The following is a 113,049-nucleotide window of genomic DNA, read 5'->3' on the forward strand; positions in this document are numbered from 1 at the left end:
GCCACCAGGGCCGCGAAACCGCGAGCCCTCAGCGTCGCATTCATACCTCCCCTTTCACACCGCACGCCCCTGCGCGCGGTGGTGCATGTGGTGCCCCCTGCTCGGGCACCTGGTCGCCGTGCGCGTCAACCGCCCCCGTCACCTGGAGGCTTTGCGGACTCCGGGCAGCTCGCCACGCAGGGCCAGCTCCCGGAACCGCACCCTGGACAGCCCGAAACGGGTGAGCACGCCACGTGGACGGCCGTCGATCTGGTCGCGGGAACGCAGGCGGGCCGGGCTCGAGTCGCGCGGCAGCCGGCTGAGTCGGCGGACCGCGTCGGCGCAAACCGCGGGATCCGTGTCGGAACGACCGATCAGGCGCTTCAGCTCCGCTCTCGCCGCCGCATGCCGCGCCACGAGCGCCTCGCGACGCGCCTGCCGGTTGCCGAGACTCTTGCGCGCCATCAGCGCGCCTCGCGGAACTCGACGTGACGCCGAACGATCGGGTCGTACTTGCGCAGGACCAGCCGATCGGGATCGTTGCGCCGGTTCTTGCGGGTCACATAGGTGTAGCCGGTTCCCGCGGTGCTGCGTAGCCGCACGATCGGGCGTACGTCGGTCTGGCGGGCCATCAGACCTTCACTCCCCGACCCCGCAGCTCCGCGAACACCTTCTCGATCCCCTTGCGGTCCACGGTCCTCAGCGCCCTCGCCGTGAGGGTGAGGCTCACCCACCGCCGCTCGGACGGCAGCCAGTAACGGTGGTTCTGCAGGTTCGGGTTCCAACGACGCCGAGTGCGCCGGTGGGAATGGGACACGGCGTTGCCGAAACTCGGCTGCGCGCCGGTGACGTCACAACGTCTGGACACAGTGACCGTTCCTCCTCATGGGGCAAGACGATAACGACAACGGTTTTCAGTTTTACATCACCCGTTCGGCCAGACCCGCGCCGGGGGTTGCGAACGATCTCCACCGAGCGGTGACGGTGAGCACCTCATCGACGTGCGGCGACCGACCCATGCTCGACCGCGGACCACCGCTCGCGTCGACAGCCTGCGTCTGTTTAGAATGACAATCGTTTTCAGTTACGTCGAGAGGAACACCATGTCGTCGTCACCACAGGCTCCGGCCCCCGCCGTGGCAGCCGACGCCGATACCCGCCCGTCGCTGACCGTGTTGTCGGGGTTCTGGCCGGCGGCGACCTTCGCCATCGCCCGCGCACTGCTCGCCGCCGACCCGTCGCTGCTGCTGCTACGCCACGACCTCACCGGGATCCGCGACGGGGTCATCCGCCGGGTGGTCCGCTCCGCCGCGGGCATCGTCGAGGACGAGCAGGTCAACCTGCGGCACGGATGCGTCTCGTGCACACTGCGGGAGGACGTGCTGCCCACCCTCGTCCGACTCACCCGCAGCAACCCCGGCCGTGACCTGGTGCTCATGCTGCCCGAAGTCGTGGAACCTGAAGCGGTCGCGGCCGCCTGCACCTCCTGCCTGGTCGACGGCGCCCCGATCACCGACCTGATCCGCGTCGACTCGTACGTCACCGTCCTCGACGCCGAACACCTGCTCGATGCCCTCGCCAGCACCGACGACCTCACCGCGCTCGGCATCCAGGCCGCCGACGATGACCACCGGGCGCTCGCGGACGTCGTGGTGCGGCAGATCGAGTACGCCGACACCCTGGTCCTGTGGGGGCAATCCCGCGAGGGTGCCTTCGACACCAGCAGGTTGACAGTGCTGCTGGAGCGAATGGCCCCGTGGGCGGCGCACTTCCGGATCGATGGCGAACTCGTCGATGCCGACGCGCTCACCCGCCAGCTACGCCACACCCACCGGCACCGACCGGAGACCCCTGGGGTGCTCGCCCGGGGCCTGCAGGGATACGCCCTGGGTACGCACGAGCCGGAGGCCGACTGCGGGGTGGTGTCCACCGTCTTCCGCGCCCGCCGTCCCTTCCACCCCCAGCGGTTGCACGATGTCCTGGAGCACCTCAACGCCGAGGTGATCCGCTCTCGCGGCCATCTCTGGCTCGCCAGCCAGCCGGACACCGTCGTCGCGTGGGAGTTCGCCGGTGGCGGACTGGCGATGGGATCCCTCGGACACTGGCTGGTCAGCCTTCCCGAGGACCGGTGGGAGCACGTCTGCGACCAGCGTCGGCTCGCCGCCGCCCTGGAGTGGGATCCCTACTACGGCGACCGGCACCAGCATCTTGTCTTCATCGGCCTCGACGTCGACCCCGTCGCGCTGCAGCGCACCCTCACCGCCTGCCTGCTCACCGACGCCGAACTTGCCGACGGCGAGGAGACGTGGCGCAGCTACCCCGACCCGTTCGCCGGCTGCTTCCCCCTCACGGCGGAAGAACTGATCGACACTGACACCGAAGGAGCTCAGCCCGCATGAAGCCTGGAATCCACCCCGAGTACCGGCCTGTCGTCTACCGCGACAGGGGCGCCGACTTCGCCTTCCTCACCCGATCGACCGCCACCAGCGACCAGACCATCGAGTGGACCGACGGCAACACCTACCCCGTCATCGACGTCCAGATCTCCTCCGCGAGTCACCCCTTCTGGACGGGCAAGCAGCGCCTGCTCGACACCGCCGGTCGGGTCGAGAAGTTCCGCAACAGGTACGCCCGGCCCGGTCGCTGACGATCGATCGTGAGCTGGCCGGCCGGGCCGGCCAGCTCACGGTCGACGCCGGTTGAGCACTGCCAGGGTTACCGGGTCAGGACGTGGCGCTGGCGACCACAGGCCCATGCTCATGCGGGTCGCCGAGATCCCACTCCGGGAACGGATCCGGCAGTTGTCGCCAGGCATCGCGGCCGGCAGCGATCTCCGCGTCGGTGAGCAGGCACCGGTGCAGTGCCGCACGGAGGCCATCGGCGTCAAGGTCGACCCCGATGAGCACGAGCTCCTGCTGTCGGTCGCCGAAGTCCGGATGCCAGCGGGCGCGCAGATCCTCGCGTTCCTGCGGGTCGTCCGGCCATTCGCCGGACTCGGCCACGGGAACGCCCATCGGGTCGCACCGGCCCGACGGGCCAGCCTGTGACCACAGCGCCTGCACGCCCGGGCGGCTCGCGAGCCAGAGAAAGCCCTTGGAGCGGACGACGCCGAACTCCTCCAGCCGGCCGGTGAGCAGGTCCCACAGTCGCCGAGGGTGGAATGGTCGAGGGTCGCGGAAGACGATGCTGGAGATGCCGTACTCGATCGTCTCCGGAACGTGCTCGCCGTTGAGCTCCGCGACCCAGCCCGGGGCGGATTCGGCACGGTCGAGGTCGAAGCGGCCGGTGTGCAGGATCTCCGCCGGGGGCACTTCGCCGTACGTGGCCCGGATCCGGCGGGCACCCGGGTTCAGCCGGGTGATCAGCGCCTCGACCCTCTCCAGATCCTCGGCGCCCACGAGGTCGGTCTTGTTGACCACGATGACGTCGGCGAACTCGATCTGGTCGACCAGCAGGTCGGCAATGGTGCGGTCGTCACCGTCGTAGGCCGACAGCCCTCGGTCTTCCAGCGACTCTCCCGCCTTGATCTGTGCCAGCACACCGGCGGCGTCCACGACGGTGACGGTGGTGTCGAGCCGGGCGAGGTCATCGAGCACCTGCCCGTCCTCCACTCCGAAGGCGAAGGTGGCGGCCACCGGCATCGGCTCGGAAATGCCGCTGGACTCGATCAGGAGGTAGTCGAAGCGGCCCAGACGGGCCAGCCGGACGACCTCGTCCAACAGGTCGTCGCGCAGGGTGCAGCAGATACAGCCGTTGGTCAGCTCGACCAGCCGCTCCTGCGTCCGTGACAGCGCACCACCGTCGCGGACCAACGAGGCATCGATGTTGACCTCGCTCATGTCGTTGACGATCACCGCCACGCGCAGCCCGTCGCGGTTGGCGAGAACGTGGTTGAGCAGGCTGGTCTTGCCGGCGCCGAGAAAGCCGGAGAGCACCGTGACCGGCAGTCGCCGGGTCACGGGGCCTCCACGACCTGCCGGCCGTTGTAGAGGCCGCAGTGGCGGCAGGCACGGTGGGGAACCACCGGCTCCTTGCGGGGGCAGGGGCAGGGAACGGTCGGTGGGACCGTCGCCTTCCACCGGGCTCGACGGTGGCGGGTGTTGGACCGGGAGGTGCGGCGCTTGGGTACGGCCATGAGGAGTCTCCTTATCGAGGCTATCGGGGATGGTAATGGTTCCCGTTTTCGATAGCACTCCCGGGGCCGGCGCAAGGGCGAACGGGCCGCCGCCCACGGTCGCCGCGAGACGTGGGGGCGACCCCGCCGAACGACAGCCGCCGCCAGGCGGAGCGGCCGCGGGGTGAGCAGCTTCTCGCCACCCCTGTCGCGGCTTATCCGAAACGGCTATCGTTTTCATCAAGCAGCGGTCCACTGGGGATCGCTGCGAGAGAGGAGCCCCCTCGTGCGTAGAACCCTGCGCCATCTGCTGGCACCGGCCATCCTGGGCCTGGCGCTGGTCGCGACCGCCCTGCCCGCGCAAGCCGCCACGACGCTCCCGGTGGTGTTCCGCACCGGCCACCTCGACGTCGTCGACGTCGCCTACGAGGCTGGCGAGCTGGAGATCGGCGTCCACGACGAGGACAACGACGTCGAGTACGGCAGCGACGAGGTCAAGCTGGTCGTCAAGCGCCAGGCCAAGGTCACCGTCCCCGCGGACCCCGCCTTCGCGTTCCTCGGCACTCCGGGCGTCAGCACGGTGTGGACCCTGCCGGAGATTCAGAACCCTGACCTGATCTGGCCGGGGATCGCCGCCGAGGAGATCGAGCCCGGCGTCTTTGCCGGCGACTCGCTGACGCTGTCCGTCCGTTCGGTCACCGGTCCCGGCCAGCTCGCCATCTACACCGAGAACGCGGTCGGACAGCCGAACGTCCTGGCCGACAGCGGCGACGGCCTACCCGACTCCATCAACCTGACTGCCGGTGACCACATGCACGCCAACTGGGCGTTCGACGAGGCCGGCACCTACCGCGTGGTCGTCCGGGCCACCGGCGTGGTGGCGGCCACCGGCCAGCCGGTCACCTCCGCACCGGCCACCCTCCACTTCACGGTGAAGGAGTGACCGCGATGCGTCATCGCAGCCGGGCCCTCGCGGGCCTCGCCCTGGCCGCCGTGCTCGTCGCCGGCACCGCGACGCCCGCCGCCGCCGCTCCGGTGGTGCTCTCCGCCGGCCACGTCGATGTCATCGACGTCGACTATGCCGCCGGCGCGCTCACCGTCGACGTCCTCGACGGCACCGGCGGCACCGACGTCGAACGCGATCCGTCTGACGTGATCTTCCGGGTACCCGCCACCGCGAAGACGAGCGTGCCGTCCGGAGCCGCCTGGTCGTTCCTCGGCACCGGGGGGCAAGCGTGGGTGCTGCCCCAGTCCAGCACCCCCGGCCTGCTCTGGGCCGGCTGGAACACCACCGAGGTGCCCTCCGGGGTTTTCCAGAACAATCGGGTCACGTTCAGGCTCACCAGCGTGTCCGGACCGGCAGGCTTCAGCATCTACACCGTCTCCGGTGGCACCCCGACCGTGCTGTTCGACAGCGGGAACGGCCTGCCCGACAACCTCGACGTCAACCGCAACACCCATGCCCACGTCAACTGGGGCTTCGATGCCGCCGGCGCCTACACCGTCACCTTCGAAGTCACCGGCAAGCTCGCCGCAGATGGGAGCACCGTCAGTTCTGGCGCCAAGACCTTCACCTTCGAAGTCCTTGCCTGATTCGTTCCACCACATCTGAGCGCCCTCGTCTCGGCCCCACCCGGTGCGGCAGCGGCGTCTGTGGTGCGGTGGATCCGGTCGGCGCGGTGCCGTCGCTGCGGTGCCGCGCCGACCGGCTGGACACGACCGGCGAGTTCCGCAGTGCCCAGCGGCTGCACCGGCCGCCCGTCTCACCAGCCGTCAGCCGTTTGACCCTTCGGCCTCTCCGTCGGGCGACATGTGCCCAGGGCCCCCGCCGCTGTCGAGATGCACATGCTGGTGACCCAGTCCGGCGTCAATGTTGACTTGGTCGAGCTGGGTCGCCGCCACCGACCATGTCGTCACGGCGAGGTCGGCCTGCTGTGCCGCCAGAGCCATCTGGTCCTTACGGCTCGTTGCGGGGGCGGCTGCGGCCAGCGCGACGGAGTCGACCGCGACGGCCGCCTGTTCGACGGCGCTTCTGAGGCCGCCGCGAGCGACGTTGGTCGCAGTCATGCCGGACGGTGGGTTCGCATACTGCGCAGTCAACTGGCGTACGGCCTGCTGCCAATCGCGAACCCTGGGGGCATCGGGGATGCGTCCCGCCTCCGACTCCTGCTTGATCGCCAGCAGGATCGGCCCGAGTTGCTCGCCTGTCCGGCGCGCGGCCTCGGTCAGTTCAGTAATCTGCTGAACGTCGCGCTTGGCCTCGGCTTCCCGCATCTCTGCGACGCTCGCCTCGACGGCGGTCGGCCGCCCCGCGGAGAAGCCGATCAGGCCGCCGATCCCTCCGGACACGATCGCCGCGGTGGCGGCGACAGCCAGGAATCGAACCCGGTAGCGCTGCTGTCGGCCCGGGGGTTCGAGCAGATAGGAGGGCTTACCGGTGCGACGTGACATGACCCGCTCTCCTGTCGATGGCGCTGGCTCGGAGAGTAGCCCTTTCCATCACACCCGTCGATAGCTCCGACCGTCATCTCCGCACTGTCGCTCCGTACGACGAAAGCTGCCCAGGGGTCGGGCGCGAGATCCTGCGGTCCGGACAACCGGGTGCGTCCCGGGCGACGTGCGCGCTCTTGACGGGCCGTGCGTGACGTGGTGTGCTCGATCGGTAACGGTAATGACAACCGTGATCGTTAACGTACGTGAGGAGGAGCATGTCTCTCACCGTGCCGCCGGCCCTGCTCGAGGCCGCCGAATCCGGTCCCGTCGACGAGGAGGATTTCGTCGCCTGCGTACGCGACTCACTGCCGTACGCCTGGGAGACCGTCAGCCGCGTGGCCGCCGACCTGGACTCGTCGCCCGACGCCGACTTCGCCGACAACGTGATCCCACCGCCGACCGAGGCGGAGCGCGGCCAACTGCTGCGCGCGTTGGCGAGCGACGCGATCCGATCCAGCCTGGAACGTCACTTCGGCGTCAAGCTGGCATTCCAGAACTGCCACCGAGTCGCGGCGTTCCGGCTCGCCGCCGTCGACTCCGACACCTACCGGCGGTTCATCTCGACCCGAGGGCAACTGCTCAACCAGTCCCCCGAGCTGCGTGACTGCTGAGCCGTCTGCGGCCCGGCGAGTGACCCGGAGCGTGTCGACGCACCTGTTCCCGCTCGCCGGGCAGCACCCCGGCTCCACGCATGCCGACGCGCTCGCCGGGGCCGCGCTGCTGATTGCGGATCCGTTCGGACGACACGTACCGCTTCCACCCGTGAGCGACCGGGACGCCCGCTACAGTATCGCTCATGAAAACGGTTGCCGTTAACGTTGTTCCGGAGGACGAGCGGTGAAGGTTGCGTTCGTCGGCAAAGGTGGCAGCGGGAAGACCACTCTCGCGGCCCTGTTCGCCCGACACCTCGCCAACACCGGCCGGCCTGTGCTCGCCATTGACGCCGACATCAATCAGCACCTCGCCGTCGCTCTCGGTGGTTCGGCCTCGACCGCAGCGGAAATGACGCCGCTGGGCGAGCACCTGCCTGCGATCAAGGAGTATCTGCGGGGCAGCAATCCGCGCATTGCCTCCGCCGCGGAGATGATGAAGACCACGCCGCCCGGTGCGGGCTCACGCCTGCTGCGTGTCGCCGAGGAGAACCCGATCTACACGGCCTGCGTCCGCGAGGTCGGGCCGGTGCGGATCGCCGTCACCGGCGAGTTCGCCCCCGAGGACCTCGGCGTGGCCTGCTACCACTCCAAGGTCGGTGCGGTGGAGCTCATGCTCAACCACATGCTCGACGGGCCGGGCGAGTACGTGGTGGTGGACATGACCGCCGGCGCGGACTCGTTCGCGTCCGGACTGTTCACGCGGTTCGACCGCACCTTTCTGGTGTGCGAGCCGACGGTGCGCAGCGTCGGCGTCTACCGGCAGTACGCGGGCTACGCCCGTGACTACGGGGTGGAGCTGTCAGTGGTCGGGAACAAGGTCGAAGACTCCACCGACGTCGAGTTCCTCCGGGAACATGTGGGCGAGGACCTGCTGACCTGGGTGTCCCGATCGGGCTACGTACGGCGCGCGGAGCGCGGCACGGTCGGCCCACTCGACGAGTTGGAGGCGGCCAACCGTGCGGTGCTGGGCCAGCTGGCCGACAGCGTGGACGCCACTCCGCAGGACTGGGACCGGTTTGCGCACTGGGCACAGGAATTCCACCGCCGCAACGCCGCAGCCTGGGGCAACGACCGCGCAGGGGTGGACCTGACCACGCAGATCGACCCTGCTTTCCGAATCAGCGCACCGGCGGTCGGCGTGCCGACAGCCGTCACGGCCTGATCTACCGCAGGGCGGCGGGCCGGGGTGGCGGGTGTACGACCAGTCGGTAGCGCGGCGGCAGAGTCGGGAGGTTCAGCGCGAGCATTGAGCGCAGGTACCGAAGATCTCCAGCGTGTGGCCAACGTCGGTAAAGCCGTGGTCGGCGGCCACACGGTCCGCCCACCGCTCCACCGCCGGCCCGGCGACCTCCACGGTGCGGCCGCAGTTGCGGCAGACGAGGTGGTGGTGGTGCTTGCTCTGGCTGCAGCGGCGATACAGCTGCTCGCCGCCGGGCAGCCGGGTGGAGTCGATGTCGCCGGACTCCACGAGCATCTGCAGCGTCCGGTAGACGGTGGTCAGGCCGACCCGCGCGTTGCGGGCGAGCAGCATCTGGTGCAGTTGCTGCGCCGTGTGGAAGCCCTCGACCTCCCGCAACAGCGCCAGCACCTCGCCGCGTTGCCGGGTGTTCCGGGTCACATTCGGCATCGCCTGATTCACCGTCGCGCCACCCTCCCGTGATCTCCGCCGCCGTCGTCCGAACTGCGCGCTACGCCGGCACCGTGCCGGTCGGACCATTATGCGTCGCCGGTCAGAGCGTTCGCCGCCGTCCGGCGCCGGCCCGGCGGATAGAATCAGCCCGCGCCAGCCACCCGCGCCCTTCCCCAGAGCAGTTTCGCATCCGCCCGTGACGCGGACGAGGAACGGAGCCGGCATGAGCGCACCCGAACGCGCCGCCCGAACCGCTGAGCGGACGGAACTCCCTTCCGCAGCCGACGACCAGCATCGCCCGGCAGGCAGGCCTCGCAGCAGCTCCCCGTCACCGATCGCCCACCGGATCGGCTCTGTCGAGGTCCTCACCGCGCTGCTGCTCCTCCTGCTCGTCATGAGCGAACAGCTCACCGACCTGCTCTCCACGCCGGCCCTCGCAACGTGGACGACCGTATTCGTCTCCGTCATGGTGCAGGCCGTGCCGTTCCTGGTCTTCGGCGTGCTGCTCTCCGCGGTGATCGCGGTGTTCGTACCCCGCTCCTTCTGGGCCCGCGCGCTCCCCCGGCACCCCGCCCTCGCCGTACCCGTGGCCAGCGCCGCCGGCGTCGTGCTCCCAGGCTGCGAATGCGGCGCGGTGCCGATCGCCGGCTCCCTGATCCGCCGCGGTGTGACCCCGGCGGCCGCACTCGCCTTCCTGCTCGCCGCCCCTGCGATCAACCCGATCGTGCTCGCCGCCACCGCCGTCGCGTTCCCCAACAACCCGGAAATCGTCGCCGGGCGTGCCGCCGCCAGCCTGATCGTCGCCATGGTCATGGGCTGGCTCTGGCTGCGCCTGGGCCGGACAGACTGGATCCGACTTCCACACCGGCCCGACCTCGACGGCCTCCCCCGCGGCCAGGCATTCTGGTCCGCCGTACGCCACGACGTCGTCCACGCCGGGGGGTTCCTCGTCGTCGGCGCGGCCGCCGCAGCGAGCATCAACGTCCTCGTACCCGAGCGATGGCTACAGACCCTCGCCGACCAGCCGGTGCTGTCGGTTCTCGCCCTGGCGGCACTCGCCGTCCTGCTGTCCATCTGCTCCGAGGCGGACGCCTTCGTCGCCGCGTCACTGTCCCAGTTCTCGCTCACCGCGCGACTCGCGTTTCTGGTGGTTGGTCCCATGGTCGACCTCAAACTGATCTCGATGCAGGCCGGGATCTTCGGCCGACGCTTCGCCGTCCGCTTCGCACCCGCCACGTTCGCGGTCGCGGTCGGCGTGGCCGCCGCCACCGGCTCGGTGCTGCTGTGAACCGTCGAGCCCAGGCATGCGTCATGATCCTCTTCGGCGGCGCCATCCTGCGGGCCACCATGACCGACCTCTATCTGCGCTACGTCAAGGAAGGGCTGCGCCCGTTCCTCATCGCGGCAAGCCTCGTGCTGATCGCTGCCGCCGTCATGACCCTCTGGTACGAGCTCCGACCGGCCTTCACCTCGAACGGGCCGGACGCAACCACCGCCGACCGCCCAGACGAGACAGCCGCCGAAACCGCGGCGAGCGACCACGGGCACGCCCACCACGAGCCGCGGGTGGCCTGGCTGCTGATCCTGCCGGTCGCGGGGCTCCTCATGGTCGTCCCGCCCGCTCTCGGCTCCTACGCAGCCAATCAGGCCGGCACCGCACTGACCTCGACCGAGGAGTACGAGTACCCGCCACTGCCCACGGGCGACCCGGCGAAGACAAGCCTCTTCGGCTATGCCGCCCGCGCGCTGTTCGACAAGGGCGAGTCGATCGGCCACCGCCGCGTCCAACTCACCGGCTTCATCACACCCGGACCCGACGGACAGCCGATCCTCGCCCGGATGATCCTCTCCTGCTGCGCCGCCGACAGCCGGCCGGTCAAACTAGGCATGACGGGCGACATCCCTACCGGCCTCGAGAACGACACCTGGGTACAGGTCGTCGGTCGCTACACCGACCACCGTGCCCGGGACCCGATCAACGACGAGGAGATTCCGTACATCGAGGTCGAGTCCTGGCGAGAGGTCGCGGCCCCCACCGACCCCTACGAGTAGCTCTCGCAGGACAAGGTCGCGGAGGTACGCGAAACCAGATCCACGGTGTGGGCGACGGCGTCAACGACGCCCCCGCCCTGTCCGCCGCTGTGTTTCCCGGTGCTCACCGGTGGGCCGGCCGGGTCAGCTCGGACCCGGCCGGCCCGTCAGGCGGTCAGAGCTGGGCCAGTTGGAACGCCCAGATGCCGCGGCCGTGAGTGGCCACGTAGACCGAGTTGTCGATCGGGTTGTACTCGACGTCCATGCCGACGGTCAGCGGCAGGCCTGTGCCGAGCCGTTGCCAGGTGGTGGCACCGGGCGCGCGGTAGAAGGTGGCCAGGTCGGTGGCGAGCACCAGCGCGCCGTTGGCCAGCTCCTTCACCGAGCTGGCCGGCACGTCCGGCAGGTTCGCCGAGACGTCCTTCCAGGTCACACCGGCGTCGGTGGTTTCGAAGACGTGACCGAAGCCGGCGCCCGGACCCTCGGTGAACCGGCGGGAGAACCCGTTGACCGCGACGAAGGCGTGCGACGGGTTGGCCGGGTCGACGCCGACGCCCTGCAGGAACCGGTTCGGGAAGTCACCCGGCAGGGTTACCTGGTGCCAGGTCGACGGGTCGTTGACCTTGCCGACCGCCAGGCCCCGGGCGAAGCCGGCGTTGTTACACGGCCCGCACCAACCGACGTACGCCATCCTGCCGGAGACCGCCACCGAGGTGGCGGTGCGCCCGGCGCCCAGGTCGAACACGTTGGTCCAGCCCTTGCCGTTCTGGATCGCGTAGCCCTTGGTGTTGATCCAGACGTGCTGGCCACCGGCGACCCAGACGTTGGCGTCGTGGTCGTCCGGCGCGAACGGCGCGATGAACCGGGCGAGTTCGTCGCCCGGCGATGAGGTGTACGGCTGGATGTCGCGCGAGGTGGAGGTCGACGCGGTGCCCGGGCCCGGGTTGGCGTTGCAGTTCTCGGTCACCCGCATGGCCAGGTTGGTGTACTCCTGGACCTGCTTGCAGCCGTTGGCCGGGTCGGCCTGCGCGTCGCCGCCGTCGCCGCCGAAGTGGGAGCCCATCACCGTGTCGCCGGGGCGCAGGATGGAGGTGCCGTTGTCCTGGAGACCACCGGAGACGATGGTGCCGGCCTTCTGCGGGTCCTTGCCCAGCGCCACCGAGTAGTACTGCAGAGCGTCGATGGTGCCGTCGTTGAGGCTCTGCCAGTCGGTGGCGTGACCGGCCTTGTCGGTCTTGCCGTTGATCGGCCGCCGGTAGACGCCGCCGTCGTTCCCGACGTAGACGAAGCCGTTGCCGACCGCCACCGAGTGCTGGTCGGAGTGGGTGGTCTTGCTGCAGGTGTTCTGCGCGTCGGAGATGTTCCAGCAGGGGAAGTTGAAGTTCCAGTACGGGCCGACGGTCTTCCAGCTGGCTCCGGCGTCGGTCGACTCGTAGACCTCCTCCAGGCCGGCCCAGATGTGATCCGGGTTTTCTGGGTCCACCGCGAGGAACTGGTTGTACCAGGCCTGAATGCCAGGGCCGTAGCCCTTGCCGCCGACCGACTGCTTCAGCGCCGAACCCGAGTTGCCGAGCTTGGCCGAGTCGGCGATCTTGTTCCACGGGCCGGCGGGGTTGCCGCTGTTGGAGACGTAGATGCCGTCGAGGTAGCTGTTCACGTTGCCGGCGGGTTTGTTGAGCAGCCGCGGCGACTGGTTGATCGCGTACAGCTTGCCGCCGTCGGCGGAGAACGCGAACGTCACGTACCCGATGTCGTCGGCCGGCATGGCGCCGGTCGGGTTGACCTTCGTCCAGCCGCCCGCCGTGTAGTCGGCGGTCTCGTAGAAGCCGTTGTAGGTGTCGCCGGAGCGCCACGCCGCGGCGACGATCACGTGCTTCGGGTTGCGCGGGTCGGCCGCCACGTCGTTGACGATGTTCTTGTAGGCGGCGTTGGCGTCGCCGGCGTTCGCGCCGCCCGGCAGGTAGCTCGGGTTCGGCGTGAACTCCTGCTTCCAGGCGCCGGAGGTGCTGCCCATCGCGTGGGAGAACAGGCCCCGGTTGGTGGCGACCCAGACCTTGCCGTCGAAGAAGCGCAGCTTGTTGATGACCGTGCTCTCCAGCTCGGTCCCGCCGACGCGGTCGGTGGTTGCGAAGGTGCCGGTCTTCGGGTTGGCCAGCCGGTAGACGCCGGCACCGACGTACGAGGTGCCGCCGGTGTTCCCCTCGCCGGTCGCGTACCAGAGCGAACCGTCGGCGGCGAGCACGACGTCGCCGCTGGACAGGGTGGGCAGGGCGTCCGTGATCGGCGTCCAGCTCCCGCCGCCGATCGAGGAACGCCATACGCCACCGTCGGCACCGGCCGCGTACACGTAGCCGCTGTTGTCCGCCGCGAGGCCGGTGATCCGGCCGGTGACCAGACCGGCGCCCCCGGACGAGTTGGACGCGTAGTCGCGGTAGCGCGGGTCGTCACCGTCGTACTTGATTTTGGTGACCTCGCGCCAGCCGCCCTTCGTTGTGGGGAGCGCATTCAACTGGCTCAACGCATTGGAATAGGCACCCGGCGAAACGATGCCGGGCGCGTACCGGGCCTGCGCGAACTGCTCGGCGATGACGCGGGCCTCGAAGGCCTCCTCGCCCGCCTCCTCGGACGACTCACCGGCCGCCATTTCCATGAATTCCCTGGGGTGCCAGGGCATGTTGGCGCCCGGCTCGTCGGCCAGGCCGAGAGCCTCCTGAACTTCGTGGTTGGTGGCGACGACGCCACCGAGCGCGGCGGTCAGCACCAGCGCGCCCGCGATTGTCGCCGGCTTGCGCCAGCGGGACTTGGACATGCGAATCCTCCCGGATTCAGAGGGGATCCCGGGCCCGGTGGCCCGGAGTGAAAAGCTGGGCGATAGATGGCCGCCACGGCGCGCACACATCAGGCTTGGCGCGCATATCAGATCCTCATTGGTGCGCCCACTGACGCTGGGCTGCTCACCGATGACGAGGCGGCGCGAAGAGGATCAGGCCCGGGTCGGCGGGGCCCGCGCGGGCAGGGTGCCGCGCGGTGGCAGCGGTACGGCCGGCTGCCGGTAGTGGGTCAGGGTGACGGCCGTGTCGGGTGTGCCGCCGATGCCAGCGGGCGCGGCACGAACGAGATCATCCGGTCCGTCACTGGCAACGACGCAGACGCGCTGGTCACCACGGATTCCACCACAGAGGTCCGCCCGCACGACCGACGGAGCGGCCGGCACCAGGTGCGCCACGGCGGCCTGACGGTCGCCGGAAGACGGGGCGGCGAAACGGTCCGCCGTGGTGCACGGAGCGGCGACGGGACGTCCGTCGGGAGCCGGAGGAGGAACGGACGGCGCGGCGTGGATGATCGACCGGTGCGCGGAGGTGACCAGCGCGCTCGGCTCAGGACCCTCCGCGCGAACAGGCGCGCCCAGTCCGGCCAGGACGACCGCCAGCGCGACGACGGCGGTCAGCCGATCGAGCACGCGCATGGGCAGGCCTGTCAGTTGGAGGGCGAGCCGCTCGGGCGGGCGGCACAAGGCCGCAGGCCGGAGCCGGCCCGGAGGAGAACGGGGAGGGTCGATCGCTTCGCCCGAAGCCACGCTAGCAACAGCACTTGCCGCCGGGCAATGACGTGGTGGTCATACCTTCAGCTGGTCAGCCCCTCCCTTGTGGCCTGAGCCGATACACCCCACCTTGGGCACACCGGTGGGGAACCAGGCTGCCCGGCAAATCACGGTCGGTGACACGAGACAGGCTTGCCGCCTGGCCCTATCCGACGACCGCCAAGAAATCCGAGTAGAAAAGGCCCAGGCCGACCGCCACGCAGACACCGGCCACGATCCAGAACCGGACCACGATGTTGACCTCGCTCCATCCGGCCAACTCGAAGTGGTGGTGCAGCGGCACCATCCGGAAGACACGTCTACCGGTGGTCCGGAACGAGACGATCTGGATCACCCAGGTCGTCGTGATGATGACGAAGAGCCCGCCGATCATGATCGAGAGCAACGTCGTGCGGGTTGCCACCGCGAGCCCGCCGATCAGGGCGCCGAGCCCGAGCGAGCCCACGTCACCCATGAAGATCCGCGCCGGGGACGTGTTCCACCACAGGAAGCCCACGCAGGCGCCGGCCGCCGCCGCGGCGATCATGGCGATCTCCAGAGGATCGCGGACCTGGTAGCAGTACTCGTTCACGCGGGCGTACGCGTCGTCGGCGCACCAGTGCCGGTACTGCCAGAACCCGATCAACGCGTACGCGCTGAGCACCAGGATCGACGCGCCGGTGGCCAGGCCGTCGAGACCGTCGGTGAGGTTCACGCCGTTCGACATCGCCATGATCACGAAGACGATGACCAGGACCGCGCCAATCTTGCCGACGTCCAGCCAGCTGATATCGCGGATGAGCGAGATATGCTCGCTGGCCACGGTCTGGCCGTCGCTGCTCGGCACGTAGAGCGCGGCGACGCCGAACCCGCCGCCGACCATCGCCTGGCCGAGCAACTTGCCTTTGGCGGACAGTCCGTCGGAGTTGCGCCGGCGCACCTTGAGGAAGTCGTCGAAGAAGCCGACCGCGCCGCAGAAGACGAACAGCCCGAGCAGCACCAGGGCCGTCATGGTCGGCCCCTCCTGCGCGATCTGCCGCTCGGGCAGGGTGGTCAGGGCGATATGCCCGGCGACGTAGGCGAAGACAGTTGCCACGATGAAGACGACACCGCCCATCGTGGGCGTGCCCTTCTTGCCCTGGTTGCTGGCGAGCCCGATGGATCGGATCGGCTGGCCGGCCTTCAGCGCGGTGAAGACGCGAATCGCCACCGGCGTGCCGAACAGGGAGATGATGAACGCGACGGCGGCCGCGACGATGACCGCCCTCACGGACGAACCTCCACGAGATCCGGATTTCTCACAGCGTCCCCACGGAGCTTCCAGCTCACCGCCGGACGTGTCGACCCGAGCCGGCCGTGCAGATAGTCCTTCGCGAGATCATCGATCACGAGACACGAGCTTGCCATCCGACGGTGAGCGCAGCAGCCCTGGACCCCACGGCGCCATGGTTCGTCACTCGCCGACACGAATCCGACGACGATCTTGCAGCGCCGGGCCCGAGGTCCCGACGTCAGCGGCAGATCCGGGCGCCTTGTCGACCGCTCTCCGTGGGCGATCATGCTCGCTGGGCGGCCGCGCCGATTGCGGCGTGCAGGTCCCGTAGCGCCTGCTGCACGTCGCCGGCGGGCCTGGGGAGGGCCGCCTCGACAGTGGCCAGGACGGACCGGAAATGCCGGCCTGCTGTGGTGTAAGCGTGCTGGCCCGCGTCGGTGAGAGTGATGCGGTACGACCGACGATCCTCTGGGTGTGGAACCTGCCGGACGTGCCCGCGCGCGCTCAGTCGCTTGACGTGGCTGGAAACCGTCGTTGCCGGGGCGGACATCCACCGGGCGAAGGTTCTCTACGGGATCAGCACACTGGCCATGTTCGGCTGGCCCGGCCTGACCGGCGCGGTCTCCCGGGCTTGCCACGGGCGGAGCGCCCTGGACGTACGCGGCCACTGGACCGCCGCGGATGCACGCGATCTGGTCGCGGCCTGCGGTACCGAGGGACGGGGGGCCTATCTCCGCCTGGAATTGCTCGACCTCGCGTACCCGCTGCTCTGCGGCCTGGCCCTGCTGCTCGTATCGTCCCTGTTGATCCGGCGTTTGCCGAGCCGAAGGTGGAGTCTCCTGCTGATCCCCGCGGTCGCGATGACCGTGCTCGACTACGGCGAGAACGCGGCTGTCTGGACCATTCTGTCGACCTGGCCCGCCGTCGGGGACCTGCCCGCACACCTCGGAGGGGCCGCCACCGTAGCGAAGCGCGCCGCAGGTCTCGTGGCCTACCTCGCCGTTCCGCTGCTTCTCCTCACCGTCGGCCTTGATTGGCTCCGAGTCCGGGCTCGAACTCGGGCCGGGGCTGCGGGCTCTTCCAGGTGAGCGCAACTATGATCGTGATCATGGAGATCCTGCGGTACACCGCGTTCAGTGCCGATCCCGCCGGCGGCAACCCGGCCGGTGTGGTGCTGGATGCCACCGGTCTCGGCGACGCGGAGATGCAGCGAGTGGCCGCCGATGTCGGGTACTCCGAAACGGCGTTCCTCGTGCCTGGCGGGGATGGGCATTTCGAGGTGCGCTATTTCAGCCCGAAGGCGGAGGTCCCGTTCTGCGGCCACGCGACCATCGCATCGGCAGTCGCCTACGCCGAGCGGCACGGTCCGGGGGTTCTGCATCTGGACACCCGGGCGGGCCTTGTCGAGGTCACCACCAACGTGTCGACGGACGGCGCTGTCACCGCCACGCTGATCAGCGTCGAACCGCAGAGCAAACCCATCTCCACCGGCGACCTTTCGGCGCTGCTCGAAGCGCTGCACTGGCCGCAGGACGACCTCGACGCGACGCTGCCGCCGCGGATCGCGTTCGCCGGGGCGTGGCATCCCATCGTGGCCGCCGCGAGCCGGCAACGCCTGGCCAGCCTGGACTACGACATGGCGGCGTTGGCCAGCCTGATGGCCCAACGCGACTGGACAACCATCGACCTGGTCTACCGCGAGTCCGCGCTGGTATTCCACGCGCGTAACCCGTTCCCGCCCGGTGGTGTGGTCGAAGATGCCGCGACCGGTGCGGCGGCCGCAGCGTTGGGTGGCTATCTGCGCGAGATGCGCCTGGTGACGCCGCCCGCGACGGTCACCGTGCACCAGGGCCACGACATGGGCCGCCCAAGCCTGCTCACGATAGACATCCCCGCCCAACCCGGAACCGGGATCGCCGTCACCGGCACCGCCGTTGCCCTTCCTGACATCGACGCGAGCAGGGTCTGACCAACCGAATCGATGCCGCCTGGGGCGAAGTCGGTACGACTCTGGAGCCGAGCAGCGGGGGTACGGCGACAGCCTCGGCGACGCGTTGGGCGTCACCGGTCACCGTCACCGGAGACCGGTCATCGGTCGGCACATCGCGTCGTATGCGTACCGCCAGGGCTTGGTTGACATCAGCGAGGACGTCCGACGAGACGTCCCGTCCGCTGTCCGGAGAGACACGACGACCTGCACCGGCTCGGTCGGCACCCCCGTGGCGCAACTCAACGTCAGCCGTACGGTGAACGGCCGCGTCCCCGGGCGCACGACGTCCGACCGAACGGACTCAAGGGTCAACGGGGCCTGCGCGACGTGGAGTCCGGTCACCTCCACCGGCAGGGGGCCGAGGTTCATCACCAGGACGGAGGACGTGACCTCCACCAGCTCCCCACCTCCGCCGCCGCCCGTCAGGCCCCCCTCGCCGAGGACCTGCACCGAGACGATCGACTCGTCCGTCAGACGCTGATGGCGTGTTGCCCACCAGTGAGTCGCGACGCCGCCTACGACCGCGGCGGGGGCGAGCAGCGCGACGACCAGCAGCATCGGCACACGTCTCGACCGCCATCGTCGCCATTCGCGCCGCAGTCGCCCGGTGAGCGACGGTGGGGACGCCTCATGCCCCGACGCGGTGTCCAGATCGATCAGCGGTGCGTCACCGACGTCTGGTTGCCGGGCACCCGACACGAACACCTGCCGCGCGCCACCGCTCCGCTCGTGCACATCGCGCACGGTACCCGGCCCGGGCTGACACGCCCGGCTCGGCCGTGCCTCCGCAGATGGGGTCACCGCCCTTTGTGGCCGTCGTCACCTACGAATTGCCCGCCGGTAAGTTCGCCGCTGAGGCAATCGCCAGGTTGGAGGTGGCCAGTGACCACGTGGAGCCCGCGCCGGCGTTGGGCGATGGTCGTCATGGTGACGGTGATCGCGATAGCCGCGGGTATGGTCACGATCGCCTGGGCCCGGCGCATCGCGTCGCCCTGGCCGGAAATGGCCGGCACTCCCTATGAGATTCCGCTCGGATCGGATGGCTGCCCGGTCATCGAGGAGCAGCGCCAGTTCGTCGACGCGCCTGGCGCGCTCGTGCCGCCCGGCGCCACGGAGGTGCTGCTGTGCATCACACCCACGACACTGCGTAGCCAGGGACCCGCAGTGGCGGACCCGCCGCGTCAGCGGGTGCTGCGTGCCGGGGCCGCTGACTTCGTCGCGCTGCTCAACCAGCTACCCAACCGCAACGATGCCTGGCGGCAGTGGCAGAGGCTACACAGCGGCTGGTGGCCCGATGCCGCCCCAGAGCCGATGGGCGAGTCCTGCCTCCTAGGCGGGCACAGCCACGAGCATTCGTTCGTGCTGCGCTACCCGAACCGGCCACCGGTGCCGCTGATCTACACGTGCGGCGGCCAGGCCGGCGGCATCACGACGGGCACTCGGACCCGAATGGATGACACCAAACCACACCTGGTAGACGAATTCCTGACCCGCTTTCGGCAGCAGTAGCCCCAGCGGTCGGAGCATGTGACCGGTCAGGTCGAGGACTGTGATGCTGCCATAGGTTGCTCCCCCTGCGGCGGGTCGTGGTGCGGATCGACTTCTGAGCACGAGACGGGACCGGTCCCCGCGAAGGAGACCGGCCCCGTCGAAGCCGCGGTACGGGTTACCCGACCACGACGACGTGGTCGGCCCGCGCGTGCAGGAACGTGGCGTCGCCGTCCCACCGGACGGTGTACGTGTATTCGCCAGCCGCGCCGGGCGTGTCGGTGAAGCGGAAGGTCCCGTCCGCGGCGGGGGTCACCGCGGGCAGGTAGACGGTGGTGATGTCCTCGCCGTTGAGGATGCGCGTCACCGTGAGCGTGGTGCCCGGGGCGAGTGCCCGCCCGGGGGTCTCCAGCACGCCGCTGAACCGGAGGTTCCGGTTGGTGCTGGCCGCGCTCGGGCCGGTCAGGCTCAGCGTGGCCGGCTGCCGAGCCACCTCGACGGTCGCGGTGGCCTGGCTCCAGCGGAAGGCCGAGTTGCCGTCCCAGAGCACGTCGTAGTGGACCGTCCCGCCGACCGGCGGTGTGTCGGTGAGACTGAAGGTGCCGTCGGTGGCGGTCGTCACCGGGGCAAGCGTGGCACTGGTGCCGTCCGGGTGCCGGCGCGTCACCACCACCGGCTGCGCGCCGGGCACCGACCCGTCCGACAGGGTCAGCCGGCCGGTCACGGTGAGCGGTACGAGCGCCGTCCCGGTGGCCGGGGCGGTCACGGTCACCGAGGACGCCGCGAGGGTGGCGCCCCGCAGCCGCCACAGCGTGTAGCGCCCGGTCGACATCTCATACAGGACCGTGAAGGCGTCGGTGCCGGAGAAGGTGATCGCGCCCTCCACCACCTGGCCGGCCGGGTTGTCGGCGGTGTGCCGCTTCGTGGTCGTCGCCGCGTCGTACACACCTATGCGGGGGCCGGCGAGCTCGATGCGGTCGCGGGAGGCGCGTGCGCCGATGACGTGGGCGCCGTCGGGGCTGAGGGCGACGGCCTGCGGGAAGCCGACGAAGGTGGGTTCCTCGCCGTACGCGCCGACCCTGGTCAAGCTGGCGGTGTCCCAGATGTCGTAGCGGTACGGCGAGTCGAACGCCGTGATCGCTCTCGAACCGTCCGCCGTGATGGTGATGTCCTTGAGGTACATGAAGCTGTTGTCGTGGCCGTCGAGCACCCCGCGCAGGGTGGCGGGGGTGGTGCTGACGTCGTACACGTACAGGTCGGCGGGGCTGCTTCCGGTGTCGCCGGCCACCACGGTGGACCCGCCGGCGGCGATCTTCGGTGGGCCGTACAGGCCGCTGGCGATGCGGACCGGCTCCGGCGTCGCCGCGGACAGGTCCAGGCCGACGATACCGCCGCTCCAGCTGTTGGTGGAGCCGTGCCCGACCCAGAGGCGGTTGCCCGCCAGCGACACGTACGCCGGGTACGGGTACGCGGCCAGGTCGAACCGTCGGGTGACGGTGAGCGCGGTGGTGTCGATCTCTGCAATCTCGTTCGAGGCGTTGAGCGCCGCGTAGAGGCGGCTGCCGTCCGGCGTGACGGCCAGGCCGTGCGGTTCGGCGAGCCCGGTGACGGCACCGACCGTGGTGCCACTCTCGTCGGTGACGAGGATCTGATTGCTGGCGGAGATGAACAGCCGGCCGTTGGCGGCGGCGATGTCCTTGACGAACTTCACCCCCTGCAGGACGGTGCTGGTGTCCGCGGCCTGGGCGGGTGCGACGGCGGCGACAAGTCCCGTCGCCGCGATCAGCGTCGATGCCAGGGCCGAGCGGGCCACTGTGCGGAACCGCATACGCGGTCTCCCTTCGGTTGATACCCCGTGGTGCCCAGCGAGCCGGCGTGTCGTGATCGGAGGCCGGTGCCGGGTCGGCGACAAGATCGTCGCTCCATTGGTATGGGGCGATGTCGTCGCCGGCGGCGTTACACGGGGCGTAGCACGACCGCGACGGAGAACGGTGGCCTTGGAGCCGGGAATCATCTCTGCAGTAGCGCAAGCCCGCTTCTCCGCGACGATGGAGGTCTACACGCGGGTCTCATCCAGAGCGACGCGGACGCGACCACCATGTTCGGCCGTCCTGCCATTCCTCACGGAAGCCATGGCTCCAGCTCCCCTGCCTGCTGAGCCTCCGCTGCGGTCGAGTGGAGCCCTGAGTCTCTTCGCAGAGAGACGTCAGGGCTCCACATCACCGCCCGCGCCGGGGTAACCGGACGGGGTGACTCAGCTGATCTTGACCGGCGAGGAGAGCAGTTCGTTGTCGCCGGGGAGTGCGTCGCGGTGGGCGGTCAGCACCGCGGTCGCGCGGAAGGTGATCTTGCCCAGCGCCAGGTCGTCGCTCGTGACGGTGTAGGAGAACGAGAAGCGGGTCAACTGTCCGGTAGTCCGCACCGCGACCTCCTGGGTCAGCGAGCCCACCTCGACGAAGCCTTCGGGAGTGCTCTTGGCCACGGTCACCCGGACGTTCTCCGGGTAACGGACGTTCTGGAGGTAGACGTTGATGCCAATGGTCTGCCCCACGCGTGCCGTCGCCGGGACGTTCAGCCGCTGGATGGAGACGTCGTGCGTGCGTACCTGCACGGTGTGCGTGGTCGACGCCGTCCGTCCGTCGGACGTCGTCACGGTGAGCCGTACGACGTAGTCGCCGTCGGCGGCGTACCGGTGGGTGGGCCAGTCGGCCGTGGACGTCGTCCCGTCACCGAAGTCCCAGAGGTAGGCGGAGATCCCGACGCCCGCCGGGTCACCGGAGTAGTTGCTGAACTGGACGGTGTCGAAGACACTCGGGTCGTACGTGTAGAAGGAGAACTCGGCCGTCGGGTTCGGTGCCACGTCGAGCCGGAAGACGACCTCACCGGGCGCGTTCGAGCCGACCTGGAACAGGTACGTGGTGCCCGCCTGGGCGACGAACGTCAGCGGGTCGTACGTGTAGAAGGAGCTGCAGTCAACCTGTGACAGGCCGGTGAGCGAGGTGCCGGTGTAGGCAGCCATGCCCAGCCCCGACTGGCCGCCAACCGTGGCCGTGATCGATTGCGTGGTCGACGGGGTGTACGCGTACCAGACCGTGCTCGTCGCCGGGAAACATGAGTCCGGCTCTCCGGGCTCACCGCTCGCGGCGCCGAAGTCCTCCACGTCGGGGTAGGGCAGTGAGTCGATCGTGATGGCGTCGGCGAAGTCGTCGTTCACCGCCGGACGGATCGAGGTCACTGCGAATCGCAGAGCGCCGCCGCCGCTGCCGCCGTTGCCGCAGCACTGGCCGACCATGAAATGGTAGGTCGTCCCGGCGGTGGCGGGAAAGTCGATCTTCGACTGGGTTCCGCTGTAGTCGTCGTTGCAGGCCATCAGGTTCAACGAGCCCTGGGTGCCGGTCCATGCGGAGAGCACGGTGTCGTAGTCGCTGCCGAAGGTGTCGGCCTGGATCCGCATGTCGGTGGTCGGTGTGAAGGCGAACCAGACGGACCCGTTGTTGTAGCAGTCGGTCGGATCGCTGGGGTCCGACGTGGCGTCGGTCGTGTCGACGTTCGCGACGAACGGCAGGCTGTCCACCGCCGTGGCGGCGCTGAAGTCGTCGTTCGTCGGTTGGGCGTGTGCCGCGGTCGGTCCCGCGGCCACCAACGCGATGATCGCCGCGGACGCGACGACCAATCGCGAGATTCGGCGTCTGACCATTTCTCCTCCGAAACATGTGGGTTGACGACGCTGTCACGAGGCATGGCGACGCATTGAGGTACGGCGTTACATGAATCGCCGGCCGGCGGAAGGAACGGTCGAAAGTGAAATGCGTTCGTGGCGCCGGCGAGCCTTGACCGGGGCAGATGAGTTACAGACCGGGGTTTTTCATCCGATCGAGCGATGGCGATCAAGTCCATTTGCGATGCTGACCGCCATTGCGCTTCGGGACACGCGTCATTTGCACATTCACCAGTCGCCAGCCCGCATGTCTCCGCCTCCGGGTGTAACGGGTTCGAGCCGGAGCTAGGGTGGCACGCGCCGCTCCAGCGCGGTGAGCACGGCCAGCACCGCGACGAGCAACGCTGCGTCGGCTCGTTGCGGTCGAGATCGGCTGGCATGGTTGCTGCAGTTCGTTGCTGCACTGCTGGCATCAGACGAGACGCTGGATGCGCACCTTGGGTTGCTCGTTCCTGAGGTGGCTCTGCTTGTGCTGGCGCACCTGCTCGTCCCAGACCTCCTGGTCGTAGTCCGGATCCGGCGGAATCCACTTGTGGGAGCCGTCGCTGTAGTGGAACTTCTCGTCGCCGGGCCGCAGGATGCTCATCGGGTCCAGCCGAGGAACCGACGGTGCAGGTGGCCGGCGGGAACGTGAGCCAGGTCCTGAGCGGCGTCGACGAGTTGGGCGGCCAGGTAGAGGGCCAGCGACACCGGGGCGCGGTCGTACTCGGCTCGCAGCACCCGTCGCCGGGTCTGGCAGGGCCACTCCCCCGCGCAGCCGCCGCAGGACCAAGCCGGCTTGATCGGGTGGTGAGTAGTCATCGTGACCCGTCCTGGCTGGGCCAGTGGCAGCGGTTGATTGGGATGCGATGGCGGCTTCGGCATGGCAGGGTCGCGCCGCAGCGGCAGATGTGTCGCCAGTGTCGCCAGGACCACACGGGCCGATGGCGACGGGCGAGGGTGAGCGCTGCTGCCAGGACGTACTGGTCGTACGAGACCCGCTTCATCGGCCCGCCACAGCCGCCAGGGCGACGAACCGCCGAGCTGAGGGATTGGAAGGGAGCACTGCCGCCTCCTCGTGCCGCACGTGTCCGGAGGCGTGGATGCCCGATCGCGGGGGATGCGCCGGACATCCACGCCGGCGAGGACGGCCCACAGTGCCAACCGGGGGAATCGACCTCCTCGCCAACCTCCCATAGGTACCGTTGGGTAGTCAAGGGCTGACGTAGGTGGTCTACTTCGTGTTGCCAACCGAGGGGAACACCGTGCCACCGCGTTACCGCTACGAGCAGATTGCCGACGACCTCGCCGAACGCATCGCATCCGGCGAGTTCCCGCCCGGCTCCAAGCTGCCCAGCCGGCGACAGTTGATCGAGCACTACGGGGTCACCGAGCCGGTGATTGACCGCGCCATGCAGGTGCTAAGGATCAAGGGGATGACCGAGACGTTGCCTGGAGTAGGGGTCTTCGTCGTCGATTAGGCATCGAGTTTCGATGGCGCCGGCGCCCTGCTTGGACTGAAGGATGCATCCGCGAGGGCTGGGTGAGCACTTGTGAGCAGCACGGCTGAGTCAGCTACACCGATCGGAGCAATCGGCGGAGCAAGCGGAGACGCAGGCGTCGAGTATCGGCGAGCAGTTGCTGCTTACGCCGTCGCACATGGGCTTGCAGGCGCGGCCCTCATCGGCTTCGGCGTTCCACCCGCCGTCGCATTCGTCCAGGCCGTAGCCCTTGAGACCGACGATGTCGTGGATGACGTCGGCATCGAGTTCCAGTCCGGCTGGCGGGCCACCGTTCAAGCAAAGCGGACGCTGCGCAAAGGCAAGCCCTTTTCGAGCGCAATAGCGCAATGGCGGCTCGCCGCTCAACGTGGCATACAAGAGAACGAGCGATTGGTCCTAGTTACCAGCCAGATGCCAAAATGGGCCTACGACTTGAAGCGGCTACTTGATCGCCACAAACTGGATAAGCCCGGCTCACCAACCCACGAAGAGCGGGACGCCCTCAAATACCTCGATGCCGAGTTGTCCGGCCTTACAGCCAGCCAGCGCAAGTCGCTGCTTAAGTGCGCTTCGATCCACGTCCTTTCTCTCGAAGAAGAAGAGCAACAGGATTCCCGCCAGGCAATTCGATTACTGGATGGAGTTGTCGGAAGGGAAGCGTCCCTAAACGCTTGGCGCGACCTTGTTTCCCTCGCCGGAAAGACCGCAAGGCTCAGGGGAGGCTTCCTCCTACACGGATGGCTTGACCTATTAACAGTTGGAGGATACAGGGTCCTTACGTCGGAGGGAACCGCCGCCGCCCGAATGACGAAGCAGGAAGGAGCCCGGCAGAAATATCGGACGGCGCTGCGAAACCGTGGCAGCATGGTTGACCTTCGACCGTTAGGCGCGACTACGCCACCAATACCGCTGGCGAAGGTTGATGCGAAGATTGAGGCTATAGCCCCCGGGGAGGACGGCCGCGATAGCCGTGACTTGCTATGGGCATTTATCCGTCGCGGTCGCATGGTATTGACTGGACTCCCCGGCGGTGGCAAGTCTCTCGCCTTGTCGGTGTTGGCCGCGCGACTCTTGGATATTCAGGAAGCACCGTTTCCGGTACTGGCATCACTTAAAGACGTCGACCGCCAGGACCAATCTTTGGGGTTCCGGGATCGCTTGTTGAAGGTGGCACTTAGAGATCTTCCCGCCGATTCTCGGCCACTGATTCAGGAAGAGCTGGAAGCGCGCTTCGAAGAAGGCCGCGTTGCTCTGCTTCTTGACGCTTTGGATGAGACACACGGACGGCGAGCCCAAGTTGTGTCAGAACTCGACGAGTTCGTGTGCGGCCTCTCACCTGACGTTGATGTCCTCTTGGCCACGCGGGACGTTTCCTACGGTCATGCCTCATCCCTTGGCTGGGAAGATTTACGACTTGCCCCGCCGAAGGAGATCGAGAAAACCGTACGTGCAATCTTAGAGACGCAGGCAAGTGCCTCGAATCCGGCGAAGGATGAGGATTGGGTGCGGACCAGAGAGCGTTGGGTCACTGGCACCCTGAATAAGGACAGAAGCCTGCGCGAGACTCCTCTAATGCCAATCCTTTTGTCCTTGCTCGCGGCCACAAAAAGCGATGACACTCTACCGACACACCGCGCTTCAATCCTCTACGCCGCAGTAACGGGCTTCGTCGACAGGCAAGAGGCCAGACTAGGCAACGCCCTTCAAATGGGCCCCCTAGCTGGCAGGTCAGCATCCAAGGCACTGCTCGACGGATTCGCGGTGGAGGCAAGAAGAATCGCCACTGCCGGTGGACAGTGCACATTCGGTCAAGTCCTTCACGAGATAGAAGGTTGTTTGGTCGATCGGTGGGGTCTCACTCAGGGGCCAGCCGAAGTTGCCGCCGAGGCCATTGCAAGATTCTGGGATGAGGCCGGCATATTTGTTATTTCTGGGGGTGACGAGAAGGTGGCCCCGCGGGTAGAATTGTTTCTTGAAATTGGCGAGGCAGTCCACATCTCCACTAGGCCCGAGCAGGAAGTCGTAGAGTGGATAGCCGAAGTTGTTCAGGCAGGACGGCACGAGCCGCTGATTCTTGCCGCTGGGCTGTCTGAGCTAGTAGCTAGAGAACTGCTCCGAGAAGCGGCCAGAAGTCGAAATCATGCGCTATTACTTGCCGCAATCACCGCAATTAGGCAGGGTGCAGCGGCGGTGGAACCAGAGTTCGGCAGTCTCTTCAGAGTTTTACTGGAAGATACGGGGCGTGGAGACGCAGAAGCATGGCAGCTTTGGTCACGAACCCTTGAATTAGCCAAAGGGAATGAACAGTCTGATGCCCTACTTGACGCCCTCGAGTCGTTCCCCGAGGATTACAGAACGATTGGACGCACAACTCTTCTCCTACGCGGGAAGATGGTAATTTCTACAGCCGATCGAGACGGGCTTTTGCTCGATACACTAAAGGTCAGCGGTCTCTCGCCTTTACCTCAAAGAGACACCGCCCAGAAAGGTCGCTTTGCGACTATCGACGGCCTCTACAGCCGAGCCATCGAAGGAGCTGCCGAAGAACTTCTCGGCCGGCGACAAGAGGCGACGGAGCTTGTTGTAAGGGCCCTCGACCACAGTTCAATGGGAATGCACGATCGGTTGTGCAAACTCCTTCGCGCGCGTGGATTCGAAGATATCGCGAACGAGATTGAGAGCGAGCGCTGGAGCGGATTCAGTAAGTCCTTCGCCCGTCTAGCAGACCTCGACAGACATGCTCATTTGCGACTATTGAAGGATCTAGCAAAGAGTCCCGGCTCCGAATTGACCTATCAACAAGCTACACGTCTTGCTGAACTTGGGTCGCTCTGCGAGACGTTGAATCTTAACCAGATAAATGCCTGGCCGGACTTCAACGATTACGATCAGTGGTTTTGGCCCCTTGTTCAACTAGTCATGCGTTTAGGCCAGTTCGATACCGAAGTAATTTCGGCTCAGGCGTCGCTGACCCTGGATCGGATAGCAACAGCGGGCAGCGACGACGCATTCTTCTACATTTTCGATGACGCCGAACCGCGTCCACTGCAGGCCTGGGACTCAATTGAGGACCAAGAAGGTGCCGTTCGATTTCTGGCCAGCATGTTCTTTCTTGGCGTCGGTACGGCATGGGTGGCAGCAAGAGCTTTGTGGCGTGTACCTGTAGCAGACCTCGCTGTGCCGCTACTGAGAGAGGTACTCCGCAAGCTACGTACTCCCGAACGCCAGCGGATCGTGGCGGTTGCGTTGCTATCTCTCGTTGGCAATGAAATCCTTGTCGAATGGGCCATGGATCCAAGCCCCGTATTACGACGCATCGCGGCAGAATTTCTGCCACTGCCACAGGATGGCTCTATTCCACCGGAGATGACCACCTTACTCAGAGATCCTGATGGCAATGTCGTTGAATGCGCCGTGGAGCGCCTGGAACGTAGGGATAACCCGCAAGTACAGAGCGAGCTCGCGAGGATTTCCCAACAGCCTAATCCTGGATGGAAGTGCCTGCATTGCGGCACCGAAAACCCGGCGGGTAGGCGTTCTTGCATCGACTGTAGGACTGTTGGCCCAGACCCAGCGGCGCTGGCCACATCAATACTGCACGGAACGCCTAAGCCGGTTCGGGTAATGCTAGACCTCGATAATTGGGACGATTAGGAGCGGTTATGCCGCCCCGATGCTCCTATGGAGGTCAAGGGGTGAGGGCGGCGAAGTCGGCGCGTAGGGCGGTGTAGACGTCGCGGACGATATAGCGCTTGAGGCAGCGGAGAAGCTCTTGATTGCTGAGGCCTTCAGTGGTGCGTCGTTGCTGGTAGGCGCGGGTGCGTTGGTCGTAGCGCATGCGGCAGAGTGCGATGGTGTGCAGGGCGTGGTTGGCGCCGCGGTCGCCTCCGCGGTGGAGGCGGTGGCGGCGCACTCGTCCGGAGCTTGCGGGGATGGGTGCTGCGCCGCAGAGGTGGGCCAGCGCCGCTTCGGAGTGCAGTCGGTCTGGGTTGTCGCCGGCGGTGGTGAGCAGCTGGGCCGCAACGTCGGGGCTGACACCGAACAGGGCCGTGGTGCGGGGCGCCGCTTTCTGGACGATGGGTGTCACCTGCCGGTCGAGGGTGGTGATCTCCTCGGTGAGGGTGGTGACCCGGCGGGCGAGCCCGACCAGGGCTGCGGCGGTGGCGTGCTTCGGCTCGTGAAGTCTGGCCGGGTCGTAGGTCAGTGCGGCGGACCGGCTGACCAGCACGGCGGCGCTGACCCTGGTCAGGTGGGCTCGCAAGGGCTCGGGGGCGGCGGCGACCAGGCCGCGCATCTGATTTAGGGCGGCGGTGCGGGCCTTGACCGCTCCTCGGCGGGCGACCCTCAGGGCGCGAATCGCCTCGACCGGCCAGGTGCGGGTCTTCGGGGTGCCCATGGCGGTGCCGCCGAGGGTCGCCCGGGCGGCGGCGACAGCGTCTATCGAGTCGGACTTGCCCTTCGCGCGACGAGCGCGGCGGTCAGGCCGGTCCACCTCCACGACGGCCATCTTCTTGCTGGTCAGATAGCGGGCCAGCCCGGCCCCGTAGCTGCCGGTGCCCTCCACGCCCACGGCCGCGACCCGCCCGAAGGAGCGCATCCAGGCCAGCAGATCCGCGTAGCCGGCGGTGGTCGCCGGAAACTCGGCGTCGCCGAGGAGTCCGCCGGTGCTGTCGATGATGGCGGCGCGGTGGGTGTCGATACCACCGATGACCGATCGCTTCTTGGCTGCCATGCTGGTGGGGTCCGCCCTTCTCGGTCGAGTCGAGAACACGTGGACACATCACCGGTCAGGCGATGCGGACAACCCAGTGGTGGGCGCCTCTCGCACAGACTCCTATCAGGTCACGACGCCTGACCGGTGACATGCAGCTCGCGGAGCCACCGGGCCGGCCGACGAATCGGGATGAGGACAGCAACGTCGGTCTGCCGGCGAGTCAGACCAACCCGGTGACCCACCCCACCATCCTCACTGTCTGCCATCGACCCGCCCTTCCCGGGGAAGCGAGCCACCGCCTGGCCCGCCACGTCAAGCGGACCCTGACGGCCCGTACGGACGCTGGCGGGTCGGGCGGTGGTCTGCTCGGCTCGCCCGGGTCGGCGGCTGGCGGGATGGCACCTTCCGCAACCACCCACGGACCGCGACCCGCCGGCGGAGCCCCGGCCATCCTGGAGCCGGAGCACCCCCGCCGGAGGCGCCCTAACCGCGACCCCGCGCCCGCCGCCAGCTCGCCGACGCGGCCGGCGTCCGCTCCCCTACGCCGCGCGGGCTCCTGGGCCGCGCGGCGCGGCCGGCTGCCGGCCCACCCTCACCCGGTCGAGCCCCTACTACTTCTCCGGCGAGCTGTGGCGGCGCACCAAGCAGGCCATCGAACGTCACCTCGCCGCCCTCTGCCGCCAACGCGGCATTCCCTTCGTTCGGGTCGTCACGGCCTCGGGCAAGGTCCGCTGGGTGCCGCCCGTGCGGGTGTCGCACGGCAAGTTCGCCGAGATGCAATGCAGAGCGGCGGTGCACTTCCATGTCCTGCTGCGCCTCGACGGCGTCGACCCCGACGACCGGGAAGCGCTCGTGCCGCCGCCGATCGGCATCACCGTCGACGACCTGCAGGCCGCCGTCCACACCGCCGCCCTTCGGACCACCGTCACCACACCCCGCACCCCGACCGGCCGCAGGGCTGGCTGGTCGCCTGGGGCGAGCAGGTCGACGTCCACCGGATCAACAGCGCCGGCGGCAAGCTGACGGACGGCAAGGTGGCCGCCTACCTGGCGAAGTACGCCACCAAGGCCACCGAAGCCACCGGCCATCAGTTCACCCGGCTCATCCCCGCGACGATCGACGACTACGCCGACCCGGAAGGCGACCACCTCGCCCGCCTCATCGACGCCTGCTGGCACCTCGGCCGCACCACCCACACCGACACCGCCAGCGGCGCCGCAACTGCCGACGACCGTCAAGCCGGCCTTGACACCAAACTCAACGCCTACGTCGGGCTGCGCCGTTGGGCACACATGCTCGGCTTCGGCGGCCACTTCCTCACCAAAGCGCGCCGCTACTCCGTCACCTTCCGCCTGCTCCGCGACACCCGCACCACCTACCGCCGCGAAGAAGACGACCAACCGGCCGACACCATCACCATCGGCACCCTCACCTACATCGGCTCCGGCTGGCTCACCGAAGGCGATGCCCTGCTCGCCAACACCGCCGCCCGGCAGCGGCGCGAAAGCAGACGCATCGGCCGGGAAGAACTCGCCCACGAGGCGTGGCTGGGGGTGGCCGCATGACCCACGACCCTCCGCCCCCGCTGGTACTCGCCCGCCGAGGTCGCCATCCTGCTCGGCTTCGGCATCTCCAAGGTCAAGATGAAGATTGCCACCGGCGAGCTGCGCTCCATCAAGGACGGCAAGTACCGCCGCATCCTCCCTGAATGGGTCGACGACTACGTCCGCGACCAGGTCGAACGCCAGGAGGCAGCCTGATGCCCGGACGCGCACGAGCCAACGGCGAAGGCTCGATTTTCCCGTACCGCAACGGCTTCGCCGCGTACGCGTGGGTCACCAAGCCCGACGGCCGGCGTGACCGCAAGTACGTCTACGGCAAGACCCGTGAGGCGGTCCACGACGAGTGGATCAAGCTGCACCAGCAGGCGAAGCAAGGGCCGGTAGGGACGAGCGTCCCGACGGTCGGCAGCTTCCTCACGTACTGGCTGGCCGAGATCATCCAGCCGAACCGGGCAGCCCTGACCTACGCCACCTACGAGACGTTCGTCCGCCGCTACATCTCCCCCGGTCTCGGGACCAAGCGACTCGACCGGCTCCAGTCGCGGGACGTGCAGACCTGGATCAACCAGGTGGCCCGGACCTGCCAGTGCTGCGCGCAGGGCGAGGACGCCGCCCGCCGGAAGGACAAGCGGCGCTGCTGCGCGGTCGGCCGCTGCTGCCGGGCCGTCCCGTCGACGCGGACGGTCAGCGACATCCGGGCCGCGCTGCGGGCCGCCCTCACCCACGCCCAGGCCGAAGACCTCATCACCAGGAACCCGGCCGTGCCGGTCACCCTGGCCACGGTCCGCCGTCGCCGGGGCAAGTCCTGGTCGAGCGACGAGGCCCGAAAGTTCCTCGAATCGGCCCGCGCCGACGAGGACCCGCTCTACGCCGCCTACGCCCTGGTCCTCGTCACCGGACTCCGCAAGGGCGAGGCCCTGGGACTGACGTGGGAGGACGTCGACCTCGACGCCGGAGAGCTGACCGTCGGCCGCCAACTGCAACGCGTCCGCGGGCAGCTCCTCCATCGCGACACCAAGACCCAGGCGTCCGACGCCACCCTCCCCCTGCCCGACATCTGCCTGACCGCTCTCAGGCTCAGGCAGCAACAACGCGGCGAGGCCGAAGCAGCCGCCGGCAAGGCGTGGCACGAAACCGGACTGGTATTCGCCACCCGCTATGGCACACCCATCGAGCCGCGCAACTTCCAACGTTCCTGGCAGACGAGGTGCGAGAGAGCAGGCGTCAAGCCGATCACCGTCCACGACGCAAGAAGGACCTGCGCCACCCTCCTGGCAGACCTCGACGTCCACCCAGAGTCGCCATGCAGGTGCTCCGGCACGCCCGCTTCTCCGTAACGATGGAGATCTACACCCAGGTCTCATCGAAGGCGACCCGCGACGCCCTCGAGCGCCTCGGCGATTCCCTCGGCAACTGACCGTTGCTGTACTTCGCTGCTGTACGGGCAGCAAAAAGGCCACCCCCATGAATGGGAATGGCCTTCTACCTGCGTGGGCGATACTGGGATCGAACCAGTGACCTCTTCGGTGTGAACGAAGCGCTCTCCCGCTGAGCTAATCGCCCTCAGCGCGGATGACTGTACCTGATCCGCTCCCCCGTCCGCGAATCCGGGGTCAGTGCGTCGCGAGGTATCGCATGATCCGGGCCACCACGTCGATGCCGAGGCTGTACTTCAGCGAGAGCCACAGCACGACGGCCACGAAGATCAGCCCTACGGCGCCGAGCACGACCCGGACGAGCAGCGACTGTCTCGTCACCCACTGCGTCCAGTTGTGTACGTGCCGTCGCGTGAAGGTGAGCAGCCGGCGTGCCCAGTGGAACTCGACGGCCCAGATGCCGAGCCCCGCGATGACCAGCAGCCAGCCCGGCCCGGGCAGCGGGATGAGGGCGACACCGACGGTGACGACGATCGCGCCGGCGATCGCGATGAAGATCTTGAGGGTGATCCGGCCGGTGGGGTTGGCACGGATGAGATCGAGGGTGGTGGAGATGCGTCGTCGCCATCGTGGCGGCTGCCGGTCGGCCACGGCTAGACCGCCTGTGACCCGCTCCGCCGGCCCTTCGGCGGAATCCGGCCGACCGGCCCGGTCGTGCTGATCCATCGGCACCGCGTACCCCCGCTTTTCGGCTGCTCGGACCGCGACGTTCGGCGGGCCGGGCGCCGCGATCGGATCCACTGAGGATCGTTTCGTGACTATTTCAACCCCTAGTGTCGCTCGGGACCGTCACCCCTTCCGACGACTGGACGTTACCGGAGTAAGTCGACGACTGAGCCACCCGATGCCGGGCGGGACGACGCACTGGGCAGAACCGGAAATCCTACAAGAATTTTCACATTCTGGAGGCCTTTCCGAACCCCTTCCCACCACTGGGTGAAGTCAGCGTATGGCGGAGCGTAGCCAGGAGTAGCACCTGAGTATGGGAAAAAGCGGGACACGCGCGTTCCGCAGCGGTGCCGGGGGGAGAACGTCCATGAGTGTCATCCGACCGACGACCGTAGAGGTCGAGACGTCGCTAAGGCTCGTCGCGCCTGACGCCACCGCCTTGCCGGTGCGTGCCAGCTTGCGTTACGACCCTGCTGACCCGTATGCGGTCCATGTCCTGTTCCACGCCGAGTCGGCCGGGGGCGAGGCCGTCAGCTGGTCCTTCGCCCGCGAGCTGCTGGTGACCGGCCTTGACGAGCCGGCAGGGATCGGCGACGTCCGGGTGTGGCCGTGGGCCACGCCGCGCGGCGACTTCGTCGCGCTCGCGCTGTCGTCACCCGACGGCAACGCTCTCTTCGAGGTGCCCAGGAGCGTGCTCGTGCGCTTCCTGCGGCGGACCTACGTCGTCGTCCCGCGCGGCCGCGAGGCCGAGCACCTGGACGTCGACACGGCGGTCAACCGACTGCTCGCCGGTCGCTGAGACCGTCACACCGGGTAACACCGGCCACACCGGCCACCGGAGCCGCGCGGATCTGCCGAGTCCGCGCGGCTCCAGCACGCCCCAGGCGTACGCGCACCGTCCGCCCCGGGGCGGCCACGCGTCAGCCGTGCGTGGTGATGCCGCCGTCGACCGGAATGACCGCTCCCGTGAGGTACGCCCCGGCCCGCGAGGACAGGTAGATCGCCGTGCCCGCCATGTCCTCGGGGCGGCCGATCCGGCCCAGCGGCACCTGCTGCTCGATGGCCGCCCGTGACGCCGGGTCGTCCAGCGCGAAGGCCATCATCTTGCTCTCGAACGGCCCGGGCGCGATCGCGTTCACGGTGATCCGCTCGCCGGCCAGCTGGTGCGCGAGGCTGCGGGTGAGCATGTGCACGGCCGCCTTGGTGGCCGAGTACGCGTACACCTCCATCCACGGCACGCGGAGCCCGTCGATCGAGCCGATGTTGATCACGCGTGCCGGGTCGTCGTCGCGGGCCGCGGCGCGCAGCGCGGGCAGCAGGGCGGTGGTGAGCCGGAACACGGCCTTGACGTTCACCGCCCAGAGCTTGTCGAAGGCGGCCTCCGGGTACGCCTCCAGCGGCGCTCCCCAGGTCGCGCCCGCGTTGTTGACGAGGACGTCGAGCCGCTCGACCCGGTCGCGGAGCGCGGCGGCGAGCCGTTCGGCGCCGGCGTCGCTGGACAGGTCCTCCGGGATCGCCTCGCAGCGCCCCTCGACGGACAGCTTCTCGGCGACCGCCGCGCAGACGTCCGCCTTCCGCGACGAGATGATCACGTGCGCGCCGGCCCGGACGAAGCCCTGGGCGATCATCAGCCCGATCCCCCGGGAACCGCCGGTGACCAGGACCGTCTTGCCTTCGACCGAGAACAGATCCGTCATGCCCATCCCATCGCGAGTCGCCGGGTCGCCGCCGGCCGTGCCCGCGCGGCGGTGGCCGCCGGCCGTGCCGCGGCCGCACGGCGCTACCGCCGGGTAACGTAGCCCGGCCGCGCGGACGCGGACAAGCCCGCCCGGCGCGGGTCCCCGCCTAGGGTCTGTGTCGAAGTCCTCGGTCGAGCCGAGGCGAAGTCCAGGCGGCGATCCGGCAAGGCGGGGTTTCGGCCGGATACCGGTGTTGTATCCGGCCGAAGCGCCAACGCCGCCGGTCGTCGTCTGGGCCCGCCGCAGGCCGGCCAGGGACTTCGACACAGGCCCTAACCCGCCCGCGCGGCGGGAGCCGGCGTGGCGTGGAGATGCGATGACCTGCGGCGCGAGCTACCGTCAGCTGCGATGCACTCTCCCGGTCAGCTCCCCCCGGTCCCGTTCGACGCCGCGCTGCCCTTCCCGGTCGAGATAGACACGCTCGCACTCGCCGATCTGGCCGGCGACCCGGGCTGGCGCCGGCCGGTGCTCGTCGAGAAGGACCTGTTGGTGCTCACCACCGGCGGCCACGGTGACGCCGAACTGGACTTCCAGCCGTTGCCCTGCCGCCCTGGCACGCTGTTGCGGGTACGCGCCGGTCAGGTGCTGCGCTGCCCGTGCCCGCAGCTCGACGCCACGGTGGTGCGCTGGGACGCGACGGCGCTGCGTGGCCTCGACGTCGACCCGGACGCCGTGCCGGCCTGGCGGCAGCTCGCCGGCGAGGACGAGGACGCGGTCATCAGCGAGGTGACCCAACTGGCGGTCGACTGTGCCCGGCACCGGGACATGCCCGCCGCCCGGGCGCTGCTGCGTCACCAGCTCGCGGTGCTGCTGCTCCGGCTCACGCTCACCGGCGAGGCGCGGCCGGCCTCGCGCCCGGAGGAGGTCACCTTCGAGCGGTTCTGCCGGGAGGTCGAGCGCGGCTACCGGCACAGCCGCCGGGTCGAGGACTACGCCGCCCGGCTCGGCTGCTCGGTGCGTACGCTCACCCGGGCCTGCCTCGCGGTGACCGGACGCAGCGCCAAACAGGTGATCGACGAACGCGTCGCGTTGCAGGCCAGCCGCCTGCTCGCCGCCACCGACGAGCCCATCGCCCAGATCGGCCGCGGCCTCGGCTTCACCGAGCCGACGAACTTCGGGCGGTTCTTCACCCGCGAGGTGGGGATGAGCCCGGGCGCGTTCCGGGCCGCCCGCGACCACGCCCCGGCCGGGAGGGTCGTCCGGCCCCGGTCGCCGGCCGAGCCGGGCCACCCGCGTCCGCAGCTGTCGCGTTCGCGCGTCTGACCACACGCACCGTCGCTCCACCGTGGAACCACGCGGAGTTTCACGATCCGGCGTTCCGGGCATGTTCGAGCGCGACACGGCAGGGAACGGTGAGGAAGGGAGCCCGGCGATGGGTGTGGTGTTCCGTAAGCGGCAGAAGATCGGGCCGCTCATCCTCAATTTCACCGAGAACGGCTTCTCCTCGTGGAGTTTCAAGATCGGCAGATGGTCCTGGAACTCCCGTACGCGGGCGCACCGGGTGGACCTGCCCGGTCCCCTGTCCTGGAAGCAGGACAAGTCCCGGAGCTGATCTCCCGACGTCGAGCGGGGTGCCGGTGGCGTCACCGGCACCCCGCTCGACGTTCGTCCCCCGCGCCGCTCAGGCCGGTGCCGCTCAGGCAGTGACCGCGGCGGTGATGACGACGTCCCCGCCGAGCCGGCCGGCGACCGGGTCGCGGGTGACCGAGCCGGCGGCGAGCAGGCCGGTGAGCGCCCGGACGGCGTCGGACGAGCGGTAGACGGTCGAGGTGAGGGCGTAGCGGCGCAACTCGGTGACCGTGCGCGGGCCGGAGCGGGTCAGCTCGGCCAGCAGTTCCCGGCGCAGCGGGCCGGGCTCCGGGTCGAGCGCGATGTCCAGCAGCCGGCCCGCCGGGTCGGCGGGGTCGCGATAGCGTACGCCCGCGAACTCGTCGACCGCCCAGAGCGCGTCCTTGAACGCCTCCAGGCTCCGGTCGGAACCGGTGCCGAAGGCGATCCGGCTCGCGGGTCGCCCGCCGCCCGGCACCAGGTCCACCTCGGTCACCAGCGGGAAGCCGGCCGCGCCCAGGCCGGCGCGGGCGTCGCCACCGGCGCACAGCAGCAGCTCGGCAGGCCTACCGCCGGCCGCGGCGCGCAGCACGGCGGGGTCGGGCCCGCCCGCCCCGCCGCCGCTCTCGCTGGCGGGCGGGATTGGGCCGGGGGCGGACAGGTCCACGTAGGAGAACAGCGGAGCGCCCGCGGCGCCGGCCGCCTTCACGGCGACCGGCAACCGGCCCGGGTCGCCGGGCACCAGGTGCACGGCCACGTCGGCCGGCAGTCCCGCCTCGACGGGGCCGAGCCGCGCCGGCAGGTCCGCCGCCTCGCCGGCGAGCACGAGCACGGTGAGCCGCCGGCCGCGCAACCGGTCGGCGTACTCGGCCACCACCCCCAGGGCCGCGTCGGCCGAGCCGGCGTCGTCATGGGCGTACGCCAGGGCGAGCGTGGCCCGCCGCGAACGGTGCAGGGCCCCCGGCAGCCAGGTCTCCAGCTGACGGACGAGCAGTTCGCGGCGGACGGCGGCGGTCGGGTCGCTCGGCATCCTGACGTTCTACCGCACGGCGCCTCAGGCCGGTACGGAGATGCCCACGCCGCCGCGGGTCTGGCCGCCGTAGCGCTGCCGCTCGCGGTCGAGGTCGAGCCGCCCGATCCGCTTGCGCGCCTCGATCGCCGCGTCGTCGAGCAGGTCGGCCGGGATCAGCCAGACGATCTCGAACTCCAGGCCGTCCGGGTCCTGCCCGTAGAGGCTCTTCGTGGTGCCGTGGTCGGACGTGCCGACGAGCGCTCCCGCGGCGGCCAGCCGCTCGGCGGTGGCCGCCAGCTCGTCGAGCGTGTCGACCTCCCAGGCCAGGTGGTACAGGCCGACGGTGGCGCGCCCGGCGGTCGAGCGGCCGGCGGCCGCACCGATCTCGAACAGGCCGAGGTCGTGGTCGTTGGTGGAGTCGGGCGCCTGGAGGAAGGTGGCGCCACGGAAGCCGTCGGGGGTCATCGCGACCGGACGGAAGCCGAGGACGTCACGGTAGAAGGCGACGCTGCGGGCGAGGTCACTGACGTAGAGGACCGCGTGGTTGAGCCGGTGGATTCCCATGCCCTCCACGGTAGCCCGGTTTAGTTGAACGCTCAACTACTGGCGGTATGATGGGCGTCATGACGCGGTGGCTGGACCCGGACGAGCAGCGCACCTGGCGGGCCTTCCTGGCCGCCTCCCGAGGGCTGATGGACGCCCTCGACCGTGAGCTGCAACGCGACGCGGGCATGCCGCACGCGTACTACGAGATCCTGGTCCGCCTCTCCGAGGCGCCCGAGCGGCGGCTGCGGATGAGCGAACTGGCCGACCTCACCGGCTCGTCGCGCAGCCGGCTCTCCCACGCCGTGGCCCGGCTCGAGTCCTCCGGCTGGGTCGAGCGGGAGGAGTGCCCGACCGACCGGCGCGGCCAGGTCGCGCACCTCACCGACACCGGCTTCGCGGCGCTCGCGGCCGCGGCGCCCGGCCACGTCGAGGGCGTACGCCGGCACCTGTTCGACGCGTTGACGCCCTCCCAGGTCGACCAGCTGCGCCGGATCAGCGAGACCCTGGCCGACCACCTGACCCGATCCTGACCGATCCGCACCGGCGCGGGTCTTGTACTTACCGTTGCCGGATGAGCACGATGGGGCGTGCCTTTCGGCTTCGGCGACCTGACTGACCAGGCGCACCACCTGGTGTCCACCGGCGACCTGGCCGGCGCGCAACGGCTGCTGTCCGACGCGCTGAGCGAGGCCGACCCGCGCCCGGCCAACGCCACCGCCGACATGGCCGAGGCGGCGAGCCTGCACGCACGGGTGCTCGTGGCGCTCGGGGAGCCGCACTCCGCACGCGGGTGGGCCGCCTACGCGTACGCGGCGCAGACCCGCCTGCACGGCCGCTCCGACCCGCGTACGGTGGCCGCCGCCGCCACCCTGGCCGCGGTGCTGCACCGGGTGGGCAGCCAGTCCCGCGCCGCCCGGCTCTACCAGGACGTCATCGTCGAACTCACGGCCCAGGAGGGCCCGGAGTCGCTGCGCGTGCTCGCCGCCCACGCCGACCTGGCCACCGTGGAGTACGCACGCGGGCAGTGCCGGACCGCCCGGTACCGCCTGCGCGACGCCTGGGACCTGCACCGCGAGGTGTATGGCGAGGGCCACCCCAGCGGCATCAAGATGCTGGCCCGGCTCGGCGCGATGCAGCGCGACTGCGGGGAGTTCGCCGAGGCCCACGACAACCTCGCCCTGGCCCGGGAGCTCTGCCGGCAGCACCTGCCCGTCGACGACCCGCTCGCCGTCCAGGTGGCGGCGCTGGCCCGGGCCGCCGCCAACCCCGACCACGTCTGCGCGGACGAGCCACCGGACGCTCCGGTCGTGCCGTCCGCCCGCACCCCGTCCTACGGGGAGGCACCCGCGTACGACCCGGACCAGCCGGAGCCGGACGAGCCGCTGGCCGTGCCCACCCCGCGACAGCCGGCGGACGACCCGGCCGGCACCGACGAGGCGTGGTGGCCGCCGGACGAACCGGCCGGTTGGTCGGCGGACCCGACCCGGCCGGGGTGGCAGCAACCGGACGACCCGCCGACCCGGCCGGTCGACGAACCGGGCGCGGCCGCGCAGGCCACGTGGCCACCCGACGAGCCGGACGCGACCGGGCCGGCCGCGTCCGCGTGGACACCCGACGAGCCGAACGCGACCGGGCCGGCCGCGCGGCCGGGTGAGCCGGGCGCGGCCGGTCCCGCGGAGTGGCCGCCGGACGAGCCGCGCAGAGCCGGACAGGCCGCCTGGCCGCCGGAGGAGCCGAGCGGAGCGCGGCCCGCGGCGTGGCCGCCCGACGAGCCGGGCGCGGCGGGGCAGGCCGCGTGGCATCGGAACGAGCCGGGCGGGGCGCGGACCTCGGCATGGCCACCGGAGGAGCGTGGCGCGGCCGACGAGCCGGGCGGGGCAGGGGCTGCCGGGTGGCCGCCGGAGCGGCCGGGCGACGAGGTGCCGGGAGGGCCGCTACCGCCGCCGGGCGGCTCGGTGCCGCCCGCGGTGGTCGCCATGGCCGGCGCCGAGGAGGCCGACGGCGTGCACCGGGTCCGGCGGGGCGCCGACCCGGTCGAGCCGTACCAGCCGTCGCGGCTGTTGCCGGTGCCCGTGCGCCGTCCGTCCACCCCCGCCGGCCGGCGGCTGCTCCCGATCGTGGTGGGCGGGGTGGTCGTGGTGCTGCTGGGCGCCGCCGCGGTGATCGCAGGGGTGGCCGGGGTCGACGGCGACGACCCGCCCCGGGCGACGCCCAGCAGCGCACCCGGCTCCGCCACGACGGGGGGCACGCCCGGCCCGTCAGATACGCCGAGTCCCAGCCGTTCGGCGCCCACCGTCGCGGCGGCCACGCCCGGCACGCCGCCCAGTGGCGTGAGCCTGCGCGACAACCGCGACAACGTGACGCTGCGCTGGACGTACCCGGCCGGCGGCGAGGGGCCCGTCGTCGTCTCGGGCGGGCGGGCCGGCCAGCCCAAGTCGGCCCTCACCGACCTGCCCGCGGGCACCAACAGCTTCATCATCTACGGGCTGAACAGCAGCCTCGACTACTGCTTCACGGTGGCCGTCGTCTGGTCCACCGACACGATCGCCGCCGCCGACGAGGTGTGCACCCGCCGGCGGTGAGCAAGCGCCCGGCGCCGGGCGGTCCTGAGTGGCCCCCGCCCCACCGGGCACCGGCCCGGGGCGGGGTCCGCTGATCGACTCGACTTCCATGAAGACGCGCTGTCCGGCCCCACGTAACACCGCGACTTCCTGGAAGCCGAGTCGATCACGAAGTGCGAGATCGACACCGGATCGCCGATGTGGCGGTGTCCGGCGCGCGGGGACCCCGCCGGATCGGCGAGATGGAGTCGATCAAGGCCGAGCCCGGGCGACCCGACCCAGCCGGCCGGGCCCGGGCGCGGGGACACCCGTGCGAGCGCCGATCGACGACAATGCCCGTACGGGTCGCGGGGAGGAGCACCGATGACGGTCCTCAGGGGTCTGCGCGAGGCGCTGGTGCTGTTGGTGATCGCGCTGGTGGTCATCGCGGTCGCCGCGGCGGTCTGGGTCGCGGTGGCCGGTGGCGGGTTCGCGTCCCGGTTCGGGGTCGTGTCCCTCGTCGTCGGTGGGCTAGTCGGAGTCACCGGGGACCTGACCCTGAGCCGGATCGGCATGCTGGACGCGCGCGCGGCGTTCGGGCTGCCTCCCGAGCGCGAGACCGGCGGGGGCGGCCGCGTGCTCACCGGCGTCGGCATCTTCCTCTTCGTCGGGCTGCCGCTCGTCGTGGTCGGAGTCGTGGCCCTCGCCTGAGGTCCCTCAACCGGCGTCGGTGGTGGGCAACGCCGGCAGGCGCAGCGACACGCGCAGGCCCGGACCGTCGGCGTCGCCGAGGGTGACCGTGCCGCCGGCTCGGCGTACGAGCTCCCGCACGATCGCGAGCCCCAGGCCGGCCCCGCCGGCGTCGCGCGCCCGTGCGTCGTCCAGGCGTGTGAAGCGGTCGAACACGCGGTCCCGGTCGGCGACCGGGATGCCCGGCCCGTCGTCGATCACCGTCACCAGCTGGTACGCGCCGTCGGGCACGACGGCGAGCACCACCCGGGTACGGGCGTGCCGCACCGCGTTGTCGAGCAGGTTGGTGAGGATCCGGCGCAGCTCGTCCGGCTGCCCGACGGTCCACAGCGGCTCGTCCGGCGGCGTCACCCGCACGGGCGGGGACGGGTAGCGGCTTGCCACCGCGGTGAGCAGCTCGCCCAGCTCGACCGGGCCGACCGCCCGCCCGCGGGCCGCCCGCCCGCCGGCGCCAGCGCCGCCCGGCCCGGAACCAGCCCCACCCTGCCCCGAACCAGCCCCGCCCGGCCCGGAACCAGCGCCGCCCACGCTGGGGCCCGTCTCGCCGGCCGCAGCGCCCGACTCGTCGAGGCGGGCCAGCAGCAGCAGGTCGTCCACGAGCCGGGTGAGCCGCTCGGTGTCGGCGAGCAGGTTCCCGGTGACGGCGGACCAGTCCGTGCGGTCACCGAGGCGTCGCGCCACCTCCAGCTCCGTCCGGATGTTCGTGACCGGGCTGCGCAGCTCGTGCGCCGCGTCGGCCACGAAGGCCCGCTGCCGCCGACGCGCCGACTCGAGCCGGTCCAGCATCCCGTTGAGGGTGACGGCCAGCCGGTGCACCTCGTCCCGGGAGGCCGGCACCGGCAGGCGTCCGGGGCCGGCCCGACCGGTGATCTCCTCTGCGCCCCGGCGCAGCGCCTCGACGGGCCGCAGGGTGGCGCCGACCACCCGCCAGGCCACGGCGGCGAGCACCCCGACCAGCAGCGGGAAGCTGATCAGCAGGATGGCGCGCACCACGTGGGTGCTGTGCCGGACGTCCGCCATCGACTTGGCGACCAGGACGGTGAGCGGGTCCGAGGGGCGGCCGGCCGGCATGGTCACCACCCGTACCGGCCCGGCCAGCCCGACCCGCTCCCCCGACACCACGAGGCGCTGGCGGCGGTCCGGGTCCAACTGGTCGGGCCGGACCATCGGCACCAGCCGGTCGGCGTCGATCGACGCGGCTCGGATCCGTCCCTGCGCGTCGATCACCTGCACCCGGACCTGGCCGCCGGCCACCGGCAGCGGGTCGGGCAACGCGTCCTCGGCGGCGAGGCGGGTGACGGCCTCGGCCGTACGCGAGACGTCGCTGTCGACGCTGCGTTGCAGCGCGTACCCGAGGACGGCGAGCAGCAGCACCCCGCCGAGGGCCAGGCCGGCGGAGAGCCCCAGCACACCGATGACCATGAGGCGGCCGCGCAGCCCGAGAGCCACGTCCGGCAGTCGCAGCACCGACCGCAGCCGGGAGGCGACGCGTTCCCGGGTGTTCATGTGGCCAGGCGGTAGCCGGCGCCGCGGACGGTCTCGAGGCGCTCCCGGCCGATCTTGCGACGGAGGTAGCCCACGTACACCTCGACGGCGTTGGGGGCCGTCTCCACGCTGGCGTCCCAGACGTGGTCCAGCAGCTCGATCTTGGAGACCACCTCGCCGGGGCGGCGCATCAGGTAGTCGAGCAGCGCGTACTCGCGGGCGGTCAGCGCGACCTCGACGTCGGCCCGGGTCACCCGCCGACGGGCCGGGTCGAGCCGCAGGTCGCCCACGGTCAGCACGGTCGGCCGCTCGGGTGCGCCGCGACGCAGCAGGGCGCGCAGCCGGGCCAGCAGCACCACGTACGAGAAGGGCTTGGTGAGGTAGTCGTCGGCGCCGCAGTCGAGCCCGTCGGCCTGGTCGTACTCGCCGTCCTTCGCCGAGAGCATGAGCACCGGAAGCCAGTGCTCCTCGGCGCGCAGCCGGCGGACCAGTTCGTAGCCGGAGAACCCGGGCAGCATGACGTCCAGGATCATGGCGTCGTAACCGCCGCCCCGCGCCGCGTCGAGCCCGGCCGGGCCGTTCGACGCCACGTCCACGGCGAAACCCTCGGCCTGCAGACCCCGTTGCAGCGCGCCGGCCAGCCGCGCCTCGTCCTCCACCACCAGCAGCCGCACGCGTCAAGGGTGCCACCCGGCCGCACACCTATACCGCGGTCCTCAGCGCCCTCACAGCGTCCACCGGGCAGGATGTCGGGTAGGAGGTGCCGACATGTCCGTCCTTTCGAGCCGTCCCGTCCTGCGCTGGGTGGTCCCGGTGGCCGCCGCGGCCACCGTGATCGGTGGGGGTGCCGCCATCGGCACGTTCGCCGCGGAGGCCGAGCCGAGCCTGCCGCCCCGCACGGCCGCCCAGCTTTTGGTAGACCTGCAGACCTCGCAGCTGGAAGGGCTCTCCGGCACCGTCGTGCAACGGGCCGACCTGGGCCTCCCGCCGATCGCGGGCCTCGCGGCCGGCGCCAACGAGATCGCCGCCCTGGCGACCGGCACGCACACCCTGCGGGTCTGGTACTCGGGACCGGAGCGGCAGCGGGTCGCCCTGCTGGACACGCTCGGCGAGCGGGACATCATCCACAACGGCCGCGACGTCTGGACATGGGACAGCCGCGCCAACGCGGCGACCCACCGCACGCTCGGTCAGGACGCCGCCGGGAAGCCCGGTGCGGCCCACGAGGGCGCGCCGGAGCTGCCGTCCACGCCGCAGGAGGCCGCCGACCTGGCGCTCGCCGCCATCGACCCGACCACCGCGGTCAGCGTCGGCCGGGCCGCCACGGTCGCCGGGCGGGACGCGTACGAGCTGGTGCTGGAGCCGCGCGACAAGGCGTCGCTCGTCCACCAGCTGCGGATCGCCATCGACGCCCGCGAGCACGTGCCGCTGCGGTTCGAGGTGTTCGCCACCGGCAGTGACCAGCCCGCGTTCGAGGTGGCGTTCACGCAGGTCGACTTCCGCCGGCCGGACGCCGACCAGTTCACCTTCAACCCGCCGCCCGGCGCCACGGTGAAGGAGGAGACGGCCGACCGGCCGGACGCCCCGACCCGCAGGCACGAGGCGGAGCAGCACCCGCAGGTGCGTACGGTCGGAACCGGCTGGACCACGGTGGTGGAGGCCCGGGTCGACGGCGCGGACGCGCCGGGCGCCGCCGGGGCGAAGAGCCCGGCGGGCGACGAACTGGCCGGCGCGCTCGGGTCGTTGCCGGCGGTCAGCGGCGACTGGGGCAGCGGCCGGCTGTTCACCACGAAGCTCGTCACCGTGCTGCTGACCGATGACGGCCGGGTGCTGGCCGGTGCGGTCACGCCGGAGCGGCTCTACGAGGTCGCCCGCGGCTGATCCGTCCGCGAAGGGGAGTCCACGGCGCTGCCGGCCACCGGCCGGCAGCGCCGTTCGCGCCTATCCCGCTCCGGCGCGGGCGCGGAGCAGGTCCAGGACCAGCGCCAGCGGCGGCCAGCCGGCGCGTCCCCGGCGGACGACCGCGTACGAGCGCAGCCGCGCCTCCGGCCCGGTGAGCGGGAGCAGGCGGACGCCCGGCAGGGTCGGCTGGTCCGCCGGGAGCAGCCCGACGCCGAGCCCGGCGACGATCATGTCCTGGACGAGTTCCAGGCTGTCCGCGCGGTGCTCGATCCGGGGTTCGAAGTCCGCCATGGCGGCGATGGCGCGCACCACCAGCTCGTCGGCCGTGTTGCGGGAGTTGACGATCCAGTCGTGGGCCGCGTACCGGGCGAAGACCTCCGGCGACGCACCGGTGGCGGGCGGACCGTCGGCCGGCACGCCGAGACCCCAGGCCGCCGACCACAGGGGGACGGCCTCGACGGTGCGGTCGGCGGGCGCCGGGGCGAGGTGGTAGTCGTAGGTCAGCGCGAGGTCGACCTCGTCGGCCGCCAGCAGCGCGTACGCCTCGGCGGGCTCGTGCTCGTGGATACGCAGCCGCACGGCCGGGTGGTGGGCCGCGAGGTCGGCGGCGGCCGGCAGCAGCGACCGGCGTACGGCGGTGGCGAACCCGGCGACGCGCACCGTGCCGGCGGGCTCGGCGTGCGGGTCGAGGTCCAGGCGGGCCGCCTCGACGGCGGCGAGGATCGTCACCGCGTGCCCGGCGAGCCGCCGGCCCGCGGGGGTGAGCCGGACCCGCCGCCCGGCCGGCTCGACGAGTTCGGCGCCGACCTCGCGGGCGAGCACCGCGAGCTGCTGCGAGACCGTGGAGGTGGTCACTCCCAGCTCGTCGGCGACCGCCCGCATCGAGCCCAGCCGGGCCAGCTCGTGCAGCAGTCGCAGCCGGCGCAGGTCCACGCCGCCATTGTTCAGCATTTCCGAACGGTCCGTCCAGCAATCACACGTGGACGTGAACGGTGGTGAACCGGTCTACTGGGTGCATGACACCCACCCGCGCCGGTTCGGCGATGGCCCTCGCCTCGATGATGCTCGTGCAACTCGGGCTGGCCGCCTCGGTCGGCCTGTTCGACCAGGTCGGTCCGGAGGGGGCGGCCTGGCTCCGGCTGGCCTGGGCCGGGGTCCTCCTGGCGGTGCTGGTGCGCCCGCGTCCGTCCACGTTCACCCGCTCCGCGCTGCGTGCCTGCGTGGCGCTGGGCGTGGTGACGGCCGGGATCACCATCCTGTTCATGGCCGCCGTGGCCCGGCTGCCGCTGGGCACCGCCAGCGCGCTGGAGTTCCTCGGCCCGCTCGGCATCGCGGTGGCGCGCGGCCGGGGCGGCACCAAGTGGTGGCCGGTGCTCGCCGGCGTCGGGGTGCTGCTGCTCACCGAACCGTGGCGGGGCGGCGCCGACCCGGTCGGGGTGGCGTACGCGCTGGCCGCCGGCGCCTGCTGGGCCGCGTACATCCTGCTCACCCAGCGGGTCGGCGACGAGGTTTCCGGTCTGCGCGGCCTGGCCGTCTCCATGCCGGTGGCCGCCCTGGTGGCCACCGTGGCCGTGGGGCCGTCGGTCTTCGCCGACCTCACGTGGGAGGTGGTGCTCGCCGGCCTGGGCCTCGCGGTGCTGCTGCCGGTCGTCCCGTTCGTCCTCGAACTGCTCGCCCTGCGCCGGCTCACGACCGCCGCGTTCGGCACGCTCATGAGCCTGGAGCCGGCGATCGCCCTGCTCGTGGGGTTGGTGGCGCTGCACCAGCTGCCGGGCGTCGCGCCGCTGGTGGGCGTCGCGTTCGTGGTGGTCGCCGGCATCGGCGCGGAACGCAGCGGCGGGCGGCCGGAGGTGGTGACGCCGGCCCGGGTCGAGCCGGAGCCGGCCGGGAGCAGGTGACGGGCCGCCGGGGGCGCGGCGGGCGGGCGCCGGGCCGCGGCGGGCGGGCGCTGGGCCGCGGCGGGCGTGATCGACTCGACTTCCCGGAAGTCGCGGTGTCGGGGCGGGCCGGACACCGCGACTTCCAGGAAACGGAGTCGATCAGGCGGCGGAGGCCGGAGCGTCAGCCCCGGCTGCCCGTCACGTCGTCGGCGGCGGCCCTGGGCCGGGGCGCGGACGGTGCGGCGTCGAGGGCCGCGAGGAACGCGTCGGCGAGCAGGGCGTGCCCGGGCAGGTTCGGGTGCACCCGGTCGTCGGCCCATTTACCGGGCGGACTCACCGCGAGCGCCCGGTCGACGGCCGCCTGCGTGGGCACGTGCACCGCGCCGAACTCGACGGCGAGCGCCGCCACGACGGCCGCGTACCGGTCGGCGTCGGCGCGCTGCGGCTCGGCCCGGTCGGGCTCGATGAGGTACGGGTCGCCGAGGATCAGCCGGCAGCCGGTCGCCTCGACCGCCCGGGTCAGCAGCGCCCGGAGCGTCCGCTCGTACTCGTCGATCGGGACGGCCTCGGCCTCCGGACCCCGGTAGCGGCGCCAGATGTCGTTGATCCCGATCATCACGGAGAGCCAGTCCGGGTGCTCCCCCACCGCGTCCCGTTCCCAGCGGGCCGCGAGGTGGCGGACCGTGTCGCCGCTCACGCCCCGGTTGACCCAGTGCAGGTCGAGGTCGGGGTGGCGGGCTGTGACGAAGGCGCGGACCAGGCTCACGTACCCGTTGCCGTAGGGAGCGGCGACGTCCCGGCGGCCGCAGTCGGTGATGCTGTCACCCATGAACACGATCCGCTGGCCGGCCCGCAGGATCATCGCCGTCGCACCTCGCCGCCACACGCGCGAACCGCCGGTCGGGCTTGGTCCGGACCGTGGCGACGCGCTATCTTTCAGAGTTCAGGCACAAAAAAGAACGGCTCATAAAGCCGTTCCTGCAACGAATTCTAATTCTTAGGGAGACGGCTTGTCAAGGCACTCCGGCGGTACGGACGAATTGCCGGTCGACGACGAGATCGGTCGCGAGCAGGAGTACGTGAGTGTGCTCTACCACCGCCTCGACGAGCTGCGTGAGCAGGCCGCCCGGCGGCTCACCGACGAGCTGCGGGCGACCGGGGGCACCCTCCAGGCCCGTTCCCAGCGCGACAGTTCCGTGCGCATGTACGCCGACCAGGTCGAGCAGTTCTCGGCGGTCGAGAACGGACTCTGCTTCGGACGGCTCGACGGTGAGGACGATTCGCGCCGCTACATCGGCCGGATCGGCATCTTCGACACCAGCGGCGACTACGACCCGCTGCTCATCGACTGGCGCGCACCGGCGGCCCGGCCGTTCTACCTCGCGACGGCCGCCAACCCGCAGGGCGTACGCCGCCGCCGGCACCTGCGTACGCGCCAGCGGAAGGTCACCGGTCTCAACGACGAGGTGCTGGACATCACCACCGCCTCCCCCACGGCCCACGAGGAGCTGACCGGCGAGGCGTCGCTGCTGGCCGCGCTGAACGCGGGCCGGACCGGCCGGATGCGGGACATCGTCGAGACCATCCAGGTCGAGCAGGACCAGATCATCCGGGCCGACCTGCCCGGGGTGCTGGTGGTCCAGGGTGGCCCGGGCACCGGCAAGACGGCCGTCGCGCTGCACCGCGCCGCGTACCTGCTCTACACCCACCGGCGCGAGCTCTCCACCCGCGGCGTCCTGCTCGTCGGCCCGAACGCCACGTTCCTGCGCTACATCTCGCACGTGCTCCCGGCACTGGCCGAGACGGGCGTGCTGCTGCGTACGCAGGCCGACCTGTTCCCCGGCGTGCAGGCCCGCCGGGTCGAGTCGGCCGAGGCCGCCGCGCTCAAGGGCCGGCCGGTGATGGTCGACGTGCTGGCCGCGGCCGTACGGGACCGGCAGCGGGTGCCCGACGAGCCGATGGCGGTCGAGGTGGAACGGGAGGTGCTCACCCTCGACCCGGAGACCGTCCGCGCGGCCCGGGACCACGCCCGCCGCACCGGCCGGGCCCACAACCTGGCCCGGGCGGTGTTCGACATCGAGGTCGTCCACGCCCTCGCCGACCAGGTGGCCGAGCGGATCGGCGCGGACCCGCTCGGCGGGGAGAACCTCCTCGACGAGGCCGACCGGGCCGAGATCCGCCGCGAACTGCGCGAGGAGCCCGGGCTCCGCGCCGCGTTGGACGAGCTGTGGCCGGTGCTCACGCCGCAGCGCCTGCTCGCCGACCTGTACGCCGACGTCGACGCGATCGCCTCCGCCGCGCCCATGCTGACCGACGACGAGCGGGCGCTGCTGCACCGCGAGCCCGGCGGCTGGACGCCCGCAGACGTGCCGCTGCTCGACGAGGCCGCCGAACTGCTCGGCGAGGACGAGCGCGCCGCCGCGGCCCGCCGGGAACGCATCCGGTCGTTCCAACGGGAGTACGCCGAGGGCGTGCTCGAGATCGCCCGGGGTTCCCGCTCGATCGACGTGGAGGACGAGGCCGACGGCGGTGAGATCCTCGGCGTCGCCGACCTGATCGACGCCGACCGGCTGCTGGAACGGCAGGAGGAGGCCGACCGGCTGACCACCGCGCAGCGGGCCGCGGCCGATCGCCGGTGGGCGTTCGGTCACGTCATCGTGGACGAGGCGCAGGAGCTGTCGCCGATGGCCTGGCGCCTGCTCATGCGGCGCTGCCCCAGCCGCTCGATGACGATCGTGGGCGACGTGGCGCAGACCGGCGCGCTGGCCGGCACACCGTCGTGGCAGGAGGCGCTGAAGCCGTACGTGGCGGACCGGTGGCGGCTGACCGAGCTGACCGTCAGCTACCGCACCCCGGCGGAGATCATGGCGGTCGCCGCCGACCTGCTCACCGAGATCGACCCGACGCTGCGTCCGCCGCGCTCGGTACGCGCGAGCGGCGTACCGCCGTGGGACCGTTCGGTTCCCGCGGGCCGGCTGGCCGCGGAGCTGGTCGACGCGGCGCGCGGGGAGGCGGCCGGGCTCGACGAGGGCCGGCTCGGCGTGATCGTGCCGGCCGGCCTGGTGGACGACCTGGGCGCGGCGCTCACCGCGGCGCTGCCCGAGGCGGCCGTCGGCGACCACCCCGAGCTGGAGAGCCGCGTGGTGGTGCTCACCGTGGTCCAGGCCAAGGGGCTCGAGTTCGACTCGGTGCTGGTGGTCGACCCGGACCGGATCGTGGCCGAGTCACCGCGCGGCCGCAGCGACCTGTACGTCGCCCTGACCCGCGCCACCCAACGCCTGGGCGTCCTCCGCCCAGCCTGATCCACCCCAACCCGGCCCCGCCCCCGCCCGGCCCCGGCCCCCGGCGCCGGCCGTCCACTGTCGATCATGAAGTTGTTGCGCGCCGACACGGCGTGTCGCGGCAATAACTTCATGATCACGGGGCCGGCCGGCGGGGCCGGCCGGGCCGGGCGGGGCCGGCCGGGCCGGGCGGGGCCGGCCGGGCCGGGGCCGCGGGCGCGGCCGGCCTTACTGGGACGGGTTGTCCTCGGTGGTGAAGTTGCCTACCTGGCTGGCGGCGCTGGACTGGTCGCTCGTGCTGCCACCGGCCGGGGTGCTCATGCCGCCGGTGGTGGCGTCGCCCGTGGTGGTCGGCGCCACCTTGCCCGGGTGTTTCTCGGGCTGACGCGCCACGCGGCGGACGCTGGCCGGGCCGGCGGTGCCACCGGTCGTGGTGACCGCGCCCTGACCGCCGACCGGACCGCCGTCGCGGAGCACGCTCGGGTCGACCGGTACGTGCGCCGGGTCGTCGGGGTCGACGTCCTGGATCGCCCGCTGCACGTCGGTCTGGGGCACCGTCACCTCGTCGAGGGCGCCCTCGCCGTAGATCCCGCCGGCGATCCGGTCCTCGGCCCGCCGGGCGGCGTCCTGTCGCATGTCGTCCTCACGCACGTCAACCACCTCGCAGAAACATCGGTCTCTCTGCGTGCCCGACGCCGGCCCGGTCAAACACCCGCGGGCGATCCGCAGACACCGTCCGCCCCGGTTAACCCGCGCGTCTCCCGCCGGCCGCCTTCGCGCCTCCCCCGCTGCCCATGCTGACGCGGATCGGCGGGAGACGCCCGCCGGAGGAGGAGTGACAGCGTGCGCACAGTACGGCGCATCGCGGTGGCGGCCCTGGCGGCCGCGACCGTGACGACCGGGCTCGCGGTGCCCGCCGGGGCGAAGCCGCGACCGGACCGGACATTCGACGTGCAGGCCCACCGCGGTGGTCTCGGGCTGCGGGTGGAGAACACCCTCGCCTCGTTCGGCAACGCCCTCCAGCTCGGGGTCAGCACTCTGGAACTGGACGTGCAGATCACCGAGGACGGCCAGGCCGTGGTGACCCACGACCGGAAGGTGACCGGCACCAAGTGCGTGGACACCGCCCCCGCGACCCCCGGTGACCCGGAGTTCCCGTACGTCGGGAAGTACGTCAACACGCTCACCCTGGCCCAGGTGCGCACCCTCGACTGCGGGTCGAAGACGCTGGCCGACAAGCCCGGCCAGCTCGCCGTGCCGGGTGCCCGCATGCCCCTGCTGCGTGAGGTCTTCGCCCTGGTCAAGCGCTACGGCGCGGACGACGTGACGCTCAACGTGGAGACCAAGGTGGAGGCCGGCGCGCCGACCGAGACCGCCCCGCGCGAGCAGTTCGTGCAGGTCACGGCCGCCGAGATCCGGCGTGCCGGGCTGTTGAAGCAGGTGACCATCCAGAGCTTCGACTGGGGCGCGCTGATGCGGATGCGCCAGGTCGAGCCGCGGCTGCCTCTCGTCGCGCTGACCAACTACGACTTCCTGCAGACCGGGCAGCCGGGCGCCTCGCCGTGGCTGGGCGGGCTGGACATCGACGCGTTCGGCGGCGACCCCATCAAGGCCGTCCGCAGCTTCGGCGCCAGCGCGTTCTCGCCGGTGCACGGCTTCCCGCAGAACGGCATGGTCACCGACCCGGACTACCGGCCGTACGTCACCCGGGACATGGTGGCGCGGGCGCACCGCTACGGCATCAAGGTCATCCCGTGGACCGTCGACGACGTGCCCACCATGGCGAAGCTCATCGACGACGGCGTGGACGGCATCATCACCGACTACCCGGACCGGCTGCGCGGCCTGCTCGCGCAGCGCGGCTACCAACTGCCCAAGGAGTACGCGGCGCCGTTCGACATCCAGGCGCACCGCGGCGGCCGGGCGACGCGGCCGGAGAACACCCTGCCCGCCTTCAGCAACGCGCTCGCGAACAAGGCGATCTCCACTCTGGAGCTGGACACCGGGGTGACCGAGGACGGCGCGCTGGTGGTGCTGCACGACCGGGCCATCAACGGCTCGCACTGCATCGACACCGGGCCGGCCCGGCCCGGTGACCCGGAGTTCCCGTACGTGGGCAAGCCGGTGCACGAGCTGACCCTCGCGCAGATCAAGACGATCGACTGCGGCACGAAGACGCTGCCGGAGCTGCCGGCGCAGGTGCCTGCCCCGGGTGCCCGGATCCCGACCCTCGACGAGGTCTTCGCCCTGGTCAAGGGCAGCGGCCGGACGGACGTCCGGATGAACATCGAGACCAAGATCAGCCCGCTGGTGGACGACACCGAGCCGTACCGCAGCTTCACCCGCAAGCTGGTCACCGCGATCGAGCGGGCCGGCTTCACCGGCCGCGCCACCATCCAGTCGTTCGACTGGCGGACCATCACGTACGCGCGCCAGCTGGACAAGCGGATCGAGACGGTGGCGCTGGTCTGGCAGTACGGCCCCGCCGAGTGCGCCAGCCTCGCCGACGAGTGCTCGCTCCAGGCGGTGTACGGCGACCGGTCGGTCAAGAGCCCGTGGACCGGCGGGCTGGACTGGTGGAAGTACCAGGACCTCGGCAAGCTGACCCGCGCCGCGGGCGCGAGCACGGTGTCGGCGAACTGGCAGGTGCACGACCCGGAGCAGGGCACCGTGGCCTCGGCCGACTGGTACCTGCGGGAGAACCCGGCGTACTTCCACGGACCGGACGTGCGGACCCTCCAGACCCGGTACGGCCTCAAGGTGATCCCGTACACCGTCGACGACGCGGCCGTGATGCAGCGGCTGATCGACCTCGGTGTGGACGGCGTCATCACCGACGACCCCGACCTGCTCGTCGGTGTCGCCATCCGCAACGGCCTGCGCTGACGTACCACGCCGGTGGCGCCCGCGCGGCGGGCGCCACCGGCGGCGCCTCCTCCTCTTCCCGCGCCGGACGGATTTCCGGCCGGGAGCGGGTGTTACCTCGCCCGGGCCCTCGGGTAGTCGGTGGGCGTCCCCGCCACGAACCCACGAAACCGTGCCGTGGCCGGAACGCGGTAGCGGGGCGAGGGAGCGCACGACTCATCGCATCCTGAGGAGGACAAGATGAGCACGCAGGCTGCGTCCACCAGGCCGATGAACCGGCCGAACGCGGACATCCAGAACCGTCAGGCGATGCAGGAGACGCCGACCCGTCCCATGCCGATGGTGAGCGACGGGCACCGTGAGCCGACGCCGCAGACGGGTACCGAGACCAAGCAGGCGTTCCTCACGACGGAATTCTGGATCTACGCCGTCGCCGTCGCGGCCGTGGTGATCGCCGCGTTCTGGGGTGGTTCGGCCACCAACGGGCTGAACATCAACAACCCGACCCAGTCGTGGTGGATCATCGCGACCCTGACCGGCGCCTACCTGGTGAGCCGGGGTCTCTCGAAGGCCGGGTCGCCGAAGCGCTCGCTGGGCGAGCGGCGCACGGGCCGGCGTTGACGCTTGTGCCGATGGCGGCCCCGGGAATTCTCCCGGGGCCGCCATCATCGCTTTCCCCTACCGGCGGACGGGACGTCCCGTCCGCCGCGCCCATTCCATAGTGGACGGGCGGAACCTACTCGTCGAAGCCGAAGTCCTCGCCGAGGTCGCCCTCGAAGGCGTCCTCGATCAGCTCACCCGCGATCATGCCGCCGGCCACACCGAGCGCCGCGCCGGCGACCATCCCGCCCACGCCGTGCCCCCGGCCGTGGCCGTGGTGACCGCCGTGGCCGAAGCCCGCGGCGCGCAGGCCTCCGTAGTGCGACGTGGTTTCCCGCAGCCAGCCGTCGACCACCTGCGTCCAGTCGACCCGGTCGGCGTCGGCGTGCGAGACGTGGTAGCGGCCGAACGTGTCGTGGCCGGAGCTGAGGAAGCCGCCGCGCTTGTCGCACTCCAGCACCACGTCGACACCGCGCTGGCTGGTCACGAACGTCAGCTCGACCTCGGTGACGGTCTGCGCGTACTGCGGCGCCGCGTAGAACTCGATCTCCTGGTAGAACGGCAGCGTCTGCTGGACGCCGTGGATCCGGCCGCGCTCGAGGTCGGCGTGCTTGAACCGGAAGCCGAGGCGCTGGAACGCCTCCAGGATCCGCTCGTGCACCGGCAGCGGGTGCACGGCCACCTGGTCCAGGTCGCTCTTGTCGACTGCCCGGGCCACCGCCAGCTCGGTGCGCAGGCCCATCGTCATGCCGTGCAGCCGCTGGCCGTAGACGTCGGTGATGGGGGTCTCCCACGGCACCGGCAGCTGGAACGGGATGGCCAGCTGCTGCTTCGGGGCGAGCTGCAACGGGCCGCTGACCGCCATCCGGTGGAACTCCATGATGCCGGCGTACTCGGTGTCGTGCCCCTCGATCTCGACCCGGGTGACGAGGCTGAGCACGACCTGCTCGATGGTCGCGGCTGCGTCACCGCCAAGCAGGTTGACCTGGCCGTCGAGGGTCAGGCCCGGGCGGGTGTTCGGGTTGGTCAGCACCGTGTCGACGCTGGGGCCGCCCACACCGAACGCGCTCATCATCTTCTTGAAGACCATCGGAACTCCCGTGCGACCGCCGAGGGCTCCACCGTGGAGCCGGACGTTGCTCGCACGCACCCTAACCGGCGGCCCTGTGAGGTCCCTGTGAAGCGGCCCGGCGGGTCTAGCCCGCGTCCACCACGACCAGCTCGCCCACCTGCTCGCCGATGACCGTACGGGCCTCGGCCGGCAGGCCGGCGTCGGTGACGAGGATGTCGGCGGCCTCCAGCGGCGCGATGGTCGCGATGCCGATCGTCTCCCACTTCGTGTGGTCGGCGAGCACCACCAGGCGGCGAGCCGAACCGATCAGGCAGCGGTTCACCCCCGCCTCCAGCAGGTTCGGGGTGGTGAAACCGGTGCGGGGGCTCATCCCGTGCACGCCGAGGAACAGCAGGTCGACGTTGAGCGAGCCGATGGCCGCCTCGGCGACCGGCCCGGTCAGCGCGTCCGAGGGGGTGCGGATGCCACCGGTCAGCACGACCGTACGGTCCGCGCGCGGGTCCTGGTAGAGCGCGTCGGCCACCGGGATCGAGTTGGTCACCACGGTGAGCCCGCGGACCTCCGACAGCAGGGTCGCCAGCGCGGCGGTGGTCGTCCCGGCCGAGAGCGCGATCGCCATGCCCGGTTCCACCAGGGCGGCCGCCCGCTCGGCGATGGCCCGCTTCTCCGCCTGCTGGCGGATCGACTTCGCCGCGAACCCCGGCTCGTCGGCCGAGCCGGGGCCGGCCAACGTCGCGCCGCCGTGGACCTTGTCCACGAGGCCGCGCTCGGCCAGCACCTCCAGGTCACGCCGGATCGTCATGTCCGACACGCCGAACTGACGTACCAGGTGGCTGACCCGGACACCGCCGTGCTGCCGGATCAGATCGAGGATGGCGCTCTGCCGCTGCTGGGCGAGCATCCGGTCACACCTCCTTCGATCCGTGCCGTCGGGAACTCAGGCCGACGCCGCGGCGCCATCCTCCCGGACCACCGCCACCTCGCCGGCGGGCACCACCAGTTCACCGTCGCACCGCTCGCCGGTGAGCAGCTCCACGCCGGAGGCGGCGAGCCGCGCCGGGGCGTCGGTGTGGTTGACGACGAACAGCCAGCTCCGCTCCGCGTCGCGGCGCCGGACCACCTCCACCCCGGGCTCGACCGCGGCGGCGGGCCGGACGCCGGCCTCCGCCACGATCCGGGCCACCAGCCGGTCGGTGGCGGCCTGGTCGAGCCGGGTGCCCAGGTACCAGGCCGCGCCCGTGCCGACCGCGTGCCGCGTCACGGCGGGCACACCGGGCAGCGGCCCGTCGGCGTACGAGGCGAGCACCTCGGCGCCCTCCGGGTGCAGCCACTCGGTCCACACGTCGGCGGTGGCGCCGTCGTCGAGGCGGACCTGCTCGCCGGCGCGCAGCGGGAAGAACTCCTCCGTCCGCACGCCGAGCAGCTCCCGGAACGCCCCGGGATAGCCGCCCAGCCGGATGTGGTCGTTCTCGTCGACGATGCCGCTGAAGTACGTGACGAGCGCGGTGCCGCCGGCCTCGACGAACCGGCGCAGCGCGTCGGCGTCGGCGTCGCGCACCAGGTAGAGGGTGGGAGCCACGACGAGCCGGTAGCGGCCGAGGTCGGCCGACGGGTGCACGACGTCGGCGGTGATGCCGGCCCGCCAGAGCGCGTCGTAGAGCGCCGTGAGCCGGTCGGCGTAGGTGACGTCGACGCTGGGGTGGGAGTCCAGCTCGACGCCCCACCACGCCTCGTAGTCGAACAGGATCGCCACCTCGGCGTCCACCCGGCTGCCCCGGACCTCGGCGAGGGCGCCGAGGTCCGCGCCGAGTCGGCACACCTCGCGGAACACCTTGGTGTCCGGCCCGGCGTGGGGCACCAGCGCCGAGTGGAACTTCTCCGCGCCCGCGCGGGAGGCCCGCCACTGGAAGAACAGCACGCCGTCGGCGCCGCGGGCCACGTGCGCGAGGCTGTTGCGGCGCAGCTGCCCCGGCGTCTTCGCCACGTTGCGCGGCTGCCAGTTGACCGCGCTCGTGGAGTGCTCCATGAGCAGCCAGGGTTCGCCACCCGCCACGCCCCGCGTGTGGTCGGCCGCGAGCGCCAGCCCGACGTGCGCGCGGGGGTCGGCGGCGGTCAGGTAGTGGTCGTTGGCGACCAGGTCCACGTCGCCGGCCCAGGAGTGGTAGTCGAGGTACTTGACCCCCGTGCCGATCATGAAGTTCGTGGTCACCGGCTGGGTGACCAGCCCGCGCAGCGCCTCGCGTTCGGCGCGCAGCTGGGCGCGCTGCTCGTCCGAGGAGAAGCGCAGGAAGTCGAGCTGCTGGGTGGGGTTCGCGAACGTCGGGGCGGTGCGCGGCGGGTTGATCTCGGCCCAGTCGCCGTAGCGCTGGCTCCAGAACGCGGTGCCCCAGGCGGCGTTGAGCGCGTCCAGGTCGCCGTACCGCTCCCGTAGCCAGACCCGGAACGCCTCGGCGCTCACGTCGCAGTAGCAGTGCACGTTGTGGCAGCCGAGTTCGTTGGACACGTGCCACATCACGACGGCCGGGTGCGCGGCGTACCGGCCGGCGACCGCCTCCACGAGGGCCAGCGAGCGCTCGCGGAAGACCGGCGAGCTGGGGCAGTACGCCTGCCGCCCGCCGGGCCAGAGGACGGTGCCGTCGGCACGGCGCGGCAGCGTCTCGGGGTGTGCTTGCGCCAGCCACGGGGGCGGGCTCGCTGTGGCGGTGGCGAGGTCGACGCCGATGCCACCGGCGTGCAGCAGGTCGAGCACGCGGTCGAGCCAGGCGAACTCGTACCGGCCGGGGGACGGTTCGAGCAGGGCCCAGGAGAAGATGCCGACCGAGACGAGGTTGACCCCCGCCCGGCGCATCAGCTCGACGTCCTCGGCCCAGGTCTCCTCGGGCCACTGCTCCGGGTTGTAGTCACCGCCGAAGAAGATCTGGTCGCCCTGCCATCGCCGCATGGCAGCAGAGCGTGCCCCTACCGATCGATTAAGTCAACAGTTTCCAACATCGACGGTCTTTCCAACGTTTACCTGATAACAGCCCTGTCACGACTGGGTTATCGGTCTCTGGCTGCCCTCTTGACAGGACGGCCCGGACGGGTAGCTTGAGGCGCCACTGGCAGTTCGTGTTTGCCAATGTGGATTCACGGTGGATCCCGATGTGCGATCACGAGCACCGGCCCCCACCCCCGACGGCCCTCGGGCGCAGCGCACCTCTTCATCCGCAGGAGGATCCATGTCCCGTCCCCGTACCCAAGCCGAGTACCTGGCCAGACTCGTACCGCCATCCGTCGCCGGCCTCAACCGTCGCTCGCTGCTCGCCGGCGCGGCCGGCGCGAGCGCCCTGCTCGGCACGGGCCTCCTCGCCGGCTGCGGCGACTCCGACTCCGGCGGTTCCGGAGGCAAGACGGTGTCGATGGGCTCGAACGCGTCCGACCCCACGCCGAAGGACGTCCTCGCCAAGGTGTCCGCCGCGTTCAAGACCTCCTCCGGCGTCGAGGTCGCGATCAACACCGTCGACCACAACACGTTCCAGGAGAACATCAACAACTACCTGCAGGGCAAGCCGGACGACGTGTTCACCTGGTTCGCCGGCTACCGGATGCGGTTCTTCGCCGCCCGCGGCCTGGCCGGTGACGTGTCCGACGTCTGGGGCAAGCTCTCCGGATTCTCCGACGCCTTCAAGAAGGCCTCGACCGGCGACGACGGCAAGCAGTACTTCGTGCCGTTCTCCTACTACCCGTGGGCGGTCTTCTACCGCAAGTCGGTCTGGCAGCAGCACGGCTACCAGGTGCCCACGACCCTCGACCAGTTCAACACCCTCGGCGCGCAGATGAAGAGGGACGGCCTCGTCCCGATCGCCTTCGCCGACAAGGACGGCTGGCCGGCCATGGGCACGTTCGACATCCTCAACCTGCGGATCAACGGGTACCAGTTCCACGTCGACCTCATGGCCGGCAAGGAGTCGTGGACGTCCGACAAGGTGAAGAAGGTCTTCGACACCTGGGCCGGGCTGCTGCCGCTGCACCAGCCGGACTCCCTCGGCCGCACCTGGCAGGAGGCCGCCCAGTCGCTGCAGCAGAAGAAGAGCGGCATGTACCTGCTCGGCCTCTTCGTGGCGCAGCAGTTCAACGCCGACGAGCAGGACGACATCGACTTCTTCACCTTCCCGGAGATCGACTCGACCATCGGGGCCAAGGCCCTCGACGCGCCCATCGACGGCTACATGATGGCGCGCAAGCCGAAGTCCGAGGAGAACGCCAAGAAGCTGCTGGAGTACATCGGCGGCGTCGACGCGGGCAACATCTCGGTGAAGACCGACCCCGGCACCCTGGTCGCCAACACCGGCGCGGACACCAGCGGCTACAGCGCCCTCCAGAAGAAGGCGGCGGAGCTGGTCGGCTCGGCCACCGAGATCGCGCAGTTCCTCGACCGGGACACCCGGCCGGACTTCGCCTCGACGGTGATCATCCCGGCCCTGCAGCAGTTCATCAAGGACCCGACGGACATCGGCGGGCTGCTGACCAGCATCGAGAACCAGAAGAAGTCGATCTTTACGAGCTGACGGCGAGAGGGGGAGGACACTATGTCCGACCTGCCCCTGATCCAAGCGGATCGCGCCGTGGAACCGCCGGCCGCGACCACCACCACGCGTGGTCGCGGCCGCCGGCTACGGCTCCTGTCCCGCACCGACCGCGTGGTGATCACGCTGATGGTGCTCGTCCCGCTGCTGCTCGTCTCGGCCCTCGTGTGGCTGCCGGCGCTGGCCACCGTGGCGCTGTCCACCACGAACTGGGACGGCATCGGCCCGCTGGGCGACATCGACTTCGTCGGCGGCCGCAACTACAGCGACGTGGTGAACATCTACCCGCCGTTCGTACCCGCGGTGCAGCACAACCTGCTGTGGCTCGCGGCGCTGTTCGTGGTGGCCACGCCGTTCGGCATGTTCCTGGCCGTACTCCTCGACAAGGAGCTGCGCGGCAGCCGGTTCTACCAGACCGCCCTCTACCTGCCGGTGGTGCTCTCGCTGGCGCTGATCGGCTTCGTCTGGCAGCTCATCTACTCCCGCGACCAGGGCCTGCTCAACGCGGTGCTCGGCTCCGACGTCGACTGGTACGGCGACCCCGGGGTGAACATCTGGGCGGTCATGGTCGCGTCCGGCTGGCGGCACGTCGGCTACATCATGCTGCTCTACCTCGCCGGGCTGAAGGGCGTCGACCCGTCACTGCGCGAGGCCGCTGCCGTCGACGGCGCCTCCGAGGTGAACACGTTCTTCCGGGTGGTCTTCCCGGTCATGCGGCCGATCAACATCATCGTGCTGGTGGTCACGGTCATCGAGTCGCTGCGCGCGTTCGATCTCGTCTGGGTCGTCAACAAGGGACGCAACGGGCTCGAACTGCTCTCCGCCCTCGTCACCCAGAACGTCGTGGGCGAGGCGAGCCGCATCGGCTTCGGCTCCGCGCTGGCGACCATCATGCTGGTCGTCTCCCTGGTGTTCATCACCATCTACCTGGCCACCGTGATGCGGGAGGACCGATGACCACCAGCACCCTGACGCGGCCGCCGGTCACCGACGACGCCCCGCAACAGCCGCGACGGCGGCTCACCCCGCAGCGGGTGGTGCTGCACGTCTTCCTCGTCGCGGTGGCGGTCGGCTGGCTCTTCCCGATCCTCTGGGCCGTCCTCACCTCGTTGCGCTCGTACGAGTACACGGCGAGCCACGGGTACGTCTCGTTCGGCGGCTGGACCATCGACAACTACGTCACCGCCTGGCGGAGCGCCGAGTTCGGCAAGCACTTCCTCAACTCCGTCTACATCACGGTCCCGGCCGTCCTGCTGACGTTGTTCCTCGCGTCCTGCGTGGCGTTCGTCATCGCCCGGTTCAGCTGGAAACTCAACGTGGTGCTGCTCGGCCTGTTCACCGCGGCCAACCTGCTCCCCCAGCAGGCCCTGCTCATTCCGCTGTTCCGGCTCTTCACCGAGGTGCCGCTGCCGGCCTTCATGAGCGACTCGGAGCTGCTGTACGACAGCTACTGGGGCCTGATCCTGGTCAACGTCGCGTTCCAGTGCGGCTTCTGCGTCTTCGTGCTGAGCAACTACATGAAGGCCCTGCCGCGCGACCTGTACGAGGCGGCCATGGTCGACGGCGCGAGCGTCTGGCGGCAGTACTGGCAGGTCACCATGCCCCTGTGCCGGCCCGCCCTGGCCGCGCTGGCCACCCTCGAGGTGACCTGGATCTACAACGAGTTCTTCTGGGCCACCGTGCTCATGCGCACCGGCGACAAGTTCCCGGTGACCAGCTCGCTGAACAACCTCCGTGGCGAGTTCTTCACCGACAACAACCTGGTCTCGGCTGGCAGCGTTCTGGTCGCGATCCCCACCCTGGTCATCTTCTTCCTGCTCCAGCGGCACTTCGTCCGGGGCCTGACGTTGGGAGCGAGCAAAGGATGAGTCTGCTGCACCTGCGCCGCGCGCGTACCAGCCTCGTGCTCGACGCGCGCGGCCCGGGCCTGCCCCGGGTCGTGCACTGGGGTGGCGACGTCGGCGACCTCGACGACGACGGCCTGCGGCAGCTCGCCGCCGCGACCGTGCCGCCGGTGGTGCCGAGCAGCTTCGACGCCCCCACGGTGCTCTCCCTGCTGCCCGAGGCGAGCGCCGGGTGGAGCGGCCGCCCCGCGCTGGCCGGGCACCGCGACCGCGCCGACTGGTCCACGGCGTTCCGGCTGGACGGCCTCGACGTCGACGACCCCGCCGACGACGCGTCCCCCGCCCGGGTCGCGGTCCGGGCCTCCGACCCCGGCGCCGGGCTGTCGCTGACCGTGGAACTCACCCTCGACCCGACCGGCCTGCTGGTGCTGCGCCACCGGCTGCGCAACGACGGCGACACCCCGTACGAGCTGCGCGAGCTGACCCCCGTGCTGCCGGTGCCGGCCGTCGCCACCGAACTGCTCGACCTGACCGGCCGGTGGTGCCGGGAACGGTCCCCGCAGCGGCACCCGTGGCCGATGGGCACCTGGGTCCGGGAGGGCCGGCACGGCCGCACCGGCCACGACGCCACGCTGCTGCTCGTGGCGGGCACCGCCGGTTTCGGCTTCGGGCACGGCGAGGTCTGGGCCGTGCACACGGCGTGGAGCGGCGACCACGTCACCCTCGCCGAACGCCGGCCCACCGGCCAGGCCACCCTCGGCGGCGGCGAACTGCTCGCACCGGGCGAGGTGGTGCTCGGACCCGGCGCGTCGTACGCCTCTCCCCTGCTCTACGCGGCCTGGTCCGACGCCGGGCTGGACGGGCTCAGCGACGCCCTGCACACGCACCTGCGGGCCCGGCCGCGGCATCCCCGCTCGCCCCGGCCGGTCACCCTCAACGTCTGGGAGGCGGTCTACTTCGACCACGACCTGGACCGGCTGCGGGCCCTGGCCGACCAGGCGGCCGAGGTGGGCGTCGAACGGTTCGTGCTCGACGACGGCTGGTTCCGGGGGCGGCGGGCCGACACGGCCGGGCTCGGCGACTGGTACGTGGACGAGGACGTCTGGCCCGACGGGCTGCACCCCCTCGTCACGCACGTCACGAAGCTCGGGCTCGAGTTCGGCCTCTGGGTCGAGCCGGAGATGGTCAACCCCGACTCGGACCTGTTCCGCGCCCACCCCGACTGGGTGCTCGCCGCCCCCGGACGGATGCCGCCGCCGTGGCGCAACCAGCAGGTGCTCGACCTGGCCCACCCGGAGGCGTACGCGTACCTGCTCGACCGGCTGGACGCGCTGCTCAACGAGAACCCCGGGATCGGCTACCTCAAGTGGGACCACAACCGGGACCTCACCGAGGCCGGCCACCGGGGCCGCCCCGGCGTGCACGCGCAGACCGAGGCCGTCTACCGGCTCCTCGACGAGCTGCGCCGCCGGCACCCGGCCGTGGAGATCGAGAGCTGCGCGTCCGGCGGCGCCCGCGTCGACCTGGAGATCCTGGCCCGCACCGACCGGGTCTGGGCCAGCGACTGCAACGACGCCCTGGAACGCCTCGCCATCCAGCGCTGGACCGGCCTGCTGCTGCCGCCGGAGCTGGTGGGCAGCCACATCGGCCCGGAGCGTTCGCACACCACCCACCGCGTGCACGACCTCGGCTTCCGGGCCACCACCGCGCTGTTCGGCCACTACGGCATCGAGTGGGACATCTCCTCGATCAGCCCGGCCGAGCGGGCCGAGCTGGCCGCCTGGGTGGCGGCGCACAAGCGGCTGCGCCCACTGCTGCACGGCGGTCGCGTGGTCCGGGTCGACCACCCCGACCCGGCCGTCTGGGCGCACGGCGTGGTCGCCCACGACGGCTCCCGGGCGGTGTACGCGGTGAGCCGGCTCGCCACCTCGGTGGCCGAGGTACCCGGGCCGGTGCGGCTGCCCGGCCTCGACCCGGCACGTCGCTACGCCGTGCGGCCGGCCGAGGGCGTGCCGGCGCCCGCGACCGTGCAACGGTCGGAGCCGGGGTGGCTCGCGTCCGGGGCGACGCTCACCGGCGCGGCGCTGGCGCGGGTGGGCCTCCAGGCACCCGCCCTGCACCCGGAGCAGGCGCTGCTGCTGGAGGTCACCGCGCTCGACTGAGAGATCGGCGGAAAAAAGTTGGCCGGGCATGTCGAGAAGACCGTGCCTGCTTCTACCTCAGGGTGAGAGCACCGAGAATGGGGTGCGCAGGCGTGAGGAGCCCATCGTGAAGTACATGTTGCTGATGCAGTTCAGTGCCGCCGGGACCGACTTCCCGCCCATCGACACCTGGACGCCGGAGGAGATCCGGGCGCACATCGCGTTCATGGGGGAGGTCAACGCGAAGCTGACCGCCGACGGGGAGTGGGTCCAGGGCGAGGGCCTGGGCGGCCCGCAGCAGGCGCGGATCGTCCGGGCCGACGAGAACGGCGCGCCCGTGGTCACCGAGGGCCCGTTCGCCGAGACTAAGGAGTTCCTCGCCGGCTGGTGGATCGTGGACTGCGAGACGCCGCAACGGGCGGTCGAGATCGCCGCGCACATCTCCACCGCTCCCGGCCCCGGCGGCCGGCCGCTGAACATGCCGATCGAGGTGCACCCGGTGATGTCCGCCCCGCCCCAGGAGCTGTGAACGGCTGACCTCCACCGACCGACGCACCGAGGACCTGCTGCGCGACCTGGCGCCGCAGGTCCTCGGCGTGCTCGCCCGCCGCTTCGGTGACTTCGCCACCGCCGAGGACGCCGTGCAGGAGGCGCTGCTGGCCGCGGCCACGCAGTGGCCGGCCGAGGGCGTGCCGGGGAACCCGCGGGGCTGGCTGATCCAGGTCGCGTACCGGCGGATGGTCGAACTCGTCCGCAACGAGACCGCCCGGCGGCGGCGGGAGGACCTGGCGGCCCGGCGCGAGCCGGACGACCGGCAGACCGCGCCGGGTGCGGACGAGCAGCTCGCCGCCGACCGGGACGACACCCTGATCCTGCTCTTCCTCTGCTGCCACCCGGCGCTGTCGCCCGCGTCGGCCATCGCGCTGACCCTGCGCGCCGTCGGCGGCCTGAGCACCGCCGAGATCGCCCACGCCTTCCTGGTGCCCGAGGCCACGATGGCCCAGCGGATCAGCCGGGCCAAGCAGCGGATCCGCGCCTCCGAGGTGCCGTTCCGGATGCCCGAGCGGGCGGACCTGGCCGCCCGGCTGGCCGCCGTCCGGCACGTGCTCTACCTGATCTTCACGGAGGGCCACACGAGCAGCGCCGGCCCCGACCTGCACCGGGTGGACCTCTCGGCGGAGGCGATCCGGCTCACCCGGGCGCTGCACGAGCGGCTGCCCGACGACAGCGAGACCGCCGGGCTGCTGGCGCTCATGCTGCTCACCGAGGCGCGCGCCCCCTCGCGGACCGGCCCGTCCGGCGAGTTGATCTCGCTGGCCGACCAGGACCGCAGCCGGTGGGACGCGGCCGCGATCGCGGAGGGCGTCGCCCTGGTCACCCGCGCGCTGCCGCGCGGGCCGGTCGGCCCGTACCAGCTCCAGGCGGCCATCGCCGCGCTGCACGACGAGGCGGCGTCGGCGGAGGAGACCGACTGGCCGCAGATCCTCGCGCTCTACGGGATCCTGGAGGGGCAGTCGGGGAGCCCGGTGGTGGCGCTGAACCGCGCGGTCGCCACCGCCATGGTGCACGGGCCGGTCGCCGGCCTGGCCGCCCTCGCGGACCTCGCCGACGATCCCCGCCTGGCGGGGCACCACCGGCTGTACGCCGCCCGCGCCCACCTGCACGAGATGGCCGGCGACCGGACGAGCGCGGTGGACGACTACCGGGCCGCGGCCGCGCGTACCAACAGCGTGCCGGAACAGCGGTACCTGACCATGCGCGCCGCTCGCCTCGCCGCGCCGGACGCCCCGCCGACCGACGACTGACGAGGTACGACATGGCATACGTCCTGCTGGGCATCGCGATCGCGGCGGAGGTGGCGGCCACCAGCCTGCTCAAGGCCACCGCCGGCTTCACCCGGCTCTGGCCGACCGTCGCCTGCCTCGCCGGCTACGGGCTGGCCTTCGTCCTGCTGGCGCAGGCGGTGAAGCAGATCCCCGTCGGCGTCGCGTACGCCCTCTGGTCGGGCCTGGGCACGGCGACCATCGTGGCGATCGGCGCGGTCTTCCTCGGCGAGCCGGTCGGCGCGGTGAAGCTCGCCGGCATCGCGTTGATCATCGCGGGCGTGGTCATCGTCAACCTCAACGGCGCGCACTGACCGGCTCGTGAGCGTTCCCCTCCGCCCAGGGCCGACCGGAGGGGAACGCCGTCACGCGACGACCGTCACTCGCCGTCCATCTTCATGCTCGGCCACCAGCCGTACACGCCACGCTCGACGCGCCACGAGCCGACCGGGGGGTTGAAGCTGCCCGCGGCCGTCGAGACGAACGTGTGCATGCCGAGGCTGTCGTCGGCGTACCGGTAGAGCGCCGCCAGGTCGCTCCGCCGGTCGCCGTTGTGGTCGCCCGAGACCAGCTTGATGCTGGTGAACTGCCCGAACGTGGTCGAGGTCCATGAACCGAGCGGCTCGTTGAAGTGGCCGTCCGCCTTCGCGGTCCAGGTGAACAGACCCAGGTGCCCGTCGGCGTAGCCGTAGAGCGCGGCCACGTCGCCACGGCCGTCGCCGTTGAAGTCGCCGTCCGCCAGCTTCATCGACGAGAGCGAGCCGAACGGCTTGTCCGCCGGACGCGACCAGGAGGTGTAGCTCGTGGTGAACATGCCGTCGGCCCGTCCCGGCCACGTGATCACCGCCATGGCTCCGGTGGCGTACGCGTAGAAGAGGTTCGCGTCGTCCCGGCCGTCGCCGTCGACGTCCGCCGCGAAGACCGAGGTGCTGGACCACTGGCCGAAGGCGGACGAGCGCCACGCCTGGATGGGCGACTGGAATCCGCCGTCCGGCCGGGAGAACCAGTTGATCCACGCCTCGTCGCCGGCCGCGTACCCGTAGAAGCCACTCAGGTCGGCGCGGCCGTCGCCGTTGAAGTCCCCGGAGATCAGCTTCACGCTGCTGAGGTGGCCCCAGCTGCTGGCGGCCGTCCAGGACCGGATGGGCGGGCCGTACTTCCCGTCGGGGCGGGTGACGAACGTGTCGAGGGCGAAGCTGCCGTCGGTGCGGGTGGAGAGCACGGCGACGTCGTTGATCCCGTCGCCGTCGAAGTCGTCGTTGGCCACCTTCACCCGGTCGGGCGCGTACGCCCCGGCCCCGCCCTTCCACTCGCTCACGGGATGCGCGAAGCCGCCCGTCGCGCTCGCGGGGAAGGTCTGCGGCGCGATGTCGCCGTTGGCGTAGACGTACAGGAAGTTGACGTCGACGTACGGGTCGGTGGAAACACCCTGCGGCATGGTCGCCGTCAACCACGGCCCGAGATCGTCGACCCGGGTGTCGACCGCGTCGCGGCGGGTCTCCGTCTCGCCGAGGCAGCCGCCCTGCCACGAGCTGCGGTGCAGGCCGACGAGCTGCGGCCGGCCACCCACCACCCGCACGGTGGGGCCGCCGAGGTCACCCCGGCAGACGCTGCCCTGCCCGTCGCCGAGGATGTCCAGCGTGGACGCCCCGACCGCCCGGACGGTGAACGGACCGGCGTGCAACTGGTCCGGCACCCACTCGGTGGCCGTACGGCCGAAGCCGGCGACGGTGAGCCCCTCACCGACGGTGGGCGCGGCGCCCAGCGCCACCGGCGTCACGTCGACCCGGCGGGACAGCCGGACGAGGACGACGTCCCGGTCGGGATGCGGCACGACCCGGAACGCCGGCACGACCGCTCCGCCCGACGACGTGAGGTCCGGGCGGCCCACCGTGACGGTGGTCGGCTTGGTGGGGCTGCCCTCGACGACGGCCTGACCGTCGAAGCTGAAGCAACTCCTGGCGGTCAGCACCCACCACGGGTCGACCAGCGCGCCGCTGCACGAGCGGTCCCCGGGCCCCACATCGACCTTCGCGGCGAAGGCGTACACCCCGTCGGTGACGGCGTCCCCGCCGCCGACGGCCTGCGCGGGCGGGGCGGCGAGGAGCCCCGCGGCCACGGCCAGGGTGAGCAGCGCGGCCGCTCGGCGCGCTCGTCGGTGACGTGTCGATGGCATTCCGGTCCCCCGCGTCCTCGATGGAAAGTGACGGCGCGCTCACCCGGAGCGTCCGCAGGACGATCACCTTAGATATCGGCGAGTTCACCCGCCGCCCGCCCACCGGTGGCCTATCCCACATCATCGATGTCTTGTGCCGCTTGCCGAGACGGACGTAGCATCGCCGCCTTTCGATCGACCTCGACGCGTCGGCCGTCGACCGGACGTGAGGGTTGACCGCGGCGCGACGGGGTATCCGGGGAGGATCCGTCGGGTCGGAAGGAGAGGCGTCATGGTCAGCGTCGGCTACACCCTCATGTGCGAGCAGGCCGGCCCGAAGCACCTGGTCGACCACGCCGTACGGGCGGAGGCGGCCGGCTTCGACCAGCTCGTCGTCTCCGACCACTACTACCCCTGGCTGGATTCGCAGGGGCACTCCCCGTACGCCTGGTCGGTGCTCGGCGCGGTCGCGCACGCCACGTCCCGGGTCGAGCTGATGTCCTTCGTGACCTGCCCGATCCGTCGTTACCACCCGGCCGTCGTGGCGCAGAAGGCGAGCACCGTGGGGGTGCTGTCGGACGGCCGGTTCACGCTGGGCCTGGGCGCCGGGGAGAACCTCAACGAGCACGTGGTCGGGGGCTGGCCGCACGTGCAGCAGCGGCACGAGATGTTCGAGGAGGCGTTGCAGATCATCCGCCCGCTGCTCAACGGGGAGACCCTGACCTTCTCCGGCAACCACTTCGACGTGCCGGACGCGTACGTCTGGGACCGCCCGGACGCGCCGGTGCCCATGGCGGTCGCGGCCTCCGGCCCGCAGTCGGCGACCCTGGCCGCGGAGTACGGCGACGGGATGATCTCGACCGAGCCGGACCGGCGCATCATCCAGCTCTACGACGACGCGGGCGGCGCGGGCCGGCCGCGCTACGGCCAGGTGGCCATCTGCTACGGCCCGGACGAGGCCGAGTGCCGCAAGATCGTGCACGACCAGTTCCGCTGGTTCGGGATGGGCTGGAAGGTCAACGCGGATCTGCCGGGGCCGGAGTCGTTCGCCGCCGCCACGCAGTTCGTCCGCGAGGAGGACGTGGCCGAGGGGATACCCTGCGGCCCCGACGTCGACCGGCACGTCGAGGCGGTCCGCGCGTTCGTCGACGCCGGTTTCACCCACCTGGCGCTGCTCCAGGTCGGCGGCGAGAGCCAGCCGATGTTCCTGGACTGGGCGCAGGAGCACCTGCTCCCCCGGCTCCGCGAGCTGTGACCCCGACGCCGGCCGGTCGGTTCTCCCTCGCCGAACTGCGGCTGGCGCTGGCCGCGCCCCGCCCGGCCGCCGGCCTCACCAGCGAGTGGCGCCTGGTCGACGGGCTGCGGACGCACACCCGGCGCGGCGGAGACCCGGGCACCGGCGCGCCGCCCGTCGTGCTGGTCCACGGCCTGGCCGTCTCGCACCGCTACCTCACCCCGCTGGCCGTCGCGCTGGCCGCCACCCATCCGGTCTACGTGCCGGACCTGCCGGGCTTCGGCCTGACCGAGCGACCGGGCCAGGCGTACGACGTGTCGCGGCACGCCGCGCACCTGGCCGCCTGGCTGGCCGCGTACCGGCTGCCCCCGGCCTGCGTGTTCGGGCACTCGTTCGGCGCGGAGGTCGCCGCGGCGCTCGCGGCCCGGCACCCGGCCGCGGTCGGCGCGCTGGTGCTGGCCGGGCCGACCAGTGACCCGGCCGCCCGGTCACGGCGCGGCCAGGTCGGGCGTTGGCTCGTGGACACCATGCGCGAGACGACGGCGCAGGCGCCCATCCTGCTGCGGGACGTGTGGGACGCCCGCCTCTGGCGGGTCCTCGCCACGCTCTCGCACTCGGTGCACAACTCGGTCGAGGCGGACCTGGCACGGATCGCCGCGCCGACCCTCGTGGTGACCGGCGGGCGCGACCCGGTGGCGCCGGCGGCCTGGCGCGAGCAGGTGGCCCGTCTGGTGCCGCACGCCCGGACGCTCGTGGTGCCGGGCGAGGCGCACAACGTGGCCACCACCGCCCCAACGGAGGTCGCCGACGCGATCCGCCGGCTGCTCGGCGCGGCGGCGGTCCCGCTCGGCCCGTCACGCTGAATCGTCCACCACATCAGGCCGTCCGGCGGACGGACGCGAAGGGAGCGCCATGCGCATCGGCAACACGGAGATCCGCCCGCTCGGCGGCGGCCTCGGCTGCCTGCTGATGATCCTCTTCTCGGTGCTCGCCTCGGTGGTGCTCACCATCGTGATCAACCTGGTGCTCTGAGCTCCCGGCGCCGATCCCGGGCCGCCGTCGCACGCCGGCGCCCGCGCGCGCTCAGGCCGGGTCAAGTGCCACGTCGGCCACCACGGGATAGTGGTCGGAGGCGTGATCGGCGGCGCCGCCGCGGACCACCCGGCACGCGCGTAGCCGGCCGGCGAGCGCCGGGGTGCCGAGCAGGTAGTCCAGCCGCATGCCGCTGAACTCGGCGCCGCCGTGCCGCGTGGGCACGGTCAGTCCCTCGTCGGGCCCGTCGGCGGCGCGGTACAGGTCGACCAGCCCGGCCGCGAGCAGCACACCGACCGCCCGGGTGTCCACCGTGCGGCCGTCCCGCCGCAGGTGCCGGCGGCGGTACGCGGGCGGCAGCCGGCCGAGCCGCCCGGTGTGGTCGGTCGCCGGGTCGAGGCTGTTCAGGTCGCCGCCGACCAGGGCCAGCTCGCCCGGCGCCCGGCGGACGGCCCGTGCCAGCCAGTCCACCTCGACCCGGCGCCACCCGCCCGAGTACGGGTTGAGGTGCGTGCCGAGCACGGTGAGCGGCCCGGCGTCGGTGGCCAGCACCACCCGGACCGCCGCGTGGTGGAACGGCCGGCGCAGCGGCCCCGCCGCGAGGCTGCGCAACGGCGGGCGTACGAGCGCCGCCACGGGCTGGCCCAGGCAGCTGCCGGCCCGGTGCGGACGCAGACCCAGCCGGTCGGCGAACCGGGCCAGCACCCGGTCCTCGAAGCCCCGCAGCTCCTGGAGGAGCAGCACGTCCGGCCGCTGGCCGTCGATGACCTCGGCGATCGCGTCCCGCCGGTCGGACCCGTCGCCGTCCCGGCCGCCGGTACGGATGTTCCAGGTCATCACCCGCAGCACGGCGCGCCTCAGTCCGTCCGCGTGGCGGCCGGGGACGTCCGCGTGGCGGCCGGGGACGTCTGCGTGGCGGCCGGAGCGGCCGGGGAGATCTGTGCGGCGGCCGGGGGCTTCTGCGCCACGGCCGGAGCCGGACGGGCGGCGCGGGCCAGCTCGTCGTCGAGCGTGGACACGTCCTCCGACTCGATGCTCGGCCGGTTGCCCTCGCGCACGTCGGCGTTGGGGCGGATCACCCAGTAGAGCAGACCGATCCAGAGCGCGGCGAGGAGGATCGCGCCCATGAAGTCGGTGGGGTGGTGCATGCCCCGGTACATCCGGGAGGTGGCGACCCCGACGGGCATGACCACCGCGAGGACGACGGTCAGCCAGCGCCACCAGCGGTCGGTGCGGGCCATCACGAGCACCGCGATGGCCGTGTAGAGGCAGATGGTCGCCGCGATGTGCCCCGACGGGAAGGACGAGGTGGGCATCGGGCCGTCCAGGTTCTCGACCGGCGGGCGGGGCCGGTCGACGGCGCGCGCCGAGGCCAGGAAGAGGCTCAGCTCGCCGAACATGGCCAGCGCCACGAAGAGCACCGGGCGCCAGCGCCGCCACACGGCGAGCACCAGCGGGCAGAACACCAGCGACACCAACAGGATCGCGTGGGTGTCGCCGAACTTGCTCCACCACCAGCTCAGGTCGGTCAACGTGTCCGTGTGCCGCTCAGCGAACCAGCGCGGGACCTCGGTGTCGAGCGTCGCCAGGAACGTCCCCTTGGCGTGGAAGCTGACGTACATGCCGAAGCCGTACAGCGCGCCGAAGACCAGGACCCAGCCGACCAGCAGCTCGGCCACCGCGGAGCGCGGGTGTTCGAGCACGTGCTCCTCGGCCGGGGCGGGGGCGATGTCGTGGCCCGCCTCCGGCTCCAGTCCCTCGGTCAGGGGCGGCACCGGCCGGCCGCGCTCGCGCCGCCACAGCCGGAAGGCGTACGCGGTGACGCCCAGCCACGCCGCGCCGAGCAGCCAGCCGGCGAGCACGTCGGAGACGTAGTGGACGCCGAGCGCGATGCGGGTCAGCCCCACGAGGGCCACGTCCGTGGCGACCAGGGCGATGACCGGCTTGCGCCAGCGGGGCGCCAGGGCCGGCAGGAAGACCAGCAGCAGCGCCCCGTACGCGACGAACGAGCCCAGGGCGTGGCCGCTGGGGAAGCTGTTGCCCGGCGCGCTGGCCACCGGGACGTCGACCACCGGCCGGAGCCGCCCGACGAGCGTCTTGAGCGACGGGTCGAGGATGAGGCCGCCGACACCCGTGATGATGAGGTAGACGGCCAGCCGGGGTTGCCGGCGGATCAGCAGGCCGACCACCGCGATGGTCACCAGCCAGATCAGGATCGGGCGTCCACCCAGGTCGGTGACCGCCTGCAGCACGGTGACCAGGGGGCCGTGCGGCGCGACGAGGTCGTTGAACCACGCGGCCACCGCGCGGTCGGCGTGCTGCAGGGGGCCCCAGTGGAAGCGGACGAGCATGAGCAGCAGGCCGAACGCCGCGCCGGCGCCCGTGACGACCAGCAGCCCCGCGACGCTCCGCTCGGTGAAATGCCCGATCGGCCGCCGGAGCACCTCTTTGACCGCGGTCACCCCCGCACCTCCCTCATCGTCCCTGGCGAGGCGCTTTACCCGATCGGCGTCGGGCGTACACGCGAGGTTCCGCCGCGGGCCGGTCAGAGCGAGGTCATCTCCCCGGTGTCGAAGATCTCCGGGCGTTCGACCTCCGGCTCCCACAGGTCCGGCTGGGCCGGCTCCTGCACCCCGATGCGCAGCGCCTCCAACTGGGCGGCGAAGGCCAGCCCGCCGAAGAGCGCCATGCCGGTCAGGTTCGCCCAGAGCAACAGGGCCATCATGCCGGTGAGCGCGCCGTACGTCTGACCGAACGCGTCGCTGTAGTACACGTACGCGGCCAGCAGGAGGCTGGCGAGCCACCAGAGCACCGTGGCGATGCCGGCGCCGAAGAACAGCCAGGACAGGCCGGGTTGCCGGCGCCGGGGCGCGTGCCGGAACAGCACGGCGACGGCGAGCACGGTGAGCGCGAGGCTGAGCGGCCAGCGGACGACGTTCCAGACGCCCTCGACGGACTCGCCCCACGCGTAGTGCCGCTGCACCGACTCGCCCATCGACCCGCCGCCCACCAGGATGAGGAACCCGGTGAGCGCGGGCACGCCGGCGGTGACCGCGAGGACGGCGGCCCGGACGTACTTCCAGAGCGCCGGCCGGTCGCGCTCCACCCCGTAGATCCGGTTGGCGCCCCGCTCGATCTGGGCCATGGTGGTGGTCAGCGCGACCAGGCCGGTGAGCAGGCCGAGCGAGAGCGCCAGCTCGCCGGCCCGCTCGGTGCTCTCGCCCTCGCCGAGCAGTTGGGCGACCACCGGTTCGCTGGCGCCGGGGGTGAGCGCGAGCACGGTGTCGGCGACGACCTGGCCGCCCTCCTCCACGCCCAGTTCGCTGATGAGGCCGGTGAGCGCGATGAGGAACGGCACCACGGCGAGGCAGAGCTGCAGGGCGAAGGCCCGGGAGTGGCTGAACCCGTCGCCGTAGCGGAACCGGATGAACGCGTCGCGCAGCAGGTGCCAGCCGCCCTCCCGGCGCAGGGTGTGCCAGGCGTCGTCGGCGGACAGCTCCTCGTCGGCCATGAGCCGGGTCTCCGGCACCATCCGCGTGCTACTCACGGCGCGCCTCCTCGACCAGCTGCTCACCCCGCTCGGCGGCGGCCTCGGCGTCCACGGCGAGGTCCGGCGCGCGTTCGGGCTGCGGTACGCACAGCCACAGCGCCCTGGGCCGGATCACGGCGCGCAGCCGGCGGCCGGGTGCGATGAGGTCGCCGTCGAGTTCCCGGGGCTGGGTGCGGGTGGCGGTGATGACGACGCGCCGGCCGCGGAGCACCTCCATCCGGGGCACCCGCCCGCGCCGGCGGATCACGGCCCAGCCGAGTTCGAGCCAGTGCCGCAGGTTGCGCGGGGTGAGGACGGCGACGTCCAGCCAGCCGTCGTCCGGTTCGGCCTCGGTGAGCAGCCGGATGCCGCCCTGGAGCCGCCCGACGTTGGCGACCAGCACCGAGCGGGCCCGGCGGCGCACCGGCGGGCGGTCGTCGACGCGGATCGACACCCGCATGGGGCGGTCGCGCAGGTGCCGCGCGGCGCCCACCACGTACGCGGGCCAGCCGATCCGCGCCTTGGTCGTCTCGCTGGTGGCGGCGAGCATCTGGGCGTCGAAGCCCATGCCGGCCATCACGGTGAAGTAGTGGCCGTCCACCTCGCCGACGTCGAGGAGCCGGCGGCCGCGCTCGACGGCGACCTGGAGCCCGGCGGCGAGGTCGGTGGAGAGCCCGAGGTTGGCCGCGAGCAGGTTGCCGGTGCCCTGGGGCAGCACGGCGAGTGCCACGTCGGTGCCGACCAGGGCGCTGACGCAGGACATCACGGTGCCGTCGCCGCCGCAGGCGAAGACCAGGTCGACGCCGGCCTGGAGGGCCCGCTCGGTCTGGCCCCGGCCCGGGTCCTCGACGGTGGTCTGGAACCACAGGGGCTGCGGCCAGCCGGCCGCGGTGAGCGTCTCGTCGACCGTGCGCCGCAGCGCGGCGAGGTCGGCCACCTTCACCGGGTTGACCACCACGGCGGAGCGCAGGCCGCCGTCGCCTCCCGCGGGTCGCCGCTCGGGCCGTCCAGCATCCACGGCGTCAGTGTGCAGCAACCGGCACCGATGAGCGAGTCGCGGCGTGGGTGCCGTCGGAAGTGCCACAGACAGGTTTGAACGAGCCGTACGGCGTCCGGCGCCGTGGCTCCGGGCCGGTCGGGCCGGCCAGGCCACGGTGCCGGACGCCCGTGGGTCGTGTCAGGCGGCGGTGCGCAGCGCCGCCTCGACCCGCCGGCGCAGGTCGTCGAGGTCGACCCCGGCCTCGGTGAGCACCAGCGCGGCCAGCCCGTGGCCCTCGCGGAGCAGACCGAGCAGGATGTGCTCGCTGCCGATGTGGTTGTGCCGCAGCCGGATGGCCTCGCGCAGCGACAGTTCCAGCACCTTCTTCGAGCGGGGCGAGAACGGGCCGCCGCTGTGCCGGCGGCGCCGGCCCCACCGGCGGCGGGGCTCGGGCAGCGCCTCCCGCAGCGCGTCCGGGCCGAAGGCCTCCTCGACGCGGGCCACGATGGCGGCCAGGTCGATGCCGATCTCGCGCAGCGCCGCCGCGTCGGCGTCGCCGAAGCCCGCGCCGCCGGCCTCGGTGTGCCGCCGGACGCGGGCCCGCAGGTCGTCGGCGGTGGCGCCGGCCTCGACCAGCACGCGGCTGGCGAGGCTGGCCTCGTCGGCGAGCAGGGCGAGCAGCAGGTGCTCGGTGCCCACCGGTCGTTGCTGCCCGTCGGACCGGGCCTCGTCCCGGGCCCGGCGGACGATCTCGCGGGCCCGGTCCGTGAACCGTTCGAACATCACGCCTCCCAGGAGGTGGGGACCGCCGGTCGCCCGGCGTGCTTCTTGTGGACCGCCTGCCGGCTGACCTCGAGCGCGTCGGCGATCTCCTGCCAGGACCAGCCCTGTCGACGGGCGTTGTCCACCTGGACCACCTCGAGCCGCTCGAGCAGCCGGCGCAGCGCGCGGACGGCGCGGAGCCCGACCCGGGGGTCGGTGCTGCCGGCGGCCGCCGCGAGTTCCGTCGCCTGACTCATGCTGTCAACATACGTTGACGACGCCACCCCTGTCAACCCTTGTTGACAACGGGTGGCGCGCGAACCGGCCCGCCACCGCGGTCGCGCGACTACCCTCGGTCGAGGGAGCGTGGTCGTGCCGGGCGCGACGCCCGGGAGGTGATGTCGGATGACCGCAGCCGCCGGTCCCGCCGTGCTGGTGGGCCTCGGTTCCGACCGCAACCTCCCGGTGGTCCAGCTCGCCGCGCGGGAGGCGGCCACGCACGACCGGCCCCTGCACCTGGTGCACGCCTTCGACTGGAGCGCCGCGTTCCAGGCGGACACCGTGGCCGCGCCGCGCGACCAGGCCGAGGACCTGATCGCCCGGGCCAACGACCTCGCCCGGGACGTCGAGCCGGAGCTGACGGTCACCGGCGAGATCGTCGAGGGCAGCGCCGTGTCCGTCCTGCTCCGCCGCTCCGAACAGGCGTTCATGCTGGCCGTCGGCGACGGCGGCATGGCCACCTGCGAAGGCTGCGTACCGGCCGACGCGCCCGCCGTCCAGCTCGCCGCCCGGGCCAGCTGCCCGGTCCTGGTCGTCCGCCGCGATCCGCCGCCAAAGGGCCCGGTGCTGGTCGGCGTGGACGGCTCGCCCAGCTCCAACACCGCCCTGGAATGGGCGTACGACTGCGCGGCCCGCCGCGGGTCGCGCCTGCTCGCCGTCCGGGTGGTCGAACCCGACGAGGACGCCGACGAGATCGCCCGGCAGCTCGACGACGTGGTGCACCGCGCCGCCGACCGGCACCCCGACGTGCCCACCGAGTGCCACGCGATCCGGGGAGACCCCGGGTCGGTGCTGGTCGAGCAGTCCCGCTCGGCGCAGCTGGCGCTGGTCGCGGCGCGCGGTGACGAGCCGGGGCGCGGCATGCTCGGCGCCGTGGCGCAAACCCTGCTCTACCACGCGCCGGCCCCGGTCGTCGTGGTCCGCGGAATGACCCGCACCGCACCGCAGGGACGCAACGCCCGTCCGACCCGGGACCAACGACCCTGATCAGCTTCCGCCCGACCGGTCAGGCTGGAGCGGCCGGGACGCATCCGCGCCGTGCGGATGCGGAAGTTCCCCAACCGCGAGAGGCTCAGTCAGCATGGACACCGCTGCAGACGTGCACAGCCCCCTCACCGAAGACGAGCTGCGCCGGCTCGACGCCTACTGGCGCGCGGCAAACTACCTCACGGTCGGGCAGATCTACCTGCTGGACAATCCACTCCTGCGGGAACCGCTGACCCCCGAGCACATCAAGCCCCGGCTGCTCGGCCACTGGGGCACCAGCCCCGGCCTGAACCTGCTCTACGCCCACCTCAACCGGGTCATCGTGTCCCGCGACCTCAACGCCATGTTCGTCACCGGGCCGGGCCACGGCGGCCCGGCCATCGTGGCGAACACCTGGCTGGAGGGCACCTGGAGCGAGCGCTACCACGGCGTCGGGCGCGACGAGGCCGGCATGGCCCGGCTGTTCCGCCAGTTCTCCTTCCCCGGCGGCATCCCCAGCCACGTCGCCGCCGAGGTGCCGGGTTCCATCCACGAGGGCGGCGAACTCGGGTACGCCCTCAGCCACGCCTACGGCGCCGCGTTCGACCACCCGGACCTGCTGGTCGCCTGCGTGATCGGCGACGGCGAGGCAGAGACCGGCCCGCTCGCCGGCAGCTGGCTGTCCAACGTCTTCCTCAACCCCGCCCGCGACGGCGCGGTCCTGCCCATCCTGCACCTCAACGGCTACAAGATCGCCAGCCCGACGGTGCTCGCCCGGATCCCGGAGCAGGACCTGCTCGACCTCCTGCACGGCTACGGCTACCAGCCGTACGTCGTGGCCGGCGACGACCCGGCCCGGGTGCACCAGACGCTCGCCGCCACGCTCGACCGGGCACTGGACGAGATCGCCACCATCCAGCGCCGCGCCCGCTCCGGCGGGGACGTCGAGCGCCCGCGGTGGCCGATGATCATCCTGCGTACGCCGAAGGGCTGGACGGGCCCGCGCGAGGTGGACGGGGTGCCGGTCGAGAACACCTACCGCTCGCACCAGGTGCCGCTGGCCGAGGTGCGGTCCAACCCGACGCACCTGGCCGAGTTGGAGAAGTGGCTGCGCAGCTACCACCCGGAGGACCTCTTCGACGCGACGGGCGCCCCGGTCGCCGAACTGGTCGCCATGCCGCCCAAGGGCGACCGGCGGATGAGCGCCAACCCGGTGACCAACGGCGGGATCGTGCTGCGCGACCTCGCCCTGCCGGACTTCCGCGAGTACGCCGTCGACGTCCCGGAACCGGGCCGGCCCATGGCCGGCGCCGCCGGCGCGCTCGGGCCGTGGATCCGCGACGTGATCGCGGCCAACCCGGAGACGTTCCGGCTCTTCGGGCCCGACGAGATCGCCTCCAACCGGCTCGGCGCCGCGTTCGAGGTCACCGACCGCGCCTGGCTGGCCGACACCGTCCCCGGCGACGACCACCTCTCCCCCGACGGCCGGGTCATGGAGGTCCTCTCCGAGCACCTGTGCCAGGGCTGGCTGGAGGGCTACCTGCTGACCGGACGGCATGGCGTCTTCACCAGCTACGAGGCGTTCATCCACATCGTCGACTCGATGGTGAACCAGCACGCGAAGTGGCTGAAGGTGACCCGGGGCATCCCCTGGCGGCAGCCGCTCGCGTCGCTGAACTACCTGCTCTCCAGCCACGTGTGGCGGCAGGACCACAACGGCTTCTCCCACCAGGACCCCGGCTTCATCGACCACGTCGTGAACAAGAAGGCCGAGGTCGTCCGCGTCTACCTGCCGCCGGACGCCAACACCCTGCTCTCCACGATGGACCACTGCCTGCGCAGCCGGCACTACATCAACGTGGTGGTGGCCGGGAAACAGCCCGCCCCGAACTGGCTCACGATGCCGGAGGCGATCCAGCACACGCGGCGCGGACTGGGCATCTGGGAGTGGGCCAGCAGCGACGAGGGAAGCGAACCGGACGTGGTCCTCGCCTGCTGCGGCGACGTGCCCACCCTGGAGGCCCTGGCCGCCGCGGACCTGCTGCGCCGGCACCTACCGGACCTGAAGGTGCGGCTCGTCAACGTGGTCGACCTCATGCGGCTCCAGCCGCCCAGCGAGCACCCGCACGGCCTGTCCGACAAGGAGTTCGACACCATCTTCACGGCGGACCGGCCCGTCATCTTCGCGTACCACGGCTACCCGTGGCTCATCCACCGGCTCACCTACCGCCGCACCAACCACGACAACCTGCACGTGCGGGGCTACAAGGAGGAGGGCACCACCACGACCCCGTTCGACATGGTGATGCTCAACGACCTGGACCGCTTCCACCTGGTCATCGACGTCATCGACCGGGTGCCGGGCCTGGCCGCCCGCGCCGCGCACCTGCGCCAGCAGATGGTCGACACCCGCCAGGCGTGCCGCGACTACACCCGCGAGCACGGCGAGGACGACCCGCGGGTGGCCGAGTGGCGGTGGATCCGCGAGACCGAGCCGGGCCTGCGGAGCGGGCTGTGAGGGGCGAGGAGATCCTGGTCGGCTACGACGGGTCGACCGATGCGCAGGTGGCCCTGGAGTGGGCGCTGGACGAGGCGTCCCGCAGCGGCCGGCCGGTGCGCCTCGCGTACGTCTTCGAGTGGGTGACCGTCGTCGGCTGGCTCGGCCCCGGCGTGGCGCCGGGGGTCTGGCCGGACGAGACCGCCCGGCGCGAGGTCGAGCACCTGGTCCAGCAGGCGGCGGCGGACACCGCGCGGGCGCACCCGGACCTCGACGTCACGGGCGAGGTGTTCGACGGCCCACCGCCGCTCGTGCTCCAGGAGCGGTCCGCCGACGCCGCGCTGCTGGTGCTCGGCAGTCGCGGCCACGGCGGGTTCGGCGGGCTGCTCGCGGGCTCGACGGCGGTCTCCGTCGCGGCCCACGCGCACTGCCCGGTCGTGGTGGTGCGCGCGCCCACCGAGACCGCGCCGGCCGCTCCCGCGGACGGGCCGGTGGTGGTCGGCGTCGACGGCTCCGAGCAGTCACTCGTGGCGCTCGGCTTCGCCGTCGAGCGGGCCGCGCAGCGGAGGGTGCCGCTGCGGCTGCTGCGCGCCTGGTCCCCGCCGGGAATGTGGCGGCCGGGCGGCGACTCTTCGACGGACGACGCCGACGAGACAGCGGCGGCGGAGCGGGCCGCCGCCGAGGAGTCCCTCGCTCCCTGGCGCCGCACCTTCCCGGAGCTGTCGGTGACCGTCGAGGTGGCGGCCGGCAGCCCCGCGTCCCTGCTGGTGGAGGCGAGCGCTGGGGCACAGCTCGTGGCGGTGGGCACCCGGGGCCGCGGTGGCCTGCGCGGCATGCTGCTCGGGTCGGTCAGCCAGCAGCTCATCCAGCACGCCCGCTGCCCGGTCGCGGTCGTACGGGAACGCTGACCGGGTCCAACGGCCCCCGCCGACGGGCCCTGCGTACCGTGCGGGCGCCGGCGGGATGGCGCAGGATGGACCCGCAAGCCACCCGGCGGCTTCCCGGGTGGCGCGCTGACGAAAGGTCGTGACGATGAGCCAGCAGACCCCCTCGGACCGCCCGCTGACCACCGCGCTCGCGGAGGCCGCCGCGACCGCGGGTCACGCCCCGTCGGTGCACAACACCCAGCCGTGGCAGTGGCGGGTGCTGCCCGAGGCCCTGGAGCTGCGGATGGTCCGCAGCCGGCAGCTGGCGGCCACCGACCCGGACGGGCGGCTGCTCGCCATCAGCTGCGGCGCCGCCCTGCACCACGCCCGGGTGGCGCTCGCGGCCGAGGGCTGGACGCCGGTGGTGGAGCGGCTGCCCGATCCCGGCGACCCGGAACTCGCGGCCCGGCTGGGCGGCCTGCGCCGCGCCGAGCCCGACCCGGCCGCCATGCGGCTCGTGCAGTGCATGCAGGTCCGGCACACCGACCGCCGGCCGGTGAGCGAGGAGCCGGTGCCGACCAGCGCCGTCGGCGAGATCGCGCACGCCGTCGCCGCCGAGGGCGCCCGGCTGCAGATCCTCGACGGCGACCAGGTGCTGGAGCTGGCCGCGGCCGCCGCGCACGCCGGCGCGGTCGAGGCCGAGGACCCGCGGCTGAGCGAGGAGCTGGCGTACTGGACCAGCCGGGCGGACGACGGCACGGGTCTGCCGCCGGAGGTGCTGCCCGCGCAGGCGCCGCAGACCACCGTGCCGGGGCGCGACTTCGGCCGGCCCGGCAGCCTCCCGATCGGGCCGGGCCACGACAAGGCGGCCGTGTACGCCCTGCTGCACGGCGACGAGGACGAGCCGGACAGCTGGCTGCGCGCCGGCGAGGCGCTCTCCGCCGCCTGGCTGACCGCCACCCGGCTCGGCGTGTCGTTGGTGCCGCTGAGCGGGGCGATGGAGGTCGAGGGCACCCGGCAGACGCTGCGGGGGCTGCTCGCGGGGATCGGGTACCCGTACCTCGTGATGCGCCTGGGCATCGCCGACCCGGCGCACGCCGGCCCGCCGCCCACGCCGCGGCTCGCCGTCGAGCAGGTGGTGGACAGCTCGGCCGTACGCGGCTGATGGCCGCACGGCGACCATTCGGCGATAGCATCGCCGGATGGTCGCGAACGTCCCGCAGCCCCGGCCCGAGTCCCCGTCGACGCCGTCGCTCGGCTTGAGCCCGCTGTCCCGGGTACGCCTCGACGAGCTGCTCCAGGAGATGCTGGACCGGGTCGGCGAGGTGGTCACCAGCCGCGAGCGGCTGCGCGCCCTGCTCGACGCCGTGGTCGGCATCGGCACCGACCTCGACCTGCGCAGCACCCTGCAACGGATCGTGCAGGCGGCCTGCGACCTGGTCGGCGCCCGGTACGGCGCCCTCGGGGTGATCGGCCCCGACCGGATGCTGCACGACTTCATCGTGCACGGCATCTCCCCCGAGGTACGGGCCGCGATCGGTGACCTGCCGCACGGCCGGGGCGTGCTCGGCCTACTGATCGACGAGCCGCGCCCGCTGCGCATGCCGGACATCACCGAACACCCCCGGTCGTACGGCTTCCCGCCGAACCACCCGCCGATGCACAGCTTCCTCGGCGTGCCGGTGCGCATCCGTGACCAGGTGTTCGGCAACCTCTACCTCGCGGAGAAGCAGGGTGCCGCCGAGTTCACCGAGGACGACGAGGAGATCGTGGTCGCGCTGGCCGCGGCGGCCGGTGTGGCCATCGAGAACGCCCGGCTCTACGCGCTGGCGCACCGCCGGGAACGCTGGCTCGCCGCCACCGCCGAGATCACCTCGGTGCTGCTCGGCGAGGTCCGCCGCACCGACGCGCTGTCGCTGGTGGCCCGGCGGGCCCGGGAGGTGGCCGAGGCGGAGGTGGCCCTGGTGCTGCTGCACGACCCGGACGCCGACGTGTTCACCGTCGAGGTGGTCGACGGCGGCGGCGAGCCGGCCCGCGCGCTGGTGGGCGCCGTCCTACCGGCCGCGGAGACCAGCTTCGGCGCGGCGGCCGCCGAGGGCCGCCACGACCGGGTGGCCGACCTGGCCCACGCCGCGCCCTGGCCGGCGCTGCTCCGCACCGGGCCCGCGGTGATCGCCCCGCTGGCCACCGCGGACATCCTGCACGGCGTGCTGGTGATCGCGTACGCGGCCGAGCGGCAGGGCGCCACCACGGACGACGACGTCGCCCTGCTGAGCAGCTTCGCGGGGCAGGCCGCGCTGGCCATGGAACGCGCCCGGGGCCAGGAGGAACGGGAACTGCTGGTGGTGCTGGAGGACCGCGAGCGCATCGCCCGCGACCTGCACGACGTGGTGATCCAGCGGCTCTTCGCCACCGGCCTGCAACTGCAGAGCGCCGCGCCGATGAGCGCCCGGCCGGAACTGACGAAGCGGATCAACGCGGCGGTCGACGACCTGGACGCCACGATCAAGGACATCCGCCGCACGATCTTCGAGCTGCGTACGCCGATGACGGCGGCGCTGCGTACGGAGATCCGGGAGGCGGTCGACGTGGCGGCCGAGTCGCTGGGGTTCCGGCCACACCTGGAACTGTCCGGGCCGGTCGACAGCGCCGTCCCGGACGCGCTGCGGCCCGAGCTGGCCGCCGTGCTGCGGGAGGCGCTGTCCAACGCCGTGCGCCACGCGCAGGCGCAGCACGTGTCGGTCGCCGTACGCGTCGAGGCGGGTCAGGTGTCCGTGACCGTCACCGACGACGGCGTGGGCTGCGATCCGGCTGCGGCCCGCGGCGGGCTGGTCAACCTGCGCGAACGGGCCGAACGGCACGGCGGCGCCTTCGCGCTGAGCCCCGCCCACCCGCACGGCACCACGCTGCACTGGCAAGCCCCGCTCAACCCCTGACCCGCGGCCCCATCCCCCGCGATCTTGCAGTTCGTGCCCCGACATAAGGGGCGTAGGCCGCGTATCGGGGGCCGAAAGTGCAAGATCGCGGGGAGGACGCCCCCGGGTCAGGGGCGGGGGTTCAGCAGCCGGGTCGCCAGGACGGCGGCCTGCGTACGCCGTTCGAGGCCGAGCTTGGCCAGCACGCTGGAGACGTAGTTCTTCACCGTCTTCTCGGCCAGGAACATCTTCCCGGCGATCTCCCGGTTGGTGAGGCCCTCGGCCACGTACTCCAGGATGCGCCGCTCCTGGTCGGTGAGGGACGCGAGTTCGCGCGGCTGCTCCACCCCGCTGCGGATGCGCTCCAGCACCCGGGTGGTGATCGCCGGATCGAGCAGCGACTGGCCGGCAGCCACCCGGCGTACCGCGTCGACCAGGTCGGTGCCGCGGATCTGCTTGAGCACGTACCCGGACGCGCCCGCCATGATCGCGGCGAACAGCGCCTCGTCGTCCTCGTACGAGGTGAGGATCAGCCCCTTGATGCCGGAGTCCACCGCGCGCACGTCCCGGCACACGTCGATGCCGTTGCCGTCGGGCAGCCGGGCGTCGAGGATCGCCACGTCCGGCCGCAGCGCGGGGATGCGCCGGGCCGCCTCCTGCGCGGAGCCGGACTCACCGACCACCTCGATGTCGCCGCTGCTGGTCAACAGGTCGGCAAGGCCACGACGGACGACCTCGTGGTCGTCGAGCAGGAACACCCGGATCATCCCTACTTTCTACCCCCCGTAGGCCGACTCCCACACGGGCCGAAGGTCCCGACAGGGGCGGCCCGCCCGCCGGCGTGGGACACGCCGCACGCCGCCGGAGCGTGGGTGCCGCCGGCCCGCCCGGGGCCCGTCGGTCCCGGCTGGTCGGGACGTCCGGCCCTGCGCGCCGCCGGTACCGGGAAGGCACCGTGGAGAGGTACCACCGGGCCGGCGTACCACCGGGGCACCCGGCCCGACAGCTCGACGAGCTGCGAAGGAGCACCGCCATGGAGACCGGCTACAGCGCCGCACAGCTGCGCGCCGCCGCCAGCGCCGCCGTCCGCGCGCCCTCCCTGCACAACACGCAGCCGTGGCGGTTCCGGCTGCGCGACGGCGCCGTCGAGGTGCTGGCCGACCCGGCCCGCCGGCTGCCGATGACCGATCCGAGCGGGTGGGGCGTCCGCATCGCGTGCGGCGCCGCGCTGTTCAACCTGCGGCTCGCGTTCGCCGTGGCCGGCGCTCCGGCCTCGGTGCGGCTGCGCCCCGACCCGGCCGAGCCCGACCTGCTGGCCCGGCTGCGGCCCGACATGCCGCGCCGCCCCACACCGGCGGAGGAGTCCCTGTACGCGGCCATCCCCCGCCGGTTCAGCAACCGCGCGCCGTTCTGGCCGGACCCGGTGCCCGCCGACGCCCGGTGGCGGCTCGCCGAGGCGGCCCGCGCCGAGCAGTGCTGGCTGGAGCTGCTGATCGGGGTCGGGGCGGTGGCCGCGTTCGCCGAGATCGCCCGTGGCGCCCACCGGGTGCTCGAACGCGACCCGAACCGCCGGGCCGAACGCGACGAGTGGGTGCGTTCCACTCCCGCTCCCGACGGGGTGCCGGCCGCCGCGGGCGGGCCCCGGAACGAGCCGCACGACCTGCTCCCCGCGCGCGGCTTCGGTGGGCGGGACCGGGCGCCCGGCCGCGACTTCGAGCCGGAACCGCTGGTGGCGGTGCTCGGTTCGGCCGGCAACACGGCGGTCGACCAGGTGGTCGCGGGGCAGGCCCTGCAGCGGGTGCTGCTCACCGCCACGGACGCCGGCCTGAGCGCGTCGATGCTCTCGCAGGCGATCGAGGTGCCGTCGGCGCGGGACCAGTTGCGCCTGTCGCTGGGCCGGTTCGGCACCCCGCAGATGGTGCTGCGCCTCGGGTACGGCCAGCCCGGCCGCCCCACCCCGCGCCGGCCCGTCGACGAGGTGCTCGACCTGCCGGTGCCGCGCTCCTGAGCCGGCGCGGGCGGGTCCCGCCGACCGGCGGGACCCGCCGGTCCGCGGGGCCCCGGCCCGCGCCGCCGCCTGTCAGCGGGACGCGAGCGCCTCCTCCGCGTACGCCCAGAGCCGGTCCGCCGCGGCCGGGTCCACCGCGTGCGCGGCCACCCCGACCGTGGGCTCCGGGCCGTCGGCCACCTCCTGGTCCTGGTTGTCCGAGAAGTACCGTCCGGTGACCCCCTCGACCAGCGGCGACGCGGCCAGCAGCACCGACGTCGCCGCGCCCTGGGCCGGCGTCTTGTAGTAGGGCAGGTCGATCCGGTTGCCCGCCTCGTCCAACACCCCGAACGCGCGCAGGGTCTCGTCGGTCATGTGCCGCTGGAGGTTGGTGTGGATGTAGCCGGGGTTGAGCGCGTTGGCGGTGATGCCGTCGCCGGCCCAACGCCGGGCGATGCCCACGGCGAGCAGGATGTCCGCGCTCTTCGACCGGCCGTACGCCGACCACGGCTCGTACGGCTGCCGCGCGAACTGCGGGTCGTCGAAGTCGAACGGCTCCCGCAGGTGCGCCCCGGAGCTGACGATCACCACGCGGGCCGAACCGGCGGCGCGCAGGTTGTCGTGCAGGCCCCGGACGAGCGCGAAGTGGCCGAGGTAGTTGGTGCCGAGCTGAAGTTCCCAGCCCTGCGGGGTGAGCTGCCGAGTCGGGACCGCCATGATCCCGGCGTTGGCGACGAGCGCGTGCAGCGGCCCCTGCCAGGCCGTGACGAAGGCGTCGACGGAGGCCAGGTCGGCCAGGTCGAGCGCGGCCGCCCGGACGACGCCGGGGCCCGGCCCGGCGAACTCGGCCACCAGGCCGTCGGCCTTCGACGGGTCGCGGGTGGCGACGGTGACGTCGGCCCCGGCCCGGGCCAGCGCGCGAACGGTCTCGGTGCCGATGCCGGACGCGCCGCCGGTGACGATCATCCGGCGGCCGGTGAGGTCGACGCCGTCGAGGATCTCGGCGGCGGTGGTGCGGGCGGTGAACGGGGTGGTCAGCCGTGGTGTCTCGGTGGTCATGGCAACCACGCTACGAACGATGTCCCGGACTGGCTGTAGTCTAGGATCCACAACTCTTTAGCGAGCGTCCAGGAGGACGGTGCGTGGATCCCTTGGAGGACGTGCTCGCGCTGGTCGGCGCGACCAGCCGCCTGTCCGCCGCGCTGGCGGCCGGGGGGCGCTGGGCGGTCCGCTTCGACCCGCCGACCGGCGTCAAGTTCAACGCCGTACGGCGGGGCAGCTGCCTGCTGCGGGTCGACGGCGTGCCCGAGCCGGTGCCCCTCGCCGAGGGTGACTGTTACCTGCTGACCCGTCCCCTGCCGTTCACCCTGGCCAGCGACCCGGACACCCCGCCCGAGCCGGCCGCGCCGATCTTCTGGGAGGCCGTCGACGGCGTGGCCCGCGCCGGCGACGGCGACGACGTGTTCCTCATCGGCGGCGCCTTCACCTTCACCGGGCGCGCCCGGGCCCTGCTCCTCGACGCCCTGCCGCCGGTCGTCCACGTGCCCGCCGCCACCCCGGAGGCCGCGACGGTGCGCTGGGCGGTCGGCGAGATCGACACCGAGCTGCGGGCCGCGTCGCCCGGCGGCACGCTGGTCGCCGAGCACCTCGCAATGGTCATGCTCATCCGGATCCTGCGCCTGCATCTCGCCCGGACCGGCGGCGCCGGGTGGCTCGCCGGCCTGGCCGACCCGGTGGTCGCCCCGGCGCTGCGGGCCATGCACGCCCACCCCGCCCAGCCCTGGACCGTCGCGGAGCTGGCCCGGGTCGCCGCGGTCTCCCGCTCCACGCTGGCCGCGCGGTTCCGGGAGGTCGTCGGTCGGGGCCCGTTGGAGTACCTCACCGGCTGGCGGATCGAACTGGCCGCCGACCGGATCCGCCGCAGCGACGAGACCCTGGCCAGCGTCGCCCGCGCGGTCGGCTACGGCTCGGAGAGCGCGCTCAGCGTGGCTTTCAAGCGCACCACCGGCCTGTCGCCGCGTGCCTACCGCGGCCGGGCCGACGCCGTCGGCTGATCCCGCGCCCGGCCGCCGGCGTTCGTCGTCCGGTGGTGACGCGGGCCGGGCGAGGCCGCGCGGTGGGCCGCCCCCGTCGGTCGGCCCACCACCCGCCACCGCAGGGACGGCGCCCCCGCGACCGCGGCAGGGGTCAGGCCGCCGCGGCGGCGAGCAGGGCGGCCTCCCGGGCCGGGTCCAGGCCGACCGGGGCCCGCGCCGGGCGGCCCGCGCGCGGCGGCACGCCGCCCACGTCCCGCAACCACCGCCAGGTGTCCTCGACCGTCCCGGTCACCGGCCGGCAGGTCAGCCCCTCGGCGTACGCGCGCTCGACGTCGCGCTCCTGCAACCACCGGTACTCGTGCCCGAGCGGTATCCAGATCGGCAGGTCGTTCCACGGCGTCACCCCGGCGGCGAGCAGCGGCTCCGGCGGCGTCCAGCACAGCCGGGCGGTCGATCCGGTCGCCGCCACGCACGCGTCCAGCACTCCGCCCATGGTGGCGTGGCCGGTCCGGCTCACCACGTTGTACGCGCCGCCGAGCCCCCGCCCGCCCGCGTCGAGCAGCCAGCTCGCCAGGTCGCGCACGTCGACGTACTGCACGGGCAGGTCGGCCGGGCCGGGTGCCAGCACGTCCCCGCCGCGGGCGATCCGCGTGAGCCACCACGGCAGCCGGCCGATGTCCTCGCCCGGCCCGAGGATCAGCCCGGCCCGGGCCAGCAGCGCCCGCTCGCCGAACACCGCGCGGACGGCCCGCTCGGCGCCCGCCTTGTTGCGCGGGTAGTCGCCGTCCCCGTCGTCGGCGGCGGCCTCGACGACGGGCGCGTCCTCGGCCGAGCCCGGCTCGACCGGTTCGGCGTACACCGACCCGCTGGACACGTAGACGTAGTGACCCACCGAGTCGGCGAGCGCGCGCGCCGCGTCGAGGGCCGCGCGCGGCGCGCCGTCCCAGGTGTCGACCACGAGGTCCCACTCTCCGCCGGCCAGCGCGTCGAGGCCGCCGGGCGCCGTCCGGTCACCCCGCAGCCGGCGTACGCCCTCCGGGGTGCCGCCGTGCAGCCCCCTGTTGAACACCGTCACCGACCAGCCGCGGCGCACCGCCTCGGCCACCGTGGTTCCGCCGACGAATCCCGTACCGCCCAGCACCAGCAGTCTCATGCGCTCCACTGTGCCGGTCGGGTCGCCCCGGACCGGTCGATGTTCACGGTCAGCGGATCTGCCCAGGGCAGAACTCTCGGGTCACTTCTTCTTCGCCACCACCTCGCGCCAGAGAAGGCCGAGGATGCGGGGCCGGACGTCGGTGGTGATCACGGCCATCGCGCGGCGCACGAACCGGTCGTCGGTCAACTGGGCCACCATGCTCGCCGCCAGGTCGGACCGGGCCGTGAACAGCCCGTCGGCCACGTCCTCCGCGGCGCGGTAACGGGTCACGCTGTGGTGATCGAAGAGGCCGGACGGCCGGGCGATCGTCCAGTCGAGACCGCTGTCCCGGACGACGGCCTCCATGCGGCGCATGTCCTCGTGCGCGGTGCGACCGAACCTCCGGTTCACCAACGGATCCATGACGGTGTTGAAGAAGAACTCGCCGGTCGGACGCCACCTCGGATCCAGGACGCTGGAGCTGACCGTGACCAGCCGTTTCACACCGTGCCGATGCATCGCGGCGACGATGGTGGCGTTGCCCCGTGAATAGACGGTGATCGGCCGGGGTGAGAGCGGTACGCCCAGGCTCGCCAGGACGGCGTCGCTGCCGGCCACCGCCCGGTCGACGGCGTCGGCGTCGAGGGCGTCGGCGGTGACCACGGTGAGGCCGGGGCGGGGCGCGACGGCGCCGGGGCGCCGAGTGACGGCGACGACCTCGTGGCCGGCGGCCAGGGCCTGCTCGGTGACCTGGCGGCCGGTGGGGCCGGTGGCGCCGAAGACGACGGTACGCATGTCCTGTACTCCTTCTCGCGGTTCGTGACGTTGACGGTGCCGCGGACGGAGCACAGAATTCAACTGTGCTGAATAAGACGCGGGGTCGTCCCCGCGGCAACCCCGACACGAAGGCACGCCTCGTCGAAGCGGCCCGGGCACTCTTCCTCGCACACGGCTACCAGGGCACGACGGTCCGCGCGATCGCCGGCCGGGCGGGCGTCGACTCGGCCCTCATCACCTACCACTTCGGCTCCAAACGCGGCCTATTCGGGCAGGCGCTGAACCTGTTCTGCGTCGACCCCGCCGCCCTCGACCAGGCCCTGCGCGGCGATCCGGCCGGCCTCGCCGACCGGCTCCTCAACGCCGTCACGACACTGTGGGACGCCACGGCGCCCACCGAGAACCGGATGGCGTTGCAGGACGACGACGCGATGCGCGCCCTGCGCGGCTACCTGGAAAGTGAGCTGGTCGTCCGCATCGCTGAATTTCTCGGCGGTCCGGACGCGACCGAGCGGGCCACGGCGGCCGTCGGCGTACTCGGCGGCGTGATCTTCACCCGCTACCTGAACCCGGTCCGCCCCGTGGCCGCCCTGCCCTCGGCCGAGGTGCGGCGCGTCTTCGGGCCGGCCCTGCGCGCCGCCCTGCACACCCGGGCCGCGCGGCGACCCGGCGTCCGGCCATCTATCGACTAGCTGACTGTACGGCGTACACCGATTACCCACCGCATACGCTGCGACCAGCCTGGGCGTCCCGACCAGGCAATTCCCACCACCGACAGCCCGTCCCCACCCCTCCGGGCTGCCCGCGCGAATGAGGTTCGCATGAGCACACCGGTGTACACCGCCGAGTCCCGTGGGGGCTGGCGACGACGTCTCACGGGGATACCCATCGTTCCGGTTCTCGTCAGCGCGATGCTGCCCGTCCTCGTGCTGAGCAGCCCGGCGGCAGCGGCCGATCTCAACATGACGGTCCGCGTGACCGTCGAACGCGTCGAGGGCCACGACTTCGGGGAGGACCCCGACTTCTACAGCTACGTCGAGATCGCCGGCGAGTCGTTCAACAACGAGGACACCCCGGCGAGCGACCCGTTCGAGGACACCTACACCATCGAGCCGAACTGGGAGTTCTCCAAGCAGGTCGCCCTGTCCAGCGGCACCGTCCCCATCTACCTGGAGATCCGCGACGAGGACGGCTTCCTGCGCTTCGACGACGACCTCGCCGACCTCGACCCCGACGGAGACGACCCGGACGACCCGACCGACAACGACGACGACACCGACCAGTCGCTCAGCTTCACGCTCGACCTCAACGCCTGCACCGTGACCGGCGACCTGAACGGCGCCTGCGGCGTGTTCACCAGCACCGGCACGCCGGACGAGTCGGCCTCCGTCCGCCTGCGGGTCGAGGTCACCGAACCGCCGGCCGCGCCCGGCATCCGGATCCGCTGCATGCACACGCCGCTCTTCCCGAAGGTCGGCGACACCGTCACCATCACCGCGGAGTTCCTCGACGGCGCCCTCGCCCCGACCCGCGCCGACACGCTGGAGATCTGGGTCAACGAGCGCGGCGGCCCGAAGGTGGCCACGAGCAACTCGCTCACCCTGACGTACAACCACACCGTCTCCGGCGGCGGCAGCTTCAGCTACGGGTGCCGCGGCATCGACGGCGGCGTCCCCATCTTCACGGGGTGGCGGTCGGTGGCGGTGACGTCCGGAGCCGGCGACGAGGTGCCGGTGCTCTACACCGGCAGCACCTACAGCCGGGTCGACTGGGTGTTCGTGGGCGACGCCGACGACTACAGCGGCGCCAGCGACCCGCAGTTCCAGGCGGACGTCCAGCAGATCATCTACAACTCGTTCTACAGCTACGACCGGTTCCTCGTACATCAGGACGCGTTGAACTTCTGGCTCCAGGTGGGCACCGGCCAGGCGGATCCGGCCGAGGACGGCTGCGACCACGTGGTGCCCGACTCCGGGTGGGCCGACAGCGTCATGGTGGTGCACGTCGACTCGTTCCGGGACTGTGCCATGGGCGGCTCGAACGTCTTCTCGGGCGAGAACAACGACTTCGCCGTCGTACGCCACGAGTCGGGGCACCGCCCGTTCGGGCTCGCCGACGAGTACTGCTGCGACGGCGGCTACTACCAGCAGGACGTCTTCCCGAACGTCTATGAGGAGCCCGAGGACTGCGCCGAGGACGCCCCGAACCTGGGCCGGACCGCCGCGGACTGCCGGGAGTTCGAAGAGGAGATCGAGAACTGGGACGACTTCGACTGGTCGGTCTCCGACCCGGCCTCGAACGACCTGATGGTGGACAACACCACCGCCCAGGCGGCGGACATCAGACGCATCGAGTGGTACTTCGCCGAGTGCCGCGGCGCGAAGTGCTGAGGGGAGAAGGACGATGCGCATGACACCGAACCGACGCCGCCTCGCGTGGTGGCTGCTCCCCCTCGCCGTCGGCGGGGCCCTGTGGGCCGGCGGCCCGGCGCTCTCCGAGCCGGGCAACGACCCGGCGCTCGAACCGATCCCCGACTTCGTCGCCGACGCGGCGGCCGACGAGACCAAGTCGATCGTCGTACGGGTAGCGTTCAACGGCCGCCCCAACGCGACCGTCACCGACGTCGAGGTGGTCGACGAACGCGCGCCCTCGCACCTCGGCGCACCGCCCCTGTCCAAGGTGGACGTTCTCGGCGAGACCGGCGACCTGATCCAGACCTTCCACGACTGGCACCCCATGTGGGAGCTGGGCGAGGACGTCGCGGGAGGCGAGACCCGCCGGCTCAACCCGCAGGCGAAGGGACGCTGGATCGCCCCGTTCGACCGGGACGCGACCACCATCGTCGTCACGGACATCGCCGCCGAGGACGAGATCGTACGGGCCGACCTCACCGACGCCATCCACGAGTTCTGCCTCGCCCACCCCGACGACGAGGACTGCCTCCGGGCGGACCTCGCGGTCGAGGCGGTCGGCGTGACCACCGCTCCCCCGATCGGCCTCGTCGGCCAGGAGGCGACGATCGCGGTCACCACCGTCGTCACGAACAACGGCCCCGACGGGCCGGCGGACGCCGGGCTCACCACAACCGCGGTGGCCGGCCCGGGCCTCACGGTCACACCGGCCTCGCAGACGGCCACCCTGACCGGCGTCGCCGTGGGCGCCGACGTCACCGACACCGACCAGTGGACCGTACGGTGCGACGCACCCGGCCTGCGGACCGTCACCTTCACCTCGACGGTGGCGACCGTCCACGCGGCCGACGTCGACCTGGTGCCGGGGAACAACACCCGCTCCACCACCCACACCGTCGACTGCGCGGTCCCGGTGACCGTCAACATCAAACCCGGAGGCGACCCGAACAGCATCAACCTGGGCGCCGGCGGCGACACCGTGCCCCTGGCGGTGCTGACGACGGCAGCGGGTGAGTACGGCAACCCGCTCGCCTTCGACGCCACGACGATCGTCGCGACGACGGCCCGCTTCGGTGACCGGGCGGTGGTGCTCGGCGGCGGTGGTGGCGCGGAGACGCACGGCCGGCGGCACGACGAACGCAGCTACGAGCTGGACGAGCGCACCCGGGACGCCGACCTCGACGCGGTGCTGCACTTCCGCGCCAGCGAGGGCGGCTTCACACCCGACGACACGGAGGGCTGCCTCGTCGGCACATTCACCACCGCGGCCGGCAGCTTCAGCTTCTTCGGGTGCGGGCCGGTCCGGATCGTGCCCTGACGTCCGCGACAGAAAAGCCGTGGCCCTCCCGTCGGGAGGGCCACGGCCGTTCCGGCGGTCTCCCGCGAGAACGGCCGCCGACCTGCTCGGATACCTGGTGGGCGATACTGGGTTTGAACCAGTGACCTCTTCCGTGTCAAGGAAGCGCGCTCCCACTGCGCCAATCGCCCGTGGTGACCGCCCGGGGCCCGGATCGTCGGGCATCCACCGGGGCGGATCGCGAGCGGACGACGGGACTCGAACCCGCGACCCTCACCTTGGCAAGGTGATGCGCTACCAACTGCGCTACGTCCGCACACCGCCAGCGTGCGCCGGCGACGGGTGAACTCTACCCGATGCCAAGATCGCCCGGTGCGGGACCCGGCGGCCGCAGGGTTGCGCCACGACGCGGCTGGGTACAGAGGTCCCTCGACAGCGCACCACACGGAGGACAAGGAGGCTGTCGTGGGTATCGGAACGAGCATCTTCCTGATCGCGGTCGGCGCGATCCTCACCTTCGCGCTCAACGCGAACCTCGGCGGGCTCGACCTCGACGTCGTGGGCTGGATCCTGATGGCGGTCGGCGTGCTCGGCCTCATCATGACGACGCTCATCTGGGGCCGTCGCCGTCGCGAGGTGGTCACCACGGGCGAGCCGGTCGAATACCGCCGGGTCGAGGAGCCGGTGGAGTACCGCCGGGTCGAGGAGCGCCGGGACGTCGCCCCGCCGCTGTGACACCACGCACGGCAGCCGGGCGGCGAAGCTGACCGGTCGCGCGTCCCCGCGCGGCCACGGGCCGGCCACCTCACCCGAGGTGGCCGGCCCGCTTCCGCTCCCGCGTCAGCCCATCAGCGCGTTGAGCGTCCCGTAGTCCATCGCGTCCGCCAGCGCCCGGTAGGTCCCGGCGCCGAACGCCTCGTCGGCGGCCCGCCGGGCCACCGTGTACGCGGCCTCGGCCACCGCCGAGCCGAGACTCACCCGGGCCACCCCCAGCGCGGCCAGCTCGGACACCGTCGGGGCGCCCGGCCCCGCCATGACGTTCAGCGGCGCCGGTACGCGCTCGACCAGGGTCCGGACGGCCGCCGGGTCGACCGCTCCGGGCACGAAGACGCCGTCCGCGCCGGCCGCCACGTACGCGGTCGCCCGGGTCACGGTCTCGTCGACACCGCCCGCGCCGGTCAGGAACGTGTCGATCCGGGCGTTCAGGAAGAGCGGCACCCCGGCCGCGTCGGCCGCCGCCCGCGCCGCGGCGATGCGGGCGCACTGGTCGGTTACGTCCCGCAGCGGCGCCCCGGCGTCACGCGCGGCGTCCTCCACGTTCACGCCGACGGCTCCGGCGGCGATCACCGCGCGGATCGTCTCGGCGACCTCCGCCGGCGTGGCGCCGTACCCGGACTCGACGTCCGCGCTCACCGGCTGCGACACCGAGGCGGCGACGCGGCGCACGAGGTCGACGGCCGCGTCGCGGCCGAGGGTGTCCCCGTCGGGGGCGCCCAGGCTCCAGGAGACACCCGCGCTGGTGGTGGCCACCGCGCGGGCCCCGGCGGCCGCCACGATCCGGGCGCTAGCGGCGTCCCAGGCGTTGACGAGGACCAGCGGCGTCCCGGGGACGTGCAGGGATCGGAAGAGTTCGGCTCGGGTGTTCTGTTCGCTCACGCGGCAAGTCTCGGGCCCCACCCGCCGCGGCAGTACTGTTTCAGTCTCAGCTGAATCCACCGGGGGTACGCATGGTCGCCATCGGCCTGTCGGCGGGCGCCGTGGCCCGCATCCGGTTCGCCGTCTCCTGCCTGTGGGAGGTCGCGGCGAGCATCCGGGTCCTGCGCGACACCGGCGACCACGCCGTCCACCTGCCGTGGGCACGCCGCGTGCGCCCACGGCTGGCCGAGGCCGGGTTGGTCGGCCCGGACGGCGGCCTGCTCTGGCACCTCGTCCCGGCACCGCCCGGCTACCTCCCGGACTTCCTCACCCCACCGCCCGCGGGCCTCAACCCGGACCTGGCCGCCGAGCTGGCCGTCCTGCGCGCCACCCCGCCCGACACCGTCCGCGCGCACCTGGACCTCTACCCGGGCGGGCGGGGCCCCGCCGTCGCCGCCCTGCACGCCGACCCGGAGGCCGGGCTCCGGCGGCTGGCCGCGGAGATCGAGGCGTACTGGCGGATCGCCCTCGCACCCGACTGGCCGCGGATCCGGCTGCTGCTCGACGCCGACATCGCGGCCCGCGGCCGCCATCTCGCCGAGGACGGCGCCGCCGGCCTGCTCAACGGCCTGCACCAGCAGGTCCGCTGGGAGGACGACACGCTGCTGATCGCCCAGCGGCACTGCCTCGCACCGGACGTGCCGGACGGCCCCGGCCTCGTGCTCGTCCCGTCGGTCTTCGTGTGGCCGTCCGTGCTGAGCATCTCCGCCGGGGACGCGCCGCAGCTCGCCTATCCGGCCCGCGGGATCGGCGCGCTCTGGGAACAACCCGCCGGCGTACCGGACGCGCTGGCCGCGGTGATCGGCCGCGGCCGGGCCCGGCTACTCGCCGAGCTGGGGGCACCGCTGAGCACCACCGAGCTGGCCCGGCGCACCGGCATGTCGGCCGGCGGGGTGTCCCAGCACCTCACCGCGCTACGCGCCGCCGGGCTGGTGGTGACGCACCGGCGGGGCCGGTCGCTGCTCAGCGCCCGGACCGACGTCGCCGACGCGCTGCTCTCCGCCGCCCGCTGAAGCCGGCCGCGGGGCTCAGCGCTCCGTGACCGGGAGGATGGTGCGGCTGCGGCCGGGTCTCGGGTACGCCTCGGCGGCCGCGGCCAGCCGCGCCGCGTGGTCCCGCTGCCTCTGCCAGTGCCCGTAGAGCGCGCCGCGCTGCGAGAGCCGGTCCACCTCGCTGATCGTCTCCGGGGCGACGTCGCCCGGCGGCGCGTCCCGCCAGGGCGTACCGGGCAGGGGCATGAAGGTGTGCGCGTGGATGCGGGCGCCGAGGTCGGCGAGTTCCCGGGCGAGCCCGAGGGAGGCGTCCACGTCGGCCTGGTTCTCGCCCGGCATGCCGAAGATCATGTCGACGTTGATCCGGAAGCCCTCCTCGACGCCGAGCCGCACCGCGCGTCGCACCTCCTCGACGCCGTGCCCGCGCTTGGCCGCGTCGAGCACCCGGTCCGAGCCGGACTGCGCGCCCACGATGATGTTGTTGTTCGCGCAGTACCGCTTGACCAGCCGCAGCGCCTCCCGGGAGACGTGCTCGGGACGGATCTCGCTGGGGAACGAGCCGAAGAAGACCCGGCCGTTCGGGCCGATCCCCTCCCGGCACGTGGCCAGCAGCTCCTCCACCGCGTCGAGGTTCGGTTCGTCGTCCTGACTGCCGTAGGACAGGGCCGTGGGGGTGATGAACCGGACGTCCCGCAGGCCCCGCCGGCGCATGGCGTCGACGTGCCACCGGACGTTCGCCACACTGCGGTGCCGGAACTTCGCGGAGAACATGAACGGGGTCTGGCAGAACCGGCACGAGAAGACGCAGCCGCGGGTGATCTCCAACGCGTTGAACCGGTCCCACCGCAGGGAGAAGCCACGGAAGTCGTCCAGCGGCCGCCGCGGCGGGCGACCCGTCCGGACGAGCGCCCCGGTCGCGTCGCGGTAGGCGAGCCCGGGGATGCCGGCCGGGTCCCCCGCGGCGTCGACGAGGCGCAGCAGGGTGGTCTCGCCCTCTCCCACCGCCGCCACGTCCCAGCCGGCGTCCAGCGTCCGCACCGGCTCGGCGGTCGCGTGCACCCCTCCCGCGACGTGCGTGACGTTCGGGGCGTCGGCCAGGGCGCGGATCTGTGCCAGTTCCCCGGCCAGCGCGTCCGCGTCCGGCGAGTAGAAGGACCAGAGCACCAGCACCCGTGCCGCCGACGCATCGAGGGCCGCCCGGACGTGCGCCGCGGTCGCCTCCGGCGTCTCGCCGAACCGCACCTCGTACCGGGTGCCCGTCTCGTGCTGTTCGAGGGCGCCGAGCAGGACGTGGAAGCCGTACGTCACCGCCTTGCGGTAACGCAGCACCAGGACCAGATCGGGAGCGGCCATGGCGGCGATTGTGCCAGGCGGTCCGGGCCGCCCGGGGTGCCCGGAACCGGCGGTACGGGTCAGGACTGGCGGATGGCCTCGCCGGCGATCTCGATGCGTACGTTCTTGCCGACCAGGACGCCGCCACCCTCCAGCGCGACGTTCCAGAGCAGGCCGTAGTCCTCCCGCTCGATCTCGGCCGTCGCCGTGAACCCGAAGATGTCCTGCCCCGAGGGGTCGCGGCGGGCGCCGCCGAACTCCACCTGGAGATCCACCGGTCGGGTGATGTCCTTGATCGTCAGCTCCCCGTTCAGCACGAACCGGCCCGAGGTCCGGGTCTGCCGCGGCGACTCGACCCCGCGGCGCGACAGCCGGTTGCTGCTGCGCAGCCGGGCCCAGTAGAAGATGGGGTCGGTCTCGGCCTGCTGGACCAGGCCCGTGCTGCGGTATTCGAGGGTCGGGTAGCGCTCCACGTCGAGGAAGTCGGGGCTGCGCAGGTGGACGTCACGGTCGTGGTGCGCGGTCACGATGCTCGCCGCCCGGATGGTGGCCGTCACCGACGAGCGCACGGGATCCTCGGCCACCACGATCTGGGCGTCGGCCTCGGTGAACTCGCCGCGCACCGGGCTGACCATCATGTGCCGGCCCACGAAACCGATCCGCTTGTGCGCCTGGTCGAGCGTGTATGTGCCGGCGGCCGGGATCGTCATGCCGTCCCACTCCCGCGTGGCCGGACCCGTCATCGTTTTTGTGCCCTCCCCGTGAGCGTTCGGCGGGCCGCCATGGTGTTCTCACCGTCGTTTACGGAAGAACCGCGGACACTGCCCCGGGCTCAGAATAAAGCGCGCCGAGATGGCCCCACTGCCCGCGGGAACGACGACGTCGCGCGGATCGCGGCGGGCGTGAGACCTGGGCGGAACCAGGTCCTACGGTGCCGGGTCGCGGCGATTTCGGTGTGACCAAAGGGAATCCGCCGCTTCCTCGGCCCGGCTACGACCGAGCGGTATCGATCTCGCTGGAATGGTTGCCGCCCGGGAAGCGGACCGGGCCGTGAAGAATCTCACGGCAACCGCGACACCACGAATTGATGAGCTTCTCAAAAACAAATACGACGACCCACGCGAATCGCAAAACGTCGTATTTCGTGATGTCGCCACCGACGGTCCCGCCGCCGCAACAGATCGCAGGGAAAACGACGAAGGCCCGTCACCAGTCTCCTGGTGGCGGGCCCGTCAGCTGCCGCTTTCTGGTGGGCGATACTGGGTTTGAACCAGTGACCTCTTCCGTGTCAAGGAAGCGCGCTCCCACTGCGCCAATCGCCCGGGTCTGTGTTGTCTTGCCGAGGTGGGGACGGGATTTGAACCCGCGTACACGGCTTTGCAGGCCGTTGCCTCGCCTCTCGGCCACCCCACCGAGGTTGCCCCCGTCATGCGTGGCGGCAGCTCCGAGCGGACGACGGGACTCGAACCCGCGACCCTCACCTTGGCAAGGTGATGCGCTACCAACTGCGCTACGTCCGCATGTCACCGGCGTTCCCCGGTGACGGATGAGAACTCTAGCCGAGCCGGTGAACGGTTGCCAACTCGGGGTGCCCTGTCGGCGCGTCCCTGTCCCGTTCCGACCGGTTCCCGGAGGCGCCCGGCGAGTGATCGACTCGGGTTGCGGGATCTCGCGGTGTCCGGGTGGGGTCTACACCGCGAGATCCAGGAAGTGGAGTCGATCATGCGCTAGGGCAGGGGGTCGGGCACCACACCCGCCGGAGCTTCCTAGGAGCCTGGCCTGAACGGGTGCCGGGACTCACGTCCGGAGTCGCCACACCGGCCGGAACACCGGGAAGTGTCCGGCTTCCGACTGTCCGTCGGCCCAGTCAGGGCTCGACCGTAACTGCCCGTGTTCGTCCCCATGGGTTACGGTAACGGGCGTGACGAGACGTGCGGCCGAGATCCGCCTGGATGCCCTGCTGCGCACCGCCTGTGACGTGATCGCGGAACGCGGTCTGGCCAACACCCGGACGGCCGACGTCGCCCAGGCCGCGGGAGTGAGCCAGGCACTGGTCTTCTACCACTTCGCCACGAAGGAACGGCTGGTCGCCATGGCCTTCGAGCATGCGGTGGAGCAGGATCTGGCCCGCCTCGACGCGGTGATCCGCTCCCCCGCGCCCCCGCTGACCAAGCTGCGGCGGATCCTGAAGCTCTACACCCCCGCTGGGCGCCCGACCTCCTGGTCCATGTGGATCGACGGCTGGTCCGAGTCCCTGCGTACGCCGGAGTTGGAGCGGGTCTCGCGCCGGCTGGACCTGCGCTGGCGGGAGGACCTGGCCTCGGTCATCGCCGACGGCGTGGCCGACGGCACGTTCGAGTGCGCCGACCCGGTCGGGGCCGCCTGGCGGATCAGCGCCGTGATGGACGGGCTCGCCGTGCAGCTCGCGGTGCACGACCGCGTGATCTCGCGACGGCAGTTCACCGAGTGGGTACGCCTCGTCACCGCCCGGGAGCTGGGCGTGGACCCGGCCGTCCTGGACTGACCGAGCCGGTATCGAGCCCGGGGGAGCCGAGCCCGGACCCGACCGTACCCGACTGACCGGCGGGTCGGTCGAGCCGGCGGCGGACCACACGAGACGCCGGCCGGGTCCGACTCCTTTACCGGACCAACGGACACCGGATCGACGGACGCTGGACCGAGGGACACCGGCCTGAAAGGACCGACACTCTGCTTCGGGCCTTGCCGGCGTCTATTTCCCCTGGTATCCACAGATGCGCATGCATCACGATGCTGCGCGGGCCGGCGGAGCGCCGGCCGATCCGCTCCCACGAGGAGGTCCTGTGCCACACCCGAGGTGGTCACTCTCGATGAGCCGGCGCCGAGGCCGGCTCATCCCCGTCCTGGCGGCAACCGCGGTGGTCGCCGCGCTGCTGCCCACCGGTGTCAGCGCCGCGGCACCGGCCGGCGACCCGTCGGCGGAGCGCCGCTCCGGCCCGTTCGCCGAGGGGCAGCACGAGCACGCCGACGTCGACAACCGCGCCGGCAGCGCCGCGCCGGACGCCCGCCAGCGCGGGCTCGCCCGCAAGGCCGACCCGGACGTGCGGTGGAACAAGCTGGGCACGCCGCACGCGCTCGGCCCCGGCGACGCACCGCTCGCGGCCGGCCTGCCCGCCGACCCCGAGGCCGCGGCCCGCGCGTACCTCTCCGCCAACCGGGATCTCTTCGGCCTGGACGCCGACGCGGTCGCCGCCATGGAGCGGATCCTGGTCCGCCCGATCGGCAGCGGCGCGGTGGTCACCCTCCGGCAGCGCTTCGGCGACCTGCCGGCCGGTCACGACGGCCTGGTCACCCTCGCCGTCAGCGGCGGCACGGTCCTCTCGGTCAGCTCGTCACTGTCCCGGGACTCCGCGGCGCCGGCGCCGGCCACCCTCACCGAGGAGCAGGCGTACGAGGCCGCGCTCGCCGACGCCGGGCTGGACGCCTCGGCGGTGGCCAGCCACAGCGTGCGGAAGGTCGGCGTGCCGACCCCGCTGGAGGGACCGCGCAGCGCGTACGAGGTGACGCTCATCGGGGCGAGCACCGACCATCCGGCGGCGTTCACCACGTACGTCGACGGGATCACCGGTCAGGTGCTGGTCCGTGAGGACCTCGTCGACTTCGACTCGGACAACCCGAGCTGGGCGGTCTTCCCGGCCACCCCGCCACGTGACCTGGGCCCCGGGCAGGACCCGCGGGTCCGCTGGTGCGGCGACCCCGCGCCGAACTGCGTGGCCGCCTTCCGTGACCCGGCCAGCGGCAACGCGTGGGACGTCGACGCGGCCACCGACACGCCGACGTTCAGCTCCCGCGGCAACTCCGCCAACACCGTCGTGTCCTGGGGCGCCGGCTCGCCGATGGTGCCCGCCACCACGAGCCCGGAGCGCCGCTACGAGTACCCGTTCACCGACCAGTGGCACCAGGCGAAGTGCAACCCGTCCGTCTTCACCTCGGCGCAGCGCAACGACGCGGACGCGGCGATCGGCAACCTCTTCGCCATGCACAACCGGATGCACGACTGGGCGTACCACCTGGGCTTCACCGAGTCGGCGTGGAACCTCCAGGCCGTCAACCTGACCCCGAACGGCCTGGGCAACGACGCCGAGCAGGGCCGCGCCCAGCAGGGCGCGCTGAGCGGCAACCGCAACAACGCCAACCAGGGCACGCCACGCGACGGCCTGCCGCCGACCACCAACATGTACCTGTGGCAGCCGCAGGCCGGCGGGCCGTACCCGCCGTGCGTCGACGGCGACTACGACATGACGGTGATCGGGCACGAGTACACCCACGCCATCAGCAACCGGATGATCGCCGGCCCGGACAGCGGGATCGGCGGCCACCAGGGCGGCTCGATGGGTGAGTCGTGGAGCGACCTGCTCGCCACCGAGTACCTGTTCCAGCACGGTCTCCGCGCGCCGGGCGAGACGCCGTTCATCGTGGGCGGCTACGTCACCGGCAACCTGGTGAGCGGCATCCGCAACTACGACCTCAGCCGCAGCCCGCTGAACTACTCCGACGTCGGCTACAACACCGGCGGCCCGGCCGTGCACGCCGACGGGGAGATCTGGGGAGCCACCAACTACCGCGTCCGCTCCGCCTTCGTGAAGCGGTACGGTCTCGGCACGCCGCAGCGGCAGCTGGAGTGCGCGCAGGGCAAGGTGGCCGCCGACGAGTGCCCGGGCAACCGGCGCTGGTCGCAGCTGGTCTTCGACTCGTTCCTGCTCCAGGCCGCGAGCCAGGTGAGCATGCTCGACATGCGCGACAACATGCTCACCGCCGACCAGCTCCGCTTCGGCGGGGCGAACCAGGACCTGATCTGGGCCGAGTTCGCCCGTTCGGGCATGGGCCGGGACGCCGTCACCAACGGCGCGTCCGACACCGACCCGACGCCGAGCTTCGCGTCGCCGCGCGGCGGCAACGCCACGTTCACGCTGCGGCCGAAGGGTGACAGCGCCGAGGCGCCGATCCGGCTCTACGTCGGTGAGTACGAGGCGCGGGCCACCCCGATCGCCGACACCGACCCGGCGACCCCGCTGCCGGACACCGTCGAGATGGTGGCCGGCACGTACGACCTGCTGGCCGTGGCGCCCGGCTTCGGGCACCAGCGGCTCAGCGTGGTGGCGAAGGCGGGTCACGACGGCTACATCGATCTGCGGATGAGCCGCAACCTGGCGTCGACGGCGTCCGGTGCCACGATCAGCGGCGACGGCGTCAACCTGGACCGGATCGCCGACGACACCGAGGCCACGAACTGGGCCTCGCTGGACGGGGTGGCCGGCAAGCAGGTCACCGTGGCGCTGCCGGGCGACGCGCCGCAGGTGGTGAAGCGCGTGAACGTGAGCGCCATGCTGCGGCCGGCGATCAGCGGCGACGCCGACACCGGCAGCCAGAACGCGCTCAGCTCGCTGCGGTCGTTCGCGGTGCTGGCCTGCAACGCGAAGACCACCGACTGCGCTAACCCGGCGCACTTCCAGCGCATCTACACGAGCGCGGACGACGCGTTCCCGGGCGGGGCCTACCGGGCGTACACCCGGGACATCAACCTGCGCGAGTTCCAGGTGCCCACCACCCTCGCCACGCACCTGCGGCTGGTGGTGCTGGACAGCCAGTGCACGGGCGGGCCGGCGTACGCCGGTGAGCAGGACGACGACCCGAACACCACGACCGACTGCGCGACCGCCAGCCCGGCGCGCAACCAGGTCCGGATCGCCGAGTTCCAGGCGTTCTCGAAGTGACCGGTGCCGGGGCCGGCGCCACGTGGCGCCGGCCCCGGTCCGGGCCGGTCCCCGCCGGGCCGGGCCACCCGGCCGGGCCCCGGTCCTACCGCCGGGCCGGTCGCCGCCAGGCCGACCCGCCCGGCGGGCCCCAGAGCCGGTCGTCCGGGGCCGACCGATCCTCGTCGGGCCGGTCGGCCCGTACGAGGTGCCGCATGCGCAGCAGCAGGCTCAGCCCGAGCGAGACGAGCAGCCCGCCGAGCAGGAACGCGGCCTGCACCGCGCCGAAGCCACCCGAGCGGGACACCGGGCGGCCCGCATCCGCCACCGGCGCCTCCGCGATCGGCTCGCCGGCCGGCGTGACCTCCTCCTCGACCTCCCCGGCTCCCGGGTCGTCCGGTTCGGTCGCCGTACCGGTCGGTTCCGGCGTGGCCCGTGTCGGCTCCGGCCGGGGCGACGCCGCCCGCACCCCGACCACGGTCCGGGTCGCGGACTGCCGGGCCAGCAGCCGCAGCCGCGCGTCGTACGCCTCGGCGGCGAGCGTGACCCGGCCCCGCGTCACGTCCTCGGCGAACGCGAGCCGGTAGCGGGCGGTCACCGTACGGTCCGGGCAAAGGGTGCCCGGGTCGAACTGGCGGTCGGTCAGCCGGGCCACCTCGCCGTCGGTCCGCACCTCCAGCGGGAAGGACCCGCTCTCCTCCACCCGGTCGAGCCTCACCTGGTCCAGCCGGATGCCCTCCACCCGGAGCACCAGCGACCACCGCACCTTCACGCAACCGCCCGTCGCGTCGGTGCGCGACACCACCGCGGAGACCGTCCGCACCTCGTCGCCCGCCGTGAACCGCTCGGGCAGGCCGCTCAGCCGGGTCGTGAAGGCGGCCTGCGCCGGCGCAGCCAGGGCGAGGACCGCCCCGGTCAGGCAGGCGAGCACCACCCCGCACCGCAGCGCGTACCGCCGCACCGTCATCACCACGACCTCCTCGTCCCTACCGGAACGCTAGGAGCGGGTACGCGGCCCGGCCAGACGGGCGTTGTGGCACCGGCCGCCAAGGATGACCCCGGTTATCACCCACCGTGCTGAACCGGTCACCACTCCCCCGCGACACGCCGTCCACGACGGCCGGGAGAGAATCGGCCGGTGTCCGAGCTCACCACCACCTTCGTCCGGCTGCACGCCCGGCTCGCCCCGGTGGCCTTCGTCCCCGAGGTGCGGCTGCACCAGGCGGACGAGCCGATCGGGCTCTGGGAGCTGACCGAGGGTGAGTTCCACTCCGACCGGCCACCGCCGTTCTGGGCGTTCGCCTGGGCCGGCGGGCAGGCTCTGGCGCGCTATGTGACCGACCACCCCGAGCTGGTCGCCGGTCGCCGGGTGCTCGACCTGGCCTCCGGCTCCGGGTTGGTCGCCATCGCGGCCGCGCGGGCCGGTGCGGCCGCCGTCCGCGCCGTCGAGGTCGACGAGCTCGCGGTGGCCGCGGTGGCGCTGAACGCCGAGGCCAACGGCGTACGCGTCGACGCCGAGTTCGGCGACATCCTCGACGGCGACGCCGGGGGCGCCGAGGTGGTGCTCGCCGGTGACGTGTTCTACAGCGAGGCGATGGCCCGGCGGATGCTCCGGTTCCTGCTCCGCGCCGCCCGTGCCGGCGCGCGGGTGCTCGTGGGTGACCCCGGCCGGGCGTTCCTGCCGAGGGACCGCTTCGACGAGCTGGCCGTGTACGACGTGCCGGTGCCGCCGGCGCTGGAGACCGTGCGGGTGAAGCGCACCACCGTGTGGCAGCTGCGCCCGGGCCTGCCGAAGGCCGCCGACTAGCGTGTCGGCGTGCTGTTCCGCAGCTGGGCGCAGGTCGCCGAACCTGGTTGGCCGGACGTGGCCCGCGTGGCGGACCACGTCGGTGTGACGCACCTGGTGGTCACCCGGCACGCGCTGGTCCGGCAGGTGCTCACCGATCCGGTCACGTACCGGCCGGACAACGCGCTGGACGCGGTCACCCCGATGCCGGTCCACGCGCTGCGGGTGCTCGCCGGGCACCGGTTCCGGCTCCCGCCGACGCTGGCCAACAACGCGGGCGCGAGCCACCCGGAGATCCGGGCCATCGTCGCCGAGGCGCTGCACCCGAGCCGGGTCGCCGCGCAGCGGCCCTGGCTCACCGGGCTGGTCCGGGAGCGGGTCGCCCGGCTGAGCGCGGCCCTGGACGCCGGCGCGCCCGTCGACCTCTACGCGGATCTCGCCGCCGACCTGCCGCTGCTCGTCCTGGCCCGGCTGGTCGAGCTGCCGGACGCGCCGGTCGGCGCGGTGAAGGCGTTCGCGCGGGCCGCGCTGGAGCTGTTCTGGGCGCCGCTGGACGCCGACCGGCAGCTCGCGCTCGCCGCCGAGGTGGGCCGGTTCCACGGTGTGCTGCGCGACTTCGCGGGCACCGGCGGCGGCCTGGCCGCCGCCCTGCGCGCGGCCGGGCACCCGCCGGACGTGGTGGTCGGCGCGCTCTTCTTCCTGCTGGTGGCCGGGCAGGAGACGACCTCACAGTTCCTCACCCTGCTGCTGCACCGCCTGGCCGGCGAACCGGCGGTACGGGCCGGGCTGCGCGGCGGGGACGTGCCGGTGGCGGACGTCGTGGAGGAGGGCCTGCGGCTGGAGCCGCCGATCGTCACCTGGCGCCGCGTGGCGGCGGTGGACAGCACGCTGGACGGGACGCCGGTGCCGGCCGGGACGAGTCTCGTGCTCTGGCTGGCCCGGGCCGGCCGCGACCCGGACGTCGTCGCGTTCCCCGACGAGTTCCGCCCCGGCCAGCGCGGGTCCCGCCGGCACGTGGCCTTCGGCGCGGGCGCGCACCGCTGCGTCGGCGACGTGCTGGCGCGGATGGAGGCCGCCGTGGTGGTCGCCGAGGCCGCACCGCTGCTGGACGGGGTGGAGGTGGTACGTGCACCGTGGTGCCCGGACAACCTCACCTTCCGCATGCCCGACGCGTTCGTCGTCCGCCGCGCCGAGCCGGCCACGGCTCCGTTCCCGCGGCAGCCGGAGCCAGCGGCCGACCGGCAGGACGACGCCGTCCGACCGCCTGTCGAGCTGCCCCATATGTGAGACCACGCTGAGGAGCGGGCCAAGGGCCAGCGCCGGGTCATCCCTGAGGGACCAGCCCACTTCGTCCCTGCGGGACCAGCCCACTTCGTCCCCCACGGGAACAGCCGCCACCCCGAGAACCCCGGCCACCGGCTTCCTGCCTACCTCCGCCCCAGATCTGGGGCAGCTCGACAGCATCCTCAGAGGCACTCGACCGCAGAGCCCGCCCGCGCACTCCCGGCCGCCCCACACCGCCCGCCGCCCCACCGCGGGACTGACGAAAGTCAGGGTGCGCCGGTGCCGTTCGGGCACGGCGGGACGGCCTCCCGCGCGCCTAGCGTCAACGCATGATCACTTTACGTGGGTTGACGAAGCGGTTCGGAGGGACGACCGCCGTCGACGACCTGACCGTCGACATCGCACCCGGCCGGGTCACCGGGTTCCTCGGCCCGAACGGCGCCGGCAAGTCCACCACCATGCGGATGATCCTGGGCCTCGACCGGCCCACCGCCGGGAGGGCGCTGGTCGGCGGGCGGCCGTACCGGGAGTTGCGCCACCCGCTGTACGAGGTCGGGGCCCTGCTCGACGCGAAGGCCATCCACCCGGCGCGGTCCGGGCGCGCGCACCTGCTCGCCATGGCCCGCAGCAACGGCGTCCCGGCCCGCCGGGTCGACGAGGTGCTCGCCACCGTCGGGCTCGACGACCGGGCCGCCGCCAAGCCCGGCCGGACCCTCTCCCTGGGCATGGGCCAGCGGCTCGGCATCGCCGGGGCGCTGCTCGGCGACCCGCCGGTGCTGATGTTCGACGAGCCGGTCAACGGGCTCGACCCGGACGGGGTGCGCTGGGTGCGCCAGCTCATGCGCTCCCTCGCCGGGCAGGGGCGCACCATCTTCGTCTCCAGCCACCTCATGAGCGAGATGCAGCTCACCGCCGACCGGCTCGTCGTCATCGGTCGGGGACGGCTGCTCGCCGACGCGCCGATCACCGAGGTGATCGCGGGCAGCGCGGTGGCGGTCCGGGTACGCAGCCCGCAGCCGGCCGGGCTGGCCGCGCTCGCCGACCGGCTCACGGCCGCCGGCGCCACCGTCGAACCGGCCGGCCCGGACGAGCTGACCGTCACCGGCGCCACCGCCGACCGGATCGGTGACCTGGCCCACGAGCTGGGCGTGCGGTTGCACGAGCTGAGCCCGCACGGCGCGTCGCTGGAGCGCGCGTTCATGGATTTGACCGCCGACAGCGTCGAGTACGCGGGCGTCCCCACCGGAGGCGAGACCCGATGACCACCACCCTCACCACGGCCCGACCCGCCACCCGCTCGGGCGGCTTCGGCGGCACGGTCGCCGCCGAGTGGACGAAGCTCTGGTCGGTCCGCAGCACCTGGTGGACCCTGCTCGCCGCGGCGCTCGTGACCGCCGCCACGGCCGGGCAGCTCGCCATCTACGCGGCCAACGCGAACACCAACGACGACCCGGCCGACGACGCCGGGATCGTCACCGTGGGCAGCGTCCTCGCCAGCTCGGTGGAACTCGCCCAGTACGCCGTGCTCGCCCTCGGCCTGCTCGCGATCACCAGCGAGTTCACGAGCGGCACGATCCGTACGACGTTGCAGTGCACGCCGTCGCGCGGCCGCGTACTGCTGGCCAAGGCCGTGGTGACGGCGGCCGTGACGTTCCCCGCGGGCCTGCTGCTCGGCGGCGTCGGCGTGCTCGTGGCCCGGCCGGTGCTCGGCGAGTGGGGCAGCGCCCCCGCCGCCGGCACGGCCCGCGACGTGCTGGCGTTCGCCACCTACCTGGCGCTGGTCGCGGTGCTGGCGCTGGGGCTCGGAGCCGCCCTGCGCAGCGCGGTGCTCACCCTGGTCGTGCTCGTGGCCACGCTGATGATCGTGCCGCTGTCACTCCAGGAGCCGGACATCGCCGTGCTCAACCGGATCGCGGACGGCTTCCCCGGCGTGGCGGGCAACCACTTCCTCGCCGGGGACACCGATCCCTACCCGGCCGCCGTGGGGCTGCTGCTGCTCGCCGGCTGGGCGGTCGCCGCACTCGCGCTCGGCCGCGCCGCGCTGCGCCGCCGGGACGCCTGACACCGACGGTCCGGACGGGTCCCGGGGCCGCGCGCCCCGGGACCCGTCACTCCTCGACCAGCCCCGCCTCGTACGCGAGGATGGCCGCCTGCACCCGGTTGCGCACCTCCAGCCGCGTGAAGATGCTGGTCAGGTACGTCTTCACGGTGCCCTCGACCAGGTAGAGCCGGCGGGCGATCTCGGCGTTGGACAGCCCCGCCCCCACCAGCGCCAGCACCTCCCGCTCCCGGTCGGTGAGCCCCGCCGTGCGGTCCCGGGCCACCGGCCGCCGTGCCAGCCGGCCGCCGCCCAGCTCGATGACCCGGCGCGCCACCCGCGGCGACAGGTACGCCCCGCCGTCGGCCACCGCGTGCACACCGGCGATCAGCTCGCGGGGGTCTCCGGACTTGAGCACGAAACCGCTCGCCCCGTGCCCCAGCGCCCGCGCGATGTGGTCGTCCTCGCCGAACGTGGTGAGCATGACCGTCGCCGTCCCCGGCACCAGCCGGCGGATCTCGGCGGCCGCGCTGAGCCCGTCGAGCCGGGGCATCCGGATGTCCAGCAGGGCGACGCGCGGCCGGTGCGCCCGCACCAGCTCCACGGCCGCCCGGCCGTCGCCCGCCTCGGCGACGACCTCGATACCCGGGTCCGTCGCGAGGATCGCCCGTACGCCCGCCCGGATCATCGCCTCGTCGTCGGCGAGCACGACCCGGACCGGCGCGGTGGTGGTGGTGTCACTGTTCACTGGTCGATCCGCTCCTTGCTGACCAGCCGCCCGTCGGTGAAGCAGAGCCGCCACGTCGGCTGCGCCAGCGGGAAGTTGCCGTCTGTGTAGTACTCGCACCCGGCCCGGTCGGTGCCCGCGGGCCGGTCGAGCTGGCGTCGGGGCAGCCCCGGCAGGTCGGCCCGCACGGCACCGACGCGCAGCCCGTCGAACGTGGCCTCGTCGAGCACCGTGCCGGCCGTCGCCACCGGGTAGTAGACGAGCGACAGCACGAGCGCGAGCCCGGCCGGCGCGCCGAGCGCCGCCAGCAGGCTACGCCGGACCCGCCGGCGCGCCTCCCGCAGCCGCCGCTCCGCGTCCACCGGCCGCTCCCCCGGCCCGGGACGCCCGGCTCCCGGCTGCCCGTCGGCGCCGGCCGGCGCGGGCCGGTCCGGTGCCGGACCGGCGACCGGCAGCCAGGCCCGCACCGCGAAGCCGCCGCCCGCCTCCGGGCCCGCGTCGAGGGACCCGCCGGCCAGGCGTACGCGCTCGGCGAGCGCCAGCAGCCCGCTGCCGTGCGAGGGTGGGCCGGGCAGCGGGCCGGCCGGAGGCCTGGCGTTGACCACCGCCACCTCGAGCCGGTCGCCGGAACGGGCCAGCCGCACGTCGACCGGTGCGCCCGGGGCGTACCGGGCCGCGTTCGTCAGCGCCTCACGGACCAGGCGGTGCGCGGCGTGCCCGACCACCGTCGGCACCTCCGCGGTGTCCGGGGCGGCGTCCAGCCGTACCGCCATGCCGGCCTCACGCGCGCCGTCGACCAGGTCGGCGACGCTCTCGTCGGCCGGCCGGGTACCGGCACCGCCCCCCTCGTCGCGCAGCAACCCGATGACCTCGTGCAGCCGCTCGGTGGCGGCGGCCACGGACGCGCGCAGCTCCCCCGCCGCCGCCCGGTGCCCGTCGGCGAGGTCCGGGGCGACCTCCAGGGCGGCCGCGCGCAGCGCGATGAGGCTGAGGTCGTGACCCAGCGAGTCGTGCATCTCCTGCGCGATGCGGGCGCGTTCCCGCAGCCGGATCCGCTCGGCGGCGCCCCGCGCCTCCCGGGCCAGCGCGTCGGCGTGCCGGTGGCCGGCCTCGGCCAGCTCGTGCTGCTGCCGCCGGTACCGGCCGACCAGCCACGGGAACACCCCGGCGAAGAGCAGCACCGAGGCGAGCAGGAACCAGGTCGCCGCGCCGGTGCCGAGCAGCCCCAGGTTCAACGCGGTGCCACCGGCCGCGATCAGGCCGAAGGCGGCCACGGCGGGACCCGCGGTGGCGCTGCGCCGGCCCGTCAGGTAGCTGAACACCGGGATGGCGAAGACGAAGTTGCCCTGGAACAGCGAGCCCAGCACCGCCAGCGTCAGGGCGGCCACCGGCCAGCGCCGGCTCACCGCGACCGCCGCGGCGAGCACCGCCAGCCCGGCGACGACCACCGGCAGCCAGTGCCGCGGGTACGGCGGGGTCAGCCCGGCGTACGCGATCGGCGCCGCGAGCGCCGCCCACAGCAGCACGTCCCGGAGCACACGCCGCCGCCGCAGCGCGACCCGCCACGCCGTGCGCACCCACCCCCACCTGGTCACGGCGGCCAGGCTACCCACCGCTGGCAGAGGCGGGCACCGACGAAAGTCAGGTGTTCAGCCGATCTCCTCGGCCCACGCGCGCCAGTCGTCCAGCACGCCGTGCAGGGCCGGGGTGAGCCAGCCCGGCGCGGACCGCCGGAACACGCCGGGATCCATGGCGCCGGCCCCGGCCGGCAGCGCACCGAGCAGGTTCGGCACCAGGTCGGACAGGTTCGTCCAGTGCACCAGCTCCGGCGCCGCGGGCCACGCCCCGATGACCACCCCGGCGGGCACCGCCCGGCGGTCCAGCGCCTCCAGCGTCAGCGCGGTGTGGTTGAGCGTGCCCAGCCCCGCGCGGGCCACCACGACGGCCGGCGCGCCCAGCGAGACCGCAAGGTCCGCCACCGTCCACGGCTCGCCCGACGGGCGCAGCCCCATCGGGACGAGCAGCCCGCCGGCCCCCTCCACCAGCACCAGGTCGTGCTTGTCGGCCTCCTCGCGGACCGCGTCGACCGCCGTGTAGAGCTCCAGCGGCTCCATCTCGGCGACCCGGGCCGCGGTCAGCGGGGCGAGCGGGTCCGGGAAGCTGGCCAGGGTCCGGCCGGTGAGCGGAGCGGCCAGGCGCTGCACCGCGTCCACGTCGCCGGGATCGCCCGTCGCCGTACCGGTCTGGCCCGGCTTCAGGACGGCCACCCGCAGCCCGGCGGCCTGCGCGGCCGCGGTGATCGCCGCCGTCACCACCGTCTTGCCGACCTCGGTGTCCGTGCCGGTCACCACCACCGGCCCCCGCCACGGCGCGATCATGGTGCTCATGGCGCACACTCCACGATGATCTCCAGGGCCCGCTCGAACTCCACACGGGGCACACCGGCGTTCAGGGTCAGCCGCAGCCGGGAGCGGGTGTCCGGCGTGGACGGCGGGCGGAAGCAGCCCACCGCGACGCCCCGGTCGCGGCAGTCCGCCGCCCACGCGGTCGCCGCCTCCGGCCCGGGCGCGGTCACCGAGATCACGGCGGCGTCCGGGGTGGGGACGGTGAGGCCGGCGTCGCGCAGCCGGCGTACCGCGAACGTGGCCCGTGCGGCCAGTTCGGCGCGCAGCGGGTCGCCGGCGCGGGCCAGGCCGACCGCGGTGTGCACGCCGGCCGCGACGGCGGGCGGCAGCGCCGTGTCGAAGATGAACGTCCGCCCGGTCTCGACGAGGTGCCGGACGAACTCGGCCGGGCCGGCGACCAGCCCCCCGGCGCCGCCCAGCGCCTTGGACAGCGTGGCGGTCACCACCACGTCGGGCTGGCCGGCCAGCCCCGCGGCGGCGACGGCGCCGGCGCCGGACGGGCCGGTGACACCGAGCGCGTGGGCGTCGTCGACGAGCAGCAGCGCGCCGTACCGGCGGGCCACGGCGTGCAGCTCGGCCAGCGGGGCGAGGTCACCGTCGACGGAGAACACCGACTCGGTGACCACCACGGCGGGCCGGCCGGGGGCGACGGCGAGCGCGGCGGCGACCGCGGTCACGTCGGCGTGCGCCGTGACGACCGTCTCCGCTCCGGAGATCCGGCAGCCGTCGATCAGCGAGGCGTGGTTGTGGGCGTCGGAGACGAGCAGCGTACGGGGCTGCACGAGCGCGCGCAGCGCGCCCAGGTTGGCCAGGTAGCCGGAGGAGAAGACGAGCGCCCGGTCGGTGCCCAGCCAGCCGGCGAGCGCGTCCTCCAACGCGTGGTGGGCGTCGGTGGAGCCGCGGACCAGGCGCGACCCGGTGGCCCCCAGCCCGTACGCCGACAGCGCCCGCGCGGCCGCCGCGGTGACCTCGGGGTGGGTGGCGAGGCCGAGGTAGTCGTTGCCGGCGAGGTCGGTGACCGCCTCCCCGGCGGGACGCGGGTGCAGCCGGCGCGTCAGCCCGGCCTTCGCCCGCAGCTCGGCGCGGCGGTCCAGTGCCGCCAGCCAGTCCGCCACCGCCACCCCCAGACGCCGCCTCGTACCGGTCTCCGTCGACCGCCTCCGCCGGGCGAAGTTACCACCCGCCGGAACCCGCCCGGCGGATCCCACTCACACCCGTCCGGCCTGAACCGGCGTTCAGGCTCAGGCCCCGGACGCAGCCGTTTCTCGCCGCCCGAGGGGCTTGTAGGGTACGAGCCATGCCAGAGATCCTCGACCAGGCCCGCGCCCGGGTCCTGGGTGACGGCGTCGGCCTCGACGAGGCCGGCGTCCTCGCCGTGCTGACCCTGCCCGACGAGCACCTGCCCGCCGCCCTCCAGCTCGCCCACGAGGTGCGGATGCGCTGGTGCGGCCCGGAGGTCGAGGTCGAGGGGATCGTCTCGCTGAAGACCGGCGGCTGCCCGGAGGACTGCCACTTCTGCTCGCAGTCCGGCCTGTTCACCTCGCCGGTCCGCTCCGTCTGGCTGGACATCCCGTCGCTCGTCGAGGCGGCGAAGCAGACGGCCGCGACCGGCGCCACCGAGTTCTGCATCGTCGCGGCGGTACGCGGCCCGGACGCCCGCCTCATGAAGCAGATGCGCGAGGGTGTGGCGGCCATCCGGGCCGAAGTCGACATCCAGGTCGCCGCCTCTCTCGGCATGCTCACCCAGGAGCAGGTCGACGAGCTGGTCGACATGGGGGTGCACCGCTACAACCACAACCTGGAGACCTGCCGCTCCTACTTCCCGAACGTGGTGACCACCCACACCTGGGAGGAGCGCTGGGAGACGCTGCGTATGGTGCGCGACTCCGGCATGGAGGTCTGCTGCGGCGGCATCCTCGGCCTCGGCGAGACGGTGGAGCAGCGCGCCGAGTTCGCCGCGCAGCTCGCCGAGCTGGACCCGCACGAGGTGCCGCTCAACTTCCTCAACCCGCGTCCCGGCACCCCGCTCGGCGACCGCCCGGTCGTCGAGGGCAAGGACGCGCTGCGGGCCATCGCCGCGTTCCGGCTGGCCATGCCGCGCACCCTGCTCCGGTACGCCGGCGGCCGGGAGATCACCCTCGGTGACCTGGGCACCCGCGACGGTCTCCTCGGCGGCGTGAACGCCGTCATCGTCGGCAACTACCTGACCACGCTGGGTCGGCCGGCGAGCGACGACCTGGCGCTGCTGGAAGACCTGAAGATGCCGGTCAAGGCGCTGTCCGCGACGCTGTGAGGGGTCCACGGTGACGGTGCAGCCGACGGTGCCGAGCGGCACCACGCCGGCCTGGTGCGACCGCTGCGGCGAGGCCACCGGGGACGGTCCGCACGACGCGTGCGCCCGGGCCCGTGAGCTGGAGCCGCCGCGGTACTGCGCGTGGTGCCGGCGGCGGATGAAGGTGCAGGTCGTGCCGACCGGCTGGACGGCGGTCTGCGTCGAACACGGCGAGGTCCGCGCCTGAGGGTCACCGCGGGCGGCCGGTCGTCCGCCGGCGCGACGGTGACGTGCCCCACATAGCGGTGATAGGTTGCCGTTTCCGGGCCGTTGCCGCGGCCCGGACCCTCCAGTGGTTCGGTGCCGGGCGGTTGCGGAGGCAGACGTGAGCGTCCTGCACGGGCGGGTGGTGACGCTGCGGCCGGCCGGCCCGCAGGACGTGCCGGCGCTCGCGGCGATCCGGGCCACACCCGAGGTCCGCCGCTGGTGGCGGGGCGACGACGACCTGACCGCGACGGTCCGCGCCGACCTCGACGACGAGGCGCTCAGCGTGTACGCCATCGGCTACGACGACCGGGTCGTCGGCGCCATCCAGTGGTCCGCCGAGGACGATCCGGACTACCGGCACGCCAGCCTCGACGTGTTCCTCGACCCGTCGGTGCACGGCCGCGGGCTCGGCCCGGACGCCATCCGCACGCTGGTCCGTCACCTCGTCGACGCGTACGGGCACCACCGGTTCACGATCGACCCCGCGGCGGCGAACACGCAGGCCATCCGCAGCTACGCGAAGGTCGGCTTCCGTCCCGTGGGGGTGCTGCGCCGCTACGAGCGGGGCGCCGACGGCCGCTGGCACGACGGCCTGCTCATGGACCTGCTCGCCGACGAACTGGTCGGCTGACCGCCCGCCGGCGGCGCGTCCTCAGCCGTCCCAGATCACGTCGTGGCCGTCGAGGCGCCGGGCCCCGGCGGCCGGCCGGTGCGGGGTGAGCCGGCCGTCCGGCATCAGGTGGTCCACCGGCACGTCGTGGCCGAGCACCGCCACGTCGGCGATGAGCCGCCGGTGGCAGCGCCACCAGACGCTCTCGCTGCACATCACCGCCGTGGTCCGGGCCGCGGCGTCGGCGAGGACCTCGTCCAGCGCCGCCCGGAAGTCCGGTGTACGGGTGTGGGCCGCGTACGCCCGGAACGCCGCCACCGTCCACCAGGTGTCCGGCTCCGGCGTGCCCGCCGGGGTGTGGCGCCGGCCGCCGAGGCGTGGCTCCCAGCGGTAGGCGATGCCGTCCCGCGGCAGCCAGCGTTCCAGCTCCTCGCGGCGGACGTCCGGGTTGGTGCGGCTGGCGGGGAACGCGCGCACGTCGACGACCAGCGCGACGTGCGCGCCGGTGAGCAGTTCGCCGAGCCGCGCCCGACCGGCCGGCCCGTGGCCCACGGTCAGCAGCGCCCGTTCCATCACCTCATCCTGCCGTGGATGCCCGGGGTTGTCGGGCCGACGGACCGCACCGTCCGGTGGGGACGCACCGCCCAC

At 72.3% G+C, this 113,049-nt stretch carries 104 protein-coding genes, 6 tRNA genes and 4 pseudogenes (1 of these 114 cut by a window edge); 58 read left to right on the forward strand and 56 right to left on the reverse strand.

The features are described from left to right. From D7193_RS03070 to rpmB, 4 genes are all read right to left on the reverse strand, one after another. A protein-coding gene (locus D7193_RS03070) for a choice-of-anchor M domain-containing protein (protein ID WP_174242535.1) crosses the window boundary here: on the reverse strand, positions 1–44 show its 5' end (the start). The gene continues 1,429 nt to the left of window position 1, outside the view; the window shows 44 of its 1,473 coding nt (coding positions 1–44); the start codon lies at positions 42–44; the stop codon falls past the left edge of the window. Between the two features lie 94 nt (positions 45–138). Continuing rightward, positions 139–444 carry a 30S ribosomal protein S14 gene (gene rpsN / locus D7193_RS03075; protein ID WP_120777839.1) on the reverse strand — a complete coding sequence of 102 codons (306 nt, stop codon included), beginning with the start codon at positions 442–444 and terminating at the stop codon, positions 139–141. After that, entirely contained in the window at positions 444–611 is a 168-nt protein-coding gene (gene rpmG / locus D7193_RS03080; RefSeq protein WP_095565727.1) for a 50S ribosomal protein L33, read from the reverse strand. The genes rpsN and rpmG overlap by 1 nt, the downstream gene beginning before the upstream one ends. Continuing rightward, positions 611–847, reverse strand: a complete 237-nt coding sequence (gene rpmB / locus D7193_RS03085; RefSeq protein WP_120777840.1) for a 50S ribosomal protein L28 — start codon at positions 845–847, stop codon at positions 611–613. The genes rpmG and rpmB overlap by 1 nt, the downstream gene beginning before the upstream one ends. Before the next feature lie 235 nt (positions 848–1,082). Here rpmB and D7193_RS03090 point away from each other — a divergent pair, with 235 nt between their 5' ends. Further along, the gene (locus tag D7193_RS03090) at positions 1,083–2,378 is read left to right on the forward strand and encodes a CobW family GTP-binding protein (protein WP_120777841.1); all 1,296 of its coding nucleotides are present in this window, start codon (positions 1,083–1,085) and stop codon (positions 2,376–2,378) included. After that, complete coding sequence (locus D7193_RS03095; RefSeq protein ID WP_120777842.1) at positions 2,375–2,626, forward strand: type B 50S ribosomal protein L31; 252 nt, start codon at positions 2,375–2,377, stop codon at positions 2,624–2,626. The genes D7193_RS03090 and D7193_RS03095 overlap by 4 nt, the downstream gene beginning before the upstream one ends. A gap of 76 nt (positions 2,627–2,702) precedes the next feature. Here the strand turns inward: D7193_RS03095 and D7193_RS03100 are convergent, their stop codons facing one another. Both D7193_RS03100 and rpmF read right to left on the reverse strand, forming a co-directional pair. Beyond that, positions 2,703–3,938: a GTP-binding protein gene (locus D7193_RS03100; RefSeq protein WP_120777843.1), complete on the reverse strand. Its 1,236-nt coding sequence runs from the start codon at positions 3,936–3,938 to the stop codon at positions 2,703–2,705. Further along, positions 3,935–4,114 carry a 50S ribosomal protein L32 gene (rpmF, locus tag D7193_RS03105; protein ID WP_120777844.1) on the reverse strand — a complete coding sequence of 60 codons (180 nt, stop codon included), beginning with the start codon at positions 4,112–4,114 and terminating at the stop codon, positions 3,935–3,937. Before rpmF ends, D7193_RS03100 begins: the two co-directional genes overlap by 4 nt. Before the next feature lie 265 nt (positions 4,115–4,379). On the opposite strand from rpmF, the gene D7193_RS03110 reads away from it, so the two are divergent. Both D7193_RS03110 and D7193_RS03115 read left to right on the forward strand, forming a co-directional pair. After that, a complete protein-coding gene (locus D7193_RS03110; RefSeq protein WP_120777845.1) occupies positions 4,380–5,036 on the forward strand; it encodes a choice-of-anchor M domain-containing protein in 657 nt (218 codons plus the stop codon). After that, a complete protein-coding gene (locus D7193_RS03115; RefSeq protein WP_120777846.1) occupies positions 5,033–5,686 on the forward strand; it encodes a choice-of-anchor M domain-containing protein in 654 nt (217 codons plus the stop codon). Before D7193_RS03110 ends, D7193_RS03115 begins: the two co-directional genes overlap by 4 nt. Positions 5,687–5,866: 180 nt before the next feature. On the opposite strand, the gene D7193_RS03120 is transcribed toward D7193_RS03115, so the two are convergent. Next, positions 5,867–6,544 carry a hypothetical protein gene (locus tag D7193_RS03120; protein WP_120777847.1) on the reverse strand — a complete coding sequence of 226 codons (678 nt, stop codon included), beginning with the start codon at positions 6,542–6,544 and terminating at the stop codon, positions 5,867–5,869. Between the two features lie 257 nt (positions 6,545–6,801). Between D7193_RS03120 and D7193_RS03125 the strand changes: the two genes are divergently transcribed. Both D7193_RS03125 and D7193_RS03130 read left to right on the forward strand, forming a co-directional pair. Continuing rightward, positions 6,802–7,197: an SCO5389 family protein gene (locus tag D7193_RS03125; RefSeq protein WP_120777848.1), complete on the forward strand. Its 396-nt coding sequence runs from the start codon at positions 6,802–6,804 to the stop codon at positions 7,195–7,197. 226 nt (positions 7,198–7,423) lie between these two features. Then, complete coding sequence (locus tag D7193_RS03130) at positions 7,424–8,401, forward strand: ATP-binding protein (protein ID WP_120777849.1); 978 nt, start codon at positions 7,424–7,426, stop codon at positions 8,399–8,401. A gap of 72 nt (positions 8,402–8,473) precedes the next feature. Here the strand turns inward: D7193_RS03130 and D7193_RS03135 are convergent, their stop codons facing one another. Further along, positions 8,474–8,866 carry a Fur family transcriptional regulator gene (locus D7193_RS03135; RefSeq protein WP_174242582.1) on the reverse strand — a complete coding sequence of 131 codons (393 nt, stop codon included), beginning with the start codon at positions 8,864–8,866 and terminating at the stop codon, positions 8,474–8,476. A gap of 226 nt (positions 8,867–9,092) precedes the next feature. On the opposite strand from D7193_RS03135, the gene D7193_RS03140 reads away from it, so the two are divergent. Continuing rightward, positions 9,093–10,157: a permease gene (locus tag D7193_RS03140; protein WP_120777851.1), complete on the forward strand. Its 1,065-nt coding sequence runs from the start codon at positions 9,093–9,095 to the stop codon at positions 10,155–10,157. Further along, positions 10,154–10,921 (forward strand): TIGR03943 family putative permease subunit, encoded by a 768-nt coding sequence (locus D7193_RS03145; RefSeq protein ID WP_120777852.1) that lies wholly within the window; start codon positions 10,154–10,156, stop codon positions 10,919–10,921. The genes D7193_RS03140 and D7193_RS03145 overlap by 4 nt, the downstream gene beginning before the upstream one ends. Before the next feature lie 154 nt (positions 10,922–11,075). Here the strand turns inward: D7193_RS03145 and D7193_RS03150 are convergent, their stop codons facing one another. The 4 genes from D7193_RS03150 to D7193_RS34800 form a co-directional block, all read right to left on the reverse strand. After that, positions 11,076–13,709 (reverse strand): beta propeller repeat protein, encoded by a 2,634-nt coding sequence (locus D7193_RS03150; protein ID WP_120777853.1) that lies wholly within the window; start codon positions 13,707–13,709, stop codon positions 11,076–11,078. A 174-nt stretch (positions 13,710–13,883) separates the two neighbouring features. Further along, positions 13,884–14,366 (reverse strand): hypothetical protein, encoded by a 483-nt coding sequence (locus tag D7193_RS03155; RefSeq protein ID WP_120777854.1) that lies wholly within the window; start codon positions 14,364–14,366, stop codon positions 13,884–13,886. Positions 14,367–14,646: 280 nt separating this feature from the next. Continuing rightward, entirely contained in the window at positions 14,647–15,750 is a 1,104-nt protein-coding gene (mraY, locus tag D7193_RS03160; protein ID WP_120777855.1) for a phospho-N-acetylmuramoyl-pentapeptide-transferase, read from the reverse strand. A 286-nt stretch (positions 15,751–16,036) separates the two neighbouring features. Further along, entirely contained in the window at positions 16,037–16,303 is a 267-nt protein-coding gene (locus D7193_RS34800; protein ID WP_120777856.1) for a MarR family winged helix-turn-helix transcriptional regulator, read from the reverse strand. Here D7193_RS34800 and D7193_RS03170 point away from each other — a divergent pair. Continuing rightward, the gene (locus tag D7193_RS03170) at positions 16,266–16,841 is read left to right on the forward strand and encodes a hypothetical protein (protein WP_120777857.1); all 576 of its coding nucleotides are present in this window, start codon (positions 16,266–16,268) and stop codon (positions 16,839–16,841) included. The two genes, D7193_RS34800 and D7193_RS03170, sit on opposite strands and share 38 nt — an antisense overlap. Before the next feature lie 20 nt (positions 16,842–16,861). Beyond that, positions 16,862–17,722, forward strand: coding sequence for a PhzF family phenazine biosynthesis protein (locus D7193_RS03175; RefSeq protein ID WP_120779218.1), 861 nt, complete (start codon positions 16,862–16,864; stop codon positions 17,720–17,722). Between the two features lie 105 nt (positions 17,723–17,827). On the opposite strand, the gene D7193_RS03180 is transcribed toward D7193_RS03175, so the two are convergent. Beyond that, entirely contained in the window at positions 17,828–18,478 is a 651-nt protein-coding gene (locus D7193_RS03180) for a hypothetical protein (protein ID WP_147434320.1), read from the reverse strand. 147 nt (positions 18,479–18,625) lie between these two features. Here D7193_RS03180 and D7193_RS03185 point away from each other — a divergent pair, with 147 nt between their 5' ends. Continuing rightward, on the forward strand, positions 18,626–19,252 hold the full coding sequence (locus D7193_RS03185; protein WP_147434321.1) for a hypothetical protein: 627 nt from the start codon (positions 18,626–18,628) through the stop codon (positions 19,250–19,252). A gap of 157 nt (positions 19,253–19,409) precedes the next feature. Here the strand turns inward: D7193_RS03185 and D7193_RS03190 are convergent, their stop codons facing one another. From D7193_RS03190 to D7193_RS03200, 4 genes are all read right to left on the reverse strand, one after another. Then, positions 19,410–21,059, reverse strand: coding sequence for a hypothetical protein (locus tag D7193_RS03190; protein ID WP_120777860.1), 1,650 nt, complete (start codon positions 21,057–21,059; stop codon positions 19,410–19,412). 426 nt (positions 21,060–21,485) lie between these two features. Beyond that, the gene (locus tag D7193_RS03195) at positions 21,486–22,871 is read right to left on the reverse strand and encodes a PKD domain-containing protein (RefSeq protein ID WP_158674764.1); all 1,386 of its coding nucleotides are present in this window, start codon (positions 22,869–22,871) and stop codon (positions 21,486–21,488) included. Between the two features lie 490 nt (positions 22,872–23,361). After that, positions 23,362–23,535: a hypothetical protein gene (locus D7193_RS33635; RefSeq protein ID WP_174242536.1), complete on the reverse strand. Its 174-nt coding sequence runs from the start codon at positions 23,533–23,535 to the stop codon at positions 23,362–23,364. Beyond that, positions 23,532–23,750 (reverse strand): flavin reductase, encoded by a 219-nt coding sequence (locus D7193_RS03200; protein ID WP_120777862.1) that lies wholly within the window; start codon positions 23,748–23,750, stop codon positions 23,532–23,534. The genes D7193_RS33635 and D7193_RS03200 overlap by 4 nt, the downstream gene beginning before the upstream one ends. Before the next feature lie 407 nt (positions 23,751–24,157). Between D7193_RS03200 and D7193_RS03210 the strand changes: the two genes are divergently transcribed. Continuing rightward, positions 24,158–24,409, forward strand: a complete 252-nt coding sequence (locus tag D7193_RS03210) for a winged helix-turn-helix domain-containing protein (protein ID WP_377456409.1) — start codon at positions 24,158–24,160, stop codon at positions 24,407–24,409. A 72-nt stretch (positions 24,410–24,481) separates the two neighbouring features. Next, positions 24,482–28,084 carry an NACHT domain-containing protein gene (locus D7193_RS33165; protein WP_147434322.1) on the forward strand — a complete coding sequence of 1,201 codons (3,603 nt, stop codon included), beginning with the start codon at positions 24,482–24,484 and terminating at the stop codon, positions 28,082–28,084. 34 nt (positions 28,085–28,118) lie between these two features. On the opposite strand, the gene D7193_RS03215 is transcribed toward D7193_RS33165, so the two are convergent. Then, positions 28,119–29,162, reverse strand: a complete 1,044-nt coding sequence (locus D7193_RS03215) for an IS110 family RNA-guided transposase (protein WP_120777864.1) — start codon at positions 29,160–29,162, stop codon at positions 28,119–28,121. Between the two features lie 597 nt (positions 29,163–29,759). Here D7193_RS03215 and D7193_RS03220 point away from each other — a divergent pair. The 3 pseudogenes from D7193_RS03220 to D7193_RS03230 all read left to right on the forward strand — a co-directional run. Beyond that, positions 29,760–30,709: pseudogene (locus D7193_RS03220) on the forward strand (replication initiator); the annotation flags it as partial. After that, positions 30,706–30,904, forward strand: a pseudogene (locus D7193_RS03225) (excisionase family DNA-binding protein). The pseudogenes D7193_RS03220 and D7193_RS03225, both read left to right, overlap by 4 nt. Continuing rightward, positions 30,904–32,123, forward strand: a pseudogene (locus D7193_RS03230) (tyrosine-type recombinase/integrase). The pseudogenes D7193_RS03225 and D7193_RS03230 overlap by 1 nt, the downstream one beginning before the upstream one ends. A 74-nt stretch (positions 32,124–32,197) precedes the next feature. On the opposite strand, the gene D7193_RS03235 reads toward D7193_RS03230, so the two are convergent. Together D7193_RS03235 and D7193_RS03240 are read right to left on the reverse strand one after the other, a co-directional pair. Then, positions 32,198–32,269: transfer RNA gene (locus D7193_RS03235), tRNA-Val, on the reverse strand. A gap of 50 nt (positions 32,270–32,319) precedes the next feature. Next, complete coding sequence (locus D7193_RS03240; protein WP_377456408.1) at positions 32,320–32,883, reverse strand: TIGR02611 family protein; 564 nt, start codon at positions 32,881–32,883, stop codon at positions 32,320–32,322. Positions 32,884–33,178: 295 nt separating this feature from the next. On the opposite strand from D7193_RS03240, the gene D7193_RS03245 reads away from it, so the two are divergent. Then, positions 33,179–33,610: an SsgA family sporulation/cell division regulator gene (locus D7193_RS03245; protein WP_007457244.1), complete on the forward strand. Its 432-nt coding sequence runs from the start codon at positions 33,179–33,181 to the stop codon at positions 33,608–33,610. A 121-nt stretch (positions 33,611–33,731) separates the two neighbouring features. Here the strand turns inward: D7193_RS03245 and D7193_RS03250 are convergent, their stop codons facing one another. Continuing rightward, on the reverse strand, positions 33,732–34,508 hold the full coding sequence (locus D7193_RS03250; protein WP_120779221.1) for an SDR family oxidoreductase: 777 nt from the start codon (positions 34,506–34,508) through the stop codon (positions 33,732–33,734). Positions 34,509–34,898: 390 nt separating this feature from the next. On the opposite strand from D7193_RS03250, the gene D7193_RS03255 reads away from it, so the two are divergent. Further along, complete coding sequence (locus D7193_RS03255; RefSeq protein WP_120777866.1) at positions 34,899–35,813, forward strand: helix-turn-helix transcriptional regulator; 915 nt, start codon at positions 34,899–34,901, stop codon at positions 35,811–35,813. A 109-nt stretch (positions 35,814–35,922) separates the two neighbouring features. Then, positions 35,923–36,102: a DUF4236 domain-containing protein gene (locus D7193_RS03260; RefSeq protein ID WP_120777867.1), complete on the forward strand. Its 180-nt coding sequence runs from the start codon at positions 35,923–35,925 to the stop codon at positions 36,100–36,102. 84 nt (positions 36,103–36,186) lie between these two features. On the opposite strand, the gene D7193_RS03265 is transcribed toward D7193_RS03260, so the two are convergent. Together D7193_RS03265 and D7193_RS03270 are read right to left on the reverse strand one after the other, a co-directional pair. Beyond that, positions 36,187–37,128 (reverse strand): hypothetical protein, encoded by a 942-nt coding sequence (locus D7193_RS03265; protein WP_120777868.1) that lies wholly within the window; start codon positions 37,126–37,128, stop codon positions 36,187–36,189. A 24-nt stretch (positions 37,129–37,152) separates the two neighbouring features. Beyond that, on the reverse strand, positions 37,153–37,674 hold the full coding sequence (locus D7193_RS03270) for a VOC family protein (RefSeq protein ID WP_120777869.1): 522 nt from the start codon (positions 37,672–37,674) through the stop codon (positions 37,153–37,155). 50 nt (positions 37,675–37,724) lie between these two features. Between D7193_RS03270 and D7193_RS03275 the strand changes: the two genes are divergently transcribed. From D7193_RS03275 to D7193_RS03285, 3 genes are all read left to right on the forward strand, one after another. Next, the gene (locus D7193_RS03275) at positions 37,725–38,186 is read left to right on the forward strand and encodes a MarR family winged helix-turn-helix transcriptional regulator (protein WP_120779222.1); all 462 of its coding nucleotides are present in this window, start codon (positions 37,725–37,727) and stop codon (positions 38,184–38,186) included. Between the two features lie 57 nt (positions 38,187–38,243). Then, the gene (locus tag D7193_RS03280; protein ID WP_120777870.1) at positions 38,244–40,238 is read left to right on the forward strand and encodes a tetratricopeptide repeat protein; all 1,995 of its coding nucleotides are present in this window, start codon (positions 38,244–38,246) and stop codon (positions 40,236–40,238) included. 342 nt (positions 40,239–40,580) lie between these two features. After that, positions 40,581–40,907 carry a hypothetical protein gene (locus D7193_RS03285; protein ID WP_120777871.1) on the forward strand — a complete coding sequence of 109 codons (327 nt, stop codon included), beginning with the start codon at positions 40,581–40,583 and terminating at the stop codon, positions 40,905–40,907. Positions 40,908–40,913: 6 nt separating this feature from the next. Here the strand turns inward: D7193_RS03285 and D7193_RS34035 are convergent, their stop codons facing one another. Together D7193_RS34035 and D7193_RS03295 are read right to left on the reverse strand one after the other, a co-directional pair. Then, complete coding sequence (locus D7193_RS34035; protein ID WP_241562893.1) at positions 40,914–42,368, reverse strand: sensor histidine kinase; 1,455 nt, start codon at positions 42,366–42,368, stop codon at positions 40,914–40,916. A gap of 80 nt (positions 42,369–42,448) precedes the next feature. Continuing rightward, a complete protein-coding gene (locus tag D7193_RS03295; RefSeq protein WP_120777872.1) occupies positions 42,449–43,105 on the reverse strand; it encodes a response regulator transcription factor in 657 nt (218 codons plus the stop codon). A gap of 94 nt (positions 43,106–43,199) precedes the next feature. Here D7193_RS03295 and D7193_RS03300 point away from each other — a divergent pair, with 94 nt between their 5' ends. Further along, positions 43,200–44,312, forward strand: a complete 1,113-nt coding sequence (locus D7193_RS03300; protein ID WP_120777873.1) for a LolA family protein — start codon at positions 43,200–43,202, stop codon at positions 44,310–44,312. 60 nt (positions 44,313–44,372) lie between these two features. On the opposite strand, the gene D7193_RS03305 is transcribed toward D7193_RS03300, so the two are convergent. Then, positions 44,373–45,284 (reverse strand): LysR family transcriptional regulator, encoded by a 912-nt coding sequence (locus D7193_RS03305; protein ID WP_241562803.1) that lies wholly within the window; start codon positions 45,282–45,284, stop codon positions 44,373–44,375. Between the two features lie 65 nt (positions 45,285–45,349). Here D7193_RS03305 and D7193_RS03310 point away from each other — a divergent pair, with 65 nt between their 5' ends. Further along, on the forward strand, positions 45,350–46,231 hold the full coding sequence (locus D7193_RS03310) for an EamA family transporter (RefSeq protein ID WP_206611845.1): 882 nt from the start codon (positions 45,350–45,352) through the stop codon (positions 46,229–46,231). Between the two features lie 163 nt (positions 46,232–46,394). Here the strand turns inward: D7193_RS03310 and D7193_RS03315 are convergent, their stop codons facing one another. Next, positions 46,395–47,075, reverse strand: coding sequence for an SGNH/GDSL hydrolase family protein (locus tag D7193_RS03315; RefSeq protein ID WP_120777874.1), 681 nt, complete (start codon positions 47,073–47,075; stop codon positions 46,395–46,397). A 148-nt stretch (positions 47,076–47,223) separates the two neighbouring features. Between D7193_RS03315 and D7193_RS03320 the strand changes: the two genes are divergently transcribed. Next, positions 47,224–49,515 (forward strand): HelD family protein, encoded by a 2,292-nt coding sequence (locus D7193_RS03320; RefSeq protein ID WP_120777875.1) that lies wholly within the window; start codon positions 47,224–47,226, stop codon positions 49,513–49,515. Positions 49,516–49,722: 207 nt separating this feature from the next. On the opposite strand, the gene D7193_RS03325 is transcribed toward D7193_RS03320, so the two are convergent. After that, entirely contained in the window at positions 49,723–50,145 is a 423-nt protein-coding gene (locus D7193_RS03325; protein WP_120777876.1) for a hypothetical protein, read from the reverse strand. Positions 50,146–50,337: 192 nt separating this feature from the next. Here D7193_RS03325 and D7193_RS03330 point away from each other — a divergent pair, with 192 nt between their 5' ends. Together D7193_RS03330 and D7193_RS03340 are read left to right on the forward strand one after the other, a co-directional pair. Beyond that, the gene (locus tag D7193_RS03330) at positions 50,338–52,380 is read left to right on the forward strand and encodes a glycerophosphodiester phosphodiesterase family protein (protein WP_120777877.1); all 2,043 of its coding nucleotides are present in this window, start codon (positions 50,338–50,340) and stop codon (positions 52,378–52,380) included. Positions 52,381–52,599: 219 nt separating this feature from the next. After that, positions 52,600–52,980: a hypothetical protein gene (locus D7193_RS03340; protein WP_120777879.1), complete on the forward strand. Its 381-nt coding sequence runs from the start codon at positions 52,600–52,602 to the stop codon at positions 52,978–52,980. Between the two features lie 115 nt (positions 52,981–53,095). Here D7193_RS03340 and D7193_RS03345 read toward each other — a convergent pair whose 3' ends face one another. The 3 genes from D7193_RS03345 to D7193_RS03355 all read right to left on the reverse strand — a co-directional run bounded on the left by D7193_RS03345 (position 53,096) and on the right by D7193_RS03355 (position 56,972). Then, positions 53,096–54,049, reverse strand: coding sequence for a sporulation protein (locus D7193_RS03345; protein WP_120777880.1), 954 nt, complete (start codon positions 54,047–54,049; stop codon positions 53,096–53,098). Between the two features lie 106 nt (positions 54,050–54,155). Next, complete coding sequence (locus D7193_RS03350; RefSeq protein WP_120777881.1) at positions 54,156–54,932, reverse strand: DeoR/GlpR family DNA-binding transcription regulator; 777 nt, start codon at positions 54,930–54,932, stop codon at positions 54,156–54,158. A 36-nt stretch (positions 54,933–54,968) separates the two neighbouring features. Next, positions 54,969–56,972 (reverse strand): beta-galactosidase, encoded by a 2,004-nt coding sequence (locus D7193_RS03355; RefSeq protein WP_120777882.1) that lies wholly within the window; start codon positions 56,970–56,972, stop codon positions 54,969–54,971. 277 nt (positions 56,973–57,249) lie between these two features. On the opposite strand from D7193_RS03355, the gene D7193_RS03360 reads away from it, so the two are divergent. The 7 genes from D7193_RS03360 to D7193_RS03390 all read left to right on the forward strand — a co-directional run bounded on the left by D7193_RS03360 (position 57,250) and on the right by D7193_RS03390 (position 64,718). Further along, positions 57,250–58,578 carry an ABC transporter substrate-binding protein gene (locus D7193_RS03360; RefSeq protein ID WP_120777883.1) on the forward strand — a complete coding sequence of 443 codons (1,329 nt, stop codon included), beginning with the start codon at positions 57,250–57,252 and terminating at the stop codon, positions 58,576–58,578. Positions 58,579–58,599: 21 nt separating this feature from the next. After that, on the forward strand, positions 58,600–59,553 hold the full coding sequence (locus tag D7193_RS03365) for a carbohydrate ABC transporter permease (protein WP_120777884.1): 954 nt from the start codon (positions 58,600–58,602) through the stop codon (positions 59,551–59,553). Further along, positions 59,550–60,464, forward strand: coding sequence for a carbohydrate ABC transporter permease (locus D7193_RS03370; RefSeq protein WP_120777885.1), 915 nt, complete (start codon positions 59,550–59,552; stop codon positions 60,462–60,464). The genes D7193_RS03365 and D7193_RS03370 overlap by 4 nt, the downstream gene beginning before the upstream one ends. Then, entirely contained in the window at positions 60,461–62,602 is a 2,142-nt protein-coding gene (locus D7193_RS03375) for an alpha-galactosidase (protein WP_120777886.1), read from the forward strand. Before D7193_RS03370 ends, D7193_RS03375 begins: the two co-directional genes overlap by 4 nt. A gap of 115 nt (positions 62,603–62,717) precedes the next feature. Beyond that, positions 62,718–63,110 (forward strand): YciI family protein, encoded by a 393-nt coding sequence (locus tag D7193_RS03380; protein WP_206611870.1) that lies wholly within the window; start codon positions 62,718–62,720, stop codon positions 63,108–63,110. A 4-nt stretch (positions 63,111–63,114) separates the two neighbouring features. After that, the gene (locus tag D7193_RS03385) at positions 63,115–64,386 is read left to right on the forward strand and encodes an RNA polymerase sigma factor (RefSeq protein ID WP_120777888.1); all 1,272 of its coding nucleotides are present in this window, start codon (positions 63,115–63,117) and stop codon (positions 64,384–64,386) included. Positions 64,387–64,397: 11 nt separating this feature from the next. Next, a complete protein-coding gene (locus D7193_RS03390; RefSeq protein ID WP_120777889.1) occupies positions 64,398–64,718 on the forward strand; it encodes a DMT family transporter in 321 nt (106 codons plus the stop codon). A gap of 65 nt (positions 64,719–64,783) precedes the next feature. Here the strand turns inward: D7193_RS03390 and D7193_RS03395 are convergent, their stop codons facing one another. After that, the gene (locus tag D7193_RS03395; RefSeq protein WP_120777890.1) at positions 64,784–66,580 is read right to left on the reverse strand and encodes a trypsin-like serine protease; all 1,797 of its coding nucleotides are present in this window, start codon (positions 66,578–66,580) and stop codon (positions 64,784–64,786) included. Positions 66,581–66,851: 271 nt separating this feature from the next. On the opposite strand from D7193_RS03395, the gene D7193_RS03400 reads away from it, so the two are divergent. Both D7193_RS03400 and D7193_RS03405 read left to right on the forward strand, forming a co-directional pair. Beyond that, positions 66,852–67,814, forward strand: coding sequence for a TIGR03557 family F420-dependent LLM class oxidoreductase (locus D7193_RS03400; RefSeq protein ID WP_120777891.1), 963 nt, complete (start codon positions 66,852–66,854; stop codon positions 67,812–67,814). After that, positions 67,811–68,656 (forward strand): alpha/beta fold hydrolase, encoded by an 846-nt coding sequence (locus D7193_RS03405; RefSeq protein ID WP_120777892.1) that lies wholly within the window; start codon positions 67,811–67,813, stop codon positions 68,654–68,656. Before D7193_RS03400 ends, D7193_RS03405 begins: the two co-directional genes overlap by 4 nt. Before the next feature lie 220 nt (positions 68,657–68,876). Here the strand turns inward: D7193_RS03405 and D7193_RS03410 are convergent, their stop codons facing one another. The 6 genes from D7193_RS03410 to D7193_RS03435 all read right to left on the reverse strand — a co-directional run bounded on the left by D7193_RS03410 (position 68,877) and on the right by D7193_RS03435 (position 74,352). Then, entirely contained in the window at positions 68,877–69,674 is a 798-nt protein-coding gene (locus D7193_RS03410; RefSeq protein ID WP_120777893.1) for an endonuclease/exonuclease/phosphatase family protein, read from the reverse strand. Positions 69,675–69,682: 8 nt separating this feature from the next. After that, positions 69,683–71,287, reverse strand: coding sequence for a phosphatase PAP2 family protein (locus tag D7193_RS03415; protein WP_120777894.1), 1,605 nt, complete (start codon positions 71,285–71,287; stop codon positions 69,683–69,685). 83 nt (positions 71,288–71,370) lie between these two features. Further along, a complete protein-coding gene (locus tag D7193_RS03420) occupies positions 71,371–72,372 on the reverse strand; it encodes a YihY/virulence factor BrkB family protein (RefSeq protein WP_120777895.1) in 1,002 nt (333 codons plus the stop codon). Next, positions 72,365–73,372 carry a diacylglycerol/lipid kinase family protein gene (locus D7193_RS03425; RefSeq protein ID WP_120777896.1) on the reverse strand — a complete coding sequence of 336 codons (1,008 nt, stop codon included), beginning with the start codon at positions 73,370–73,372 and terminating at the stop codon, positions 72,365–72,367. The genes D7193_RS03420 and D7193_RS03425 overlap by 8 nt, the downstream gene beginning before the upstream one ends. 159 nt (positions 73,373–73,531) lie before the next feature. Next, on the reverse strand, positions 73,532–74,116 hold the full coding sequence (locus D7193_RS03430) for a Clp protease N-terminal domain-containing protein (RefSeq protein ID WP_120777897.1): 585 nt from the start codon (positions 74,114–74,116) through the stop codon (positions 73,532–73,534). Continuing rightward, positions 74,116–74,352 (reverse strand): HTH domain-containing protein, encoded by a 237-nt coding sequence (locus D7193_RS03435; RefSeq protein WP_091590425.1) that lies wholly within the window; start codon positions 74,350–74,352, stop codon positions 74,116–74,118. Before D7193_RS03435 ends, D7193_RS03430 begins: the two co-directional genes overlap by 1 nt. Positions 74,353–74,500: 148 nt before the next feature. Here D7193_RS03435 and D7193_RS03440 point away from each other — a divergent pair, with 148 nt between their 5' ends. The 5 genes from D7193_RS03440 (at position 74,501) to D7193_RS03460 (ending at position 81,639) form a co-directional block, all read left to right on the forward strand. After that, the gene (locus D7193_RS03440; protein WP_120777898.1) at positions 74,501–75,361 is read left to right on the forward strand and encodes a universal stress protein; all 861 of its coding nucleotides are present in this window, start codon (positions 74,501–74,503) and stop codon (positions 75,359–75,361) included. Positions 75,362–75,455: 94 nt separating this feature from the next. After that, positions 75,456–77,858, forward strand: coding sequence for a phosphoketolase family protein (locus D7193_RS03445; protein WP_120777899.1), 2,403 nt, complete (start codon positions 75,456–75,458; stop codon positions 77,856–77,858). Beyond that, positions 77,855–78,745 carry a universal stress protein gene (locus tag D7193_RS03450; RefSeq protein WP_120777900.1) on the forward strand — a complete coding sequence of 297 codons (891 nt, stop codon included), beginning with the start codon at positions 77,855–77,857 and terminating at the stop codon, positions 78,743–78,745. The genes D7193_RS03445 and D7193_RS03450 overlap by 4 nt, the downstream gene beginning before the upstream one ends. A 124-nt stretch (positions 78,746–78,869) precedes the next feature. Then, on the forward strand, positions 78,870–79,868 hold the full coding sequence (locus D7193_RS03455; RefSeq protein ID WP_120779225.1) for an Acg family FMN-binding oxidoreductase: 999 nt from the start codon (positions 78,870–78,872) through the stop codon (positions 79,866–79,868). 37 nt (positions 79,869–79,905) lie between these two features. After that, on the forward strand, positions 79,906–81,639 hold the full coding sequence (locus D7193_RS03460) for a GAF domain-containing sensor histidine kinase (RefSeq protein WP_120777901.1): 1,734 nt from the start codon (positions 79,906–79,908) through the stop codon (positions 81,637–81,639). Between the two features lie 107 nt (positions 81,640–81,746). Here D7193_RS03460 and D7193_RS03465 read toward each other — a convergent pair whose 3' ends face one another. After that, entirely contained in the window at positions 81,747–82,385 is a 639-nt protein-coding gene (locus D7193_RS03465) for a response regulator (RefSeq protein ID WP_120777902.1), read from the reverse strand. A gap of 266 nt (positions 82,386–82,651) precedes the next feature. Between D7193_RS03465 and D7193_RS03470 the strand changes: the two genes are divergently transcribed. Continuing rightward, positions 82,652–83,626 carry an Acg family FMN-binding oxidoreductase gene (locus tag D7193_RS03470; RefSeq protein WP_120777903.1) on the forward strand — a complete coding sequence of 325 codons (975 nt, stop codon included), beginning with the start codon at positions 82,652–82,654 and terminating at the stop codon, positions 83,624–83,626. Positions 83,627–83,698: 72 nt separating this feature from the next. Here the strand turns inward: D7193_RS03470 and D7193_RS03475 are convergent, their stop codons facing one another. Further along, positions 83,699–84,664: an SDR family NAD(P)-dependent oxidoreductase gene (locus D7193_RS03475; RefSeq protein WP_120777904.1), complete on the reverse strand. Its 966-nt coding sequence runs from the start codon at positions 84,662–84,664 to the stop codon at positions 83,699–83,701. An 83-nt stretch (positions 84,665–84,747) separates the two neighbouring features. Between D7193_RS03475 and D7193_RS03480 the strand changes: the two genes are divergently transcribed. Further along, entirely contained in the window at positions 84,748–85,659 is a 912-nt protein-coding gene (locus D7193_RS03480) for an AraC family transcriptional regulator (RefSeq protein WP_120777905.1), read from the forward strand. 133 nt (positions 85,660–85,792) lie between these two features. On the opposite strand, the gene D7193_RS03485 is transcribed toward D7193_RS03480, so the two are convergent. Both D7193_RS03485 and D7193_RS03490 read right to left on the reverse strand, forming a co-directional pair. After that, positions 85,793–86,794, reverse strand: a complete 1,002-nt coding sequence (locus tag D7193_RS03485; protein WP_120777906.1) for an NAD-dependent epimerase/dehydratase family protein — start codon at positions 86,792–86,794, stop codon at positions 85,793–85,795. 81 nt (positions 86,795–86,875) lie between these two features. Further along, positions 86,876–87,571: an NAD(P)-dependent oxidoreductase gene (locus tag D7193_RS03490; RefSeq protein ID WP_120777907.1), complete on the reverse strand. Its 696-nt coding sequence runs from the start codon at positions 87,569–87,571 to the stop codon at positions 86,876–86,878. 65 nt (positions 87,572–87,636) lie between these two features. Here D7193_RS03490 and D7193_RS03495 point away from each other — a divergent pair, with 65 nt between their 5' ends. The 3 genes from D7193_RS03495 (at position 87,637) to D7193_RS03505 (ending at position 91,282) form a co-directional block, all read left to right on the forward strand. Further along, complete coding sequence (locus D7193_RS03495) at positions 87,637–88,245, forward strand: TetR/AcrR family transcriptional regulator (protein ID WP_120777908.1); 609 nt, start codon at positions 87,637–87,639, stop codon at positions 88,243–88,245. 129 nt (positions 88,246–88,374) lie between these two features. Further along, on the forward strand, positions 88,375–89,943 hold the full coding sequence (locus D7193_RS03500) for a hypothetical protein (RefSeq protein WP_147434323.1): 1,569 nt from the start codon (positions 88,375–88,377) through the stop codon (positions 89,941–89,943). Positions 89,944–89,962: 19 nt separating this feature from the next. Beyond that, the gene (locus tag D7193_RS03505) at positions 89,963–91,282 is read left to right on the forward strand and encodes a hypothetical protein (protein ID WP_120777910.1); all 1,320 of its coding nucleotides are present in this window, start codon (positions 89,963–89,965) and stop codon (positions 91,280–91,282) included. 95 nt (positions 91,283–91,377) lie between these two features. Here D7193_RS03505 and D7193_RS03510 read toward each other — a convergent pair. Together D7193_RS03510 and D7193_RS03515 are read right to left on the reverse strand one after the other, a co-directional pair. Beyond that, positions 91,378–91,452: transfer RNA gene (locus D7193_RS03510), tRNA-Val, on the reverse strand. Positions 91,453–91,504: 52 nt separating this feature from the next. Then, positions 91,505–91,577 (reverse strand) — tRNA-Gly (locus tag D7193_RS03515). A gap of 149 nt (positions 91,578–91,726) precedes the next feature. On the opposite strand from D7193_RS03515, the gene D7193_RS03520 reads away from it, so the two are divergent. Continuing rightward, on the forward strand, positions 91,727–91,996 hold the full coding sequence (locus D7193_RS03520; protein WP_120777911.1) for a DUF6458 family protein: 270 nt from the start codon (positions 91,727–91,729) through the stop codon (positions 91,994–91,996). A gap of 105 nt (positions 91,997–92,101) precedes the next feature. Here the strand turns inward: D7193_RS03520 and D7193_RS03525 are convergent, their stop codons facing one another. Next, complete coding sequence (locus tag D7193_RS03525; protein ID WP_120777912.1) at positions 92,102–92,917, reverse strand: isocitrate lyase/PEP mutase family protein; 816 nt, start codon at positions 92,915–92,917, stop codon at positions 92,102–92,104. Positions 92,918–92,988: 71 nt separating this feature from the next. On the opposite strand from D7193_RS03525, the gene D7193_RS03530 reads away from it, so the two are divergent. Then, positions 92,989–93,969, forward strand: a complete 981-nt coding sequence (locus D7193_RS03530) for a helix-turn-helix domain-containing protein (protein WP_120777913.1) — start codon at positions 92,989–92,991, stop codon at positions 93,967–93,969. Positions 93,970–93,984: 15 nt separating this feature from the next. Here D7193_RS03530 and D7193_RS03535 read toward each other — a convergent pair whose 3' ends face one another. Both D7193_RS03535 and D7193_RS03540 read right to left on the reverse strand, forming a co-directional pair. Then, complete coding sequence (locus D7193_RS03535; protein ID WP_120777914.1) at positions 93,985–95,301, reverse strand: TIGR04013 family B12-binding domain/radical SAM domain-containing protein; 1,317 nt, start codon at positions 95,299–95,301, stop codon at positions 93,985–93,987. Between the two features lie 59 nt (positions 95,302–95,360). Then, positions 95,361–96,023, reverse strand: a complete 663-nt coding sequence (locus D7193_RS03540) for a YceI family protein (protein ID WP_120777915.1) — start codon at positions 96,021–96,023, stop codon at positions 95,361–95,363. Positions 96,024–96,330: 307 nt separating this feature from the next. Here D7193_RS03540 and D7193_RS33170 point away from each other — a divergent pair, with 307 nt between their 5' ends. Continuing rightward, positions 96,331–96,549 carry a hypothetical protein gene (locus D7193_RS33170; RefSeq protein WP_147434324.1) on the forward strand — a complete coding sequence of 73 codons (219 nt, stop codon included), beginning with the start codon at positions 96,331–96,333 and terminating at the stop codon, positions 96,547–96,549. On the opposite strand, the gene D7193_RS03545 is transcribed toward D7193_RS33170, so the two are convergent. The 3 genes from D7193_RS03545 to D7193_RS03555 all read right to left on the reverse strand — a co-directional run bounded on the left by D7193_RS03545 (position 96,528) and on the right by D7193_RS03555 (position 96,800). Next, positions 96,528–96,602: transfer RNA gene (locus D7193_RS03545), tRNA-Val, on the reverse strand. The two genes, D7193_RS33170 and D7193_RS03545, sit on opposite strands and share 22 nt — an antisense overlap. A gap of 20 nt (positions 96,603–96,622) precedes the next feature. Next, a tRNA-Cys gene (locus tag D7193_RS03550) sits at positions 96,623–96,693 on the reverse strand. A 34-nt stretch (positions 96,694–96,727) separates the two neighbouring features. Next, positions 96,728–96,800: transfer RNA gene (locus D7193_RS03555), tRNA-Gly, on the reverse strand. Positions 96,801–97,201: 401 nt separating this feature from the next. On the opposite strand from D7193_RS03555, the gene D7193_RS03560 reads away from it, so the two are divergent. Together D7193_RS03560 and D7193_RS03565 are read left to right on the forward strand one after the other, a co-directional pair. Then, positions 97,202–97,804: a TetR/AcrR family transcriptional regulator gene (locus D7193_RS03560; RefSeq protein WP_120777916.1), complete on the forward strand. Its 603-nt coding sequence runs from the start codon at positions 97,202–97,204 to the stop codon at positions 97,802–97,804. Positions 97,805–98,129: 325 nt separating this feature from the next. After that, entirely contained in the window at positions 98,130–101,033 is a 2,904-nt protein-coding gene (locus tag D7193_RS03565) for a M36 family metallopeptidase (RefSeq protein WP_241562805.1), read from the forward strand. Positions 101,034–101,118: 85 nt separating this feature from the next. On the opposite strand, the gene D7193_RS03570 is transcribed toward D7193_RS03565, so the two are convergent. Then, positions 101,119–101,979 (reverse strand): hypothetical protein, encoded by an 861-nt coding sequence (locus D7193_RS03570; protein ID WP_187356243.1) that lies wholly within the window; start codon positions 101,977–101,979, stop codon positions 101,119–101,121. A 171-nt stretch (positions 101,980–102,150) separates the two neighbouring features. Between D7193_RS03570 and D7193_RS03575 the strand changes: the two genes are divergently transcribed. The 4 genes and pseudogenes from D7193_RS03575 to D7193_RS03590 all read left to right on the forward strand — a co-directional run bounded on the left by D7193_RS03575 (position 102,151) and on the right by D7193_RS03590 (position 106,144). Beyond that, on the forward strand, positions 102,151–102,819 hold the full coding sequence (locus tag D7193_RS03575; protein WP_120777918.1) for a class I SAM-dependent methyltransferase: 669 nt from the start codon (positions 102,151–102,153) through the stop codon (positions 102,817–102,819). A 1-nt stretch (position 102,820) separates the two neighbouring features. After that, positions 102,821–103,986: pseudogene (locus tag D7193_RS03580) on the forward strand (cytochrome P450); the annotation flags it as partial. A gap of 425 nt (positions 103,987–104,411) precedes the next feature. Then, a complete protein-coding gene (locus D7193_RS03585) occupies positions 104,412–105,344 on the forward strand; it encodes an ABC transporter ATP-binding protein (RefSeq protein ID WP_120777919.1) in 933 nt (310 codons plus the stop codon). Next, positions 105,341–106,144 carry an ABC transporter permease subunit gene (locus tag D7193_RS03590; protein WP_120777920.1) on the forward strand — a complete coding sequence of 268 codons (804 nt, stop codon included), beginning with the start codon at positions 105,341–105,343 and terminating at the stop codon, positions 106,142–106,144. Before D7193_RS03585 ends, D7193_RS03590 begins: the two co-directional genes overlap by 4 nt. 46 nt (positions 106,145–106,190) lie before the next feature. Here D7193_RS03590 and D7193_RS03595 read toward each other — a convergent pair whose 3' ends face one another. From D7193_RS03595 to D7193_RS03610, 4 genes are read right to left on the reverse strand one after another with little or no spacing between them, the layout of a single operon-like run. Then, positions 106,191–106,808, reverse strand: coding sequence for a response regulator (locus tag D7193_RS03595; protein ID WP_241562894.1), 618 nt, complete (start codon positions 106,806–106,808; stop codon positions 106,191–106,193). Positions 106,809–106,864: 56 nt separating this feature from the next. After that, positions 106,865–108,442, reverse strand: a complete 1,578-nt coding sequence (locus D7193_RS03600) for a sensor histidine kinase (protein WP_120779226.1) — start codon at positions 108,440–108,442, stop codon at positions 106,865–106,867. Between the two features lie 54 nt (positions 108,443–108,496). Then, entirely contained in the window at positions 108,497–109,225 is a 729-nt protein-coding gene (gene bioD / locus D7193_RS03605) for a dethiobiotin synthase (RefSeq protein ID WP_120779228.1), read from the reverse strand. A gap of 5 nt (positions 109,226–109,230) precedes the next feature. Beyond that, a complete protein-coding gene (locus D7193_RS03610; RefSeq protein ID WP_120779227.1) occupies positions 109,231–110,367 on the reverse strand; it encodes an 8-amino-7-oxononanoate synthase in 1,137 nt (378 codons plus the stop codon). A 182-nt stretch (positions 110,368–110,549) separates the two neighbouring features. On the opposite strand from D7193_RS03610, the gene bioB reads away from it, so the two are divergent. The 3 genes from bioB (at position 110,550) to D7193_RS03625 (ending at position 112,422) form a co-directional block, all read left to right on the forward strand. Further along, positions 110,550–111,545 (forward strand): biotin synthase BioB, encoded by a 996-nt coding sequence (gene bioB, locus D7193_RS03615; RefSeq protein WP_120777922.1) that lies wholly within the window; start codon positions 110,550–110,552, stop codon positions 111,543–111,545. Positions 111,546–111,555: 10 nt separating this feature from the next. Beyond that, a complete protein-coding gene (gene bsaP / locus D7193_RS03620; RefSeq protein ID WP_241562806.1) occupies positions 111,556–111,771 on the forward strand; it encodes a biotin synthase auxiliary protein BsaP in 216 nt (71 codons plus the stop codon). 138 nt (positions 111,772–111,909) lie between these two features. After that, the gene (locus D7193_RS03625) at positions 111,910–112,422 is read left to right on the forward strand and encodes a GNAT family N-acetyltransferase (RefSeq protein WP_120777923.1); all 513 of its coding nucleotides are present in this window, start codon (positions 111,910–111,912) and stop codon (positions 112,420–112,422) included. A 21-nt stretch (positions 112,423–112,443) separates the two neighbouring features. Here D7193_RS03625 and D7193_RS03630 read toward each other — a convergent pair whose 3' ends face one another. Next, positions 112,444–112,974, reverse strand: a complete 531-nt coding sequence (locus tag D7193_RS03630) for a DUF488 domain-containing protein (RefSeq protein ID WP_120777924.1) — start codon at positions 112,972–112,974, stop codon at positions 112,444–112,446. Positions 112,975–113,049 lie beyond the last annotated feature (75 nt).

The sequence above is a fragment of the Micromonospora costi genome, assembly GCF_003626655.1.
GTDB classification, from domain to species: domain Bacteria; phylum Actinomycetota; class Actinomycetes; order Mycobacteriales; family Micromonosporaceae; genus Micromonospora; species Micromonospora costi.

Coding starts and splice junctions, on each gene's coding strand:
- rpsN (WP_120777839.1), bottom strand. CDS start 444: ATGGCGCGCAAGAGTCTCGGCAACCGGCAGGCGCGTCGCGAGGCGCTC.
- rpmG (WP_095565727.1), bottom strand. CDS start 611: ATGGCCCGCCAGACCGACGTACGCCCGATCGTGCGGCTACGCAGCACC.
- D7193_RS03090 (WP_120777841.1), top strand. CDS start 1,083: ATGTCGTCGTCACCACAGGCTCCGGCCCCCGCCGTGGCAGCCGACGCC.
- D7193_RS03095 (WP_120777842.1), top strand. CDS start 2,375: ATGAAGCCTGGAATCCACCCCGAGTACCGGCCTGTCGTCTACCGCGAC.
- rpmF (WP_120777844.1), bottom strand. CDS start 4,114: ATGGCCGTACCCAAGCGCCGCACCTCCCGGTCCAACACCCGCCACCGT.
- D7193_RS03120 (WP_120777847.1), bottom strand. CDS start 6,544: ATGTCACGTCGCACCGGTAAGCCCTCCTATCTGCTCGAACCCCCGGGC.
- D7193_RS03125 (WP_120777848.1), top strand. CDS start 6,802: ATGTCTCTCACCGTGCCGCCGGCCCTGCTCGAGGCCGCCGAATCCGGT.
- D7193_RS03135 (WP_174242582.1), bottom strand. CDS start 8,866: ATGCCGAATGTGACCCGGAACACCCGGCAACGCGGCGAGGTGCTGGCG.
- D7193_RS03140 (WP_120777851.1), top strand. CDS start 9,093: ATGAGCGCACCCGAACGCGCCGCCCGAACCGCTGAGCGGACGGAACTC.
- D7193_RS03150 (WP_120777853.1), bottom strand. CDS start 13,709: ATGTCCAAGTCCCGCTGGCGCAAGCCGGCGACAATCGCGGGCGCGCTG.
- D7193_RS03155 (WP_120777854.1), bottom strand. CDS start 14,366: ATGCGCGTGCTCGATCGGCTGACCGCCGTCGTCGCGCTGGCGGTCGTC.
- D7193_RS34800 (WP_120777856.1), bottom strand. CDS start 16,303: ATGTCCGCCCCGGCAACGACGGTTTCCAGCCACGTCAAGCGACTGAGC.
- D7193_RS03175 (WP_120779218.1), top strand. CDS start 16,862: ATGGAGATCCTGCGGTACACCGCGTTCAGTGCCGATCCCGCCGGCGGC.
- D7193_RS03190 (WP_120777860.1), bottom strand. CDS start 21,059: ATGCGGTTCCGCACAGTGGCCCGCTCGGCCCTGGCATCGACGCTGATC.
- D7193_RS33635 (WP_174242536.1), bottom strand. CDS start 23,535: ATGAGCATCCTGCGGCCCGGCGACGAGAAGTTCCACTACAGCGACGGC.
- D7193_RS03200 (WP_120777862.1), bottom strand. CDS start 23,750: ATGACTACTCACCACCCGATCAAGCCGGCTTGGTCCTGCGGCGGCTGC.
- D7193_RS03215 (WP_120777864.1), bottom strand. CDS start 29,162: ATGGCAGCCAAGAAGCGATCGGTCATCGGTGGTATCGACACCCACCGC.
- D7193_RS03245 (WP_007457244.1), top strand. CDS start 33,179: ATGAGTGTCATCCGACCGACGACCGTAGAGGTCGAGACGTCGCTAAGG.
- D7193_RS03250 (WP_120779221.1), bottom strand. CDS start 34,508: ATGACGGATCTGTTCTCGGTCGAAGGCAAGACGGTCCTGGTCACCGGC.
- D7193_RS03255 (WP_120777866.1), top strand. CDS start 34,899: ATGCACTCTCCCGGTCAGCTCCCCCCGGTCCCGTTCGACGCCGCGCTG.
- D7193_RS03260 (WP_120777867.1), top strand. CDS start 35,923: ATGGGTGTGGTGTTCCGTAAGCGGCAGAAGATCGGGCCGCTCATCCTC.
- D7193_RS03265 (WP_120777868.1), bottom strand. CDS start 37,128: ATGCCGAGCGACCCGACCGCCGCCGTCCGCCGCGAACTGCTCGTCCGT.
- D7193_RS03270 (WP_120777869.1), bottom strand. CDS start 37,674: ATGGGAATCCACCGGCTCAACCACGCGGTCCTCTACGTCAGTGACCTC.
- D7193_RS03275 (WP_120779222.1), top strand. CDS start 37,725: ATGGGCGTCATGACGCGGTGGCTGGACCCGGACGAGCAGCGCACCTGG.
- D7193_RS03285 (WP_120777871.1), top strand. CDS start 40,581: ATGACGGTCCTCAGGGGTCTGCGCGAGGCGCTGGTGCTGTTGGTGATC.
- D7193_RS34035 (WP_241562893.1), bottom strand. CDS start 42,368: ATGGTCATCGGTGTGCTGGGGCTCTCCGCCGGCCTGGCCCTCGGCGGG.
- D7193_RS03300 (WP_120777873.1), top strand. CDS start 43,200: ATGTCCGTCCTTTCGAGCCGTCCCGTCCTGCGCTGGGTGGTCCCGGTG.
- D7193_RS03305 (WP_241562803.1), bottom strand. CDS start 45,284: ATGCTGAACAATGGCGGCGTGGACCTGCGCCGGCTGCGACTGCTGCAC.
- D7193_RS03310 (WP_206611845.1), top strand. CDS start 45,350: ATGACACCCACCCGCGCCGGTTCGGCGATGGCCCTCGCCTCGATGATG.
- D7193_RS03315 (WP_120777874.1), bottom strand. CDS start 47,075: ATGATCCTGCGGGCCGGCCAGCGGATCGTGTTCATGGGTGACAGCATC.
- D7193_RS03340 (WP_120777879.1), top strand. CDS start 52,600: ATGAGCACGCAGGCTGCGTCCACCAGGCCGATGAACCGGCCGAACGCG.
- D7193_RS03345 (WP_120777880.1), bottom strand. CDS start 54,049: ATGGTCTTCAAGAAGATGATGAGCGCGTTCGGTGTGGGCGGCCCCAGC.
- D7193_RS03350 (WP_120777881.1), bottom strand. CDS start 54,932: ATGCTCGCCCAGCAGCGGCAGAGCGCCATCCTCGATCTGATCCGGCAG.
- D7193_RS03355 (WP_120777882.1), bottom strand. CDS start 56,972: ATGCGGCGATGGCAGGGCGACCAGATCTTCTTCGGCGGTGACTACAAC.
- D7193_RS03360 (WP_120777883.1), top strand. CDS start 57,250: ATGTCCCGTCCCCGTACCCAAGCCGAGTACCTGGCCAGACTCGTACCG.
- D7193_RS03365 (WP_120777884.1), top strand. CDS start 58,600: ATGTCCGACCTGCCCCTGATCCAAGCGGATCGCGCCGTGGAACCGCCG.
- D7193_RS03370 (WP_120777885.1), top strand. CDS start 59,550: ATGACCACCAGCACCCTGACGCGGCCGCCGGTCACCGACGACGCCCCG.
- D7193_RS03375 (WP_120777886.1), top strand. CDS start 60,461: ATGAGTCTGCTGCACCTGCGCCGCGCGCGTACCAGCCTCGTGCTCGAC.
- D7193_RS03380 (WP_206611870.1), top strand. CDS start 62,718: ATGTTGCTGATGCAGTTCAGTGCCGCCGGGACCGACTTCCCGCCCATC.
- D7193_RS03390 (WP_120777889.1), top strand. CDS start 64,398: ATGGCATACGTCCTGCTGGGCATCGCGATCGCGGCGGAGGTGGCGGCC.
- D7193_RS03395 (WP_120777890.1), bottom strand. CDS start 66,580: ATGCCATCGACACGTCACCGACGAGCGCGCCGAGCGGCCGCGCTGCTC.
- D7193_RS03400 (WP_120777891.1), top strand. CDS start 66,852: ATGGTCAGCGTCGGCTACACCCTCATGTGCGAGCAGGCCGGCCCGAAG.
- D7193_RS03430 (WP_120777897.1), bottom strand. CDS start 74,116: ATGTTCGAACGGTTCACGGACCGGGCCCGCGAGATCGTCCGCCGGGCC.
- D7193_RS03435 (WP_091590425.1), bottom strand. CDS start 74,352: ATGAGTCAGGCGACGGAACTCGCGGCGGCCGCCGGCAGCACCGACCCC.
- D7193_RS03440 (WP_120777898.1), top strand. CDS start 74,501: ATGACCGCAGCCGCCGGTCCCGCCGTGCTGGTGGGCCTCGGTTCCGAC.
- D7193_RS03445 (WP_120777899.1), top strand. CDS start 75,456: ATGGACACCGCTGCAGACGTGCACAGCCCCCTCACCGAAGACGAGCTG.
- D7193_RS03455 (WP_120779225.1), top strand. CDS start 78,870: ATGAGCCAGCAGACCCCCTCGGACCGCCCGCTGACCACCGCGCTCGCG.
- D7193_RS03460 (WP_120777901.1), top strand. CDS start 79,906: ATGGTCGCGAACGTCCCGCAGCCCCGGCCCGAGTCCCCGTCGACGCCG.
- D7193_RS03465 (WP_120777902.1), bottom strand. CDS start 82,385: ATGATCCGGGTGTTCCTGCTCGACGACCACGAGGTCGTCCGTCGTGGC.
- D7193_RS03470 (WP_120777903.1), top strand. CDS start 82,652: ATGGAGACCGGCTACAGCGCCGCACAGCTGCGCGCCGCCGCCAGCGCC.
- D7193_RS03475 (WP_120777904.1), bottom strand. CDS start 84,664: ATGACCACCGAGACACCACGGCTGACCACCCCGTTCACCGCCCGCACC.
- D7193_RS03485 (WP_120777906.1), bottom strand. CDS start 86,794: ATGAGACTGCTGGTGCTGGGCGGTACGGGATTCGTCGGCGGAACCACG.
- D7193_RS03490 (WP_120777907.1), bottom strand. CDS start 87,571: ATGCGTACCGTCGTCTTCGGCGCCACCGGCCCCACCGGCCGCCAGGTC.
- D7193_RS03500 (WP_147434323.1), top strand. CDS start 88,375: ATGAGCACACCGGTGTACACCGCCGAGTCCCGTGGGGGCTGGCGACGA.
- D7193_RS03505 (WP_120777910.1), top strand. CDS start 89,963: ATGACACCGAACCGACGCCGCCTCGCGTGGTGGCTGCTCCCCCTCGCC.
- D7193_RS03530 (WP_120777913.1), top strand. CDS start 92,989: ATGGTCGCCATCGGCCTGTCGGCGGGCGCCGTGGCCCGCATCCGGTTC.
- D7193_RS03535 (WP_120777914.1), bottom strand. CDS start 95,301: ATGGCCGCTCCCGATCTGGTCCTGGTGCTGCGTTACCGCAAGGCGGTG.
- D7193_RS03540 (WP_120777915.1), bottom strand. CDS start 96,023: ATGACGGGTCCGGCCACGCGGGAGTGGGACGGCATGACGATCCCGGCC.
- D7193_RS03565 (WP_241562805.1), top strand. CDS start 98,130: ATGAGCCGGCGCCGAGGCCGGCTCATCCCCGTCCTGGCGGCAACCGCG.
- D7193_RS03570 (WP_187356243.1), bottom strand. CDS start 101,979: ATGACGGTGCGGCGGTACGCGCTGCGGTGCGGGGTGGTGCTCGCCTGC.
- D7193_RS03585 (WP_120777919.1), top strand. CDS start 104,412: ATGATCACTTTACGTGGGTTGACGAAGCGGTTCGGAGGGACGACCGCC.
- D7193_RS03590 (WP_120777920.1), top strand. CDS start 105,341: ATGACCACCACCCTCACCACGGCCCGACCCGCCACCCGCTCGGGCGGC.
- D7193_RS03595 (WP_241562894.1), bottom strand. CDS start 106,808: ATGATCCGGGCGGGCGTACGGGCGATCCTCGCGACGGACCCGGGTATC.
- bioD (WP_120779228.1), bottom strand. CDS start 109,225: ATGATCGCGCCGTGGCGGGGGCCGGTGGTGGTGACCGGCACGGACACC.
- bioB (WP_120777922.1), top strand. CDS start 110,550: ATGCCAGAGATCCTCGACCAGGCCCGCGCCCGGGTCCTGGGTGACGGC.
- D7193_RS03630 (WP_120777924.1), bottom strand. CDS start 112,974: ATGGAACGGGCGCTGCTGACCGTGGGCCACGGGCCGGCCGGTCGGGCG.